The sequence below is a fragment of the Streptomyces sp. NPDC000134 genome, from assembly GCF_042899225.1.
Classification (GTDB): Bacteria; Actinomycetota; Actinomycetes; order Streptomycetales; family Streptomycetaceae; genus Streptomyces.
In genome coordinates this window covers 1-115,343 of the sequence record NZ_JBIAZN010000009.1, presented here as the reverse complement: position 1 = coordinate 115,343, position 115,343 = coordinate 1, and the positions used below count along the sequence as shown (strand labels likewise).

General features: G+C 73.5%; 88 protein-coding genes and 3 pseudogenes (1 of these 91 running past the window's edge). 43 read left to right on the top strand and 48 right to left on the bottom strand.

The annotated features are described in order from the left end of the window. Positions 1–312, top strand: the 3' portion of a protein-coding gene (locus ACFY32_RS15430) for a Gfo/Idh/MocA family oxidoreductase (RefSeq protein WP_359203473.1). It extends 657 nt beyond the left edge of the window; only the last 312 of its 969 coding nucleotides appear in the window; the start codon falls outside the window, past its left edge; it ends in the stop codon at positions 310–312. Between the two features lie 24 nt (positions 313–336). On the opposite strand, the gene ACFY32_RS15425 is transcribed toward ACFY32_RS15430, so the two are convergent. Beyond that, positions 337–1,533: a hypothetical protein gene (locus ACFY32_RS15425; protein ID WP_390674440.1), complete on the bottom strand. Its 1,197-nt coding sequence runs from the start codon at positions 1,531–1,533 to the stop codon at positions 337–339. A 98-nt stretch (positions 1,534–1,631) separates the two neighbouring features. Further along, positions 1,632–2,417 carry an FkbM family methyltransferase gene (locus ACFY32_RS15420; protein WP_359203467.1) on the bottom strand — a complete coding sequence of 262 codons (786 nt, stop codon included), beginning with the start codon at positions 2,415–2,417 and terminating at the stop codon, positions 1,632–1,634. 179 nt (positions 2,418–2,596) lie between these two features. Between ACFY32_RS15420 and fabG the strand changes: the two genes are divergently transcribed. The 5 genes from fabG to rfbB are packed head-to-tail and all read left to right on the top strand — an operon-like array spanning position 2,597 to position 7,776. Continuing rightward, a complete protein-coding gene (gene fabG, locus ACFY32_RS15415) occupies positions 2,597–3,382 on the top strand; it encodes a 3-oxoacyl-ACP reductase FabG (RefSeq protein ID WP_359203464.1) in 786 nt (261 codons plus the stop codon). Between the two features lie 22 nt (positions 3,383–3,404). Continuing rightward, the gene (locus ACFY32_RS15410) at positions 3,405–4,568 is read left to right on the top strand and encodes a macrolide family glycosyltransferase (RefSeq protein ID WP_359203461.1); all 1,164 of its coding nucleotides are present in this window, start codon (positions 3,405–3,407) and stop codon (positions 4,566–4,568) included. Further along, positions 4,565–5,701 (top strand): nucleotide disphospho-sugar-binding domain-containing protein, encoded by a 1,137-nt coding sequence (locus ACFY32_RS15405; protein ID WP_390674439.1) that lies wholly within the window; start codon positions 4,565–4,567, stop codon positions 5,699–5,701. Before ACFY32_RS15410 ends, ACFY32_RS15405 begins: the two co-directional genes overlap by 4 nt. A gap of 24 nt (positions 5,702–5,725) precedes the next feature. Continuing rightward, a complete protein-coding gene (locus tag ACFY32_RS15400; RefSeq protein ID WP_359203455.1) occupies positions 5,726–6,793 on the top strand; it encodes a glucose-1-phosphate thymidylyltransferase in 1,068 nt (355 codons plus the stop codon). Then, positions 6,790–7,776 (top strand): dTDP-glucose 4,6-dehydratase, encoded by a 987-nt coding sequence (gene rfbB, locus ACFY32_RS15395; protein WP_359203452.1) that lies wholly within the window; start codon positions 6,790–6,792, stop codon positions 7,774–7,776. Before ACFY32_RS15400 ends, rfbB begins: the two co-directional genes overlap by 4 nt. A 107-nt stretch (positions 7,777–7,883) precedes the next feature. Here rfbB and ACFY32_RS15390 read toward each other — a convergent pair whose 3' ends face one another. Then, complete coding sequence (locus ACFY32_RS15390) at positions 7,884–8,810, bottom strand: nitroreductase/quinone reductase family protein (protein WP_359203449.1); 927 nt, start codon at positions 8,808–8,810, stop codon at positions 7,884–7,886. An 84-nt stretch (positions 8,811–8,894) separates the two neighbouring features. Continuing rightward, the gene (locus ACFY32_RS15385; RefSeq protein WP_359203446.1) at positions 8,895–10,085 is read right to left on the bottom strand and encodes an acyltransferase; all 1,191 of its coding nucleotides are present in this window, start codon (positions 10,083–10,085) and stop codon (positions 8,895–8,897) included. A gap of 298 nt (positions 10,086–10,383) precedes the next feature. Here ACFY32_RS15385 and ACFY32_RS15380 point away from each other — a divergent pair, with 298 nt between their 5' ends. The 4 genes from ACFY32_RS15380 (at position 10,384) to ACFY32_RS15365 (ending at position 16,618) form a co-directional block, all read left to right on the top strand. Beyond that, on the top strand, positions 10,384–11,613 hold the full coding sequence (locus ACFY32_RS15380; RefSeq protein WP_390674438.1) for a cytochrome P450: 1,230 nt from the start codon (positions 10,384–10,386) through the stop codon (positions 11,611–11,613). 781 nt (positions 11,614–12,394) lie between these two features. Beyond that, entirely contained in the window at positions 12,395–13,702 is a 1,308-nt protein-coding gene (locus ACFY32_RS15375; RefSeq protein ID WP_390674437.1) for a phosphatidylserine/phosphatidylglycerophosphate/cardiolipin synthase family protein, read from the top strand. A gap of 446 nt (positions 13,703–14,148) precedes the next feature. After that, positions 14,149–14,277 (top strand): hypothetical protein, encoded by a 129-nt coding sequence (locus tag ACFY32_RS15370; protein ID WP_390674436.1) that lies wholly within the window; start codon positions 14,149–14,151, stop codon positions 14,275–14,277. Between the two features lie 28 nt (positions 14,278–14,305). Further along, positions 14,306–16,618, top strand: coding sequence for a beta-L-arabinofuranosidase domain-containing protein (locus ACFY32_RS15365; RefSeq protein WP_390674435.1), 2,313 nt, complete (start codon positions 14,306–14,308; stop codon positions 16,616–16,618). A gap of 52 nt (positions 16,619–16,670) precedes the next feature. On the opposite strand, the gene ACFY32_RS15360 is transcribed toward ACFY32_RS15365, so the two are convergent. Together ACFY32_RS15360 and ACFY32_RS15355 are read right to left on the bottom strand one after the other, a co-directional pair. Next, entirely contained in the window at positions 16,671–17,777 is a 1,107-nt protein-coding gene (locus tag ACFY32_RS15360) for a ricin-type beta-trefoil lectin domain protein (protein WP_390674434.1), read from the bottom strand. Between the two features lie 284 nt (positions 17,778–18,061). Then, positions 18,062–19,075 carry a LacI family DNA-binding transcriptional regulator gene (locus ACFY32_RS15355; RefSeq protein ID WP_359202121.1) on the bottom strand — a complete coding sequence of 338 codons (1,014 nt, stop codon included), beginning with the start codon at positions 19,073–19,075 and terminating at the stop codon, positions 18,062–18,064. 233 nt (positions 19,076–19,308) lie between these two features. On the opposite strand from ACFY32_RS15355, the gene ACFY32_RS15350 reads away from it, so the two are divergent. Continuing rightward, on the top strand, positions 19,309–20,274 hold the full coding sequence (locus ACFY32_RS15350) for a glycoside hydrolase family 6 protein (RefSeq protein WP_359202119.1): 966 nt from the start codon (positions 19,309–19,311) through the stop codon (positions 20,272–20,274). 209 nt (positions 20,275–20,483) lie between these two features. Here the strand turns inward: ACFY32_RS15350 and ACFY32_RS15345 are convergent, their stop codons facing one another. Together ACFY32_RS15345 and ACFY32_RS15340 are read right to left on the bottom strand one after the other, a co-directional pair. Then, positions 20,484–22,283, bottom strand: a complete 1,800-nt coding sequence (locus tag ACFY32_RS15345) for a cellulase family glycosylhydrolase (protein ID WP_390674433.1) — start codon at positions 22,281–22,283, stop codon at positions 20,484–20,486. Between the two features lie 372 nt (positions 22,284–22,655). After that, a complete protein-coding gene (locus ACFY32_RS15340; RefSeq protein ID WP_390674432.1) occupies positions 22,656–23,621 on the bottom strand; it encodes a pirin family protein in 966 nt (321 codons plus the stop codon). 159 nt (positions 23,622–23,780) lie between these two features. On the opposite strand from ACFY32_RS15340, the pseudogene ACFY32_RS15335 reads away from it, so the two are divergent. From ACFY32_RS15335 to ACFY32_RS15325, 3 genes and pseudogenes are all read left to right on the top strand, one after another. After that, a pseudogene (locus tag ACFY32_RS15335) lies at positions 23,781–23,915 on the top strand (MarR family transcriptional regulator); the annotation flags it as partial. A 62-nt stretch (positions 23,916–23,977) separates the two neighbouring features. Beyond that, positions 23,978–24,325 carry a tetratricopeptide repeat protein gene (locus tag ACFY32_RS15330; RefSeq protein WP_359202113.1) on the top strand — a complete coding sequence of 116 codons (348 nt, stop codon included), beginning with the start codon at positions 23,978–23,980 and terminating at the stop codon, positions 24,323–24,325. A 201-nt stretch (positions 24,326–24,526) separates the two neighbouring features. Then, positions 24,527–25,171, top strand: a complete 645-nt coding sequence (locus tag ACFY32_RS15325; RefSeq protein WP_390674431.1) for a peptide deformylase — start codon at positions 24,527–24,529, stop codon at positions 25,169–25,171. A 215-nt stretch (positions 25,172–25,386) separates the two neighbouring features. Here the strand turns inward: ACFY32_RS15325 and ACFY32_RS15320 are convergent, their stop codons facing one another. Then, a complete protein-coding gene (locus ACFY32_RS15320; RefSeq protein ID WP_390674430.1) occupies positions 25,387–26,820 on the bottom strand; it encodes a dihydrolipoyl dehydrogenase family protein in 1,434 nt (477 codons plus the stop codon). A 143-nt stretch (positions 26,821–26,963) separates the two neighbouring features. Here ACFY32_RS15320 and trxA point away from each other — a divergent pair, with 143 nt between their 5' ends. Beyond that, positions 26,964–27,383, top strand: coding sequence for a thioredoxin (gene trxA / locus ACFY32_RS15315; protein ID WP_359202107.1), 420 nt, complete (start codon positions 26,964–26,966; stop codon positions 27,381–27,383). 84 nt (positions 27,384–27,467) lie between these two features. Here trxA and ACFY32_RS15310 read toward each other — a convergent pair whose 3' ends face one another. Together ACFY32_RS15310 and ACFY32_RS15305 are read right to left on the bottom strand one after the other, a co-directional pair. Continuing rightward, positions 27,468–28,469 (bottom strand): LacI family DNA-binding transcriptional regulator, encoded by a 1,002-nt coding sequence (locus ACFY32_RS15310; protein ID WP_359202105.1) that lies wholly within the window; start codon positions 28,467–28,469, stop codon positions 27,468–27,470. Positions 28,470–28,497: 28 nt separating this feature from the next. Then, on the bottom strand, positions 28,498–29,199 hold the full coding sequence (locus ACFY32_RS15305) for a helix-turn-helix domain-containing protein (RefSeq protein WP_359202103.1): 702 nt from the start codon (positions 29,197–29,199) through the stop codon (positions 28,498–28,500). A gap of 117 nt (positions 29,200–29,316) precedes the next feature. On the opposite strand from ACFY32_RS15305, the gene ACFY32_RS15300 reads away from it, so the two are divergent. Further along, positions 29,317–29,880 (top strand): NAD(P)H-dependent oxidoreductase, encoded by a 564-nt coding sequence (locus ACFY32_RS15300; protein ID WP_359202101.1) that lies wholly within the window; start codon positions 29,317–29,319, stop codon positions 29,878–29,880. A gap of 62 nt (positions 29,881–29,942) precedes the next feature. Here ACFY32_RS15300 and ACFY32_RS15295 read toward each other — a convergent pair whose 3' ends face one another. After that, the gene (locus ACFY32_RS15295) at positions 29,943–30,848 is read right to left on the bottom strand and encodes a LysR family transcriptional regulator (RefSeq protein WP_359202099.1); all 906 of its coding nucleotides are present in this window, start codon (positions 30,846–30,848) and stop codon (positions 29,943–29,945) included. On the opposite strand from ACFY32_RS15295, the gene ACFY32_RS15290 reads away from it, so the two are divergent. The 4 genes from ACFY32_RS15290 to ACFY32_RS15275 all read left to right on the top strand — a co-directional run bounded on the left by ACFY32_RS15290 (position 30,847) and on the right by ACFY32_RS15275 (position 34,199). Beyond that, positions 30,847–31,191 (top strand): hypothetical protein, encoded by a 345-nt coding sequence (locus ACFY32_RS15290; protein ID WP_390674429.1) that lies wholly within the window; start codon positions 30,847–30,849, stop codon positions 31,189–31,191. The genes ACFY32_RS15295 and ACFY32_RS15290 overlap by 2 nt on opposite strands. Positions 31,192–31,253: 62 nt before the next feature. Next, a complete protein-coding gene (locus ACFY32_RS15285) occupies positions 31,254–32,438 on the top strand; it encodes a CaiB/BaiF CoA transferase family protein (RefSeq protein ID WP_390674428.1) in 1,185 nt (394 codons plus the stop codon). A 412-nt stretch (positions 32,439–32,850) separates the two neighbouring features. Beyond that, positions 32,851–34,068, top strand: a complete 1,218-nt coding sequence (locus tag ACFY32_RS15280; protein ID WP_359202093.1) for a polysaccharide pyruvyl transferase family protein — start codon at positions 32,851–32,853, stop codon at positions 34,066–34,068. Beyond that, positions 34,065–34,199 carry a hypothetical protein gene (locus ACFY32_RS15275; protein WP_390674427.1) on the top strand — a complete coding sequence of 45 codons (135 nt, stop codon included), beginning with the start codon at positions 34,065–34,067 and terminating at the stop codon, positions 34,197–34,199. Before ACFY32_RS15280 ends, ACFY32_RS15275 begins: the two co-directional genes overlap by 4 nt. A gap of 19 nt (positions 34,200–34,218) precedes the next feature. On the opposite strand, the gene ACFY32_RS15270 is transcribed toward ACFY32_RS15275, so the two are convergent. From ACFY32_RS15270 to ACFY32_RS15260, 3 genes and pseudogenes are all read right to left on the bottom strand, one after another. Then, positions 34,219–34,644 (bottom strand): PPOX class F420-dependent oxidoreductase, encoded by a 426-nt coding sequence (locus ACFY32_RS15270; RefSeq protein WP_359202091.1) that lies wholly within the window; start codon positions 34,642–34,644, stop codon positions 34,219–34,221. A 31-nt stretch (positions 34,645–34,675) separates the two neighbouring features. Next, on the bottom strand, positions 34,676–35,560 hold the full coding sequence (locus ACFY32_RS15265) for an NAD(P)-dependent oxidoreductase (protein ID WP_390674426.1): 885 nt from the start codon (positions 35,558–35,560) through the stop codon (positions 34,676–34,678). Between the two features lie 46 nt (positions 35,561–35,606). After that, positions 35,607–35,792, bottom strand: a pseudogene (locus ACFY32_RS15260) (TIGR02452 family protein); the annotation flags it as partial. Positions 35,793–36,078: 286 nt separating this feature from the next. On the opposite strand from ACFY32_RS15260, the gene egtA reads away from it, so the two are divergent. From egtA to egtD, 4 genes are read left to right on the top strand one after another with little or no spacing between them, the layout of a single operon-like run. Further along, complete coding sequence (gene egtA / locus ACFY32_RS15255) at positions 36,079–37,383, top strand: ergothioneine biosynthesis glutamate--cysteine ligase EgtA (protein WP_359202089.1); 1,305 nt, start codon at positions 36,079–36,081, stop codon at positions 37,381–37,383. Continuing rightward, complete coding sequence (gene egtB / locus ACFY32_RS15250) at positions 37,380–38,699, top strand: ergothioneine biosynthesis protein EgtB (RefSeq protein WP_359202087.1); 1,320 nt, start codon at positions 37,380–37,382, stop codon at positions 38,697–38,699. The genes egtA and egtB overlap by 4 nt, the downstream gene beginning before the upstream one ends. Further along, positions 38,699–39,490 carry an ergothioneine biosynthesis protein EgtC gene (gene egtC / locus ACFY32_RS15245; protein WP_359202085.1) on the top strand — a complete coding sequence of 264 codons (792 nt, stop codon included), beginning with the start codon at positions 38,699–38,701 and terminating at the stop codon, positions 39,488–39,490. Before egtB ends, egtC begins: the two co-directional genes overlap by 1 nt. Continuing rightward, a complete protein-coding gene (gene egtD / locus ACFY32_RS15240; RefSeq protein ID WP_390674425.1) occupies positions 39,487–40,449 on the top strand; it encodes an L-histidine N(alpha)-methyltransferase in 963 nt (320 codons plus the stop codon). Before egtC ends, egtD begins: the two co-directional genes overlap by 4 nt. 20 nt (positions 40,450–40,469) lie before the next feature. Here the strand turns inward: egtD and ACFY32_RS15235 are convergent, their stop codons facing one another. Beyond that, positions 40,470–41,702: an extracellular solute-binding protein gene (locus tag ACFY32_RS15235; RefSeq protein ID WP_359202131.1), complete on the bottom strand. Its 1,233-nt coding sequence runs from the start codon at positions 41,700–41,702 to the stop codon at positions 40,470–40,472. 234 nt (positions 41,703–41,936) lie between these two features. Here ACFY32_RS15235 and ACFY32_RS15230 point away from each other — a divergent pair, with 234 nt between their 5' ends. Then, a complete protein-coding gene (locus tag ACFY32_RS15230) occupies positions 41,937–42,158 on the top strand; it encodes a dodecin (RefSeq protein ID WP_359202081.1) in 222 nt (73 codons plus the stop codon). Positions 42,159–42,170: 12 nt separating this feature from the next. On the opposite strand, the gene ACFY32_RS15225 is transcribed toward ACFY32_RS15230, so the two are convergent. Next, positions 42,171–42,662, bottom strand: coding sequence for a hypothetical protein (locus ACFY32_RS15225; RefSeq protein WP_359202079.1), 492 nt, complete (start codon positions 42,660–42,662; stop codon positions 42,171–42,173). A 132-nt stretch (positions 42,663–42,794) separates the two neighbouring features. Here ACFY32_RS15225 and ACFY32_RS15220 point away from each other — a divergent pair, with 132 nt between their 5' ends. Next, entirely contained in the window at positions 42,795–43,802 is a 1,008-nt protein-coding gene (locus tag ACFY32_RS15220; protein ID WP_359202129.1) for an LLM class flavin-dependent oxidoreductase, read from the top strand. Between the two features lie 50 nt (positions 43,803–43,852). Continuing rightward, the gene (locus tag ACFY32_RS15215) at positions 43,853–46,201 is read left to right on the top strand and encodes an ATP-binding cassette domain-containing protein (RefSeq protein WP_390674424.1); all 2,349 of its coding nucleotides are present in this window, start codon (positions 43,853–43,855) and stop codon (positions 46,199–46,201) included. A 27-nt stretch (positions 46,202–46,228) separates the two neighbouring features. Here the strand turns inward: ACFY32_RS15215 and ACFY32_RS15210 are convergent, their stop codons facing one another. The 6 genes from ACFY32_RS15210 to ACFY32_RS15185 all read right to left on the bottom strand — a co-directional run bounded on the left by ACFY32_RS15210 (position 46,229) and on the right by ACFY32_RS15185 (position 52,426). Then, entirely contained in the window at positions 46,229–47,128 is a 900-nt protein-coding gene (locus ACFY32_RS15210) for a PRC and DUF2382 domain-containing protein (protein WP_359202076.1), read from the bottom strand. 72 nt (positions 47,129–47,200) lie between these two features. Next, positions 47,201–48,028: a lysophospholipid acyltransferase family protein gene (locus tag ACFY32_RS15205; RefSeq protein ID WP_390674423.1), complete on the bottom strand. Its 828-nt coding sequence runs from the start codon at positions 48,026–48,028 to the stop codon at positions 47,201–47,203. After that, entirely contained in the window at positions 48,025–48,867 is an 843-nt protein-coding gene (locus ACFY32_RS15200; protein WP_390674422.1) for a GNAT family N-acetyltransferase, read from the bottom strand. Before ACFY32_RS15200 ends, ACFY32_RS15205 begins: the two co-directional genes overlap by 4 nt. Positions 48,868–49,056: 189 nt before the next feature. Next, a complete protein-coding gene (locus ACFY32_RS15195; protein ID WP_359202070.1) occupies positions 49,057–49,806 on the bottom strand; it encodes a succinate dehydrogenase/fumarate reductase iron-sulfur subunit in 750 nt (249 codons plus the stop codon). Then, complete coding sequence (locus tag ACFY32_RS15190; RefSeq protein ID WP_390674421.1) at positions 49,803–51,752, bottom strand: fumarate reductase/succinate dehydrogenase flavoprotein subunit; 1,950 nt, start codon at positions 51,750–51,752, stop codon at positions 49,803–49,805. The genes ACFY32_RS15195 and ACFY32_RS15190 overlap by 4 nt, the downstream gene beginning before the upstream one ends. 2 nt (positions 51,753–51,754) lie before the next feature. Continuing rightward, positions 51,755–52,426 (bottom strand): succinate dehydrogenase, encoded by a 672-nt coding sequence (locus tag ACFY32_RS15185; protein WP_359202066.1) that lies wholly within the window; start codon positions 52,424–52,426, stop codon positions 51,755–51,757. 120 nt (positions 52,427–52,546) lie between these two features. On the opposite strand from ACFY32_RS15185, the gene ACFY32_RS15180 reads away from it, so the two are divergent. Continuing rightward, a complete protein-coding gene (locus tag ACFY32_RS15180; RefSeq protein WP_359202064.1) occupies positions 52,547–53,431 on the top strand; it encodes a LysR substrate-binding domain-containing protein in 885 nt (294 codons plus the stop codon). 62 nt (positions 53,432–53,493) lie between these two features. Here the strand turns inward: ACFY32_RS15180 and ACFY32_RS15175 are convergent, their stop codons facing one another. The 3 genes and pseudogenes from ACFY32_RS15175 to ACFY32_RS15165 all read right to left on the bottom strand — a co-directional run. Then, complete coding sequence (locus tag ACFY32_RS15175) at positions 53,494–55,644, bottom strand: EAL domain-containing protein (protein ID WP_359202062.1); 2,151 nt, start codon at positions 55,642–55,644, stop codon at positions 53,494–53,496. Then, positions 55,641–56,453: an SAM-dependent methyltransferase gene (locus ACFY32_RS15170; RefSeq protein ID WP_359202060.1), complete on the bottom strand. Its 813-nt coding sequence runs from the start codon at positions 56,451–56,453 to the stop codon at positions 55,641–55,643. Before ACFY32_RS15170 ends, ACFY32_RS15175 begins: the two co-directional genes overlap by 4 nt. Positions 56,454–56,684: 231 nt before the next feature. Beyond that, positions 56,685–57,089: pseudogene (locus ACFY32_RS15165) on the bottom strand (hypothetical protein); the annotation flags it as partial. 791 nt (positions 57,090–57,880) lie between these two features. Between ACFY32_RS15165 and ACFY32_RS15160 the strand changes: the two are divergent. The 3 genes from ACFY32_RS15160 to ACFY32_RS15150 all read left to right on the top strand — a co-directional run bounded on the left by ACFY32_RS15160 (position 57,881) and on the right by ACFY32_RS15150 (position 59,716). After that, positions 57,881–58,012: a hypothetical protein gene (locus ACFY32_RS15160; protein ID WP_359202058.1), complete on the top strand. Its 132-nt coding sequence runs from the start codon at positions 57,881–57,883 to the stop codon at positions 58,010–58,012. A gap of 16 nt (positions 58,013–58,028) precedes the next feature. Continuing rightward, positions 58,029–58,793, top strand: coding sequence for a hypothetical protein (locus ACFY32_RS15155; RefSeq protein WP_359202056.1), 765 nt, complete (start codon positions 58,029–58,031; stop codon positions 58,791–58,793). A 185-nt stretch (positions 58,794–58,978) separates the two neighbouring features. After that, entirely contained in the window at positions 58,979–59,716 is a 738-nt protein-coding gene (locus ACFY32_RS15150; protein WP_390674420.1) for a hypothetical protein, read from the top strand. Positions 59,717–59,806: 90 nt separating this feature from the next. Here the strand turns inward: ACFY32_RS15150 and ACFY32_RS15145 are convergent, their stop codons facing one another. After that, positions 59,807–60,292 (bottom strand): hypothetical protein, encoded by a 486-nt coding sequence (locus ACFY32_RS15145; RefSeq protein WP_359202052.1) that lies wholly within the window; start codon positions 60,290–60,292, stop codon positions 59,807–59,809. Positions 60,293–60,646: 354 nt separating this feature from the next. Between ACFY32_RS15145 and ACFY32_RS15140 the strand changes: the two genes are divergently transcribed. Then, the gene (locus tag ACFY32_RS15140; RefSeq protein WP_390674419.1) at positions 60,647–61,312 is read left to right on the top strand and encodes a class F sortase; all 666 of its coding nucleotides are present in this window, start codon (positions 60,647–60,649) and stop codon (positions 61,310–61,312) included. 27 nt (positions 61,313–61,339) lie between these two features. On the opposite strand, the gene ACFY32_RS15135 is transcribed toward ACFY32_RS15140, so the two are convergent. After that, positions 61,340–62,170, bottom strand: coding sequence for a polysaccharide deacetylase family protein (locus tag ACFY32_RS15135; RefSeq protein WP_359202048.1), 831 nt, complete (start codon positions 62,168–62,170; stop codon positions 61,340–61,342). Positions 62,171–62,310: 140 nt separating this feature from the next. On the opposite strand from ACFY32_RS15135, the gene ACFY32_RS15130 reads away from it, so the two are divergent. Next, positions 62,311–62,775 carry a universal stress protein gene (locus ACFY32_RS15130; RefSeq protein WP_359202046.1) on the top strand — a complete coding sequence of 155 codons (465 nt, stop codon included), beginning with the start codon at positions 62,311–62,313 and terminating at the stop codon, positions 62,773–62,775. 6 nt (positions 62,776–62,781) lie between these two features. Here ACFY32_RS15130 and ACFY32_RS15125 read toward each other — a convergent pair whose 3' ends face one another. Further along, positions 62,782–63,933 (bottom strand): CapA family protein, encoded by a 1,152-nt coding sequence (locus ACFY32_RS15125; RefSeq protein WP_359202044.1) that lies wholly within the window; start codon positions 63,931–63,933, stop codon positions 62,782–62,784. Between the two features lie 230 nt (positions 63,934–64,163). On the opposite strand from ACFY32_RS15125, the gene ACFY32_RS15120 reads away from it, so the two are divergent. Next, on the top strand, positions 64,164–64,709 hold the full coding sequence (locus ACFY32_RS15120) for a sigma-70 family RNA polymerase sigma factor (protein ID WP_359202042.1): 546 nt from the start codon (positions 64,164–64,166) through the stop codon (positions 64,707–64,709). A 146-nt stretch (positions 64,710–64,855) separates the two neighbouring features. After that, a complete protein-coding gene (locus ACFY32_RS15115) occupies positions 64,856–65,353 on the top strand; it encodes a hypothetical protein (protein WP_359202040.1) in 498 nt (165 codons plus the stop codon). Between the two features lie 51 nt (positions 65,354–65,404). Here ACFY32_RS15115 and ACFY32_RS15110 read toward each other — a convergent pair whose 3' ends face one another. Both ACFY32_RS15110 and ACFY32_RS15105 read right to left on the bottom strand, forming a co-directional pair. Continuing rightward, positions 65,405–66,268 carry an Fpg/Nei family DNA glycosylase gene (locus ACFY32_RS15110; protein ID WP_390674418.1) on the bottom strand — a complete coding sequence of 288 codons (864 nt, stop codon included), beginning with the start codon at positions 66,266–66,268 and terminating at the stop codon, positions 65,405–65,407. A gap of 42 nt (positions 66,269–66,310) precedes the next feature. Further along, a complete protein-coding gene (locus tag ACFY32_RS15105) occupies positions 66,311–68,398 on the bottom strand; it encodes a SpoIIE family protein phosphatase (protein ID WP_390674417.1) in 2,088 nt (695 codons plus the stop codon). A gap of 126 nt (positions 68,399–68,524) precedes the next feature. Here ACFY32_RS15105 and ACFY32_RS15100 point away from each other — a divergent pair, with 126 nt between their 5' ends. Further along, a complete protein-coding gene (locus tag ACFY32_RS15100) occupies positions 68,525–69,946 on the top strand; it encodes a lipase maturation factor family protein (protein ID WP_390674416.1) in 1,422 nt (473 codons plus the stop codon). Here the strand turns inward: ACFY32_RS15100 and ACFY32_RS15095 are convergent. From ACFY32_RS15095 to ACFY32_RS15080, 4 genes are read right to left on the bottom strand one after another with little or no spacing between them, the layout of a single operon-like run. Next, positions 69,934–70,761 carry an amidohydrolase family protein gene (locus tag ACFY32_RS15095; RefSeq protein ID WP_359202033.1) on the bottom strand — a complete coding sequence of 276 codons (828 nt, stop codon included), beginning with the start codon at positions 70,759–70,761 and terminating at the stop codon, positions 69,934–69,936. The two genes, ACFY32_RS15100 and ACFY32_RS15095, sit on opposite strands and share 13 nt — an antisense overlap. Next, positions 70,758–71,738 (bottom strand): aldo/keto reductase, encoded by a 981-nt coding sequence (locus ACFY32_RS15090; RefSeq protein ID WP_390674415.1) that lies wholly within the window; start codon positions 71,736–71,738, stop codon positions 70,758–70,760. The genes ACFY32_RS15095 and ACFY32_RS15090 overlap by 4 nt, the downstream gene beginning before the upstream one ends. Next, entirely contained in the window at positions 71,735–72,490 is a 756-nt protein-coding gene (locus ACFY32_RS15085) for an SDR family oxidoreductase (RefSeq protein WP_359202029.1), read from the bottom strand. Before ACFY32_RS15085 ends, ACFY32_RS15090 begins: the two co-directional genes overlap by 4 nt. Further along, positions 72,487–73,827, bottom strand: a complete 1,341-nt coding sequence (locus ACFY32_RS15080) for an enolase C-terminal domain-like protein (RefSeq protein ID WP_390674414.1) — start codon at positions 73,825–73,827, stop codon at positions 72,487–72,489. Before ACFY32_RS15080 ends, ACFY32_RS15085 begins: the two co-directional genes overlap by 4 nt. Before the next feature lie 175 nt (positions 73,828–74,002). Between ACFY32_RS15080 and ACFY32_RS15075 the strand changes: the two genes are divergently transcribed. Next, on the top strand, positions 74,003–74,728 hold the full coding sequence (locus tag ACFY32_RS15075) for a FadR/GntR family transcriptional regulator (protein WP_390674413.1): 726 nt from the start codon (positions 74,003–74,005) through the stop codon (positions 74,726–74,728). Positions 74,729–74,733: 5 nt separating this feature from the next. Here ACFY32_RS15075 and ACFY32_RS15070 read toward each other — a convergent pair whose 3' ends face one another. Then, a complete protein-coding gene (locus tag ACFY32_RS15070; RefSeq protein ID WP_390674412.1) occupies positions 74,734–77,748 on the bottom strand; it encodes an alpha-mannosidase in 3,015 nt (1,004 codons plus the stop codon). A gap of 178 nt (positions 77,749–77,926) precedes the next feature. Between ACFY32_RS15070 and ACFY32_RS15065 the strand changes: the two genes are divergently transcribed. Then, positions 77,927–79,270, top strand: coding sequence for an amidase family protein (locus ACFY32_RS15065; protein ID WP_359202021.1), 1,344 nt, complete (start codon positions 77,927–77,929; stop codon positions 79,268–79,270). Positions 79,271–79,350: 80 nt separating this feature from the next. Here ACFY32_RS15065 and ACFY32_RS15060 read toward each other — a convergent pair whose 3' ends face one another. The 7 genes from ACFY32_RS15060 to glgA all read right to left on the bottom strand — a co-directional run bounded on the left by ACFY32_RS15060 (position 79,351) and on the right by glgA (position 88,978). After that, a complete protein-coding gene (locus ACFY32_RS15060) occupies positions 79,351–79,833 on the bottom strand; it encodes a GNAT family N-acetyltransferase (RefSeq protein ID WP_359202019.1) in 483 nt (160 codons plus the stop codon). A gap of 56 nt (positions 79,834–79,889) precedes the next feature. Next, the gene (locus ACFY32_RS15055) at positions 79,890–80,063 is read right to left on the bottom strand and encodes a hypothetical protein (RefSeq protein WP_359202017.1); all 174 of its coding nucleotides are present in this window, start codon (positions 80,061–80,063) and stop codon (positions 79,890–79,892) included. A 432-nt stretch (positions 80,064–80,495) separates the two neighbouring features. Beyond that, positions 80,496–81,998 (bottom strand): SDR family NAD(P)-dependent oxidoreductase, encoded by a 1,503-nt coding sequence (locus ACFY32_RS15050; RefSeq protein WP_390674411.1) that lies wholly within the window; start codon positions 81,996–81,998, stop codon positions 80,496–80,498. A gap of 104 nt (positions 81,999–82,102) precedes the next feature. Further along, entirely contained in the window at positions 82,103–83,443 is a 1,341-nt protein-coding gene (locus ACFY32_RS15045; RefSeq protein ID WP_390674410.1) for a wax ester/triacylglycerol synthase family O-acyltransferase, read from the bottom strand. A gap of 296 nt (positions 83,444–83,739) precedes the next feature. After that, positions 83,740–86,352 (bottom strand): PA14 domain-containing protein, encoded by a 2,613-nt coding sequence (locus ACFY32_RS15040; RefSeq protein WP_390674409.1) that lies wholly within the window; start codon positions 86,350–86,352, stop codon positions 83,740–83,742. A 190-nt stretch (positions 86,353–86,542) separates the two neighbouring features. Continuing rightward, entirely contained in the window at positions 86,543–87,763 is a 1,221-nt protein-coding gene (gene glgC / locus ACFY32_RS15035; RefSeq protein WP_359202009.1) for a glucose-1-phosphate adenylyltransferase, read from the bottom strand. 54 nt (positions 87,764–87,817) lie between these two features. Beyond that, positions 87,818–88,978 carry a glycogen synthase gene (glgA, locus tag ACFY32_RS15030; RefSeq protein ID WP_390674408.1) on the bottom strand — a complete coding sequence of 387 codons (1,161 nt, stop codon included), beginning with the start codon at positions 88,976–88,978 and terminating at the stop codon, positions 87,818–87,820. A gap of 440 nt (positions 88,979–89,418) precedes the next feature. Between glgA and ACFY32_RS15025 the strand changes: the two genes are divergently transcribed. Beyond that, on the top strand, positions 89,419–90,519 hold the full coding sequence (locus ACFY32_RS15025) for a DMT family transporter (protein WP_390674407.1): 1,101 nt from the start codon (positions 89,419–89,421) through the stop codon (positions 90,517–90,519). Here the strand turns inward: ACFY32_RS15025 and ACFY32_RS15020 are convergent. Further along, a complete protein-coding gene (locus ACFY32_RS15020; protein WP_390674406.1) occupies positions 90,509–91,933 on the bottom strand; it encodes a transglycosylase family protein in 1,425 nt (474 codons plus the stop codon). The two genes, ACFY32_RS15025 and ACFY32_RS15020, sit on opposite strands and share 11 nt — an antisense overlap. A gap of 314 nt (positions 91,934–92,247) precedes the next feature. Between ACFY32_RS15020 and gndA the strand changes: the two genes are divergently transcribed. Then, positions 92,248–93,687, top strand: coding sequence for an NADP-dependent phosphogluconate dehydrogenase (gene gndA / locus ACFY32_RS15015; RefSeq protein WP_390674405.1), 1,440 nt, complete (start codon positions 92,248–92,250; stop codon positions 93,685–93,687). Positions 93,688–94,261: 574 nt separating this feature from the next. On the opposite strand, the gene ACFY32_RS15010 is transcribed toward gndA, so the two are convergent. The 3 genes from ACFY32_RS15010 to ACFY32_RS15000 form a co-directional block, all read right to left on the bottom strand. Further along, positions 94,262–94,606, bottom strand: a complete 345-nt coding sequence (locus tag ACFY32_RS15010; protein WP_390674404.1) for a GNAT family N-acetyltransferase — start codon at positions 94,604–94,606, stop codon at positions 94,262–94,264. Between the two features lie 25 nt (positions 94,607–94,631). Further along, a complete protein-coding gene (gene panD / locus ACFY32_RS15005; protein ID WP_359201997.1) occupies positions 94,632–95,051 on the bottom strand; it encodes an aspartate 1-decarboxylase in 420 nt (139 codons plus the stop codon). Positions 95,052–95,252: 201 nt separating this feature from the next. Then, positions 95,253–96,197 carry an alcohol dehydrogenase catalytic domain-containing protein gene (locus ACFY32_RS15000; RefSeq protein ID WP_359201995.1) on the bottom strand — a complete coding sequence of 315 codons (945 nt, stop codon included), beginning with the start codon at positions 96,195–96,197 and terminating at the stop codon, positions 95,253–95,255. Between the two features lie 259 nt (positions 96,198–96,456). Between ACFY32_RS15000 and ACFY32_RS14995 the strand changes: the two genes are divergently transcribed. Next, positions 96,457–97,086 carry a malonic semialdehyde reductase gene (locus ACFY32_RS14995; protein WP_390674403.1) on the top strand — a complete coding sequence of 210 codons (630 nt, stop codon included), beginning with the start codon at positions 96,457–96,459 and terminating at the stop codon, positions 97,084–97,086. A gap of 419 nt (positions 97,087–97,505) precedes the next feature. After that, entirely contained in the window at positions 97,506–100,436 is a 2,931-nt protein-coding gene (locus ACFY32_RS14990; protein WP_390674402.1) for an AAA family ATPase, read from the top strand. On the opposite strand, the gene ACFY32_RS14985 is transcribed toward ACFY32_RS14990, so the two are convergent. Further along, the gene (locus ACFY32_RS14985) at positions 100,402–102,012 is read right to left on the bottom strand and encodes a bifunctional 3-(3-hydroxy-phenyl)propionate/3-hydroxycinnamic acid hydroxylase (RefSeq protein WP_390674401.1); all 1,611 of its coding nucleotides are present in this window, start codon (positions 102,010–102,012) and stop codon (positions 100,402–100,404) included. The genes ACFY32_RS14990 and ACFY32_RS14985 overlap by 35 nt on opposite strands. Before the next feature lie 201 nt (positions 102,013–102,213). On the opposite strand from ACFY32_RS14985, the gene ACFY32_RS14980 reads away from it, so the two are divergent. Next, positions 102,214–115,343: SDR family NAD(P)-dependent oxidoreductase (locus ACFY32_RS14980; RefSeq protein ID WP_390674400.1), on the top strand; the 13,130-nt coding region annotated here is incomplete at its 3' end.

The following is a 115,343-nucleotide window of genomic DNA, read 5'->3' as shown; positions in this document are numbered from 1 at the left end:
CGGGGCGTGCTGGCGCAGATCGCCTTCGGCCTGGACCACGGCTACCGGTCCGCCTACGAACTGGCGGGCACCCACGGCCGTATCACGCTCGACCAGGCGTTCACCCCGCCGGCGGACCACGAACCGGTGCTCCGCCTGGAGCGGCGGTCGGGCACCGAGGAGCGGCGGCTGCCCGCGCACGACCAGGTCGTCGCCACGCTGGACGCCTTCGCACGGGCGGTGGCCGCGGGCCGGTCCCCCGACCCGCACCGGAGCCTGCGCCTGGCCGCACTGCTGCGCGACATACGCGAACACGCCGGAGGCCCGTCCTGAGCGGACGGGCCTCCGGGCTCCCGGTCATTCCCGGCTGTCGGCCTTGAGACCGTCCCCGCCCCATTCGACGTCGGTCATCTCCTCGTACGTCATCCGGGTCCGGGGAATCCAGGACGGGCTGGGGCCCTCCTGGTTCACGCCCTTGTCGAAGACGGCGAGGCTGCGGTAGAAGTGCGCGCCGGTGAGGGTGCGGGCGACGTCGTCCGGCTCGGCCCCGCCGGCCTCGTGGTCCTCGTGGGTGAGGCCGTCCAGCAGCTTCTTGAGGTAGCCCATGCTGGTGGCCGGGTCGTCGCGCCGCTCGGAGCTGCCGCCGTAGCCCCGCCAGTACGAGGTCTGCAGGTCCTCCACGACGTAGAGCCCGCCGGGCCGCACCAGGCCGAACATGGCGCGGAAGGCGGCGATGACGTCCGGGCAGTAATGGCTGCCGTCGTCGATCACGATGTCGATCGGGCCGATCCGCTCCCCCAGCGAGGCGAGGAAGGCCGGGTCGGAGAGATCGCCCTGGATGGTGTCGATGCGCGGCTCCCGCAGTGCCGCCTTGTCGAAGATGTCCACGCCGTGGATGACGGCGCGCGGGAAGTACCTCTTCCACATCCGCAGCGAGGCGCCGCCGGCCGCCGGGTCGCCGTATCCGCCGATGCCCAGCTCGACAATGGTGAGGGGGCGGTCCCGCAGCGGGCCGAAGTGCCGCTCGTAGTGGGGCGTGTAGTAGTGCAGACCCCATTTGTCGGAGCCGTTGCGCAGCGACAGCTCCGAGAGGTCGGCGTGCCGCTCCGTCGTGCCGCGAACCAGGCGCTGCACGACGTGGAAGACGTGCATGGACGAGCTGAGCGCGGCGATGTCCTCGATGTCGTTCCACCGGATGCGCAGGTTCTGGCAGCTCGGCGCGCGCCACGCGCCGTAGGTGGCGCGCAGCAGTTCGAGCAGGTCGACCTCGATGGTGGCGTGGGCGGCCGCGGGGGCGCCCGGACGGTGCTCGGCGGACTTGCCCGCGACGACGTGGTGCGAGACGGTGCCGCCGTCGAAGGCGAGGTCGAAGGCGACCGTGATCGGCGTCCGGTCCAGCCCCGGCACCTCGTCCAGGTCGGCCCGGCCGATGAGCTCGTCCACCAGCAGGGCCGCCGTCCGCGGCGCCCCCACCTGCCGTACGACCTGCCCGGCATCACCCTCCGCGGCGAGGATGAGCGCCCGGACCTCATGATGCGCGCGATTGGTAGTCATGTCGGCCCATGCTGGTGGGCGGGGCTATAGCGCGCCTCGAACCGCCGTGGACCACGGCGGTCCGGTCGGCCGGGGGTGCCGTACCGGCGCGCCGGCGGTCAGGGCCGCCGGGCCAGCACGATGTACACGCTGCCGCCCTTGAAGACCTCCTGCTGCTCGTACTCGACGTGGAAGCCCTTGTCCTTCAGCAGGTTCACGGTCTCCGCGAGCCGGTCCGCCACGTCGTGCACCTCCACGGCGATGTTGCGGATCTTGGGCCAGTCGTCCTCGCCGACCCCGCGCAGCACGGCGAGTTCGGACCGCTCGACGTCGATCTTGAGGAGGTCCACCGACTCGACCCCGTGCTCGGCGATCAGTTCGGCCACCGTGGTCACGGGTACGGTGTAACGCTCCACCTCGCTGCGGAAGTTCTCCAAGTAGGCGGCCTGTTCCGCCTCGCCGACCCCGAGGTTGGTCAGCACGGCCTCGATGTTGCGCTGGTCGTCGCGCTCGTCCTCCTCCAGCGTCGCCATGGTCTCGTCGGCCGGGTAGAAGGTGAACTCGGCGGTTCCCGGCTGGTCGGCGACGGCCTTGTTCAGCGCGATGCCGCCCGGCAGGTGGTCGGCGAAGTTCCGGGCGAGGCACGCGAACGTGGCGCGGGCCGGCTCGCAGGCGATGACCCTGACACCGGGCACCCGGTCGGAGACGAAGAGCGAGGTCAGGCCGAGGTGGGCACCGATGTCGATGACCGTGTCGCCCTCCCGCAGGTGCTGGAGGTCGGTCAGGTAGATGCTGGTGGAGACCTCGTGCCAGACGATCTTCGTGGTCTCCGCGTTCAGGCCGCTGATCACCCGGCCGTCGGGCAGCGTGTAGTTCTCGGCGGCGTCCGGGATGGTCTGCGTCATGGCGGGCACGGCTCCTTCACTGCGGGTCACTGGCAACCACTTCGCCGACCGAGCCTGCGGTCCCGTACTAGCGGATGGCTCGACCGCGCCTCGTGACCCCTCTCGACACAAGATCCAGCGGTCTTCGAGCAGCCGTGCACATCCTCGGCTGGGTTGACCGACGTGAAGAGGAGGGTGGCATGTCCGAGACGACCGAGCGGGTGGCCCTGGTGACCGGTGGGACCAGCGGGATCGGGTTGGAGATCGCCTCCAGACTCGCCGCGGGCGGGATCAGCGTCTATGTGTGCGGCCGCCGGGCGGACGCGGTGGCCGGCACGGTGAAGCACCTGCGCGAGCAGGGCTGGGAGGCCGACGGCTCGACCTGCGACGTGTCCCGGCCGGAGCAGCTCAAGGAACTCGTCTCCGACGTCGTGGCGCGGTACGGCCGGGTGGACATCCTGGTCAACAACGCCGGGCGCAGCGGTGGCGGGCCCACCACCGGTATCACCGACGAGCTGTGGAACGACGTCGTCGCCACCAACCTGACGAGTGTCTTCCTGCTGACCAGGGAGGTGCTCACGGCCGGCGGGATGCTGGACGCGGGGCACGGCCGGATCGTCAACATCGCGTCGACCGGGGGCAAGCAGGGCGTGGTGTTCGCCGCTCCCTACTCGGCGTCGAAGCACGGCGTGGTGGGCTTCACCAAGGCACTCGGGCTGGAGCTGGCGCGTACCGGGATCACCGTGAACGCGGTGTGCCCCGGCTTCGTCGAGACGCCGATGGCCGCGAACGTGCGCGCCGGTTACGCCGATGTGTGGGGCGTGTCGGTGGACGAGGTCCACGACCGCATCACGGCCAAGGTGCCGATGGGCCGGTACGTGCAGCCCAGGGAGGTGGCCGCCATGGTCGAGTACCTGGTGGGCGACGACGCCGCCGCGGTCACGGCCCAGGCGCTCAATGTCTGCGGCGGCCTCGGAAACTACTGACCCGAAGGTGGAAGCGACGCCCATGCATCTGGCATTCCTCACCCCGAACGCCTACGGGCACGTCACGCCCGCGCTGCCCCTGGTGCGCGAACTCGTCCGGCGCGGCCACCGGGTCAGCTTCGCGGTCGGGCCCGATCTGGAGCATCTGGTCCGGCAGACCGGCGCGGAACCGGTGGTGCTGCCGACGGAGCTGCAGAACCCTCCGATGTTCGAGCACTTCACCACCGAGGACCTCACCGAGGTGCTGCGCATCGCGACCGCCGAGCGGCGCACCTCGATGCCGGTGCTGATGGAGTACTACCGCGGCGACGAGCCGGACGTGGTGTGCACCGACCAGCTCGACTACCACGGCCAGTTGCTCGCCGAGGCGCTCTCGCTGCCGTACGCCTATCTCGTGCCGACCATGGCCACCAACGAGGACAGCTCGCTCACCGACCTGCTGATGTCGGAACCGCTGGACCTCGAATACCCCCCGCTGCTGCGGGCCCAGCAGGAGTGCCGCGACTTCTTCGCGGAGTACGGCGTGCACAAGGAGCTGAACGCGGCGGAGCCGGCGCGGCTGAACCTGGTGTTCGTGCCGGAGGAGTTCCAGACCGGCGCGGACACGTTCGACGACACCTTCCACTTCATCGGTCCCGGCATCGGCGACCGGAGCCAGGAGGGCGAGTACCTGCCGAAGGTGCCGGGCGCACCGCTGCTGTACATCGCGCTCGGCACCATCTGGAACGACCGGCCGGAGTTCTTCCACCACTGCATGGACGCCTTCGCGGACACCGACTGGCAGGTGGTGATGGCCGTGGGCGGCAAGGTGGACCTCGGGGGCCGGGTCCCGCCGCCGAACTTCGACATCCACCGGCATCTGCCGCAGCTCGCGGTGCTGCGGCAGGCCGATGTGTTCCTCACCCACAACGGCATGGGTTCCACGATGGGCGCGGTGTACTGCGGGGTGCCGATGGTGTCCGCCGCCCAGGTACCGGAACAGATGGCCAACGCCCGGCGCGTCGAGGAACTCGGGCTCGGCCGCAGGCTGTCCGACACCTCCGCCGACGGGATTCTCACGGCGGTCCGCGAGGTCGCCGACGACGCCGTCGTCCGGGCCAATGTGGCGGAGCTGTGCCGGCGCGTGAACAGCAAGCCCAACGGGGCGGCCCTCGGCGCCGACCTCCTGGAGGCGTTCGTGCGATGAAGATGCTCTTCCTGACCGGCGGCAGCCCCGCGACGGTGTTCGCTCTTGCCCCGCTGGCGGTCGCCGCCCGCCTCCAGGGCCACCAGGTCCTCGTCGCCTCGCCCGACGAGATGGTCCCGTTCGCCTCCGGCGTGGGCCTGCCCACCGTCCCCGTCACCTCCGGGACCATGCGGCAGTTCATGTTCCGCGACCGCGACGACCACGCCCTCGGCCTTCCGGCGGGCCCGCACGAGCGCCTGCGCTTCAACGGCCGCGGCTTCGGCAGGTTCGCCGCCGCGAGCCTGCCCGCCCTGCGCGGCCTGGCCGCCGACTGGGGCCCGGACCTGGTGGTCGGCGGTTCGCTCTGCTACGCGGCCGGGCTGATCGCCCACGAGAGCGGCGTCCCGTTCGTCCGGCACACCTGGGACCTCGGCGAGCCGCCCGGCATCGACGCCGGCGCCGCCGAGGAACTCGCCCCGGAATTGTCGGCGCTGGGCCTCACCGGGCTCCCCGAGGCCGGCCTGTGGGTCGACATCTGCCCCCCGAGCCTGCGCGCCGCCCCCGCGCCGGGGCCCCGCCAGAGCATGCGGTTCGTTCCGTACAACGAGCAGCGCGCGCTGCGGCCCTGGATGTACCGCGGCGGCGACCGGCCGCGCGTGTGCGTGACCGCGGGCAGCAGGGTCTCGCGCGAGGCCGAGGTGGCGTATTTGCAGGAGCTGGTGGACAGCGTCGCCGATCTGGACGTCGAGCTGGTCGTCGCCGCGCCGGAGGCCGTCGCCAAGGACCTGAAGGCCGACCCGGAGCGGGTGCGGGCCGGCTGGATTCCCCTCGACGTCCTGCTCACCACCTGCCGGCTGATCGTCCACCACGGCGGCGGGCAGACCTCGCTCACCGCGCTGGACGCGGGCGTCCCCCAACTGCTGATCCCGAACCTCCCGAAGATGCTGCCGCCCTGCGAGCGCGTCTCGGCCCGGGGCGCGGCCATCACCCTGCCGGAGGACCGGCAGACCACGGCCCGTCTGCGCGCCGCCGCCGAGGAGATCCTGCACACCCCGTCCTACCTGGCCGCGGCCCGCGAGATCAGCGCGGAGATCGCGGAACAGCCCGCCCCCGCCGAGGTGGTGGCGGCACTGGAGGCCCTCGCCCATGGCTAGACGCGATATCTGCGAAGGGGCAGTATGAAGGCGCTGGTCCTGGCAGGCGGGACGGGTACCCGCCTGCGACCCATCACCCACACCTCCGCCAAACAACTGGTGCCGGTGGCCAACAAACCCGTTCTCTTCTACGGTCTGGAGGCGATCGCCGACGCCGGCATCACCGAGGTCGGGGTCGTCGTCGGGGACACCGAGGACGAGATCCGCGGTGCCGTCGGCGACGGCTCCCGGTTCGGCATCGACGTCACCTACATTCCGCAGGGCGCCCCGCTCGGGCTCGCCCACGCCGTGCTCGTCGCCCGGGACTTCCTCGGCGACGACGACTTCGTGATGTACCTCGGCGACAACTTCATCGTCGGCGGCATCAGCGCTGTGGTGGCCGGCTTCCGGGCCGACCGCCCCGACGCGAGCATCCTGCTGACCCGGGTGCCCGACCCGCGGTCGTTCGGAGTGGCGGAACTGGACCCGGCCGGCCGGGTCGTGTCGCTCACCGAGAAGCCGGAGTTCCCCAAGAGCGACCTCGCGCTGGTCGGCGTCTATCTGTTCACCCCGGCCGTCCACGAGGCCGTGCGGGCCATCACCCCCTCGCCGCGTGGCGAGCTGGAGATCACGCACGCCGTGCAGTGGCTGATCGACCAGCGGCGCGACGTCCGGTCGACCACGATCTCGGGCTACTGGAAGGACACCGGCAACGTCACCGACATGCTGGAGGTCAACCGTTCGGTGCTGGAGGGCATCGAGCCCGGTGTGGAGGGAACGGTCGACGACAGGACCGAGATCATCGGCCGGGTCCGGATCGAGAAGGGGGCCCGGATCAGCGGCAGCCGTATCGTCGGTCCCGTGATCATCGGGGCCTCGGCCGTGGTCCGTGACTCCTACATCGGTCCCTTCACCTCCATCTCGGAGGGCTGCCGTATCGAGGACAGCGAGATCCAGTACTCCATCGTGCTCCGCGACTGCGCGCTCGCGGGCGTCCGGCGGGTCGAGGCGTCCCTCATCGGCCGCGGCGCCCGGGTCACGGCGTCCCCACGCAATTCCTCCGCCCACAAGCTGGTGCTCGGTGATCACAGCGAGGTGCAGATCCCGTCATGACGACGCGCATTCTGGTGACCGGCGGCGCCGGTTTCATCGGGTCCCACTACGTCCGTACCGTGCTGGGTCCGCAGGGGCCCGGGAACGTCTCGGTGACCGTGCTGGACAAGCTCACGTACGCCGGGAACACGGCCAATCTGGCCGCGGTGCACGGGCATGAGGCGTTCCGCTTCGTGCGGGGCGACATCTGCGACGCGCGGCTCGTCGCGCGGCTGATGGGCGAGCACGACCAGGTGGTGCACTTCGCCGCCGAGTCCCATGTGGACCGCTCCATCGACGGCGGCGCGGAGTTCGTGCGCACCAATGTGCTGGGCACGCACACCCTGGTCGACGCCGCCCACCGGGCCGGCGTCGGGACCTTCGTGCACATCTCGACGGACGAGGTGTACGGGTCGATAGCGGAGGGTTCGTGGACCGAGGAGGAGCCGCTGCGGCCCAACTCCCCGTACTCGTCCTCCAAGGCGTCCGGTGACCTGATCGCCCTGTCGTACCACCGCACGCACGGCCTGGACGTACGGGTGACCCGCTGCTCCAACAACTACGGCCCCCACCACTTCCCCGAGAAGCTGATCCCGCTGTTCGTCACCAGCCTGCTGGACGGCAGGAAGGTGCCCCTGTACGGCGACGGCGGCAACGTCCGGGACTGGCTCCACGTGGACGATCACGTCCGGGCCGTCGAGCTGGTGCGCACCCGCGGCCGCGCGGGCGAGGTCTACAACATCGGCGGCGGGACCGAGCTGGCCAACAAGGACCTCACCGCCCTGATCCTCGACGCCTGCGGGGCCCGCTGGGACACCAGCGTGACCTACGTGGCGGACCGCAAGGGCCACGACCGGCGGTACTCCGTCGACTGGACCAAGATCCGCGAGGAGCTCGGCTACACACCTCGGGTGAGGCTCGGACAGGGCCTGCGCGAGACCGTGCGGTGGTACCGCGACCGGCGCGACTGGTGGGAGCCGCTGCTGGAGCGGGCCGCCTTGTGACGGGTCCCGGCGATCCGGTCCGCAGCGGGCCGGAGCCGGCGCGTTGCCGGCCCGCGACACGCGGCAGGGGGCACGGGCGGATCTCCGCCCGTGCCCCCTGCGGTCGTTCAGCCGCGTTCCGGCGCGGGACCCATGGCGTTCAGCGCGGTGACGAGCTGCCGCTCCTCCTCGTCGAAGTGCGCCTCCAGCCGGGTCGCGAGGTCCTCGACCTCCGCGCGCAGCCGTAGCGGATCGTCCTGGCCGGGGGTGAAGCCCTCGACCAGTTCCTTGATCCGGTTCTGCAGTTCGGCCACGACCTTGTGTTCCTCGGCGAACTTGTCCAGGACCGGCTCCAGTGCCGGGAACCGCTCGCGGAGCACCGGGAAGGCACCGATGTCCTCGCCGGCGTGGTGGATGTGCAGCGCGTGGCAGAAGTCCAGGCAGTGCGACCGCAGTTGGGCGAGCACGCTGCCGTCCTCGCCCTCCGCCCGGGGCGCGAGGCCGTCGGCCCGGCCCTCGGCCACGGCGTCGATCCGCTTGCGCAGGTCCTTCAGTTCGCCGCGCAGCCAGTCGTGCATCTCGACGAGTTCGTCGCCGAGGTGCTTGACCCGGTCGGGTGCGAGGTCGACCGGGTGCAGGACGACGACCGGGATGACGCGGTCGGTCTTCGTCTGGTAGTCGCCGTACCCCGGCTCCTGCGCGACGATCGCCGCGAAGAGCCGGTCGCGCTCCTCGCGCGGGGGGATCGAGGCGATCGCCCGGAACGTACGGGCACCCTTCTCGACCGTCACGATCGGGTTCTTACGGATGTTGTGGTACCAGGCCGGATGGGTCGGTGCGCCGCCCGCCGAGGCGACGACCAGGTCCTCTCCGTCGACCTGCATCAGGCCGAGCGGCTGGGTGCGGGGGCGGCCCGTGCGCGCCCCCGTCGTGGTGAGGAGGCACAGGGTGGAGCCTTCGAACATTCCGCCGACTTTGCCGTCGTTGGCGCGGAATTCGTCGATGACCCCCTGCTGGAATTTGTGGAATTCCTCAAGCTGATTCTGGTCTGACATGTGGTGGGAAACCCCTGAAGGTTCGTGCCCGCCCACCGCGCACCCTGCGGGGTGCGCCGCCTGCGGGACACGGTCGGGAGGTTATCACCGACGGGCGGTGGCCGCGTCGGTCGTGGTGGTGACCCGGTCGGCCGGGCCGGCGGCGGGCAGCGACCAGCGCGGTCTGCCGTACTTGCGCATCAGCGGGCGTTCCAGGCCGAGGAACATGGCGAGGCCGACCAACTGGGTGACCACGAACAGCGCGATCACGATCAGCGTCGCGGTCCAGAACCCGAAGCGGTCGGTCTCCCCCGTGAGGTACCGGGCCAGGCCGAGCAGCGGGAAGTGCACCAGGTACGCCGCGTAGGAGGAGTTGCCGAGCAGCACCATGGGCCGGTTGTCCAGCCACGACGGCCTGCCGTCGATGTCGCGTGCCGCGATCAGCGGGACGAACAGGGCGATGCCGAGGGTCAGCAGCCCGCTGCTGCGGAACGTCGCGGGGAGCACCTCCAGCAGGCCCCACAGCCCCACGCACAGCAGCCCGATCCACCCCCCGTTGATGCGGGGCGACCAGCGCCCGGTCTGCACGATCCGGGCCAGCAGCACGCCCATCAGGAACTCGGGCAGCCGGGTGAGCGGGAAGAAGTAGGTCAGGAACGCCTGCCAGAACGACAGCGGCGCCCAGTAGTCCCACACCGGGTCGGTGAGGAAGAGGTGGGTCGCGGTGGGGATGGCGACGAGCGTCGCGGCCGCCACGCCGAGCCACAGCCACAGCCGGTCGGCGCGGATCTTGAGGATCGGCCGGATCAGCAGCGGCAGCAGCAGATAGAAGGCGATCTCGCAGGACACCGACCAGTTCACGCCGTACACGCTGAACAGGTACGAGACGTCGGGTACCCACGCCTGCACCAGGAACAGGTTGGCCACCACCGGACCGGCCGAGGTCTGGTCGAGCGAGCCCATCAGCAGCATCGGGCCGATCAGCCACAGCATGAGCAGCGTGGCGCCCCAGGTGATCACATGGCCCGGGTAGATCTTGAGGACGCGGCGCCACCAGAAGTTGCGCACCGTGCTGCGCCACGGCTCACCCCAGGTGAGCACGAACCCGCTGAGCACGAAGAAGGTGGAGAGCGCCGAGGTGCCGTACGGCAGGATGGTGCCGAGTTCGTTGATGTCGGCGTCCTTGTAGAACTGGCCGGCGCCGAGTGTGTGCGTCAGGAACACGGCGACGAACAGGACCGCGCGGTAGCCGGTCAGTGAGGGCAACTGGCGGATCGGTGGTGTGGCAGCGGTCATGTACGCGTGCTCCTGTGGTCGTCGGTTCCACCGGGACGGTTTCACCGGGAACGGTTTCGCCGGGGGCGGTTTCGCCGGGGACGGTTTCGCCGGGGACGGGCGAGGGGGATCGGTCGCGCGGACGGCCGTCCGCCGCGCATCGCCAGGGGACGCTAGGGCGGGTCGCTCGAACTTCGCTGGAAATCGACTGTGGGTGGCGGCCGGGTCGCTGGAGCGGGGTTGGGTCCGCTCTCGAGTCACCCCCTAGCGCCCGCCCGTAGCTTCCACAGGTGTGCCGGCACCAGACCGAGGAGTTCCCGTGGCGACGACCCCGGAGCAAGGAAACAAGGCCGTACGGGCGTTGGCGTACCCCTTCCCCGACGGCCACCGGCTGGACGTACCACCGCAGTTCGCCGAGCTGCGCGCGAAGTGCCCGGTGCAGCGGGTGGAGTTGCCGTACGGCGGTGCGGGCTGGCTGGTGACGCGGCAGGCCGAGGTCAAGACGGTGCTCGGCGACTCCCGCTTCTCCCGGGCCGCCAGCGTGCAGGCGGACATCCCGCGCACGCAGGAGTGGCCGAATCCGGGCGGCGACATCCTGTCCCTGGACCCCCCGGAGCACGCGCGGGTCCGCCGGCTCATCTCGGGGGCGTTCTCACGCCGGAACATCGAGCGGTGGCGCCCCCGCATCGAGGAACTCGTCGGCGAAATGGTCGCCGGTATGCGGACCGCGGGTTCGCCGGTGGACCTGGTCGACTCGCTCTCGATGCCGCTGCCGATCACGGTGATCTGCGAGATGCTGGGCGTGCCCGCCGCCGACCAGCACTTCTTCCGGCGTTTCTCCGAGCTGGTGTTCAGCGGCGCCGGCGTCCCGGCCGAGGACGTGGAGGCCGCCACCGACGCGCTGATGTCCTACCTCGCCGAACACATCGCCCGCCACCGCGCCGAGCCCCGGGACGACCTGCTGTCCGAACTCATCGCCGCCCGCGACGAGGACGAGAGCCGGCTGTCCGAGGAGGAACTGGTCACCCTGGGCGTGACCATCCTGGCGGCGGGCCACGAGACCACGGCCAACGCGATCGCCAACAGCGTCCTCACGCTGCTGGCCGAAGACCTGTGGACGTCCATGGCCCGGCACCCGGAACGCGTCGGGACGGCGGTCGAGGAACTGCTGCGCTTCATCCCGCTGGGCGGCAGCGAGTCGCTGCCGAGGATCGCCACCGAGGACGTGACGCTGGGCGAGGTGACCGTGCGCGCGGGAGAGGCGGTCTTCCCCGCGATGGTCTCGGCCAACTTCGACGAGAACGTCTTCGCCGATCCCCAGATCCTCGACCTCGATCGCGCGCACAACCCGCACCTGGCCTTCGGCTTCGGCCCCCACTTCTGCCCCGGCGCCCAACTGGCCAGAACCGAGATCCGGACCGCCCTCGCGGCACTCCTGCGGGAATTCCCGGACCTGCGCCTGGCCGTCCCCCTGACCGAACTCCCCTGGCGTGAGGCCACAGCGCTGATCCGCGGCCCGCGCCACCTCCCGGTCGCCTGGCACCACTAGGCGACCCCCGGGAGGACCTCACCGGACGCGTCGGGGGCCCATGACGCCCCCGACGCGTCCGGTACCGAGGAACGATCGCCGCGCCGGACGACGTCCACGAGGGCTTGAGGTCACCGCACCGGCCTCCGAGCGCGGCCTCCGAGCGCGGCCTCCGTGCCGACGCCGTCGGCGTGCGCGCCGACGACCCGGCGGACGGGCCCGCACGGAACCGGCATGGTCGGTGGGCCCGGACGTTGCCCGGTGGGGGGCCACCGCCGCTGGGGCCGTCGCCGGCAACGCTGACCGCCACCGCATGACGCATTGTTTCGGTGCCCGAACAGGGCTGCGAAACAATGCGGCGTCCAGCAAGCTCTCCGTCCACGGGAAACGGTTCCGCCCGGCAGGAGGGCGGGAGTGACCGCCCGACAACCGGGGGACCGATGCGGTGCGCTCGCAACAGCGGTGGCGGCGGGGGAAGACCGGCCCGTAACCCGCGTGCGAACACGGGCCGGACGTACAACGGGACGTACCCGCGTTACCGCTGCGTCGTCGTCAGCGACTACGGCGACACCCGGACGCGCGCCCGGATCGCGGGCGCCCCGCCCCAGGGCTGGATCTCCGACGGCGTCCTCGACGACCTCCACGGCCCTGCCGCCCCCGGCGCCACGCACCGTTGCCGACCGCGGGACCGGACCGCGGCCGGTATCCGCCGCGGTCCGGTCCTTCCGGTCCGGCGAACCGGTACCGCCGCCGCGGACCACCTCGTCCGGTCCGCGCCCTCATGTCTTCGGAGGCAACACATATGACCCGTACCCTTCCGGCTGCTTCCCCGCGCCGGTCCCGACGCGGCCGCCTGTTCCTCGGCGCCCTGATCTCGCTGCTCGCGCTGCTGATGGGTTCCGTGCTGGTGACGCCCACCGCAGCCGCGGCGGCGACCAAACCCGTGATCAACGGGCCGGTGTTCAACGACCCCCTGGGCAGCGCCGACCGGCAGGAGGCCGTCTTCACGCAACTGATACAGCTCATAGACGCGACCCCGGCCGGGCAGCAGATTCGCGGCTCCATGTTCGAGCTGCGTGACCAGGCGGTGGCCGACGCGCTGCTCGCGGCCCACCAGCGCGGTGTCGACGTCCGCCTCATCGTGGACGACTCCACCTACGTCGACGGCAACGGCAAGGAGTTCGCCAACTCCGCCTACCAAGCCCTGCGCAGGGCACTGGGCACCGACGACACCTCGTCCTCGTGGATCGTGGTCTGCGACGACCTCTACGAGGACGCCGACGGCGTCGACGACGTCCGCCGCGGCTGCCTCGGCGTCGCCCCGCCCGGCCCGGCCTACAACCACAACAAGTTCTTCCTCTTCTCCAGGATCGGCCCGTTCACGGACGGCACCGTCTACAGCAAGGTCGTCTTCCAGACCTCGTCCAACCTCACCGACTGGTACAAGGTCGAGTCCTTCAACGACGCGGTCACCTTCGTCGACAGCACCGTCTACGACGGGTACGCCGACTACCACAACCAACTGCGCGCCGGCCGCCACCTGGCCGGGGGCGACAACCACGCCTACTTCTCCACGCCGACCGGCTCCACCTACCGTGCCTTTTTCTTCCCGCGCGGCGACTCCTCGTACAACAACCCGGCCACCGACACGATCGTCAACGCCCTGAACGAGGTGTCGTGTGGTTACACCGGCACCGACGGCAAGCGTCACCAGACCGACATCCGCATCGTGATGCTGCAGTTCAACGACTCACGCATCCAGGTGGCCGACAAACTCGCCGCGCTGCGCGCCGACGGCTGCTGGATCGACATCATCTACGCATCCGCGCAGCCGGACGTCATCAAGACACTCGACGACGCCGGCATCCAGCACCGGGAGTGCATGATTCCCCACGGCCCCGGCATCGACGTGCGCCCGCACAACAAGGAATTACTCATCGACGGCGATTACAACGGTGACATCACGCCCCGCGTGTACACCGGCAGCGCCAATCTCACCGGTTCCTCGCTGCGCTCGGCGGACGAAGCCTTCGTCCGCATCGCCAGCGCGGACTACCACGCCAAGTACCTGTCCGCCTTCTACGGCATCCGCGCGGCCTGCGGCGGCTGAGCCACGGTAGGCACGGATACCCCGCACGCAAGGGCGACGTCCGCTCCGGACACCACCGTCGGCAACGTCAACGGCATCATCGGCGACGCCGCCGAGGCGTAAGTCCGCACCGCCGCTCCCTCCGCGCCGACACCCAGGCCGCACCTCCGCGCCGGAGATGCGGCCTTCGTGACCCTTGCGCCAGAGCCACGGAGACGCTGGACCGGGCCGCCCAGGCCGGCGTGTACCCGCGAACAACCGGAGATGTCCGCACCGTTGACGGCCCGTTACTCACCGCACTATGGTCTCGGACGATCCAGCGAACACCGTTCGATATAACGAACAGACGGAGTCGCTCGCCCCGATCCCGCAGTCCCCAGCGCCGAGCCACTGACGACACGCACCGGTGGCGCGGCACAGCCACACCCCGCCGCGCTCGGCTCCCCTCCCCGCACGAGGAGATGTTCATGCGTGTCCGTACCGGACCCCTGCGCCCCGACCGCCGCCGCGCCTCCCTCCCCCTCGGCGTGCCCACGCCCAGGCACAGGAGCCGCTCACCACGGGTCGCCGCCGACCGGTCCTTCGTCCTGACCTGACCCGCCCCTCTGCACGAAAGGCCCAGAAATGTCCATGTCCTTCAGCAGACGCCGGGTCATCCAGCTCGCGGGAACCGCGGTCGCCGCCTCCGCCGCCGGTCCGCTGCTCGGCGGTTCCCCGGCACGGGCGGCGACCCTCCCGCCGGTCCGCACCGACATCGGGACCAAGGCGCTGCCCTTCGACCTCGGCCAGGTCAGACTGACCGCGAGCCGGTGGCTGGACAACCAGAACCGCACCGCCGCCTACCTCAGGTTCGTCGACGCCGACCGGCTGCTGTACAACTTCCGCGCCAACCACGGCCTGTCCACCAAGGGCGCCGCCGCCACCGGCGGCTGGGAGGCACCCACCTTCCCGTTCCGCAGCCACGTCCAGGGCCATTTCCTCACCGCCTGGGCGCAGTTGTACGCCGTGACGGGCGACACGGTGGCCCGGGACAAGGCGTTGTACATGGTCGCGGAGCTGGCCAAGTGCCAGGCCAACAACAGTGCCGTGGGGTTCACCGCCGGCTATCTGTCCGGCTACCCCGAGTCCGACTTCACGGCCCTTGAGGCCCGTACCCTGCGCAACGGCAATGTGCCGTACTACACCGTCCACAAGACGATGACCGGACTGCTGGACGTATGGCGGCACCTCGGCAGCACCCAGGCCCGCGATGTGCTGCTGGCCCTCGCGAGCTGGGTCGACACCCGCACCGGCCGGCTCACCGCCGCGCAGCGGCAGGCCATGCTGGAGACCGAGTTCGGCGGCATGAACGCGGTCCTCACCGACCTCTGCCAGCAGTCCGGCGACACCCGGTGGCTGACCGTCGCCCAGCGGTTCGACCACGCCGCGGTCTTCGACCCGCTGGCGGCGGGCCGGGACGCCCTGGCCGGGCTGCACGCCAACACCCAGGTGCCGAAGTGGATCGGCGCGGTACGGGAGTACAAGGCCACCGGCACCACCCGGTACCGCGACATCGCCACCCACGCCTGGGACCACTGCACCGGCTCACACACCTACGCCATCGGCGGCAACAGCCAGGCCGAGCACTTCCGCGCGCCGGACGCCATCGCCGCGTACCTGACCAACGACACCTGCGAGAGCTGCAACACCGTCAACATGCTCAGCCTCACCCGGGAGCTGTTCACCCTGACTCCGGACCGGGCCGAGCTGTTCGACTACTACGAGCGGGCCTGGCTCAACCACATCGTCGGCAACCAGAACCCGGCCGACCCCCACGGCCACATCACCTACTTCACCCCGCTCAAGCCCGGCGGCCGGCGCGGCGTCGGCCCGGCGTGGGGCGGCGGCACCTGGAGCACCGACTACGGCACCTTCTGGTGCTGCCAGGGCACCGGCGTGGAGATCCACACCCGGCTGATGGACTCCGTCTACTTCCGGTCCGACACCACGCTCACCGTCAACCTGTTCGTGCCGTCGGTGCTGACCTGGACCCAGCGCGGCATCACCGTCACCCAGACCACCTCCTACCCGGCGAGCGACACCACGACCCTGCGGGTCACCGGCGACGTGGGCGGCACCTGGGCGATGCGGGTCCGCATCCCCGCCTGGACCACCGGGGCCACCGTCAGTGTCAACGGTACGGCGCAGAACATCGCTATCACCCCCGGGAGTTACGCGACCCTCACCCGGTCCTGGACGTCCGGCGACATCGTCACCGTACGCCTGCCCATGCGAGCGGCCCTGCAACCGGCCAACGACAACCCGGCCGTCGCCGCGGTCACCTACGGCCCGGTCGTCCTGGCCGGCGACTACGGCGACACCGCGCTCAGTTCCCTTCCCGCCCTGGACACCTCCTCGATCAGGCGGACCAGCACCACCGCGCTCGCCTTCACCGCCACCGCCGACGGGGGCACCGTCGCCCTGAAGCCCTTCCACGACGCGCACGGCCACAACTACACCGTCTACTGGAAGACCGGCGGCCCGGCCTCCGTCCGCGTCGTCAACGCGGCCAGCGGCCTGGTGCTGGGCATCCAGGACATGTCCACCGCCGACGGGGGCCGCGCCCTGCAATGGCCCGACAGCGGAACGGCCGACCACGACTGGGAACTGGTCCCCGACGGCGACGCCTTCCGGTTCCGCAACGTCCACAGCGGCAAGGTCCTCGGCGTGCTGGACATGTCCACCGCCGACAACGCCACCGTCCTGCAATGGGCGGACAACGGCACCGCCGACCACCGCTGGACCCTGCTCGACCAGGGCGACGGCACCTGCAAGATCCGCAACGCGCACAGCGGGAAACTCCTCGCCGTCGCGAACAACTCCACCGCCGTCGGCGCCTTCGTGGTCCAGGCACCCGACGACGGCTCGGCCGACAACCGGTGGCGGATCGCGCGGTGACCCCCGGCCGGTGGCCGGTGGGGTCGCCGTTCCCAGGGCCGCGTCGGATTCCTCATCCGGGGACGAGGGCTGTCCACTTCTGGTTGGCGCCGCCGTGGCAGTCCCAGATCTGGAGCTGGGTGCCGTCGGCCGTGGAGGAGCCGGGGACGTCGAGGCAGCGGCCGGAGGCGGGGTTGCGGTAGCCGCCGTTGTAGGACTCCCACACCTGGTTGGCACCGCCGTGGCAGGACCAGAGCTGCACCTTGGTGCCGTTGGCCGTGCCCCGGCCGGCGGCGTCGAGGCACTTGCCCATGGAGCGCAGGGTGCCGTCGGTGTAGGCGGACCACAGTTGGTTGCCGGCGCCGCTGCAGCTCCAGGTCTGGACGGCGGTCCCGTCGGCGGTGCCCGCCCCGTTGACGTCCAGGCACTTGCCGGCGAGGCCGGACCGCACGTTCGCGGGGGCGGGCGCGGGGTTCCTCAGCCAGCCGGCGCTGTCCGCGGCCTGGACGCCGCGGTGGAAGGCGTCCGCCATCTTCTGGTAGCCCGCGTCGTTGGGGTGCAGGGTGTCGGCCAGGTCGGCCGTGGTCAGACCGCTCATGTCCACATGGGCGACGTGTTTGCCCGCGGCCCGCGCGTCGCTGACGATACGGGCGACCCCCTGGTTGTACGCGCCCCGGTACCGCTCCTCCGACGCGCTGGTGGACACGACCAGGGAGGCGACGAGGACGGTCGCGTCGGGGACGTCGGCGGTGATCTGGCCGACCAGCGACCTCAGCCGGGCGATGGCGGTGTCGGCCTGGGTCGCCCCCTGGAGGTCGTTGGTCCCGATGTGCAGCGTCACGACGCTGGGCCGGTAGCGGGTCAGGGCGGCGTCGGCGAGGGCGGCGATCTGGTCGATGCGGTAGCCGGAGTGGCCCTCGTTGTCGGGGTCGGACATCGAACCGCCCCGCAGCGTGCCGACGAAGTCCACGGGATGGCCGTCGGCCGCGAGCATGTTCCACAGCGGACCGCGATAGCCATTGCCGGTGCTGCTGCCCACCCCCCAAGTGATCGAGTCGCCCAGCGGCATGACACGCAGGGGCGTGTCAGGGGCGGCCGAGGCCGGAGAGGCTGCTGTCGCGCTCACCCCGAGCGCGGCGGCGACGAGCATGATCAGGGTACGGAGCCAGGACTTTCTCATACAGGTGTCCTCTTCTGTGCGGGAAGTCTTCCGGTACGCCTTCGCGACCGCTCGGTTCGGCTTCGCCAGGGCTCCACCTCGAAAGGTTCGAAATTTCGACCCTCGTTCGGAAAGTCGCGATGCCAGGGATGGTAGAGATGCCCCCGGGTCTGTCAACCGCCGTGCCGGGACCGCCCGCGTCACCTGCGGTACTTCGGCGCCTCGGTCCGCGCCGCGGCCTTCGCATCTTTCGACGGCCGTACGAATCCCGCCCACGGCTGCGAAACGGGCACCGAACACGGGCCTCAGGCGCTGGAGCGGACGACCAGACGGGTCGGCAGGAGCAGCGGAGTGGGGTCCTGCCCGTTGACGAGCGCCAGCAGCATGCGCGCCATCTCCCGGCCCAGGGCCTCTATGGGCTGATGGACGGTGGTGAGGGGAGGGTCGGCGATCTGCGCGACGGCCAGGTCGTCGAAGCCGACCACGGCGACGTCGCCGGGAACCCGCCGGCCGGCCTTCCGCAGGGTGCGCAGCGCTCCGGCGGCCATGTTGTCGCTGGCGGCGAAGACCCCGTCCACGTCGGGGTGGTGCGCCAGCAGCGCGGCCATGGCGTCGGCTCCGCTGGGCTCGGTGAAGTCCCCCTCCCACGGCGGCAGCGGTTCGAGGCCGGCGGCGAGCACGCCGTCCCGGTAACCGCGGTACCGGGCACGCCCGGCCTCGGTGTCCAGCCGCCCGCAGATCGCGGCCACCCGGGTCCGGCCGCGGGAGACCAGGTGCTCGGTCGCCGCGCGGGCCCCGCCGACGTTGTCCACGTCGACGTACCACCGGGGAGCGGAACCGACCGGGCGCCCGCCGAACACGACGGGCATCCGCGCCTCCTCGGCGATGCGGGCCAGCGGGTCGTCCTCGCGCAGCGCCATCAGCATGACGCCGTCGGCGCCCCGGGAACGGAGGAGTTCCGCCACCCTCTTGCGGCCCCGGTCGGAAGCGGCGAGGCACAGCATCAGATGGAGGTCGGCCTCCTCCAGGGCGGCCGACGCCCCCACGATCACCCGGGCGAAGAACGGGTCGGCGAAGATCGACGGGTCCTCTCCCGAGACGACCAGGGCGGCCGCGCCGGTCTGCCGGGTGGCCAGCGCGCGGGCGGTCGAGTTGGGGACGTAACCGAGGTGCCGCACGGCCCGTTCGACGGCCTCCCGCTTGGCGCGGCTGACGTGCGGTGCGTTGTTGAGGGCACGGGAGGCCACGGAGCGGGAGACACCGGCGTGTTCGGCCACCTCGTCGAGCGTCGGCTGCCGGCGCGGTGCATCTTCTGCCATGGACGGGGAGTCTTCCACAGGCGCCGAGCCGTCGGTGCCGGGGGCCCGGGAGAGACTGGAACCGCTTCCAGTCACTGGCCCGGTTCAGCGGCGCCGCGAAGCCCGAGCACTCGTGCAATTCAGGTCTGCGCCCACTATTGACAGTCATACCGGCCCGCCACACGATTGGGACCGCTTCCAGTGGGAGCGCTCCCAGCCCCCGAAGTCCCCTGCCAGGAAACCGAGGTCCTGTGATGAGCCGCAGACTCCGCACCCTGGCGGCAGCGCTTCTCGCCCTGCCGCTGGCACTCGCCGCCGCACCGACCGCGCACGCCGCCGACCCCACCACCATGACGAGCGGGTTCTACGTGGACCCCGCCTCCAGCGCCAAGAGGTGGGCGGCCGCCAACCCGGGCGACGGCCGCGCCTCCGCGATCAACGCCGCCATCGCCAACACCCCGATGGCCCGCTGGTTCGGCTCGTGGAGCGGCACCATAGGCACCGCGACCGGGGCGTACGCGGGAGCGGCGGACCAGGTGGACAAGCTGCCCCTCCTCGTCGCCTACAACATCTACAACCGCGACTACTGCGGCGGGCACTCCGCCGGCGGGGCCACCTCACCGTCCGCCTACGCGAACTGGATCGCCCAGTTCGCCGGCGGGATCGCGAACCGCCCGGCCGTCGTCGTCCTCGAACCGGACTCCCTGGGCGACTACGGCTGCATGACCCAGGCCCAGATCGACGAACGCGAGGCCATGCTGACAGGCGCGCTCGCCGAGTTCAGCCGTCAGGCCCCCAACACCTGGGTCTACATGGACGCCGGCAACCCGGGCTGGGCCAGCGCGGCGACCATGGCCCGGCGCCTGCACGAAGCCGGTCTCCGTCAGGCCCACGGCTTCTCGCTCAACGTCTCCAACTACTTCACGACCGCGGAGAACACCGCCTACGGCAACGCCGTCAACAGTGAGCTGAGCGCCCGCTACGGATACACCAAGCCGTTCGTCGTGGACACCAGCCGCAACGGCAACGGCTCCAACGGCCAGTGGTGCAACCCCTCGGGGCGCCGCATCGGCACCCCCACCCGGACCGGCGGAGGCGCCGAAATGCTGCTGTGGATCAAGACACCGGGTGAGTCCGACGGCAACTGCGGCGTCGGGACCGGCTCCACGGCCGGACAGTTCCTCCCCGAGGTCGCCTACAAGATGATCTACGGCTACTGATCCAGGGCTCCCGCTCCCGCCTCATCGGGCATGCGCTACGGCCCGTCTCCAGCGAAGACGGGCCGTAGCGGCGGCCGTGTGCGCTCGGCGGGTGAGCCGGACCGACGTGCCGGCGACCGCAGCGGGCGGGCCTTGCGGCAGCCGTGATCGAGTTCAGTGGGGCAACTGCGGTGGCGCACCTGATGTCGGTGGTGGGGCAGCGGCTGTGGTCAGGATGTGGTGCAGGTCCTGCCGTTGAGGGTGAAGGTGGTCGGCGCAGTGTTCGTGGCGCCCCTGTTGGCGATGAAACCGAGAGTGACGGAACCGCCGGCGGTGATGGTGTCGGTGTAGGAGGCGGGGATCACGCTCACGGAGCCGCCTGTCTGGGTGGGGGTACCGCCCCACATGTTGTTGATGGTCTGGCCGTTGGTGAAGGCGAAGGTGAGCTTCCAGTTGCTGACGGCGGCGGCGCCGGTGTTGCGGATGGTGATCTCGCTCTGGAAGCCGCTTCCCCAGTCCCCCACCACGCGGTAGCCGACGGAGCAGGTGCCCGCCGGGGTGCCGGTGGTGGTGACGGTAACGGTGGCCGAGCGGGTGGAGCGGTTGCCGGCCGCGTCCTTGGCGTAAACGGCGAAGGTGTAGGCCGTGTCGGCGGACAGCCCGGTGACCGTGGCCCGGTTGGACTCCGAGGCGGCCACCTTCGTCTCAGTGCCGCCGGTGACACGGACGACGTCGTAGCCGGTGACACCCACGTTGTCCGTGGAGGCCGCCCAGCTCAAGGTCGCGGAGGTGGCCGTCACCTCGGAGGCGGTGGGAGTCCCCGGAGCGGTGGGCGCAGCGGTGTCACCGCCGGGATCACCGGGGGTCTGGCTGAGCAGGTGCGCTTTGAACCCCTCACCGTAGGTGCTGGTCGGTGTGCCGTTCCAGTCCTCGATGAGCACGCTGCCACCGCTGCAACCCCAGGGGTTCCAGGTCCAGGCCGTGTACCCGACCTTGTTGGCGTCCGCCCAGGCCATCACCCGGTCGATGTAGTCATGGGCGCAGGTGTTCTGACCGATCTCGCCGGCCTGGACCGGCACCTGGGCGGCGACCGCTCCGATGCTGCTGTCCCAGCACGAGGTGGTCACACAGCCGTTGAAGTTGTAGGAGTGCCATGAGGCCATCAGATTGCCGGTGGGGTCGGTCGGCTTGAATTCCAGCCACCGGCTCAGGTTGTTCGTCCACTCCAGGCCGCCCGACATGATCACGTTGGTGGCACCGGTGGCGCGTACCGCGTCGACGAGGGTCTGCATGCCGGCGACCGGGTAGGTGATCCCGGCGCAGGTGCCGCCGTCCCGCAGACAGGTCCATGCGGCCGTGGCGTCGGACCAGTTGTTGGCCGCGTCCGGGTACGGCTCGTTGAACAGGTCGAAGACGACCGCTCCGTTCCCCTTGAACATCGTGGCCACCTCGGACCAGAACGTGGGGGTGTAGCGCGCGTCCGGCATCGGCTTCTGACAGGTGGCCGCGACGTCCGGGCAGCCTGCGCCGGGGCCGGTGTACTCGCCCCAGGTCCAGTGCAGGTCGAGGATCACGTTGATGCCGTTGGCCACCAGGAGGTCCGCGTAGGTCTTGACCGCCTGCTGGTACGCCGCCGCGCTGGGCGCCGTCGCGGGTAAGTTCCCGGTGCCCAGCCAGCACTCCTCGTTCAGCGGGACCCGGACGGTGTTGATCTTCCATGCCTTCATCGCGTCGACGGCCGCCTGGTCCGTCGGCCCGTCGAATATCTCCTTGCCCTGGACACAGCCGAACTCCCCGCCGGACCGGTTGACGCCCAGTGGGCGGAACGTGGAGCCGGACCCGGTGACCAGGCGGTTGCCCGACACATGCAGGGCCGGCGCCGCGGCGACCGCCGACGCCCTGCCGTCCGCGGCGGTCCGACCGGCCGCCGGCGAGGCGACCGCCGGGGCCGGGCCGCCGAATCCGGCCACCGAACCCGCCACAAGCACTCCGGTGACGCCGAAAGCCCGAAGGGCTCTTCGCATGCTCATCGCACTCTCCCTCGACGCACGTAAATGACCGATCACTCCGTACAGGGCCGCCCGGCGAGAGACCGGCCTTGAAGCGGGTTCCCCAGTGGGCAATGCGCCTCTGCCTGGCTGGATGACCTTCGATACTGCGTACAACGCTGTTCCGACGAGCGTGGGAGCGCTCCCATAGGCAGTGAGCGTAGATGCGCCGGGCAACCGGACGGAAGCTCCCTGCAGGAGTTGTTTCTGCTGCGCCTCGTCATGCCGACGAGCGGCGCCTGATGCGTGCGGATGCGAGGCGGAGGAGGGCGGCGACGCGGAGTGTCGACAACCGACGACAACGCCGCGGATGTGCGTGCCGGGCAGTCTGCCGAGCCCAGGATTCTTCGCGGGTCAACGGGTCCTTCCGCGCGTCTTCAGCGGCCCCGCCGGCAACTCGGGGGCGGGTAGCGGGGCGCCGGCGTACCCCTTGACCTCGCCGAAGCGCGTGCCTTCCGTCCAGTCCCGGCGTGCTCGTTCGATCTCCTCCTGGGAGTGTCCGATCCAGTTCCAGAACATGACGAGTTCCTCCTCGAACGGTTCGCCGCCGAGGAGCATCAGGCCCGCGTCCGAGTCGGCGCGCAGGGGGAGTTCGGTGCGGCCGCAGCCGAGGTAGAGGAGGGAGCCGGGGCGGACGGGGACTCCGTCCACGTGGGTCTCGCCGGACATGGACAGGACGGCGTACTCGAAATCCGGGTCGAGGGGCAGGCGCACGTCCGCTCCCCGGGCGAGGGCGAGGTCGGCGCCGACGAGGGGTGTGTACGCCGTACCGGGTGAGACCGTGCCGTCGAGGGTGCCGAGCAGGAGGGTGGCGGTCAGGCCGGGGGCCGTGACCGTAGGCAGGCCGGCGTAGTACTCGAAGTGCGGGGCGGTGTCGCGGTGGGTGTCCGGGAGGGCGATCCACAGTTGGGCGCCGTGCAGGTAGCGGGCGTGGGAGCGCGGGCTCTCCTCCGAGTGGCTGATCCCCCGGCCGGAGGTCATCAGGCCCAGTTCGCGCGGGCGGACGGTGCGGACGCTGCCCGTCGAGTCGCGGTGCAGCACCTCGCCCTCGTGCAGCCAGCTCACCGTCTGCAGGCCCATGTGCGGGTGCGGGGGCACCTGCATGCCGGGTTCGTCGGCGATGTCGTCGGGGCCGTAGTGGTCGACGAAGCACCACGCGCCGACCATGCGGCGGCCGAGGTTGGGCAGCAGACGGCGGACCTCGGTGGATTCGCCGAGCCGGACGCGACGGGGGCTGAGAAGCTCGCGTACGGGCTCCGCCACCACGAAGCCACGGCCGCCGCACAGGGCGGGGACCGGTCGGCGATCAAGATTGCTCATAGCGCCCAAAGTAGTACCGAACCGTCCACGGCGTCAGTCCGCCTCCGCGATCACCCGCAGACCGCGCGCACCGATCGACCGTGCTCGACCGGCACGGCCTCGCCTTCCTGCACGCCGTCGCCCTGCGGCCGGTCGCGCTCGCCGAGGCGTCCCTCGCGGGTCGCGGCCGGGACCGGTGCGATCTCCGCGCGCCTGTACGCCGGTGTCCCGGCGGCGGACCTGGCAGCGGCCGGGCGGGTGCCGGCCCTGGTCACCGAGCGGGCCGGCGCCCGGCTCGCCGCGTCGGCGGCCTGAGCCGGGCCCCGCGGAATGCGCGGGCCGTCCGGGTGGTTGTGGGGGCCGAAGGAGGTCCCCGCGTGAACACGACGTACTACGACCACGGAGCCCCCGCCGAGCGCTGGGAGCGGGCGCGGATGTTCTTCGAGGCGAAGGACTACGCGGCTGCGGCGCGCGTTCTGGAAGGGCTGGTCGAAGAGGTGCCCGAGCAGACCGGGCCCCGGCTGCTGCTGGCTCGCGCCTACTACCACTCGGCGCAACTGGGGCGTGCGGAGGGCGAGCTGCGGGTCATCGTCGAACGTGACCCGGTGGAGCACTACGCCCGGCTGATGCTGGGCCGCACGCTGGAGCGGCAGGGTCGCGGTGAGGAGGCCGAGGCCCATCTGCGGATCGCCGCCGCCCTCGCGGGCGACTTCGCGGAGGTCTGAGCCCCAGGGTCCGCGTCGTGGAGGTCCGCGTCGCGGAGGTCCGGGTCCCGGCCGGCGGTGCCCGGTTCCCTCGGCGGGGGCCGGGTACCTCGCGTTGTCCGGTGCGCCGCTGCCGTACGATCGCGGCGGCGCACCGGACGACGGAGACGTGACCGCGGCCGTCGGCCCCGAGGGCCCGGGGCCCCGTGGCATCCTGGCGCGATGGGTACACCTGGTGCACGCGCCCCTCTTGCCGAGCGGGTCGAGGAACTGCTGTCCGTCGAGGGCCCGTTGCCGATCGTCGCGGCCGGTGATCCGGTGCTGCGGCGCGGGACGGAGCCGTATGACGGGCAGTTGGAGCCCGCGCTGCTGGACCGGTTCGTCGAGGCGCTGCGGATCACCATGCGCGCGGCGCCCGGTGTCGGGCTGGCGGCCCCGCAGGTGGGGGTCCCGCTGCGGATCGCGGTGATCGAGGACCCGGCGCCCGTACCGGAGGAGGTACGGGTGGCGCGGGGGCGGGTGCCGCAGCCGTTCCGGGTGCTGGTCAATCCGGTGTACGAGCCGGCCGGCAAGGGGCGGGCCGCGTTCTTCGAGGGGTGTCTGAGCGTGCCGGGCTGGCAGGCGGTGGTGGCGCGGCACGCCACCGTACGGCTGACCGGGGCGGACGAGCGGGGGCATGCGCTGGACGAGGAGTTCACCGGCTGGCCCGCGCGGATCGTGCAGCACGAGACGGACCACCTCGACGGCACGCTCTACCTGGACCGCGCGCAGACGCGGTCGCTGTCGTCCGACGCGGCGATGGCCGAGTACTGGACCGCGCCGACCCCGCACGGGGCCGCGGCGGCCCTGGGCTTCGAGCTGCCCTAGAGCCTTCGGATTCCCGTCCGGGGCGCCGCCCGTTCCTGCCGTCGGACCGGCATCCGGCGCCCCACCCGTTCCTGCCGCCGGATTCCGGTCCGGCGGCCCGTTCCCTTCCGGTCACCGGACCCCCGTCCAGCGTCCCGCCCCGGTCCGGTCTCCCGGCCGCAGGACTCCCCCTTCCCGCGGCCCGCCCCCGCGGCGGGTCCCGGTCGCCGCGTGCGTCAGTTGTCCCGGTACGCCTCCAGCAGGCGCAGCCAGACCTCGCTGATCGTCGGGTAGGACGGCACCGCGTGCCAGAGGCGGTCGACGGGGACCTGGCCGGCGACGGCGACCGTCGCGGAGTGGATCAGTTCGCCGACGCCGGGGCCGACGAAGGTGACCCCGCGGACGATCTCGTCCTCCAGGTCGACGACCATGCGAGCGCGCCCCTTGTAGCCGTCGCGGTAGAGGCCCGCGCCGGCCACCGTCGACAGGTCCACGTCGACGGCGCGGACGCGGTGCCCGGCCTGTTCGGCCTCGGCCAGGGACAGGCCCACGGAGGCGGCCTCGGGGTCGGTGAAGACCACCTGGGGGACGGCGGCGTGGTCGGCGGTCGCGGCGTGCGCGCCCCACGGGCCGGACTCCAGCTCCGCGGCGCCGGAGGCGCGGGCGGCGATCGCGGCGCCCGCGATCCGGGCCTGGTACTTGCCCTGGTGGGTGAGGAGGGCGCGGTGGTTGACGTCGCCGACGGCGTACAGCCAGTCGTGGCCGGTGACGCGGAGGCTGTCGTCGGTCCGGAGCCAGGAGCCCGGTTCCAGGCCGACGGTGTCCAGGCCGAGGTCGTCGGTGCGCGGGGCGCGGCCGGTGGCGAAGAGGATCTCGTCGGACTCGATCCGGTCGCCGGTGTCGGTGACGGCGACGACGGTGCCGTTCTCGCGGGTGACGGACGCGACGGAGGTGCCGGTGCGGATGTCGGCGCCGGCCTCGGCGAGGGCCTCGGCGACCAGTTCGCCGGCGAACGGCTCCATGCGGTTCAGCAGGCCCTCGCCGCGTACCAGGAGGGTGACCCGGGAGCCGAGGGCCTGCCAGGCGGTGGCCATCTCCACGGCGACGACCCCGCCGCCGACCACGATCAGCCGGCCGGGGACGCTCTTGGCGCTGGTGGCCTCCCTGCTGGTCCACGGGCGGATGTCGGCCAGGCCCGGCAGGCCGGGCAGCGCGGCGCGGGTGCCGGTGCACACGGCGACGGCGTGCCGGGCGGTCAGCACGCGCCGCGTGCCGTCCGCCCCGGTCACCTCCACGGTCCGCGGGCCGGCCAGCCTGCCCTGCCCGCGGTACAGGTCGGCGCCGATGGACTCCACCCACTGGACCTGGCCGTCGTCCTTCCAGTCGGAGGTGTAGTAGTCGCGGTGGGCGAGGACCGCCGCGGCGTCGAGGGGCCCCTGCACCGCGCGGCTCAGGCCGGGGGTGCGGCGGGCGTCGGCCTGGGCGATGACCGGGCGCAGCAGTGCCTTGCTGGGCATGCACGCCCAGTAGGAGCACTCGCCGCCGACCAGTTCGCTCTCCACGATCGCGGTGGTCAGGCCGGCCGCGCGGGTGCGGTCGGCGACGTTCTCGCCGACCGGGCCCGCGCCGATCACCACGACGTCGTACGCGAGGGATTCCGTTTCCGTCATGGGCTCAGTGTGGTGGGTGGTGTGCGGCGCCCGCCACATGGGTACGCGCGCCGAACAGCCCGGATACGCCCTCGGAATACCCGCCCGGTCGGCCGTGTTGTGCGGACGGCTCTCCCCCGACACCAGGAAGCAGGGATCACCCCATGAGCAGCACCGTTGAGCTCACCAAGGAGAACTTCGACCAGACGGTCACGGACAACGAGTTCGTCCTGATCGACTTCTGGGCGGAGTGGTGCGGTCCGTGCCGTCAGTTCGCACCGGTGTACGAGAAGGCGGCTGATGCCAACCCCGACCTGGTGTTCGGCAAGGTGGACACGGAGGCGCAGCCCGAGCTGGCGGCGGCCTTCGGTATCCAGTCGATCCCCACGCTGATGATCGTCCGGGACCAGGTGGCCGTGTTCGCGCAGCCGGGCGCGCTGCCGGAGGCCGCGCTGACGGACGTCATCGGGCAGGCCCGGAAGCTGGACATGGACGAGGTGCGCAAGCAGATCGCCGAGCAGCAGGCCAAGCAGGCCGAGGCCGAGCAGACCCAGCAGGGTGACGCCGGGCTGGGCGCGCAGTAGCCCGTACGCGGCCGGCGGCGGCCCGTGCGAGGCAGGACGAGTGAGAGCGGTGGGCCCGGTCCCGGCGGTGTGCCGGGGCCGGGCTCAGCTCGATTCGCGGTGCACCACGCGGGCTCCCAGCACCCGGTGCCGTTCGGGCGGGGCGGCGGGATCGCGGACCGCGCGGTCGACCAGCGCGGCCAGGTCGCGGCCGGCGGGCAGGTCGATGTGGACCGTGCTCAGCCGGGGCCGCAGCAGCCTGCCGAGCATCAGGTCGTCGGCGCCGATCACGGCCGTGTCCTCGGGGATGCGGACGCCCTCGTCCTGGAGGGCCCGGGACAGCAGCATGGCGTACTCGTCGTTGTAGGCGAACACCGCGTCGAGGCCGAGGCCGCTCCAGCGGGCGGCGAGCCGGGCCGCGGCGCGCTCGTCGTAGGCGAGGGGCAGCGCGGTCACGGTGGCGTCGGTGCCGCCGAGGGCGCGGCGGACGCCGTCGAGGCGGGGCGCGGAGAACACCGCGAGGCCGGGTTCCTCGGGGACGACGACGCCGACGCGGCGGCGCCCGCGCTCGTAGAGGTGCCGGGCGGCGTGGTGGCCGACGGCCGTGTGGTCCATGAGCAGCGCGTGCGCGCCCTCGACGGTCTCGGGGCCGAGGGTCACCACGGCGCGGGCGCCGGCGCGCCTGAGGACGCGTACGCCCTCGGGGCCGAGGCCGGGCGCGGGGACCAGGACGGCGACCGGCCGCAGTTCGGCCCAGGCGCGGGCGGCGGCGTCGCCGTGCGGCCCGGCGGTGCCGTGCTGGACGACGGTGTAGTCGAGGCGGCCGAGGGCTCCCTGGAGTTCGCTCAGGAACTGCCCGTAGAGCGGCCCGGCGGGGAAGGCGGGCGCGGGCATCAGGACCGTACGGCTGTGCCCGGCGCGCAGGCTGCGGGCGGCGGCGTGCGGGACGTAGCCGAGTTCCTCGGCGGCCTCGTGGACCCGGCGCCGGGTGGCCTCGCTGATCCGGACGGCACCGGTCTTGTTCAGCACGTAGGAGACGGTCGCGCGGGAGACGCCGGCCAGCCTGGCGACGTCGGCGCTGGTGGGCGTTCTGGGTATCTGCACCATGACGTACCGCATCTTGGCAGATGCCCAACTACGGTACGCAGGGCGCCCCTTGGCCGTTCGGCGCGGTCCGGGTCACCCGCGCCACCAGATCCAGCCACGCCTCTTCCAGGCGGGCCGGCGGCATCCCGCACTGCCTGGTGAGGTGGTGGATCAGCGCGGGGTCGAGGGAGCCCATCAGGGTGTGGGCGAGCAGCTCGCTGTCCGCGTCCGGGACCGCCTGCCGCAGCAGCAGGGCGACATGGCCGCGCAGGAAGCGCCCCGGTGGTGCGGCGTACCGCCGCTCGGCGCTGGGCTCGGCGGCCAGTTGCAGTTCCAGGTCCTCGGCCGCGCGGCGCAGCCAGGCGCGGCCGAAGGCCCGCAGCCGCTCCACGGGGGGTGCCCCGGGGCCCAGCGGGGGCGGTCCGGTGAGCAGCGCCGCCTGGAACTTGCGCTCGGAGTGGTCCAGCAGGGCCATCAGCAGCCCGGTGCGGTCCCGGAAGCGGCGGAACACCGTGCCCTTGCCCACCTGGGCCGCCGCCGCCACCGCCTCCATGGTCAGGCCGGCCGCGCCGTGCTCCGCCACCAGTCGCGCGGCGGCCTCCAGGAGCTTGGCCCGGTTGCGCGCGGCGTCGGCGCGCAGGCAAGGTTCATCCATCGGGTCCGGAGCGCCGAGGCGCAGCAACTCGCGGGCGTCGACGGGGTTTTCGTAGGACTCCTGGGGCTGCGGGAAGGGCGGAAGGGCGGCGGGCATGAAGCCAGCGTAAAGCATCGGGAAGAAAACTGGACCGCGGTCCGCTTAAGGTGGTAGAAGTTTAAACGGACCACGGTCCGCTTGCCCCGGCAGTTATTCATCACCCTGGAGTTCGCCATGTCTGTACGCATTCTCGCTCTCGTCGGCAGCCTTCGCGCCGGTTCGCACAACCGTCAGCTCGCCGAGGCCGCCGTGAAGCTCGCGCCGGAGGGTGCCGAGGTGGACGTGTACGAGGGCCTGGGTGAGATCCCGTTCTACAACGAGGACATCGACGTCGAAGGCAGCGTGCCGGCCGCCGCCACCAGGCTGCGCGAGGCCGCCCAGGCCGCCGACGCGTTCCTGATCTTCTCGCCCGAGTACAACGGCACCATCCCGGCCGTCCTGAAGAACGCCATCGACTGGCTGTCCCGCCCGTTCGGCGCCGGCGCCTTCGGCGGCAAGCCCGTCGCCGTGATCGGCACCGCCTTCGGCCAGTACGGCGGCGTGTGGGCGCAGGACGACACCCGCAAGGCCGTGGGCATCGCCGGTGGCAAGGTGATCGAGGACCTGAAGCTGTCGATCCCCGGTTCGGTGACCCGCTTCGCCGAGACCCACCCGGCGGACGACGCCGAGGTCGCCGCCCAGCTCACCGAGGTGGTCACGAGGCTGCACGGCCACGCCGGCGAGATCGTCGCCGCCTGACCTCCCCTCTCCTGACGGCTCTCGGGGCCGGAGTCCGCACCGGACTCCGGCCCCGTGCCGTGTCAGGCCACCGCCGTGGCCGCCAGGGCGCGCAGTTCCGCCAGGGCCGCGGCGACCGCCGGACGCCGGTGGCCGCCCTGGCGGGTGCAGGTCAGGAACGTGCGGTGCGGGCGGCCCGCGCACCGCACCCGGACCAGGGGCAGGTGCGGGGCCAGCTCGGCCAGCCGCGGCATCAGCGCGACGCCGAGGCCGTGGGCGACGAGGTGGGCGGTCACGTTCCAGTCCAGGGCGTGGTGGACCACGTCCGGGGCGAACCCGGCCGCGCCGCACGCCGACATCACGTGCGGCCGGCACGGGCTCTCGGGCACCGGCGCGATCCACGGCTCCCGGGCCGCGTCCGCGAGGTCGATCCGGTCCCGCCCGGCCAGCGGATGGCCCTCGGGGACGACCAGGTCGAAGGGGTCGTCGAGCAGCGGCCGCTGGTCGAAGCGGGCGTCGCCCGGCGGCGGGTTGTGCGGGGTCGACTCCACCACCGCGAGATCGGTCTCGCCCTCGAAGAGCAGGTCGAACGCCTCCGGCACGGCCGCCTCCCGGATGCGGACCGCCAGCCGGGGGTGCCGCTCGCGCAACCGGGCGGTCATCGGGGCCAGCAGCACCGAGACGGCCACCGGGAACCCCGACACCCGCAGCGGCCCGGCCGGGGTGCCCTGCCCCGCCCGCAGCTCCCGCTCGGCCTCCTCCCAGCGCGCCTGGATGGCGTCGGCGTGCGCGAGCAGGCTCTCGGCGGCCGGGGTGAGCCGTACCCCCCGGCCCTGCGGTTCCAGCAGGTCGACGCCGAGGTCCCGGGCGAGCTGGCGGATCTGCTGGGAGGCGGCGGACGGCGTGAAGTGCAGGGCGCGGGCGGCGGCGGTGACCGTGCCGTAGTGGGCGACCGCCCGCAGGACGTGCAGCCGGCGCAGGTCAATCATGAAGTCCACGCTTCACGGTGAGGTCCGAAAAGTCAACCTGGACGTGTACGGACGCTGCGGCGCACTCTGGCCGGGACGCGACGATCAGCCCACCGCTTCCGTCCGAGGAGGTCACCATGACCAGCACCAGCACGACCGGACCGTCTGCCCGCACTGCGCCTGGCCGGACGGTGCCGAGCCCTACCGGGTGGTGTCGCGGCACCCCACCGCCGACGGCCGCACCACCTGGGTGCGGTGCGCCTGCGGCTCGCTCCAGGTCCGCCTCACCGACGGCCGCGGCACCCGGGTCGTCGCCCGCGGCCGCCCCGCGAACCCGCAGGTGGCGGCCGACCGGCACCGTTGACAGGCGGCCGGGCGGGCCCGTAGAACTGCGCGCACGGCACGGCGGCGGCAGGAGGGCGAGGGATGCGGCTTCCCCTGACGGGGGTCACGGTGGTCAGCCTGGAGCAGGCGGTCGCCGCCCCGTACGCCACCCGGCAGCTCGCCGATCTCGGCGCCCGGGTGATCAAGGTGGAGCGGCCCGGCGAGGGCGACTTCGCCCGGCGCTACGACACGACGGTGCACGGCCACTCCAGCTATTTCGTCTGGCTGAACCGGTCGAAGGAGTCGCTCACCCTCGATCTGAAGGACCCGCGCGGCCGGGAGGTCCTGCACGGGCTGCTGGACGGCGCCGACGTCTTCGTGGCCAACCTCGCGCCGGGCGCCGCCGAGCGCCTCGGCCTCGGCCCGGACACCGTCACCGAGCACCGGCCGCGCCTGATCACCTGCACCGTCTCCGGGTACGGCGGCACCGGCCCGTGGGCCGACCGCAAGGCGTACGACCTGCTGGTGCAGTGCCAGACCGGCCTGGTGTCGCTGACCGGGACCCCCGAGGCGACCGCCCGGACCGGGATATCCGTCGCCGACATCGCCGCCGGGATGTACGCCTACAGCGGCGTCCTCACCGCCCTCTACACCCGCGCCACCACCGGCACCGCCCACCCGGTGGAGGTCTCCCTGTTCGAGGCGCTGGCCGAGTGGATGGGCCAGCCGGCCTACTACACCCGGTACGGCGGCACCCAGCCCCCGCGTCTGGGCACCCGGCACGCCACCATCGCGCCGTACGGCGCCTACCGGGCCGCCGACGGCCAGGAGGTGCTGTTCTCGGTGCAGAACGAACGGGAGTGGGCCGCCCTGTGCGCCGAGTTCCTCGGCCGGCCGGAGCTGACCGGCGATCCGCGCTTCGCCACCGGTTCCGACCGGGTCGCCCACCGTGCGGAACTCGACGCGATCGTCGCCGCCCGGTGCGCCCGCTCCCGAGCCGGGGAGATCCTCACCGGGCTGCGGGCCATCGGCGTGGCCTGCGCCGGGGTCAACGACGTCGCCGCGTTCCTGGACCACCCGGTGCTGTCCGGCCGGGACCGCTGGCGCGAGGTGGCCGTGCCGGGCGGGGCGGTGGTCGAGGCGCTGCTGCCGCCGGCCGACCTCGGCGGGGTGCCCGCGCGGATGGACCCGGTGCCGGCGGTGGGCGAGCACACCGAGGCGATCCTCGCCGAACTGGGCCGCTCCCCCGCCGAGATCGCCGCCCTGCGCGCGGACGGCGTGATCTGAGACCGCCGGCCTCGCCGGGGCAGCGGCCCGGACCGGTCGAAGAACGTGCCGGTGGGCCCGTCCGGGCCGAGCAGCGCCGCGCGTGACCGTGCGGGGGCGTCCAGGACACCGTCACCGGCGAGCCGGGACCCATAGTGGCGAGGACCGAGAACGCCGTCACCGGCGAGCCGGGACCGGACCCCGGCGGGGGACGACCTACCGCCGGTCACCTCCCCGGGAGCGCACGGCCCGGTGTCCGTTACCCCGTCGGGCGCCGATGCGCCCGTCCGTCGCGGCGGTCGGGTGGGAGACGGGGCGGAGCGGTTTCCGGCCGGGTGGGCCGGGCAACCCGGGTCGCCCGCGCGGCCCCGGCCGCACGGGCAGCACCATGGGCCGGCGGCCCGGCCGACCCCGACGTGACGGGAGCCCCCGGATGACCCTCGCACCCTCCCATCCGCACCCCGCCCGTTCCGGCGCGCGCATCGGCGTGCTCGGCTCGTACGGCGGTTACAACACCGGCGACGAGGCGATCCTCACCTGCGTGCTGAACTGCCTGCGGACACACCGGCCGGACGCGCACCTGGTCGTCTTCAGCCGGAACTCCGAGCACACCCGCGCCCACCGGTCCGAGGCCGACGAGGTGGTCGACTGGGAGGGCGTCAGCCGGCACCGCGTCCTGGACGTGCTGGCCGGCCTGGACCTGCTCGTCCTGGGCGGCGGCGGCATCCTGTACGACGGCGAGGCCCGCCGCTATCTGCGGCTGGTGCGCGCCGCGCAGGACCGGGACGTGCCGACCTTCGCGTACGCCGTCGGCGCGGGCCCGCTCAGGGAGGCCGAGGACCGGGAGGCGGTCCGCACGGTCCTGGCCGCGATGGACGACGTGGTGGTGCGCGACGAGGAGTCCAAACTGGTGCTGGAGGAGGTCGGCCTGGAACGCGAGGTCACCGTCACCGCCGACCCGGCGCTGCTGCTGCGTCCCGAGCCGTTCACCGACGCCATGATGCGCGACGAGGGCGTGCCCGGCGGCACCCGGCTGGTGGGGATGTCGGTACGGGAACCGGGCCGCGCCGCCGAGAAGCTCGACGAGGGCGACTACCACGCCCTCCTCGCCGACGTCGCCGACTTCCTGGTGCGGCGGCTGGACGCGCACGTGGTGTTCCTGCCGATGGAGCGGCACGACGTGCGGCACGCGCACGCCGTGCTGTCCCACATGTCCGCGCCCGACAAGGGCCGCATCCTGCACGGCTCCTACAGCCCCGGGCAGGTCCTCGGCCTGATGCGGCACCTGGACCTGGCGGTCGGCATGCGGCTGCACTTCGTGATCTTCGCGGCGCTGTCCGGGGTGCCGGTGCTGCCGCTGCCGTACTCCGGGAAGGTCTTCGACTTCGCCCGCCGGCTCGGCGCGCCCGCGCTGGTCGGGGTGGCCCGCGAGCAGGCCGGGCTGCTGCTGGCGGAGGTGGACCGGCTGTGGGACGAGTATCCGCGCCACCGCGACGAGCTGCGGACCCGGATGGCCGATCTGTCGGTCGTCGCCCGGGAGACCTGTGTGCGCTGCGGCTCCCTGCTGGACCGGATCGGCGCCGCCGGCCGGGACACGGACGGCGGCGACCGGCGGCCCGGCCCGCGAGCGCCGCGTCCGCTCGGTGTGTGAGGGGGCGCCGGAGCGCAGAGACCACGCCGCACCGCCCGGTCGCCGAGGGCCAGCAGGGCCAGGGGCAGCAGGCCGTGCGCCAGGCCCCCGGCGAGGTCGCCGGGGCCCTGCGCGACCTGCTGGCCCGGTAGGCGGGGCCCGGCGGCCGGGTCAGCTCGACGACTGGTCGTTGTCCTTCAGCGCGCCCCAGCCGTGCCAGCGGTCGACCTCGATCCAGGCGCTGACCCGGGCGCGGGACCGCTGGGGGTAGGGGCCGCCGGTGTAGTGGGTGGAGAGGCGGTCGATGTCGGTGAGGTCCTCGTCGTCGCGGGTCTCGGTGACCCGGCCGATCAGGGTGACGTGGGTGTACCAGTCGTCGGCGGCGAGGACGGTGAGGGTGACCCGGGGGTCGCGGCGCAGGTGCTTGAGGCGGACGCGGCCCTCGTCGAGGTTGATCAGCACCCGGCCGTCGTCCTCCCACAGGTACCAGGTGGCCGTGGAGACGGGGGTGCCGTCGGAGCGGAGGGTCGCCATCACACAGGGGTTGGGACGGCGCAGCAGGTCGACGGCCTCGGGCGGCAGCGGCGGCTTGGACATGCGAACTCCTTGATCGATGGGTGGTCCGAGGCTACTTCGACTCGTCGAAGCTGGCGAAGTAGACGGCGGCCATGTCCTCGTCGCCGTGCCCCTGGGCGGCGGCGCGGGCGAGGCGTTCGGCGCTCGCGGCGGCCCCGTCCAGGCGGAGGCCGGCCCGCTGCCCGGCCTCGACGATCAGCCGGGCGTCCTTGGCGGCGGTGGCCACCGCGAACTGCGGCGGGGTGAGCGCGCCGTCCCGGACCAGGGCGGCCTTGGCGCGCAGATAGCCCATGTCGAGCGGGCCGCCGGCGATGGCGTCGAAGAAGCGGTCCGGGTCGACGTCCAGGGCCTCGGCGAGGGCGAGGACCTCGCCGGTGGCGTTGGTGGCGGCGATGACCCAACTGTTGGCGACGAGTTTCAGCCGGGTGGCGCTGCCGGCGGCGCCGTCCTCACCGGTCCACACCGTGCGCGAGCCGACCGCGTCGAACACGGGCGTCACCGCGGACCGGGCGTCGGCCGGACCGGCCGCGAGGACCAGCAACTGCCCGGCCTCGGCGGGCTGCCGGGTGCCGAGGACGGGCGCGTCGAAGAAGACCAGGCCGTGTTCCCGGGCGAATCCGGCCAGTTCGCCGACGGCCTCGACGCCGGCCGTGGTCGACTGCGCCCACGCGGTGCCGGGGCGCAGGCCGGGCGCGGCCTGCCGCATCACGTCCAGGGCGGCCGGGCCGTCGTACAGCATGGTCAGCACCACGTCGGCGGCGCGTACCGCGTCCGCGGGGGTGCCGGCGACGCGGACGCCGTCGGCGGCCAGCGGTTCGGCCTTGGCACGGCTGCGGTTCCAGGCGTGGACGGTGTGCCCGGCGCGGGCGAGGTTGCGGGCCATGGCGGCGCCCATGATGCCGGTGCCCAGGACGCTCACGATGAGCTGGTCGGTCATGTGGTCGGCTTTCTGTTCCGGTGTCCGTGCGGTGCGGTGACCGTGATCAGCCTGCCACTTCCGCCCCGGACCGCCATCGGTGCCCCGCGCGGACCACCGTGCCCGGGGTGCGGTCCAGGACGGCGAAGGCGGTGTGCGCGAAGGCGGTGGCGAACCGTCCGCCGGGGCCGAGCAGGGTCCGGCACGCGCCCGCGACGCGCGCCGGGTCGTTGCCGAACACCCCGCGGCCCCATCTGTTCCGTCCGCTGTGCGATGCCCGCGGGCGCGCGCTCACGGCGCCACCCCCGTGGGTGCCGTGACCGCGCCCCGCGTGGCCTCCCCCGTCGCGCTCATGAACGCATCGTGAGCGATGCTGGGCGTGCGGTGCAACGGGGTTTCCGGGGCCTGGGCGTCGCCGGAAAACACGGGTATGCACCCTTGTGCCGAGGGGAACGAGGGTCTTGGGTGGGACGAGTGCGCCGACCCGGGCGACCGGCTCGCAGGTCGGTGACATGGTGGAATCTCAGGAGGGTCCCGACATGTCAGATTCGGTAGGCGGCTGTACCGATCAGCCGCGCTCCGCCGTCACCGAGGCGGAGGTCGAGGCACTGGTGCGCGGCATCTGCTTCAAGACCGGCCCGCCCCGACGCCTCGGCGTGGAAGTGGAATGGCTCGTCCACGAGCTGCGCGACCCGCGGCTCCCCGTCCCACCCGAACGGCTCGACGCGGCCTACGCCGCACTGCGGACCGTACCCCTGAGGTCGGCGCTCACCGTGGAACCCGGCGGCCAGTTGGAACTGAGCTCGCAGCCCGCGGCCACGCTGACGGACCTCGTCGAAACCGTCTCCGCCGATCTGGCCGCCGTCCGCGCGGTCCTGCGCGAGGAGAGTCTCGTCCTCGCCGGCTTCGGCCACGATCCCTGGCGGACCCCGGGCCGTTATCTGCGCCAGCCCCGCTACGACGCCATGGAGGCGTGCCTGGACCGCACCGGTCCGGCGGGCCGCGCCATGATGTGCGCCTCGGCCTCCGTGCAGGTCTGCGTGGACGCGGGGTACGAGGAACCCGGCCCCCTGGGTCAGGTGCGGCGCTGGTGGCTGGCCCACTACCTGGGCGCGGTGCTGGTGGCCGCGTTCGCGAACTCCCCGCTGGCCGGGCGGCGGCGCACCGGCTGGCGCTCCACCCGGCAACTGCTCTGGGAGCGGATCGGCCCGGACCGGGCGGGCGGCCCCCCGCTGGACACCGACCCGCGCTCCGCCTGGGCCCGGCACGTGCTGGACGCCCCGGTGATGTGCGTACGCCGCGACAGCGGACCGTGGGAGGTGCCCGAGGGGCTGACCTTCCGGGAGTGGACCCGGTCGCGGTCGCCCAGGCCGCCCACCCGGGACGACCTCGACTATCACGTCACCACGCTGTTCCCGCCGGTCAGACCGCGCGGCCACCTGGAGCTGCGCATGATCGACGCGCAGCCCGGGGACGACGGCTGGATCGTGCCGCTGGCCGTCACGGCGGCGCTGTTCGACGACCCGGAGGGCAGCGAGACCGCCTACCGGGCCGTGAAGCCGCTGGCCGAGCGCACCGGCGGGCTGCCCGCCCCGCACAACCCGCTGTGGCGGGACGCGGCCCGGCACGGGCTGGCCGACCCCGAGCTGCGCGAGGCCGCCGACGCGTGTTTCACGGCGGCGCTCGGGGCGCTGCCCCGGCTCGGCGCGGACACCCGGGTGACGGCCGCCGTGGCGGAATACCGGGACCGCTATGTCGCCCGGGGCCGCTGCCCCGCCGACGATCTGCTGGAGGAACCGGCCGGCGCAGGCAGTCGGCCGTACGGGAAGGACATCCGCCCATGACCGAGCCCGGGTACGACGCCGAGGCCCTGCGCGAGCGGGCGCTGGCCACCCTGGTCACCGCCCGGGAGCGCACCGCGCTGCTGACCGACTGCGTGGAGGGCCCCGACCTGACCGCCCAGCACTCGCCGTTGATGTCACCGCTGGTGTGGGACCTCGCCCACATCGGCAACCAGGAGGAGCAGTGGCTGCTGCGGGCCGTCGCCGGACAGGAGGCGATACGGCCCGAGATAGACAGCCTCTACGACGCCTTCGAGCATCCCCGCGCCGAGCGCTCCGAACTGCCGCTGCTGCCGCCCGAGGAGGCCCGCCGGTACGCGGCGGACGTGCGCGGCCGGGTCCTGGACGTGCTGGAGCGCACCGCGTTCCACGGCTCGCGGCTGACCGAGGCGGGCTTCGCCTTCGGGATGGTCGCGCAGCACGAGCAGCAGCACGACGAGACCATGCTGATCACCCATCAGCTCCGCAAGGGGCCGCGGGCGCTCGTCGCCCCCGACCCGGACCCGGCGCCGCCGTTCACCGGGCCGGCCGAGGTCCTGGTGCCCGGCGGCCCGTTCACGATGGGCACCTCCACCGAGCCGTGGGCCCTGGACAACGAACGGCCCGCGCACCGCCGGGAGGTGGCGCCGTTCCGCATCGACACCACGCCGGTGACGAACGGGGCGTACCAGGCGTTCATCGACGACGGCGGCTACCGGGACCCGCGCTGGTGGGCGCCGGAGGGCTGGGCGCACATCCGGCGGAACTCGATCTCGGCCCCGCTGTTCTGGCGCCGGGACGGCGGGCAGTGGCTGCGCCGCCGGTTCGGGGTCACGGAGGCGGTGCCGCCGGACGAGCCGGTGATGCACGTGTGCTGGTACGAGGCCGACGCCTACGCCCGCTGGGCCGGGCGGCGGCTGCCCACCGAGGCCGAGTGGGAGAAGGCCGCCCGGCACGACCCGGCGACCGGCCGCTCCACCCGCTACCCGTGGGGCGACGCCGACCCGGGCCCCGAGCACGCCAACCTGGGCCAGCGGCACCTGCGCCCGGCGCCCGCCGGCAGCTTCCCGGCGGGGCGGTCCCCGCTGGGGGTGCGGCAGTTGATCGGGGACGTGTGGGAGTGGACGGCGAGCGACCTCGCGCCGTACCCGGGGTTCCGGGCGTTCCCGTACCGGGAGTACTCGGAGGTGTTCTTCGGGCCCGAGTACAAGGTGCTGCGCGGCGGTTCGTTCGCCGTGGACGCGGTGGCCTGCCGGGGCACGTTCCGCAACTGGGACTATCCGGTCCGGCGGCAGATCTTCTCCGGCTTCCGCACGGCCCGGTCCGCGGAGGACGACTGATGTGCCGTCACCTCGCGTACGTGGGACCGGTGCTGCCGCTCGGTGAGCTGCTGGTGGCGCCCGCGCACGGGCTGTACCGGCAGTCCTGGGCGCCGCGCCGGCAGCGGTACGGGACGGTCAACGCCGACGGGTTCGGCGTCGGCTGGTACGCCGAGGGCGACCCGGTGCCGGCCCGGTACCGGCGGGCCGGGCCGGTCTGGGCGGACCTGTCCTTCGCCGACCTCGCCCGGGTGGTGCGCTCCGGCGCGCTGCTCGGCGCGGTGCGGGACGCCACCCTGTCCGGGGCGGACGCCGAGGCCGCGGCGGCGCCGTTCGCCGCGGGCACCTGGCTGTTCAGCCACAACGGGGCGGTGGCCGGGTGGCCCGGGTCGCTCGCCCCGCTGGTCGCGTCCCTGCCGCCGGCCGAGGTGCTCTCGCTGGAGGCGCGCAGCGACTCGGCGTTCGTCTGGGCGCTGGTCCTGGCCCGGTTGCGGGCCGGGGACGATCCGGGCCGGGCGCTGGCCCGGACGGTCGCCCGGGTCGCCGCGGCGGCCCCCGCCTCCCGGCTGAACCTGCTGCTGACCGACGGGTCGGCGGTCACCGCCACCGCCTGGGGCGACACCCTGTGGTACCTGACCCGGCCCGGCGGCGGCACCGTCGTGGCCTCCGAACCCTACGACGACGATCCCGACTGGCAGCAGGTGCCCGACCGCACCCTGCTCACGGCCGGCCGCACCGAGGTGCTGCTGACGCCGCTGGAGGAACCGAGCGACACCCTGGCACCCGCTTCCGCTGAGGAGTCCCGCACGTGAGCCCGTTCCGCATCACCCGCATCCTGCCCGAGGACGCCACGGACGCCGCGCTGCGCGCCGATGTCCGGGCCGGCCTGACGGGCACGCCGAAGACCCTGCCGCCGAAGTGGTTCTACGACGCGCACGGCAGCGAACTCTTCGAGCGGATCACCGCACTGCCCGAGTACTACCCGACCCGCGCCGAACGCGAGATCCTGCGCGACCGCGCCGGACAGATCGCAGCCGCCACCGGCGCGGCCACCCTGGTCGAGCTGGGCTCCGGGTCGTCCGAGAAGACCCGGTACCTGCTGGACGCCCTGACCGGGCTGCGCGGCTATGTCCCGGTCGACGTCAGCGAGAGCGCTCTCACCCGGGCCGGGCGGGCGCTCGCCGCCGAGCGGCCCGGCCTCGCCGTGCACGCGCTGATCGCCGACTTCACCGCCGGGTTCACCCTGCCGGACACGCCGGGGCCCCGGCTGGTGGCGTTCCTCGGCGGCACGATCGGCAACCTGCTGCCCGCCGAGCGCGCCGCGTTCCTCACCGCCGTACGGGCCCTGCTCGCGCCCGGTGACACGCTGCTGCTCGGCACCGACCTGGTGAAGGACGAGGAGGTGCTGGTCCGGGCGTACGACGACCCGGCCGGGGTGACGGCGGCGTTCAACAAGAACGTGCTCACGGTCATCGACCGGGAGCTGGACGCCGACTTCGACCTCGCCGCCTTCGAGCACGTGGCGGTGTGGGACGCCGGGCGGGAGTGGATCGAGATGCGGCTGCGGTCCCGGACCGCGCAGACGGTGAAGGTGCGGGCGCTCGAACTGGCCGTGGAGTTCGCGGCCGGGGAGGAGATGCGCACCGAGGTGTCGGCGAAGTTCCGCGAGGAGGGCGTCCGGGCGGAGCTGGCGGCGGCGGGGCTGAAGCCGGTGCGCTGGTGGACGGACCGGGCCGGCCGGTTCGCGCTGTCGCTGAGCACGGTGGGCTGAACCGGCCTCGCCGGGCCGGGTCACTCCCCGTCGAGGTCCAGGAGGTCGGTGACGCGCTCAGAGGCCCGGCGGGCCTCGGTCGCCGCGTCGCCGCCCTTGAGCACCGCGGTCATGTACTCCTTGATCGGGTTGTCCGCCTCGACCGCGCCCCACAGGGGCGTGGTCGGGGTGGCCCGGCCGCGGGCGGCGCCGGCCGCCATCGCCGTGACGCCCTCCTCGCCGGCCACGGCCGCGGCGAGGGACTTCTTGTTGGGGACGTAGTTCATGGTGCGGGCCAGTTCGGTGTTCCACTTCTCGCCCGACAGCGCCTCCACCACGGCTACGGCCGCGTCCCGGTCGTCGGTGTTCTTGGCGACGACCAGGTCGGAGCCGCCGGTGAAGACGGCGCCGGGCGCCTCGGCGCTCTTGCCGGGCACGGGGAAGAAGCCCAGTTTCCCCTTGAGTTCCGGGTTCTTCTCGACGATGGCGCGGGCGAGGCCGGGCACGGCGACGATCTGCGCGACCTGCCCGCCGGCGAACACCCCGGCCTGCGGCGGGTGTTCCTCGTCGGCGCCGGCCGGACCGTCGCCGAGCGCCTGGAGCCGGCGGTAGTAGTCCATGCCGCGCAGGGCCGCCGCGCTGTCCAGGGTGCCCTGCCAGACGGCGCCGCGCTGCCGGGCCAGTTCGCCGCCCTCCTCCCAGATGAACCCGGAGAGCGTGTACCAGTCCTGCCCGGCCAGGTAGATGCCCTGGGTGTCGCCGGTGTCGAGGCGTTCGGTGACGTCGAGCCACTCCTGCTGGGTGCGCGGCGGGCCGGTGATCCCGGCCCGCTCGAACAGGTCCTGGCGGTAGATGACCACGCGGTTGGCGGCGTACCAGGGAACGCCGTACTGCCGGGACATCCACTGGCCGGGTTCGGCGAGGCCGGGCAGCCAGTCGCGCAGGCCCCAGTCCCGCATCGACTCCAGGGTCAGGTCGAGCAGTCCGCCGTCCTCGGCGTACTGCGGGACCTGGGTGTTGCCGACCTCGATGACGTCGGGTCCGCCGTCGCCGTCCGCCTTCAGCGCGGCCCGCACCTTCTCGCCGATGCCGGTCCACTGCTGGATGCGGATGTCCAGGTCGAGGCCGGGGTGGGCGCTCTCGAAGTCCTCGGTGAAGCGGTCCAGGAAGTCCTTCGAGGCGCTGTCCTTCATCAGCCACACCGTGACGGAGCGCCGCTCGGAGCCGCCCTCCTGCGGGACCAGGCCGCACCCGCTGAGCAGGGCGGCGGAGATACAGACGAGGGCGAGGGGGCGGCGACGTCTCACGGGGGGTCCTGTTCTCTGTGCGGGGCACGGCGACGGGGAACCCGGCGTGGGGGGAAGAGCGGAGTGCTCGTACGGGTGTCTGGATTTTGGTATGTACCAATGCGTTGGTCAAGCGATCCGGGCCCCGGGAACGCCGTCTCGCGCCCGGTCACCTCTTGAGGCACCGTGGAGGGGAGTCGCGCCACCGAGAGGAGCACCCGCATGTCGAACCACACCTACCGGGTCACGGAGATCGTCGGCACCTCGCCCGACGGCGTCGACCAGGCCGTCCGCAACGGCATCACCCGCGCCTCCGAGACCCTGCGCAACCTGGACTGGTTCGAGGTGACCCAGGTGCGCGGCGCGATCGCGGACGGGCGGATCTCCCACTGGCAGGTCGGTCTGAAGGTGGGCTTCCGCCTGGAGGGCGCGGACGAGCAGTGACGTCCCGGCCCGTCAGGTACGTCCCTCGCGTTCCTGGGCGTCCGTCAGCTCCGCCGACCGGTCCGCCCAGCGCGCCCGTACGACGGTGAAGCCGGCCCGTTCGGCGTCCGCGCAGACCAGTTCGTCGTCGTCCACCAGGACGCGGACCTCGCGGGTGCGGGCGAGCCGGCGCAGGATCTCCAGCTTGGTGTGCCGGGCGGGCCGGCGGTCCCCCTCGCGCCGCATGTGGACGGGCCCCTCGGGCAGTGCGTGCGCGGCCAGCCAGTCCAGGGTGTCGCGGCGGCAGCGCTCCGGGCGGCCGGTCAGATAGACGATCTCGCACTCCTCGGCGCTGCGGCGGGCCAGCGCCACGCCCCGGGGCAGCGGCGGGTCCGCGGGCGCGGCGGCGAAGAAGGCGTCCCAGTCGCGCGGCCGGCGCTCCAGGAAGCGCTGCCGGTGCGCGGTGTCCGCGAGGGTGTTGTCCAGGTCGAACACGGCCAGGGGACGCTCACTGCTCTCGTTCACGCCGCCCACCCTAGGCCGTCCCGGCCCACCGGGCCCGGACGGCCCGAGCGGCGGGCCGGGCGGTGGCCGGAGTGCGGGCCGGGGGCGGGCCGGGTGCGGGAATGTCCCGGCCGGTCAGGTGTTGAACCGATGGTGAGCTCGTTGATCGCACGGACCCGTTTCTCCGTCCTGGACCGTTCCCGCACCCGGGAGGGGCACCCGCCGGGGGAGGCGCTGCGGGACACCGTGGCGCTGGCCCGGGAGGCGGAGCGCCTGGGGTTCCACCGGTTCTGGGTCTCGGAGCACCACGGGGTGCCCGGGGTGGCCGGTTCGGCGCCGACCGTGCTGGCCGCCGCCGTCGCGGGCGCCACCCGGACGATCCGGGTCGGCACCGGCGGGGTGATGCTCCCCAACCACCGGCCGCTGGTGGTCGCCGAGCAGTTCGGGGTGCTGGAGTCCCTCTTCCCGGGACGGATCGACATGGGGCTGGGCCGCTCGGTGGGCTTCACCGACGGGGTGCGCAGGGCGCTGGGCCGGGACAAGGACGACGCCGACCGCTTCGGGGAACAGCTCGCCGAGCTGCTCGGCTGGTTCACCGGCGGCTCCCCCGACGGGGTCCGCGCCCGCCCCGCCGAGGGGCTGCGCGTCCCGCCGTTCGTGCTGGCCATGGGCGAGGGCGCGGCCGTCGCCGCCCGCGCCGGACTGCCGATGGTCATCGGCGACCTGCGCGACCGCGACCGGATGCGGCGCGGCGTCGACCGCTACCGCGACGGCTTCCGCCCCTCCCCCTGGGCCGCCGAGCCGTACGTCGTCGTCTCCGGCACCGTCGCCGTCGCCGGCACCCCCGAGGCGGCCCGGCGGCTGCTGGTCCCGGAAGCCTGGTCCATGGCGTACTCCCGCACCCACGGCACCTTTCCGCCGCTGCCGCCCGCCGAGCGGGTCGAGGCGCGTGCGATGACCGCGAAGGAGCGCGGCTTCTACGAGTCCGGCCTCACCGGCCACCTGGCCGGCACCGAGGAGCAGGTCGCCGCCGGACTGGAGACCCTGCTGAAGGAGACCGGCGCCCAGGAGGTGCTGGTCACCACCAGCACGTACGACCGGGAGGCGCTGGTCGACTCCTACCGGCGCCTCGCCCGGATCGCCGCGGAGGCGGGCGCGTAGAATCACGGGGTTTGTCCCACCGGCCGCAGCAGTCCCGTACGGAGCCCGCGATGCACCACTCCCATGACCCGTACGTCCGTGTCCGCGGTGCCCGCGAGCACAACCTCAAGGGCGTGGACGTCGACATCCCCCGGGATGTGATCGCCGCGTTCACCGGTGTGTCGGGCTCGGGGAAGTCCTCGCTGGCGTTCGGGACGGTGTACGCGGAGGCGCAGCGCCGGTACTTCGAGTCGGTGGCGCCGTACGCCCGCCGGCTGATCCAGCAGGTGGGGGCGCCGAAGGTCGGGGAGATCACCGGGCTGCCGCCCGCGGTCTCGCTCCAGCAGCGCCGCGCCACCCCGACCTCCCGCTCCTCGGTGGGCACGGTCACCAACCTCTCCAACTCCCTGCGGATGCTGTTCTCCCGGGCCGGCGACTACCCGCCCGGCGCCCGGCGTCTGGACTCGGACGCGTTCTCGCCCAATACGGCGGCCGGGGCGTGCCCGGAGTGCCACGGGCTGGGCCGGGTGCACCGGACGACCGAGGAACTGCTGGTCCCGGACCCGTCGCTGTCGATCCGGGAGGGCGCGATCGCCGCCTGGCCCGGCGCCTGGCAGGGCAAGAACCTGCGGGACGTACTGGACGCGCTCGGCCACGACGTGGACCGGCCCTGGCGGGAGCTGCCCGCCGAGGAGCGGGAGTGGGTCCTGTTCACCGACGAGCAGCCGGTCGTCACCGTGCACCCGGTGCGGGAGGCCGGGCGCATCCAACGGCCGTACCAGGGCACGTACATGAGCGCCCGGCGGTACGTCATGAAGACGTTCGCCGATTCCCGGAGCCCGGCGCTGCGCGCGAAGGCGGAGCGCTTCCTGACCAGCGAGCCCTGCCCGGCCTGCGGCGGCAGCAGGCTGCGGCCCCAGGCGCTGGCGGTGACGGTCGGCGGCCGGACCGTCGCCGAGCTGGCGGCGCTGCCGCTCACCGACCTCGCCGCGTGTCTGCCGACGGAAGGCGGCGGGGCGGCGCGGGTGCTCACCGAGGACCTCCTCGCCCGGATCGCGCCCGTGGTCGAGCTGGGCCTCGGCTACCTCAGCCTGGACCGGGCCACCCCCACCCTGTCGGCCGGCGAACTGCAGCGGCTGCGGCTGGCCACCCAGCTCCGCTCGGGCCTGTTCGGTGTCGTGTACGTCCTGGACGAGCCGTCCGCGGGGCTGCACCCGGCGGACACCGAGGCGCTGCTGACGGTGCTCGGGCGGCTGAAGGAGGCCGGCAACTCGGTGTTCGTGGTGGAGCACCACCTCGGCGTGGTGCGCGCCGCCGACTGGGTCGTGGACGTCGGCCCGAGGGCGGGCGAGCACGGCGGGCGGGTGCTGCACAGCGGGCCCCCGGCGGAACTGGCCGGAGTGGCCGGGTCCGCCACGGCCCGGTATCTGTCCGGCCGGTCCGCCGCACCGGCCAGGGCGGTGCGGCGGCCGCGCGGCACGCTGACGGTGGGCCCGGTCACCCGGCACAACCTGCGCGGGGTGAGCGCCGGGTTCCCGCTCGGCGTGCTCACCGCGGTGACCGGGGTCTCCGGTTCCGGGAAGTCCACGCTGGTCGGCGAGATCACCGAGGACCTGCCGGGCGTGGGCAAGCTGGTCTCCGTCGACCAGCGGCCGATCGGCCGCACCCCGCGCTCCAACCTGGCCACCTACACCGGTCTGTTCGACGTGGTGCGCAAGGTCTTCGCGGCCACCGACGGGGCGCGACGGCGCGGGTACGGGGCGGGCCGGTTCTCGTTCAACGTGGCCGGGGGGCGCTGCGAGACCTGCCAGGGCGAGGGGTTCGTCAGCGTGGAGCTGCTGTTCCTGCCCAGCACCTACGCGCCGTGCCCGGACTGCGGCGGGGCCCGCTACAACCCCGAGACCCTCGGCGTCACCTACCGGGGGCGGAACATCGCCGAGGTGCTGGACCTGACCGTGGAAGGGGCGGCGGAGTTCTTCGCGGACGTCCCGGCGGCGGTCCGCAGCCTGCGCGCGCTGCTGGACGTCGGCCTCGGGTATCTGCGGCTCGGGCAGCCCGCGACCGAGCTGTCCGGCGGGGAGGCCCAGCGCATCAAGCTGGCGAGCGAGCTGCAGCGGGGCCGCCGGGGCCACACGCTGTACCTCCTGGACGAGCCGACGACCGGGCTGCACCCGGCCGACGTGGACGTCCTGACCCGGCAGTTGCACGGGCTGGTCGACGCCGGGCACACGGTCGTCGTGGTCGAGCACGACATGTCGGTGGCGGCGGGCGCGGACTGGGTGATCGACCTGGGTCCGGGCGGGGGTGACGCGGGCGGCCGGATCGTGGCCGCGGGCCCGCCCGACCAGGTGGCGCGGGCGGCGGACAGCGCCACCGCCCCGTATCTCGCCGCGGCCCTCGGGCCGGCGCCGCGCCGCTGAACCGCGGCGCGGCGTCCTCGCCCGCGGTCAGGTGCGGGGCGGGCGGCCGGTGTCGTCCTCGACTCCCTCGGTCTCGATGCGTTCCTTGCGGACCTGACCGCGCACGGTCTCGTTCTCGACGTGTTCCTCGGTGCTGAGGCGCACGCGTTCCACCGGGACCGTCTCGGTCTCCACCACGGCGCGCTCCTCGTGCAGGGTGACCTCGTGCTCGGCCTCGCTGATCTCCGGTCCGGACAGCGCGTCGCCGCGGTTGGTCTCGGTGATCGGCTCGCGCTCGATGCGCACCTCCTCGTGCCGCACCGGGACGGTCTGCTCCACCTCCTCGGTGACGACGTACTTGCGCAGCCGGGCCCGTCCGGTCTCGTGGCGCTCGACGCCGACGCGCATCCGTTCCTCGGAGCGGGTCATGGCGTCGTCGTCGTCGCGTATCCCCTTACGGCCCGTGCCCCGCTCGCCGGCGGCGCCCATGCCGGCCATGCCGGCCTTCCGGCCGCTGCCGGGAGCCCCGGGCATGCCCGCGGTGCCCGCCGTGCCCGCCGCCGCGGCCGTGCCGGTGCCCGTGACCGTGGACCGGTCGCCCGGCGTCTCGGCATCGGACAGGACGTTGTCCCAGTTGATGCCGTAGTAGTCGTAGAGGCGGTGTTCCTCGGTCGCCGACAGGTGCCCGCCCGCGTCGATGTCGACGTTGGGCGCGCCCTTGACCTGGTCCTTGCGGTAAGGAACCTCAAGGTGGTCCTCGACGAGGGAGGCGTCGCGGATCGGCACGAAGGACTCGTTGGAGCCGAACATGCCGGTCTTGACGCTGACCCACTCGGGGCGCCCGGTCACGTCGTCGAAGAAGACATGACTGGCCTCACCGATCTTGTTGCCGTCGCCGTCGTAGACGGGATGGTCCAGGAGGTTCCTGATCTGTTCACGGGTGATCATCTGGCCTCACCCTCCTTCCGGAGTGACACTCCTCCGGTTTTCCGCATCAAAACGGAGAAAACGGCACTTACGTCATAAAGAGCACATACTTTTTGAATGCGCTGTCCGCCGGTCACCGCCCGGCGGCTTCACGTCCACCGCTTCGGCGGCCAGGGCGAGCGCCCGCCGGTCGGCGTGACCGCCCGGCGCCAGCACCGGCCGCACCTGCGCCTCGGCCACCAGACCGCGCGTCGAGGCCACCCGCCACACCGAGGCCAGCAGCGTGTCCTCGCCGACGAACGCGGGCGCCGTGCTCATCGTCCGCCCGCCCGCCAGGTAGCGGATGCGCACCGGCTGGACCGGCACCCCCGCGTCCAGCGCGGCCTGGAACACCGCCCGCCGGAACGGGCCCCGGGCGCGCCCGCACCAGGTGCTGCCCTCGGGGAAGACGGCGACCGCGGCGCCCTCGCGCAGTGCTCCCGCGATCCGGGCGACGGCGCCGGGCAGGGCGCGCAGCCGGTCCCGTTCGAGGAACAGCACTCCCGCGCGCTCGGCGACCGCGCCCGCGACCGGCCAGCGGCGGATCTCGGACTTGGCGACCATCCGGGCCGGGCGGACGGCGGCCAGCAGCGGCACGTCCAGCCAGGAGACGTGGTTGGCGACGAGCAGCAGCCCGCCGGCGGGCGCGGCCCCGCCGGTGACCCGGACCCGGACCCCGGCGGCCCTCACGATCCACCGGCACCAGGCGCGCACCAGCGGCGCGGGGACCCGGTGGCCGACCGGCACCAGCGCGATCCCGGCCAGCAGCAGAAGGGCGACGGCCGCGACACGCAGCACGGCACGCGGGACGGCCGCCCGGGTCCGCGCGGGCTCCACGCACGCCCGGGGAGTGCAGGGCGCGGTGGGCAGCCAGGCGCTCACCGGGCGGCGGGAGCGAGGGAGAGGAAGTGCCGCAGGTAGCGGGGGTGGACCCGGCTCATCGGCAGCAGCACGTACAGGTCGGCGACACCGAAGCCGGGGTCGTGCGCGGGCTCCCCGCAGACCCAGGCGCCGAGCCGGAGGTAGCCGCGCAGCAGGGCGGGCAGATCGGTGCGGGCGGCGGGCACGGCGGGTGTGGTGGGCACGGCGGGCACGGCGGGTGTGGTGGGCACGGCGGGCACGGCTGACGCGGCGGGCACGGCGGGGCGCGACGTCCAGGGCAGCAGCGGCCGTACCCGGTACTCGGCCGGGGCCAGGTGCCGCTCGCGGACCCGGTCCCAGGTGGCGGCGGCGAGGGTCCCGCCGTCGGTGAGCGGGATCGAGCAGCAGCCCGCCAGCCAGGCGTAGCCCCGGTCGGTCATATAGCGGGCGATGCCGGCCCAGATCAGGCCGATGACGGCGCCGTCGCGGTGGCCGGGGTGCACACAGGACCGGCCGACCTCGACCAGTTCCGGCCGGAGGGGGTCCAGCGCGCCCAGGTCGAACTCGCCCTCCGAGTACAGGCGCCCGGCGACCGCGGCCCGCTCCGGCGGCAGCAGCCGGTAGGTGCCGACCACCTGCCCGGTGGTCTCCTCACGGACGAGGAGGTGGTCGCAGTACGCGTCGAAGGCGTCGCTGTCCAGCCCCGGCCGCGGTCCGCTCAGCAGGGCGCCCAGTTCCCCGGCGAAGACGTCGTGCCGCAGTCGCTGCGCGGCGCGGACCTCGTCCTCGTCGCGGGCGAGGGAGACGGTGTAACGGGTCGCGGGCTGCGGGGGACGGTCGACGGTCAGTACACCGCTCATGACTGCTCTCCTGGTCGGTAGCCGGGTCCGCCCCAGTTCTCCCGACCCAGCCTGTCCTGCACATGACCGCCGCCGGGAGAACGGATGTGCGTCCGCTGAATCCCCGGGTCACGACATGCGAGACGGGGCCGGAAGGAGCACCGCTCCCGGCCCCGCCCGTCCGCACCTTTTCGGCGAACGTTCAGACGGCTACCGCTTCCCGGCCTTCCGGGTCGCCCGCAGCCACTCCTTGTTCATACTGGTGATCGACATCAGCGGAATCCCCTTGGGGCAGGCGGTCGCGCACTCGCCGGCCAGCGTGCACCCGCCGAACCCCTCCGCGTCCATCTGCGCCACCATGTCCAGCACCCGCGTCTCCCGCTCGGGCGCCCCCTGCGGCAGCACGTTGAGGTGGTTGACCTTCGCGGAGGTGAACAGCATCGCCGCCCCGTTGGGACACGCGGCGACGCACGCCCCGCACCCGATGCACTCCGCGTGCTCGAACGCGAAGTCCGCGTCCGGCTTGGGCACCGGCGTCGCGTGGGCCTCCGGCGCCGCGCCGGTGGGCGCGGTGATGTACCCGCCGGCCTGGATGATCCGGTCGAACGCGGACCGGTCGACGACCAGGTCCTTCACAACCGGGAAGGCCGCCGCGCGCCACGGCTCGATGTCGATGGTGTCGCCGTCCGCGAAGGACCGCATGTGCAACTGGCAGCTCGTGGTCCGCTCGGGCCCGTGCGCGTCACCGTTGATGACGAGCGAGCACGCGCCGCAGATGCCCTCGCGGCAGTCGTGGTCGAAGGCGACCGGGTCCTCGCCCTTGAGGATCAGCTCCTCGTTGAGGGTGTCGAGCATCTCCAGGAACGACATGTCCGGTGAGATCCCGTCCACCTCGTACGTGGACATGGCGCCGTCGGCGCCGGCGTTCTTCTGGCGCCAGACGCGCAGGGTGAGCTTCATGCGTAGCTCCGCTGAGTGGGGTGGACGTACTCGAAGACCAGGTCTTCCTTGTGCAGCACGGGGGCGGCGCCCGTACCGGTGAACTCCCAGGCGGCGGCGTAGGAGAACGTGTCGTCCTTGCGGGCGGCCTCGCCGTCGGGGGTCTGGGACTCCTCGCGGAAGTGACCGCCGCAGGACTCGGAGCGGTGCAGCGCGTCGAGGCACATCAGCTCCGCCAGCTCCAGGTAGTCGACGACGCGGTTGGCCTTCTCCAGCGACTGGTTGAACTCCTCGCCGGTGCCCGGCACCTTGATCCGGCGCCAGAACTCCTCGCGGATCTGCGGGACCCGCTCCAGCGCCTTGCGCAGTCCGGTCTCGGTACGGGCCATGCCGCAGAACTCCCACATCAGCTCGCCCAGTTCGCGGTGGAAGGAGTCCGGGGTGCGGTCGCCGTCGACGGAGAGCAGCAGGTTGAGCCGGTCCTCCGTCTCGGCGAGCACCTCCTGCACCACCGGATGAGCGGCGTCGACGGTGTTCTCGCGGGGGTGGCGGGCGAGGTAGTCGTTGATGGTGGCCGGCAGCACGAAGTACCCGTCGGCCAGGCCCTGCATCAGCGCGGAGGCGCCGAGCCGGTTGGCGCCGTGGTCGGAGAAGTTGGCCTCGCCGATCGCGAACAGGCCGGGGACGGTGGTCTGGAGGTCGTAGTCGACCCACAGCCCGCCCATCGTGTAGTGCACGGCCGGGTAGATCCGCATCGGCACCTCGTACGGGTCCTCGTCGGTGATCCGCTGGTACATGTCGAAGAGGTTTCCGTACTTCGCCTCGACGGCCTTGCGGCCCATCCGCGCGATGGCGTCCGCGAAGTCCAGGTACACGCCCTGGCCGCCGGGGCCCACTCCCCTGCCCTCGTCGCAGACGTTCTTCGCGGCGCGGGAGGCGATGTCACGGGGGACGAGGTTGCCGAAGGACGGGTAGACGCGCTCCAGGTAGTAGTCGCGCTCGTCCTCGGGGATCTGGTTCGGCGGCCGGGTGTCGCCCTTGGCCCTGGGCACCCAGATCCGGCCGTCGTTGCGCAGCGACTCGCTCATCAGCGTCAGCTTGGACTGGTGGTCGCCGGTGCGCGGGATGCAGGTGGGGTGGATCTGCGTGAAGCAGGGGTTGGCGAAGTACGCGCCGCGCCGGTGCGCCCGCCACACGGCGGTCGCGTTGGAGTTCATGGCGTTGGTCGACAGGTAGAAGACGTTGCCGTAGCCGCCGCTGGCCAGGACCACGGCGTCCGCGAAGTAGGTGTCGATCTTCCCGGTGATCAGGTCCCGGGCGACGATGCCCCGGGCCCGCCCGCCGACGACGATCAGGTCCAGCATCTCGGTACGGGCGTGCAGCTCGATGTTCCCGGCCGCGATCTGCCGGCTGAGGGCCTGGTAGGCGCCGAGCAGGAGCTGCTGGCCCGTCTGGCCCCGGGCGTAGAAGGTGCGGGAGACCTGGACGCCGCCGAAGGAGCGGGTGTCGAGCAGGCCGCCGTACTCGCGGGCGAAGGGGACGCCCTGCGCCACGCACTGGTCGATGATCTCGACGCTGATCTGCGCGAGCCGGTGGACGTTGGACTCCCGGGCGCGGAAGTCGCCGCCCTTGACGGTGTCGTAGAACAGGCGGTGGACGGAGTCGCCGTCGTTGCGGTAGTTCTTCGCCGCGTTGATACCGCCCTGCGCGGCGATGGAGTGGGCGCGGCGCGGGGAGTCCTGGTAGCAGAACTGGATGACGCGGTAGCCCTGCTCGGCGAGGGTCGCGCCGGCCGAGCCGCCGGCGAGGCCGGTGCCCACCACGATCACGGTGTGCTTGCGCCGGTTGGCGGGGTTGACCAGCTTGGCCTCGAAACGGCGCTTGTCCCAGCGCTCGTGGACGGGCCCCGCGGGGGCCTTGGTGTCGGCGACCGGCTCGCCGGTCGTGTAGTCGGCGTAGGAAGTCATGTTCAGCTCACCACTCCGGTCATGACGCCCACGGGTACGGCGATGAAACCGGCCGTGAGCAGCAGCGCGAGGACGTTCGCGACGGTCTTCAGGGCGCGGTCGCGGCTCCGGCTGCCGGCGCCCAGGGTCTGGGCGGCGCTCCAGAAGCCGTGCTGGATGTGCAGGCCGAGGGCGAGCATCGCGACGATGTAGACGACGTTGCCGTACCAGGTGGAGAAGGTGTCCACGACGTTCTGGTAGGGCTTGCCCGACTCGAAGCCGCCGGAGTGCACGGTGCCGGTGGTCAGGTCCAGGATGTGCCAGACGATGAACAGGCCGAGGATGATCCCGCCCCAGCGCATGGTGCGCGTCGCGTAGCCCGCCCGCGGCTTCTTGTGCACGTACTTGCTGGGCCGGGCCCTGATGTCGCGGCGGCTGAGCTGGTAGGCGGAGGTGGCGTGCGCGACGACGGCGACGACGAGCACGACGCGGATCAGCCACAGCGTCCACTCGTAGTGCATGAACGGCTCACCGACCGTGCGCAGCCAGTGGGCGTAGTGGTTGAACTCCGCCGTGCCGAAGAAGATCTTCAGGTTCCCGATCATGTGGGCGACCAGGTACAGCAGCATCACGAGTCCGCTGACCGCCATCACGGTCTTCTTGCCGACGGTCGAGTCCCACACGGTGCGTGCCATGGACGGCCGTCGGTCCGTCCGCGTTGCCAGAGCCATGGCACAGGACGTTAGGGCCCGCGGGTCCCATCGGTCCAAGACATGGTACGGCTCGTTTCGATAGGCGATGCCTATGATGGGCGGATGCAGTTCCAGCAGCTCCAGTACTTCGTCGCCGTCGCCGAGACCCGGCACTTCACCCGGGCCGCCGACCTGGTGCATGTCGCCCAGCCCTCGCTGTCCCAGCAGATCAAGGCGCTGGAGCGGGAGCTGGGCGCGGACCTGTTCCAGCGCGCCCGCGGCAACATCACGCTGACGGACGCCGGGGAGGCGCTGCTGCCGCTGGCCCGGCGCATCCTCGCCGACGCGGACACCGCCCGGCACGAGGTGCAGGAACTGGTCCAGTTGCGCAGCGGCCGGGTGCGCCTCGGCGCCACGCCGAGCCTGTGCACCGGCCTGCTGCCGGACGTGCTGCGCGCCTTCCACGACCGGTACCCGGCGATCCGGCTGCTGATCGAGGAGGGCGGCAGCCACGACCTGGTACGGGAGCTGGCGCGGGGCGCGCTCGACCTGGCGCTGGTGGTGCTGCCGCTGCCGACGCCGTCGCCGGCCCTGACCACGGTGGAGCTGCTGCGGGAGGACCTGGTGGTGGTGTCCTCACCGGAGGAGCCGCGGCCGGGCGGGGGGCGGCGGACGGTCCGGATCGCCGACCTGGAGGGTGAGCGGCTGGTGATGTTCCGGCACGGGTACGACCTGCGGGAGCTGACCGTGGCCGCGTGCCGCGCGGAGGGGTTCGAGCCGGACTTCGCGGTGGAGGGGGGCGAGATGGACGCGGTCCTCGGGTTCGTCCGGGCCGGGCTGGGACTCGCCGTGGTCCCGCGCATGGTCGCCGCCCGGTCGGGCCGGGGGCTGCGGGTCACGCCCCTCACCCGTCCCGGCCTGCACCGCACCATCGCCCTGGCCCACCGCAGCGATGTGGCTCCGCCTCGGGCGGCACGGGAGCTACATCGGATGCTGCTGGAGCGGTGACCGTTCCGTGCCGGGTGCGGGGAACGCCCCAGGGGCTTTCCCCGCGCCCCTTGGGGCGCCGGTCACCCCGTCGCGTCCGCCAGGGCCAGGTCGTGGAGGTGTTCCGGAGGACCTGGGCGGGCGTAGTACCAGCCCTGGGCCGTGTCGCAGCCCAGGACGCGGAGCTGGTCGGCCTGGGCGCCGGTCTCCACGCCCTCGACGGTGACCGTGAGGTCGAGGCTGTGGGCGAGGGAGACGATCCCCTCGACGATCTTGAGGTCGACGGGGTCGGCGGGGAACGTCTGCATGCTCTGGGTGAAGGAGCGGTCCAGCTTGAGGACGCTCACCGGCAGCCGGCGCAGGTTGGCCAGGTTGGAGTAGCCGGTGCCGAAGTCGTCCAGGGCGATGTCGACGCCCATCTCGGCCAGTTGCCGCAGCGGCTTGAGCAGGTCGTCGTCCGCGCCGATCAGCGCCGACTCCGTCACCTCCAGGCAGAGCGCGTCGGGCGCGACGCCCGTCCGCTCCAGGATGTCGACGGTGTCCTGGACCAGGCCGGGGTGGGTGAGCTGGCACGGCGAGAGGTTGACGTTGATGCGCAGCGGGTCCGCGGCGCCGCCGTCGCCGTCGCCGTACAGCTCGCGCCAGGTGCGGGCCTGGCGTACCGACTGCTCCAGCACCCAGCGGCCCAGCGGCACGATCAGGCCGGTGTGCTCGGCGAGCGGGATGAACCGGTCCGGGCCGAGGACGCCGTGCTGCGGGTGCAGCCAGCGCACCAGCGCCTCGGCGCCGCGCACCCCGCCGTCGCCGAGGTGGACCAGCGGCTGGTACTCGATGAAGAACTCGCCGCGCTCCAGCGCCGCCGGCAGCGCCGTGGTCAGGCCGTGCCGGGTGATGACCCGGGCGTCGGCCTCCGGGTCGGCCAGTTCGTAGCGGTTGCCGCCCGCCGACTTCGCCCGGTACATGGTGATGTCGGCGCTGCGCAGCACCTCCGCCGCGCTGCGCTCCCCCGCCGGTCCCTCGACGACGCCGATGCTGCCGCGCACGGTCAGCTCCCGGCCGTCGATGCTGATCGGGGCGTGCAGGGCGCTCATGATGCGGCCGACCAGCTCGTCCACCTCGTGCCCGGTGTCCGGGCCGGTGGTCAGCGCCACGAACTCGTCGCCGCCGAGCCGGGCGACCATCTCGCCGGGCGCGGTGGCGCAGGACTGGAGCCGGTCGGCGACCTCGACGAGCAGCCGGTCGCCGGCCGCGTGTCCGAGGCTGTCGTTGACGGTCTTGAAGCCGTCGAGGTCGAGGTAGCACAGGCCGAAGCGGCGGCCCTCGCCGGCGTTGAGGGCCTTCTCCAGGCGTTCGAAGAAGAAGCTCCGGTTGGGCAGCCCGGTGAGCGCGTCGTGGGTGGCCTCGTAGCGCAGCCGCAGGTTGAGCAGCCGCCGCTCGGTGGTGTCCTCCATCAGGGCGAGCTGGTACTGCGGGCCGCCGTCGGCGTCCCGCAGCAGGGAGACCGTGAGGTTGGTCCACAGCACGGTGCCGTCGGGCCGGTAGAACGCCTTCTCCAGGTGGTAGTGCTCGCGCTCGCCGCGGACGAGTTCCTCGTAGAGCCGCCGGGTCTGCGGCGCGTCGTCGGGGTGGGTCCACTCCCTGACGTTGCGGCCGCGCAGCGCCTGGTCGGTGAGGCCGAACATGCGGCTCAGCGCCTCGTTGACCTGGAGGACGGTGCCGTCGAGGCCGGCGATGCCGATGCCTATGGCGGCGCCCTCGAAGACGGCGCGGAAGCGGGCCTCGGAGGCGTGCAGCGCCGCGGCGACCACGCCCTGCGCCTTGAGGGCGGCCTGCGCTATGGCCTCCTGTTCGGCGAGGGTCCGGGCCCGCAGCGCCGCGGCGAACCCGGCGGCCATGGCGTGCTGCATCCGGGCCGAGCGGGCCCGCAAGTGCTCCTGGTCGCCGTCCTGCCCGCAGTAGAGGACCAGGTAGGCGTCGACGCAGTCCAGGGTGCGGCTGAGCGCCTCGGGGTCGGTGCAGTGCGCGTCGACGAGGGCGGCGCCCAGCGCCTTGGCCTCCTCGGCGTCGAAGGCGCGGGCCCGCAGCACCTCGCTCAGTCGCCGGGCCAGCGGCAGCAGTTCCGCCTCGAACTCGGGCCTGGTCGCCGCGGTCGTGGTGACCGGGAACACCGCCCGGCTCCAGATCGTCGCGAACCGGCGGAGTCTGTCCTCCGGTCCGTCCGGTGTCGCCGTCACGCCGTACGCCCCACGCCCGCGAAACCCGAGAACGCGTACGGGTCCTCGTCCTCCGGCGCCGCCTCGGGCCGCCAGCGCGGCATCGGCACCAGCCCGGGTTCCACCATGTCGTACCCCTCGAAGAACCGCGCGATCTCCTCGCGCGAGCGCATGATCAGCGGATTGCGGATGTCCTGGTACACGTCGACCGCGCGCCCGGTCCGCTCGGGCGGCAGCGGCATTCCCTCGTACGAGGCATGGGTGAGGACGAGGAGGCTGCCGGGCGCGAGCGCGTCGCTCAGCTCGGCCACCGCCCCGTACGGGTCGTCCGCGTCGTCCACGAAGTGCAGTATGGCAACGAGGAGCAGGGCCACCGGACGATTCAGGTCGATCAGCCGCTCCACCTGGGGGCTGTCGAGGATGTCGCGGGGCTTGAGCAGGTCGGCGGCCACCACGCCCGCGTGGTCGTCGCCGGCCAGGACCGCCTCGCTGTGCGCGACGGCGACCGGGTCGTGGTCGACGTACACCACCCGGGCCCCGGGCCGGGCGGCCCGCGCGACCTGGTGGACGTTGCCGGAGGCGGGGATGCCGGAGCCGATGTCCAGGAACTGGTCGACGCCCTCGGCGGCGGCGAAGCGCACCGCGCGGTGCAGGAACGCCCGGTTCGCCCGCGCGATCCTGGGCAGCCCCGGTACGAACTCCATGACCCTGCGGGCGGCCTGCCGGTCGACCTCGAAGTTGTGCGAACCGCCCAGGTAGAAGTCGTAGATCCGGGACACGCTGGGCACCGTGATGTCGATGTTCCGCGGGGCCCAGGCGGGGCGCTCCATCTGGCTCTCCAAGGCTGAAGACGATCCGGTGTTCGAGCAGAGGCTACTGATCGTCCGCCAACAGGGCGAGCCGAACCGGAAATTGACCATCCGTTCCCGGTCACTGCCTGCGGCACGTGCCGTACGAAAACACGGGAAAAGGACCGTTCCCTCCTGCCGGGGCCGAGGGGTCGGTCGGTGGCCGGTGCGCCGGGGCGGGCCCGGGGAGGGCTACTGCTTCTTCGGCGCGCCGGCCGGCTTCCCGTCGGGCGCGACGGCGTACCACGCCCCGCCGACGCCCTGGCCCTCGACGTCACCGGCCTCGGTGTCCTCGGCGTGGCGGTACGCCGGCCGGCCGCCGATGGCCGGTTGCCCGGTGCCGTCGGCGCGGGTGACCTCGCCGAGCAGCTCCTCGTCGATGCCCTCGCCCGCGGGGGCGGGGGCGGGGGCGCTCGCCGACTGCCGGGCGCCGGCGCCCAGGTTCTTGCCCGCGCCGGCGCCGGTGCCGATCTCCCCGAGGTCTCCGGGCGCGGCCGTGGCGCCCACGTTCCGGCCGCCGCTGTCGGCAGTGCCGTCGTCCTGACCGCGCGCCGTCGTCAGCACCGGCACCGCCGCGGCGCTCGCCACGGGTGCGGCGTTCCGCCACGAGGAATTCATCGTCTCGCTCTCCCTGCCTGGGACGGGTATCGCGGCGCTTCGCCGAGCCGCCGCCGCACGGCATGGGGTACGGACGCGGGTGCGGGTTGTGCTCAACGGGCCGGGGAATTCCCGTGGCCGTTTCCAGGCCCGCCCGAAGGCGGGATTGTAGAGAGATTCGGGGATGCTGGTAGCCCGCCGTCCCTCCTTCGGAGTAATCGGCGGCAATCGAGGCGCCACCCGGCCCGGCAGGCCCCATGCTCTGCGTCGTGCATGGACCCGAACCGACCCGATCCGCCTGCCCCGGACGGGCGTTGGCCCTGGTGACGCTGACGTTCGCGCTCGCCGGCGCGCCGGCCGGCCTCGCGGAGGCGCACGCCTGCGCGCACGTGTCGAACGGCCCGGACGGCAGCGGAGCCACGGCGGTCGCCGGGAGCGGCACCTGGCCGACCTTCCCGCCGTGCCCGAAGCCGCCCCCGCCGCCACCGCCGTGCCCGCCGCCGCCGAAGCCGACGCCACCGCCACCGCCACCGCCGAAGCCCACCCCGCCGCCGAAACCGACCCCACCGCCCAGCCCGACCCCGACACCCACCCCAACCCCCACGCCCACGCCCACTCCCACCCCGACCCCGCCACCACCGTCGACCTCGCCGCCCCCCGCGCGTCCCACGCCCGCGCCCGAACCACCGGCCCGGCCGGTCCCCCCGTCCCCCACCCCGTCGGAGACCGTCGCCCCGACCCCGCGGCCCCCGTCCCGCACCCCGGCGCCCCCGCCGGCCGCCGCTCCTACGCCCCGGCCGTCCCTGACCCCGGTGCACTACCCGCGGCACCGCGCCGCCCAGCCCCGTCAGCGCGCCCCGCAGGGCGCCACCTCGCCGCTGGTCTTCGTCCTGCTCATCACGCTCCCCGCGCTGATCGCCGTCGTCGCGCTGCGTCCCCGCTGATCCCTGGAGGCACCCCTTGCCGGAATGGCTTGTTCTCACCCTCGCGATGCTGGCCGCCTGTGCCGTCGTGGTCGTCATCACCCTCGTCCGGCACCGACGGGCCGCCGAGGACGAGGACACCACCGAGACACCGGACGTCATCGAGTACATGACGATGTGGATCGGCGTCATCTACGCCATCGTCCTGGGCCTGGCGATCGCCGGGGTGTGGGAGGCCCGCAGCGCCGCCCAGGACCACGTGCAGGCGGAGGCCGTCGCGCTGCACGAGATCTCCGAGCGGGTCCGGGTCTATCCGCCCGAGATCCGTGACCGGATTCGGGACGATGTCAATGCCTATGTCGGACACGTCGTCACCACCGAGTGGAAGGCGATGTCCGAGAAGGGCGAGGTCACCGAGCGCGGCGGCGAACTCTTCGACCGCATCCGCGCCGACGTCACCGACTACGAACCCGCCAACGACTTCGAGGCCCAGGCGTACCAGCCGCTGGTGGACCAGGTCACCGCCGCCGACCAGGCACGCCTGTCCCGGGCGGACTCGACGGGGGCCACCATGCCGGGGGTGGTGTGGTTCGGGCTGATCATCGGGGCCGTGGTCACCATCGGCATGGTCTTCGCCCTGCAGATCCGGCGCACACCGCGGGAACTGATCCTCGCGGGGGTGTTCTCCGCGCTGATCGCCTTCATGCTCTTCCTGATCTGGGACTTCGACGCGCCCTACAGCAGGGGCCTGTCGGCGTCGGCGGACCCGTTCCTCAGCCTCTTCCCGGGCGTCAAGGACTGAGCCGCCGCCGGGGGGCGGCGCGCCGTCGGCGTCCCCCGGGCGGCCCACCGTCTTGCCCCGTTCGCGCGACTGCGATCGCGCCGCCGGGCGCGCCTTCCTAGCGTTTCGGGCAGCGAGGTGCATGTCCGGCATGAGCGGAACAGGTCCGCCGCTGCTCCTCGGGACCCGGAGGAACCATCATGCGCATGCGCGCGATACCCGCCGCCGCGGCCGCACTGCTGGGCGCCTGCGCCCTCACGGCCGGCGTGCCCGCCGCCGGCGCGGCCGTCCTGGGCGACCTCACGCCGTTCGGTTTCAGCGTCGAGCCCGCCACCGTCCCGCCGGGCGGCGAGGTCACCCTGAAGGTGGACCGCGACGACGGTGGCTGCAAGGGCCCGGCGGAGGTCTCCTCGCCGGTCTTCGACACGGTCACCGTCCCGCGCGGGCGGTCGGCGGCGACGGCGGTGGTCGACCGGGACGTCGAACCCGGGGACGTGTACCAGGTGGCGTTCACCTGTGACGGCGCCAGCGGCACCACGAGCCTGACCATCGCGGGCCACTCGCCCAGTCCGTCCCCCAGCCGCTCGACCCCCAGCCCCTCGGCCCCCGCGCCCAGCCACCCCGGCCACGAACAGCCCACACACTCGGACCACCCGCAACAGCCGCAACGCCCGGAGCACCAGCAACAGCCGCAACGCCCGGAGCACCAGCAGCAGCCGGAGCCCCCGCAACAGCCGCAGCACCCGCAGCACCCGGATTACCCGCAGCAGCCCGAGCACCCGGAGCACCCGGAGCACCCGCAGAAGGGCGTGCACGCCGGTGAGGGCGGCACCTTCGCGGACCTCGACCTCGGGAAGGTCGGGTTCGGCGCGGTGCTGATCGCCGGGGCGATGGGAACGGCTCACCACCTCTCGCGCCGGCGCACCGGCGAGGACGACGCCTGACGGCCGCCGCACCACAGGGCTTCGCCCCGGACCCGCAGGAGGTCCGGGGCGAAGCCCTGTGACGTGGGGGGCGCCCGCCCCCGGTGGGGGTCAGGCGCGCCGCTCGGACCGGCGGCGCATCCAGAACAGGCCGCCGCCCGCGACCGCCGCCGCCACCAGTCCGCCACCGACCGCCATGTCGGCCGGCGTGGCACCGCTGGAGCTGCCGCCGCCGATGCCGCCGTGCACACCGCCGATGACGGTGAAGGCGGCCGGGCGGGTCAGCGTCCGGCCCGAGCAGTTGACGGTGATGTCGTACGAGCCGGGGCGGGCGTGGCTGTTGATGGTGGCGATGCCTTTCGAGGTCTCGTTGGCGCCCCTGACCGGCGTCAGCGGGGTCGTGGGGAACGCCGGTGAGGTCATCGTGCCGCCGTGCGGGCAGCCGTCGACCGTGACGGTCAACTGGCCGCCCCGGGCGATGACGCTGGGCAGGGCGACGATGTTGCTGGGCGTGTCCCAGGCGGTGGCCGTGGGGGCGGCCAGCCCGAGGACGGCGACGGCGGCGCCTGCGGCCGCCAGGGCACGAGAGGTACGCATGTGATCCTCCGCGGAAGACGCCCCGGGTCCCGTCCCCGGTGGATCGGCGAGAAAGCGTCTCCCAGAAAGACCCTCAGTTGCGGTGGCGGGGGCCGCATTTCGGCGCTGGTCCGTCCTGGTGAGCGCCATTCCCGCGGCGGAACCCCGGGAGCGGATATCGCCGCAGGTCACGGTCTGTCAGAAACGTTCTTTCCGGCGCGCCTCGGATGGCGCACCGGACGGGTCCGGGCGGGTCCGGGCGGTGGTGCGGGCCACCCGTTCGCTTCCGCCCCGTCGCCGGTCGGCGGCGCGGCGCTTAGCGTGCTGCGTATGCGCGAATGACAGGGCGACGGCCGTGTCGAGAGGGGATGTCGAATGTCTGCGTCCGAGCTGGCCGAAGCGGAGGAGCGGCAGAGGAAGCGCGCTCCCTGGGGCGTGATAGCGCTTGTTCTGCTGACCGGCCTCGCGCTCATTCGCAATGGTTCCGGGGAATTCGACGTGGGCCCGCCCCAGCCCGCGTCGGCCGCCGCCTCGGACAGCCCGCGGGCCGTGACCGCCCCGGCCGCCGAGGACGCGCGGCCGCTGCCGTACGCCGTGCCCGCGCGGGTGCGGATCGAGGCGATCCAGGTGGACGCCCCGGTGATGGCGGTCGGGCTCGACGCGGACGGCTGGGTGGGGGCGCCGCCGCCGGAGGACCCGAATCTGGCGGGCTGGTTCACCGGCGCGGTGTCGCCCGGGGAAAAAGGCACCGCGGTCGTGGTCGGCCATGTCGACAACAAACAGGGCCCCGCCGTCTTCTACGGGCTGGGGGCCCTCAAGCAGGGCAACACGGTGGAGATCGCCCGCGAGGACGGAAAGACCGCGGTGTTCGAGGTATACGGGATCGAGGTCTTCGCGAAGGACGACTTCCCCGGCGACCGGGTGTACGCCTCGAAAGGCGCCCCGGAACTGCGGGTCATCACCTGCGGCGGCGGATTTTCCAAGCAGAACGGTTACGCGGGCAATGTCGTCGCCTTCGCCCGCCTGACCGGGGTCCGCTGAGCGGAGTCCCGGCCGGGCGGTCGCCTCTCACGCGTCCTGCCGCCGGGGCACGGTGAGGTGGTAGCCGGAATCCAGCAGCCCGGGGAGATAGGAACGCAGGGCGCGCACGCTCTGCGAACGGTCGCCCCCGGCGTCGTGCGAGAGCACCACGACGCCGGGGGCGGCGCCGTCCTCGACCCGGTCGACGATGGTCCGGGTGCCGGGCTCGGTCCAGTCCAGGGTGTCGACGGTCCAGGCGAGCGGCTCCATGCCCAGTTCGGCGCCGAGCTGGAAGGCGGCCCGGTTCCACGCCCCGTACGGGGCCCGGAACCAGCGGGGCGGTTCGCCGTAGGCGCGGTCGACGATCTCGCTGGTGCGCTCCATCTCGCTGCGGATACGGCGCCTGCCGAGGCGGGTGAGCAGCGGGTGGGACCAGGTGTGGTTGCCGACCACGTGGCCCTCGTCGGCCATCCGGGCCAGCAGGTCCCGGTTGTTCTCGGCCATCTCCCCGCAGACGAAGAACATGGCGCGGACCTGGTACTCGGCGAGGGTGTCGAGGATGCCGGGGGTGTAGCGGGGGTCGGGTCCGTCGTCGAAGGTCAGCACCATGGTGCTGCCGCGTCCGGAGAGGTTCAGCAGCGGCTCGCGGCGTACCGGGAGCCGGGCGGGCGCGGCACCCGGCGGGCCGTACCCGGTCAGGGGCCGGAGCCGGTAGGCGGAGGGCTGGAGGGCGCGGTGCGGCCCGGGGCCGGGGGCGGGGGGCCGGACCGGCTCGTGCGCCGGGACCACCCCCGGCGCGAGCGCGGTCCCGGCCGCCCCCACGGCGGCGACGCCGGCCAGCAGGGCCCGGCGCCGCGTGAGCAACTGATCCTTCGTCATGACTCATCAGTCGCCCGGCGGCGGCCCGACCCACCAGTACGGCACCGGAGCGGCGGCACGGTTTCACCCGCCCGGCCCAATCGCCGGGTCCCGGCGGTCCGGGGGAAGAGGTCCCGGCCCGTTCCGATAGCCTCCCTGCCGTGACGGAACAGCAGCAATCCCCTCGGTTCGAACGCGGCACCGACGGGCCGAAGGTGATCGTGGTCGGGGTGGACGGCTCCGCCTCCTCGCTGCGCGCGGCGGCCTACGCGGGCGGGCTGGCACGGCGGCAGGGGGCGTTGCTGGCCCTGGTGTACGTGCAGCCGGTGATGGCGGCGGGGGCGGCGCTGGGGGCGCCGGTGGCGGAGACGACCGACGAGATCGCCGAGGAGCTGGTGGCGCAGATCCGGGAGGCGACCGAGCGGGCCAAGGGGATATTCGATGTGCGCTGGGAGTTCCACACCTTCCGCGGCGACCCCTACAACGGGCTGGTGCGGGCGGCCGACGAGCTGACGGCGGACGCCGTGGTGGTGGGCGCCTCGGAGCAGGCCGGGCACCGGCTGGTGGGGTCGGTGGCGGTGCGGCTGGTGAAGACGGGGCGCTGGCCGGTCACGGTGGTGCCGTAGTGCCCGCTACTCCCCCATCAGCAGGCCGTCCCGGGCGGCGCCCCGGGCGAGGACCACGTCCCGGATGCGGTCGCGCACGGCGCGCAGGTCGGCGCCCCGGGCGATCGCGCGGTTGAGGTTCACCACCCGGCCGGCGTCGACGTCGAACAGGTGCGGGACGAACTCGGCCTTGGTGACCTCCCAGCGTCCGCCGGGCCGGGCGGGCGGGGAGAAGGTGAAGCGGCCCACCGTGGACTGGTTGCCGCGCGGGTCGCGCAGCCCCTGGTCGTTGATCATCTCGCCGGCGACCTGGTCGCCCATCCCGTAGACCACCCAGGTGCCGTTGACCTTCTCGTACGCCTGCGGGACATGGGCGTGGGTGCCGATGATCAGGTCGATGTCGGGGCGGCCGGCGGTGCGGGCGGCGGTGAGGGTCCGGGCCAGGCCGGTCTGCTGTTCGTCGGGGTCGTCCTGCCACTCGGTGCCCCAGTGCAGGGAGACGACGACCACGTCGGCGCCCGCCTCGCGGGCGGTCCGGGCGTCGGCGAGGACGCGCTGCTCGTCGGTGATGCCGACCGCCCAGGGCTGGTCCTCGGGCGGGTCGGCGGAGTTGACGCCGTAGGTGTAGGCGAGGTGGGCGACCCGGGCCCGCTCGGTGCGCAGGACGGTGACGGTGCGGGCCTCCTCCTCGGTGCGCGCGGTCCCGGCGTGCCGCAGGCCGGCCCGGTCCAGGGCGTCCAGGGTGCGGCGGATACCGTCGGGGCCGTCGTCGAGGCTGTGGTTGGAGGCGGTGGAGCAGCCGTCGTAGCCGGTGGCGGCGAGACCGGCGGCGACCTCGGGCGGGGACTTGAACAGGGGGTAGCCGGAGTAGTCGCCGGGGGCCCCGTAGACGGTCTCCATGTGGCACAGGGCGAGGTCCGCGCGGGCCACGACGGGGGCGGCGCCGGCCAGCATGGGGCGGAAGTCGTGGCCGGTGCCGCCGGCGTCGTAGCGGGCCCGGTCGATGATGGAGCTGTGCGGGAGCACGTCTCCGGAGGCGACCAGGGTGAAGGCGCCGGTGGCGGCGCGGGAGGGGGCCGGGCGGCCGGGCGGCGGCTCGTGCTCGCGGGCCTGGCAGGCGGCGCCCGCGGCGAGGACGACGGTCAGGGCCAGGGCCGTCTGCCGGCTGCGTGTGATCATCCGTTCACCCCGATCTGATCACGCACGGATCAATTAATCGCATTTACACACAAACAGGAAAAGAGAAACGACACGTCCCACGCGGCTCCGACACGCGCATTGGCCCGTCCGGTACCGCCGGAGGGCGTCCGCGACCGTTCGTCGGACCGTTCGCCGACGCGATCGACCGTCCGTCGCACACCCGCGCCCGCGCCCTGTCCCCGGCGGGCCCCCTGCGATGCCATACGGCCATGACGGCCGGAACCACCCTCACCGAACGGACGACCGCCGAGCACGAGCTGGCCACGCTCCAGCGGGAGCACGGCAGGCCGCTGTTCGCGCTGCTGCTGCGGCTGTGCGACGGCGACCGGCAGCGCGCCGAGGACCTCGTGCAGGAGACCCTCGTACGTGCCTGGCAGCACCCCGAGGCGCTGCGCGCGGGCGGCTTCGACTCCGTACGGCCCTGGCTGCTGACCGTGGCCCGGCGGCTGGCGATCGACGCGCGGCGGGCCCGGCAGGCACGCCCCGCCGAGGTCGGCGACGCGGTCCTGGAGCACGCCCCCGTCTGCGCCGACCACGCCGAACGGGCCGCCGCCGCGCTCGACGTGCGCGAGGCTGTGAAGACTCTCACGCCCGAGCACCGTGACGTCCTGGTGCTCGTGTACTTCCGGGGGGCCAGCGTGGCGGAGGCGGCGGCGGCGCTGGGCATTCCGCCCGGTACCGTGAAGTCCCGCGCGTACTACGCGTTGCGCGCCCTGCGCAGAGTGTTGCCGGGATACGCCGCCGACCTGCGGTGAAACCGGCCGCTCGGTCAAGCCTCCGTAAAGCGCCTTGCCGTGGACCCCCGTTGGGTAATCGGCTGTCCTCATCCGTGTTCCGGACGGGGTCCTCGGCAGGGCCCGGGGTGGGGCGAGGCGCACGCACCGGAGGAAGGCAGGAAGGGATGCTGCACAGAGGTCAAGAGGGCACGGACGGCGGCGGTGGACTGACCGTGCCGATGGCGTGGCTGTACGCCGAGTACATCGCCGACGAGCTGCTGCGCAGCGGCGACCTGATGCCGCCGACGTCCTTCGAGTTCCGGGCCGGCCGGGACGCGCTGGCCCTGACCGTCTTCCTCTCCGACCCCGGCGGCGGGCTCTGCGGCATCGAGGTCGTCTCCCGGCTGGAGACCTGGCTCTCCCTGACCGCCTACGACCAGCCCTGGCAGGAGTGGGTGCGCGAGAAGCTGGCCGAGGCCGCCGCCGACGCGGCCGGCCGGCCCTGCCCCGACCTGGAACTGGCCCGCGCGGCCTGGCGGTGGCTCCAGGACACCGAACTGCTCGCCCCGGACCTCAACGCGGTGCCGGGCGGGGCCGGCGGCGAGGACGAGGGGCCCAAGGTGTGGACCCCGGCCTGGCAGTTGGGACTGCCGCTCGGCCATCTCGCCATCCACCTGTTCTAGGACTCCCCCCGGCGGGGGTTTCCCTCCCGGCCGGCGCGGGGTGCGGCCGGGTCACTTCAGCAGCCGGGACAGCCGCCGGTCCGCCAGCGGTCTGCCGCCGGTCTGGCAGGTCGGGCAGTACTGGAGGGAGGAGTCGCTGAAGGAGACCTCGCGGACGGTGTCGCCGCACACCGGGCAGGGCTGGCCGGCGCGGCCGTGCACCCGCAGGCCGCCCTTCTTCTCGGCCTTCAGCTTCCCGGCCGCCACGCCCCGGGAGCGCTCGACGGCCTCGGTGAGCGTGGCGCGCAGGGCCGTGTAGAGGGCGCCGGTCTCCTCGGGGGTGAGCGAGGCGGCCAGTTTGAAGGGGGACATCCGGGCGGCGTGCAGGATCTCGTCGCTGTAGGCGTTGCCGATCCCCGCGATCAGGCCCTGGTCGCGCAGGGCGCCCTTGAGCTGCCGCCGTTCGCCGTCGAGCAGGGCGGCGAAGCGGGCCTCGTCGAAGTCGTCGGCGAGCGGGTCCGGGCCGAGCCGCGCCACCCCGGGCACCTCGCCCGGGCCCCGCACGACGTACACGGCGAGCCGTTTCTGCGTGCCCGCCTCGGTCAGGTCGAACCCGGCGCCGGTGGCGAGGGCCACGCGCAGGGCGAGGGGGCCCTTGCCGGGGCGGGGGACGCCGTCGGGGAGGCGGTCCTTCCAGTGCAGCCAGCCCGCGCGGGCCAGGTGGACCACCAGGCGGGGGCCGCCGCCGGTCTCGACGTCGAGGAACTTGCCGTGCCGGTGCACGGCGGCGACCGGCCGGCCCTCCAGGGCGGTCGGCGGCGGGTCGTAGGTCTTCAGGACGCTGATCGCCACGGGCAGCACCCGGACGATCTCCTGGCCGGTGAGGTGCTCGGTCAGGTACTCCCGCAGCGCCTCGACCTCGGGCAGTTCTGGCATACGTCCAGGGTGCCACCCGGCGCCCGGACCGCACGGCGGGCCTCAGTCCCGGCGGACCAGGGCGAACTCCGACCACACGCACTTGCCGCCGCCCCGGGCCTCCACGCCCCAGCCGTCGGCCAGCGTCTCCACCAGCAGCAGGCCGCGCCCGGAGACGCCGGAGTCGCCCGCGTCACGGCGGCGGGGCAGGGCGCTGGAGGAGTCCTCGACCTCGACGCGCAGCTTCTGCCCCGGGCCGGTGAGGGCCCGGACGGTGACGACGGCGGAGCCCTCGGTGTGCATCAGCGCGTTGGTGATCAGTTCGTCGGCGACCAGCTCGATCTCGTCGCCCTGGTCCGCGGCGCCCCAGGCGCGGACCGCGGTGCGCACCATGCGCCGGGCCTCGGTGAGCGCCTCGGGGTCGCCGGGCGCCACGTGCTGGCGGAGCCGGCCGCCGGTCCGCGCGGCCTCGGGGGCGCGGCGGCGCAGCAGGAGCAGCGCCATGTCGTCGTCGCCGCCGCGCTGCCCGGCGGTGTCGATGAGCAGGTCGGCGAGGTGCCCGACGTCCTCGGGGCCGGTGGCGACCGCCTCGGCGAGGGCGCGGGTGCCCTCGCCGAGATCGGTGCCGGGCTGTTCGATCAGGCCGTCGGTGCACAGCAGCAGCGTGCAGCCGGGGTCGAGTTCCAGGGTGCCGACCGGGTAGGTGAGGCAGCCGAACTCGGCGGACAGGCCCAGCGGCAGCCCGCCCTCGACCGGGACCCGGCGGCAGGTGCCGTCGGCATGGCGCACCAGCGGGTCGATGTGCCCGGCGCGGACCACCTGGACCACTCCGGTGGCCAGGTCGGCCTCGGCGTACAGGCAGGTCGCGAAGCGGTCGGTGTCGAGTTCGTCGAGGAAGACGGAGGCGCGGGCCATGACGGTGGCCGGGGTGTGGCCCTCGGCGGCGTAGGCGCGCAGCACGATCCGCAACTGGCCCATGACGGCGGCGGCGTGCGTGTCGTGGCCCTGGACGTCGCCGATGACCGCGCCGACCCGGCTGCCGGGCAGCGGGATCAGGTCGTACCAGTCGCCGCCGATGCCGCGGCCGAGGGAGCCGCCGACTCCGGCGGCGCGGTAGCGGACGGCGACGTCGCAGCCGGGGACGCTGGGGATGGTGCGCGGCAGCATCGCCTGCTGGAGGCCGGCGGCGAGGTCCATCTCGCGCTCGTACAGCATGGCCCGCTGCAGGCTCTGGGCGATGCTGCTGCCCAGGGCGACGAGGATGTCGCGGTCCTCGGGGGAGAAGCCGCGCCGGTCGCTGTAGAGCAGGCCCATCGCGCCGATCGGGCGGGCCTGCGCGATCAGCGGGAGGTAGGCGGCGGAGGTGATGCGCAGGCCGGCCAGGTGCGGCCAGAGCACCGGGTAGCGCTCGGCGAACTCCTCCGGCGACTCGATGTAGCGGGGGCTGAGGGTGCGCACGGCCTCGCTCATCGGGTAGGGCTCGTCGATCCGGGTGACGCGGGTGCCGGGGACGAAGCTGTTCTGGGGGCCGTCGGCGACCAGCCGGATGCGGCCGGCCTCCACCAGGCCCATGACCAGGCTGGTGGCGCCCAGCCGGGTGAGGCCGTCGGTGTCCCTGAGCACGTCGATGACGTCGTCGACGGTGCGGGCGTGCGCGAGGGCGGCGGTGGCGGTCCGCACCACGTCGGTGCGCCGGCGGCGGGCCGCGTGCCGGGCGGCCTGGTCGCGGCGCTCCGCGATCTCGCCGAGTTCCGCGGTGGCGTCGCGGACGATGCCGACGATCCGGCACGGCCGGCCGGCGGCGTCGCGCCGGATGTAGCCCTGGGTGTGGGTCCAGCGCAGGCTGCCGTCGCGGCGGCGCAGTCGGAAGTAGGTGCCGTAGTTCTCGCTGCCGTCCTTCATGGCCCGCGCGACCAGCGCGTCCAGATGGCTGCCCTCGGCGCGCGGCACGCGTACCCCGAGGGACTCCACGCGGCCGTCGTACTCCTCGGGACGCAGGTCGAAGACCTCCAGGGCCTGGGCGTCCATGTGGAACAGGCCCTTCTCCAGGTCCCAGTCGAAGCTGCCCATGCGGTTGAGCGCCAGGATGGGGTCCGGGTGGGCGGGCCGGTCGTCCGGGAGTGACCGGGCGCTCGCTCCCCGATCCGTCATGAGCCCCACCTTGCCAGTGTTTGTCCGATTCTTCGACCCATTCGGATTCTTCGACCCGTTCGGCCGGTCGGGCGGCGGGGAGGGTACCCGTCGACCGGTACGGAACGAACAGAGGAGCACGCGGCCGTGGAGTGGTTCACCGCACCCGACTACTGGCTGAGCAGGCTGGTCTTCCAGAAGGCGCTGGCCGCCGTGTACCTGGTCGCCTTCCTGACGGCCGCCCTGCAGTTCCGCGCGCTGATCGGCGAGCGCGGGATGCTGCCGGTGCCCCGGTTCGTGGCCCGGGTGCCGTTCCGGCGGGCGCCGAGCCTGTTCCAGTGGCGGTACTCCGACCGGTTCTTCGCGGGCTGCGCCTGGGCGGGCTGCGCGGTGGCCGCGGCGCTGCTCGCGGGCGTGGACGGGCTGGTGCCGCTGTGGGCGGCGATGCTGCTGTGGCTGGTGCCGTGGGCGCTGTACCTGTCGGTCGTGAACGTCGGGCAGACCTGGTACGCGTTCGGCTGGGAGTCGCTGCTGCTGGAGACCGGGTTCCTCGCCGTGTTCCTCGGCAACGACGAGGTGGCGCCGCCGGTCGTGGTGCTGTTCCTGCTGCGCTGGCTGCTGTTCCGCGTCGAGTTCGGGGCGGGGCTGATCAAGCTGCGCGGCGACGAGTGCTGGCGGAAGCTGACCTGTCTGGAGCACCACCACGAGACCCAGCCGATGCCGGGCCCGCTGAGCTGGTTCTTCCACCGTCTGCCCCGGCCGCTGCACCGCGCGGAGGCCGCCGCCAACCACGTCACGCAGCTCGTGGTGCCGTTCCTGCTGTTCACCCCGCAGCCGATCGCCTCGGCCGCCGCCGCGCTGATGATCGTCACCCAGGTGTGGCTGGTGCTGTCGGGCAATTTCTCCTGGCTGAACTGGATCACCATCGTGCTGGCCTGCTCGGCGGTGGAGTTCCCGGCCGGCCCGCCGGCCGCGGGTGCCGCGCCGCTCTGGTACGAGGTGCTGGTCCTCGCGGTGTCCGCGCTGCTGCTGGCGCTCAGCTACCGGCCGGCCGCCAACATGCTCTCCCGGCGCCAGGTGATGAACCGCTCCTTCGACCCGCTGCACCTGGTCAACACCTACGGCGCGTTCGGCAGCGTCAGCCGGGTCCGCCACGAGGTGGTGATCGAGGGCACCGCCGACGAGGTGCCGCGCGAGGACGGGGACTGGCGGGAGTACGCGTTCAAGGGCAAGCCCGGTGACCCTCGGCGCTGGCCGCGCCAGTTCGCGCCGTACCATCTGCGGCTGGACTGGATGATGTGGTTCGCCGCCCTGTCGCCCGCCTACTCGGGGTCGTGGTTCGGGGCTCTGGTGGAGAGGCTGCTGGAGAACGACCGGGACACACTGAAGCTGCTGCGCCGCTCCCCCTTCCCGCCGGACGCCCCGCCCCGGCACATCCGCGCCCGCCTCTTCCGCTACCGGTACACGACCTGGCGGGAGCTGCGGGAGACGGGCGCCTGCTGGCAGCGGGAGTACGTCCGGGAGTACCTGCCGCCCACCAGGCTGGCGGGGCCGGTTCACAGGCGGTAGACGCGGGTGGCGGTGGTGTCGAGGACGCGGGTGTGCTCATCGGGCGCGGTCAGTTCGCGGACCAGGCGCAGGGTCTCGCCGTACGGTGCCCTGGCCGTGCACACCGGCCAGTCGGAGCCGTACATCAGGCGGTCGGGGCCGAACGCCTCCAGGGCGACCGTCACGTACGGGCGCAGGTCGTCGGCGGTGTGGTGGGGGCCGGCCTCGGTGAGCAGGCCGGAGAGCTTGGCGACGGTGTTGGGGAGGGCGGCCAGGGCCCGCAGGCGGGTGGCCCAGGGTTCCAGGGCGCCGTCGGCGATCGGCGGTTTGCCCAGGTGGTCGAGGACGAAGGTGAGCTGGGGCAGCGCGGCGGCGGCCCGGACGCAGGCGGGGAGCTGGTGCGGCAGGACGACCAGGTCGTAGCCGAGCCCGGCGTCCGCGACGGCCGCCAGCCCCCGCAGCACGTCCGGCCGCAGCAGCCATCCCGGGTCGGGCTCGCCCTGGACCTGGTGGCGGACGCCCTTGAGGTACCGGCCGCCGGGCAGCGCGCGCAGCTCGGCCAGTCGCTCGGCGACGTCGGGCCGGGTGAGGTCGGTCCAGCCGACCACGCCGGCGATCAGGTCGTGCGCGTCGGCCAGGGCGAGCAGCTCGGGTGTCTCGTCCGGCACGGTCACGGTCTGCACCAGGACGGTGCGGTCGACGCCCGCCGCCCGTGCCTCGGGGGCGAGGTCGGCGACGGTGAAGTCCCGGCGCAGCGGCGCCAGCTCGGGGCCGGTGAGCCAGTCCTGGTCGCGGACGGACAGGTCCCAGACGTGGTGGTGGGCGTCGACGGTCACTCGGGCTCCGGGGCGTGTCCGGGCAGCAGGCCGGTCTCCTTCAGCTCCCGCCAGAACGCGGCGGGCACCGGCGCCGCGAACCGGTCGGCGCCGTCGTGCACCTCGGCCGCCGACCGGGCGCCGAGCAGGACGCAGCCGACGGCCGGGTGGGCGGCGGCGAAGGCGAGGGCGGCGGACCGCAGGGTGGTGCCGTGCCGTTCGGCGACCGCCTTCAGGCGCAGGGCACGCTCCAGCAGGGCGGCGGGCGCGGCCCGGTAGTCGTAGCGGGCGCCGGGCGCGGGATCGGCCAGCAGGCCGGAGTTGAAGACGCCGCCGGCGACGACCGTGGTGCCCCGGACCTGGGCGGCGGGCAGCAGGTCGGTCAGCGCGCTCTGGTCGAGGAGGGTCCAGCGGCCGGCGCAGAGCACCACGTCGACGTCGGTGTCGCGGACGAACCGGGTCAGCATCGCGGTCTGGTTCATGCCGGCGCCGATCGCCCCGACGACGCCCTCGGCGCGCAGGCGTTCCAGCGCCGGGTAGCCCTCCCGGAACGCCTGCTCGGCGTGGTCGTCGGGGTCGTGCAGGTAGACGACGTCGACCCGGTCCAGGCCGAGCCGCTCCAGGCTGGCCTCCAGGGTGCGGCGCACGCCGTCGGCGCTGAAGTCCCAGACCCGGCGGTGGCGGGCGGGCACGGCGAAACCGTGGGCGAGGTCGTCGCCCCCGTCCGCGGCCGGCTCCAGCCTGCGGCCGACCTTGGTGGACACGGTGCAATCGGTACGGGGGTACCCGCGCAGGGCCTGGCCCAGGCGGCGTTCGGCCAGGCCGAGGCCGTAGTGCGGGGCGGTGTCGAAGTAGCGCACGCCGCGCTGCCAGGCGGCGGCGACGGCGGCGTGGGCCGCGTCCTCGCCGCCGTCGGTGTAGAGGCCGCCTAGGGCGGCGGTGCCGAGGCCGAGTGCGGTGACCTCGACGCCGCCGCGGCCCAGCCGGACGCGGTTCACCGCCGGTCCGGACGGAGGCGCAGGCCCTGCATCCCGCCGTCGACGGCGAGGGAGGTGCCGGTGGTCGCGCCGGAGAGCGGGCTCGCCAGGTAGGCGACGGCGCCCGCGACCTCGGCCGCGGTGACCAGGCGCCCGGTGGGCTGGCGGGCCTCCAGGGCGGCGCGCTCGGCGGCCGGGTCCTCGGCGGCGGCCAGCAGCCTGCCGACCCACGGGGTGTCGGCGGTGCCGGGGTTGACGCAGGTGACGCGGATGCCGTCGGGGAGGTGGTCGGCGGCCATGGCGAGGGTGAGGGAGAGCACCGCGCCCTTGGTGGCGCTGTAGAGGGCCCGGCGGGGCAGGCCGGCGGTGGCGGCGATGGAGCAGGTGTTGACGATCGCGGCGTGCGCGGAGGCCCGCAGGTGGGGCAGGCAGGCGCGGGTGGTGCGGACCATGCCGACCACGTTGACGTCGTACACGCGGTGCCACTCGTCGTCGGGGTTGTCCTCGACGGTGCCCTGGGCGCCGATGCCCGCGTTGTTGACCAGGACGTCCAGTCCGCCCAGCTCGGCGACGGCGGCGGCGACCGCCGCGCGCACCGAGGCGTCGTCGGTGACGTCGGCGCGGTGGGCGAGCAGCGGGGCGCGGACGCCGGAGCAGTCGAGGTCGAGGACGGCGACCGTCGCGCCGCGCTCGGCGAGCAGTTCGGCGGTGGCCCGGCCGATCCCGGACGCGCCGCCCGTCACCAGGGCCGTCAGCCCGTCGAAGTCGTTCATGCCGCCCTTCCTCCGGTCGGGTCGAGGTCGGCGGCCCAGAAGGTGCCGCCTGGGTAGGTGTACCGGGCGACGGACTCGGGTCTGAGGGCCGCCGAGAAGCCCGGGGCGGTGGGGGCCGCGTAGTGGCCGGCGCGGATCACCACCGGGTCCTGGAAGTGGTCGTGGAGGTGGTCGACGTACTCGATGGCACGGTCCTCGGTGGTGCCGGCCAGCGCCACGTAGTCGAACATCGCGAGGTGCTGGACGAGTTCGCACAGGCCGACGCCGCCGGCGTGCGGGCAGACCGGTACGCCGAACTCGGCGGCCAGCAGCAGGATGGCGAGGTTCTCGTTGACGCCGCCGACCCGGGCCGCGTCGAGCTGGACCACGTCGACGGCGCCGGCCTGGAGCAACTGCTTGAACACGACCCGGTTGGCGGCGTGTTCGCCCGTCGCGACCTTCACCGGGGCGACGGCCCGGCGGATCGCCGCGTGTCCGAGGATGTCGTCGGGGCTGGTGGGCTCCTCGATCCAGTACGGCCCGAACTCGGCGAGCGCCCGCGTCCAGCGCACCGCCTCCGCCACGTCCCAGCGCTGGTTGGCGTCGATCGCCAGCCTCACGCCGGGGCCGATCGCGGCGCGGGCGGTCCGGCAGCGCCGGACGTCGTCCGCGAGGTCGGCGCCGACCTTCAGTTTGATCTGCGTGAACCCGTCGGCGACCGCCTCCCGCGCGAGCCGGGTGAGCTTGTCGTCGTCGTAGCCGAGCCAGCCCGGTGAGGTGGTGTACGCCGGGAAGCCGGTGGCGAGCAGGCGGGCGGCGCGTCCGTCGGCGTCCCGGCGTCCCCGGCGCAGCAGTTCCAGGGCCCGTTCGGGGGTGAGCGCGTCGGTGAGGTAGCGGAAGTCGGCCTGCCGGACCAGCCACTCGGGTTCCGCGTCGGCCAGCAGCTTCCACAGCGGTTTGCCGGCGCGGCGGGCGGCGAGGTCCCACACGGCGTTGACGACCGCGCCGATCGCCATGTGCAGCACGCCCTTCTCCGGTCCCAGCCAGCGCAGTTGGCTGTCGCCGGTGAGGTCCCGGTAGAGGGTGCCGGGGTCGGCGCAGAGCGCGGCGACGGACCGTCCGACCACGTGGTGGCGGAGCGCGTGGATCGCGGCGACCTGGACCTCGTTGCCCCGCCCGATGGTGAAGGCGAAGCCGTGCCCCTCGGCTCCCCCTTCCTCGTCGGTGCGCAGCACCACATAGGCGGCGGAGTAGTCGGGGTCGGGGTTCATCGCGTCGGAGCCGTCGAGTTCCCGCGAGGTGGGGAACCGGATGTCGTAGGTGTCGACGGCGGTGATGCGGGCGTCGGTGTCGGGCACGCGGCTCCTCGGGGGACGGCGACTCGGATGACGGCTCGGGCGACCAGTTCCCGCATACTTATCAGACCACTTCCCCCTGAGAACACCCCACGGACGTCGAAACCCCGCACGGCGCGGTGAAGTGGTCCGACCAGTGGCGTGGCTAGACTGCGCGGACGGCAACAGGAGGAGCGGCATGGACGAGACCCCCGCCGAGGCGGAGACCGGGACCGCCCAGCCGAAGGGCACGGTGACGCAGCGCGCCATCGACCGGATCAAGGCGATGATCGCCCAGGGCCTGCTGGAGCCCGGCCAGAAGCTGCCGACGGAACGGGACCTCGCGGCCCAACTGGGCATCTCCCGCAGCTCGATGCGCGAGGCGGTGCGCGCGCTGACCGTGCTGGGCGTGCTGGAGGCCCGGCACGGCTCCGGCATCTACGTGACCCGCCTGGAGGCCGGCGATCTGCTGGAGACCTTCGGCGTGGTGGCCGACCTGTCCCGGGGGCCGCGTCTGGTGGAACTGCTGGAGGTGCGGCGGGTCCTGGAGTCCACGGCGACCGCGCTGGCCGCCGCCCGGATCACCCCCGAGGCGCTGGCCGGGGTGGAGCGGCATCTGGCGGCCATGGGCGCCACCGACGACCTGGAGGAGATCCTCGCCCACGACCTGGCCTTCCACCGGGAGATCGTGGCGGCGGCCGGCAACACGGCGATGGCCGCGATCCTGGACGGCCTGTCCTCCCGCACCCTGCGCGCCCGGGTCTGGCGCGGCTACCAGGAGCAGGGCGCGGTCGAGCGCACCCGGCGCGAGCACGCCGCGATCCACCGCGCGCTGGCCGCCCGGGACCCGGAGGCGGCCCGGACGGCGGCCGCCGCGCACGTCGGCGAGGTCGAGGAGTGGCTGCGCGCCCGGCTCACCGACTGACCCGCTCAGGCCCGCCGCAGCCGCAGGGTCGTGAGCCGGAACGGCCGCAGCCGTACGGCGATCCGGTCGCCCTCCAGCACGGGCGCCGGTTCCCCGTCGAGCGGGCGTTCCAGCAGATCGGTCACGGTGACGCCGGCCACCGCGAAGTTCGCGGTGAGGGTGGCGCGGGCCCGGCCGCCGTGCGCCTCGTGGCAGCGGACCACGACGTCGCCGCTGCCGTCGTCGGCGAGTTTGACGGCGGTGACCACCACGGCGTCGTCGTCCACCGTGACCAGCGGCGCGACCTCCCGGGCGCCGGTGCGGGACCGTTCGGGCAGGTTGATCCGCCAGCCCTCGCGGACCGCGTCGCCGATGTCCGCGCCCGGCACGAGGGCGTGCCGGAAGCGGTGGACGCCCTGGTCGGTCTCGGGGTCGGGGAAGCGCGGGGCGCGCAGCAGGGAGGCCCGGACGGTGGTGGTCGTACCGCCGTCGGCGCGGACGGCGCGGGTCACGTCGTGGCCGTAGGTGGCGTCGTTGACGACGGCGACGCCCCAGCCGGGTTCCTCCAGGTGGACGAAGCGGTGGTTGCACGCCTCGAACCGGGCCGCCTCCCAGGAGGTGTTGGTGTGGGTGGGGCGGTGGACGTGGCCGAACTGGGTCTCGGACGCGTAGCGTTCGGTGTGCAGGTCGAGCGGGAAGGCCAGCTTGAGGAACTTCTCCCGCTCGTGCCAGTCGACCTCCGTGTCGATCCGCAGGTGCCGCTCCCCCGGTGCCAGGGTCAGCACCTGGGTGACCCGGGACGCCCCGAAGGACCGGACGACCCGCACCGAGCCGCCGTCCTGGCCGGCCGTGACGGAGTCGGCGGCGGTGAGGTCGGCGCCGGTGTTGCGGTAGAAGGCGTCGACGTCCCAGGCGTCCCACTGGTTCGGCAGGTCGGGGTGGAGCTGGAGCAGGTTGGCCGTCGCGCCGGGCGCGACCGTCTCGCGGTCGGCTTCGAGGTCGTACACGGAAGGGACCAGTCCGCGGTCGTCGATCTCGACCCGGAGCAGCCCGTTGTCCAGCACGTGTCCGCCGCCGGGGCGGGCGGTGCGCCGGGTGCGGCCCTCGCGGACGGGGGTGCGGGCGCCGCCCGCCGGGACGCCGGCCCGGGGGTGGGGGGCGGCGTTGAAGACCAGTTCCCGGTCCCCGTCCCCGGCCAGGGCGCGCTGGGCGGCGTCGACGACCGCTTCCAGTTCCCCGGCGAGCCCGGCGTAGGCGGCGCGGGCCTCGCGGTGCACCCAGGCGATGGAGGAGCCGGGCAGGATGTCGTGGAACTGGTGCAGCAGCACCGTCTTCCAGATCCGGTCCAACTCCTCGTAGGGGTAGCGGAATCCGGTGCGTACGGCGGCGGTCGCGGCCCAGAGTTCGGCCTCGCGCAGCAGGTGCTCGCTGCGGCGGTTGCCCCGCTTGGTCCCGGCCTGGCTGGTGAGGGTGGCGCGGTGCAGTTCGAGGTACAGCTCGCCGGCCCACACCGGTGCCTCGGGGTACTCGGCGGCGGCCTTCTCGAAGAAGGCCCGCGGGGTCTCCCAGGTGACCCGGGCGGAGCCTTCGAGGTCGCGCAGGCGGGCGGCCTTGGCGACCATCTCGCGGGTGGTGCCGCCGCCCCCGTCGCCCCAGCCGGTGGGGGCCAGGGAGTGCCTCGCCCGGCCCTTGTCCCTGAAGTTGCGGACCGCGTGGGCGATCTCGGTGCCGTGCATGGCGCAGTTGTAGGTGTCGACGGGCGGGAAGTGGGTGAGGACACGGCTGCCGTCGATGCCCTCCCAGCGGAAGGTGTGGTGCGGGAAGGCGTTCGTCCGGGACCAGGACATCTTCTGCGTCAGCAGGTACTTCGATCCGGCGGCCCTGATGATCTGCGGCAGGCCGGCGGCGAACCCGAAGGTGTCCGGCAGCCACGCCTCGTCGTTCTCGACGCCGAACTCGTCCAGGAAGAACCGCTTGCCGTGCACGAACTGCCGGGCCATCGCCTCCGACCCGGGCATGTTGGTGTCCGACTCCACCCACATCCCGCCGGCCGGCACGAACCGGCCCTCGGCGACGGCCTTCTTCACCCGCGCCCACACCTCGGGCCGGTGGTCGCGCACCCACGCCCACTGCTGGGCCTGGGACATGGCGAACACGAACTCCGGTTCCTCCTCGATCAGCGCGGTCATGCTGGCGGTGGTGCGGGCGACCTTGCGCACGGTCTCGCGCAGCGGCCACAGCCACGCGGAGTCGATGTGCGCGTGCCCGACCGCGCTGATCCGGTGGGCGGAGGTCACGGCGGGCGCGGAGAGGACCCCGGTCAGCTCCGAACGGGCCGCCCGTGCGGTGCCGTTGACGTCCTGGAGGTCCAGGGCGTCCAGCGCCCGGTCCACCGCCCGCAGGATCTCCCAGCGGCGCTCGGCGCCGACGGGCAGCTCGGCCATCAGCTCGCCCAGCACCTCCAGGTCCAGGACGAGCCGCCACACGGTCTCGTCGAACACGGCGAGGTCCATTCGGGCCAGGGTGTACTGCGGTTCGTCGCCGGCGGTCTCCGGGTCGCCGAGCGGCGTCGGCAGGAACGGGCGGGGTCCGAAGACGACCGGGTTGGAGGCGGCCTCGATGTGCAGGCGCACCCGCTCTCCGCCCGCGGCGGGGGCGCCGATCCGGACCCACTGGTTGCGCGGGTTGAGGCCCTTCACCGGGGTGCCGTCGGGCCGGTAGACCAGGCCCTCGCACTGGAAGCCCGGCATGTTCTCGTCGAAGCCCAGGTCGAGGAGGGCCTCGACGGTGCGCCCGGCCCAGGTCTCGGGGACGGTGCCGGTGACCCGAAACCAGCTCGTGCCCCAGGGGGCGCCCCAGCGGGTGCCCACCGCGACGGGCTCGGGTTCGGCGGCCAGTCCCTCGGCGACCGGCACGGGTTCGCCGGGCGCGTGCCACACCGCCACCTCCAGCGGCACGGACTCCGGGTACACGGCGGGGCGGACGCGTTCGTCCAGGACGCGCCCGAGCCGGGCTTCGACCAGACCGCGGTCGTCATGCATACGGCTGCTCCCTGGGGGTGGGGGGACGGGGCCGACGAGGAGTACAGCTCCCCCGCCGCGGGCCGTTCGAACCGCGCGGGGGCCGCGCCCCGGCGGGACCCTCGACGGGAACCCGCCGCCCCGGGCACAGTTCTCCCTGCGTGCCCGCCCGTGGCGCGCGCCCGGAGAGGAGCCCGCCATGAGCGACTGGGTCGGCCGGAGTGCCGTCGAGATCGCCGCCGCCGTCCGCGAGCGGCGGGTCGCGCCCCGGGAGGTCGTCGCCGCGCACCTGGCGCGGATCGCGCGGCTGGACGGCCGGATCGGCGCCTTCCGCGCCGTCCGGGCGGAGGCGGCGCTCGCCGAGGCCGGGGCGCTGGGCGAGCGCGCCGACCTCTCCGCGCTGCCGCTGGCGGGCGTGCCGGTGGCGGTCAAGGACAACCTGGCGGTGCGCGGCGAGGCCACCCGCGCCGGCTCGGCGGCGACACCGGAGGCACCGGCCGCCGCCGACCATGTCACCGTCGCCAGGCTGCGGGCGGCGGGCGCGGTGGTGGTGGGGGTCACCAACGTGCCCGAGCTGTGCGTGTTCAACACCACGGACGGCGTGTACGGCACCGCCCGCAACCCCTGGGACCCGGCGCGCTCGGCGGGCGGCTCCTCGGGCGGCAGCGCCGCCGCGGTCGCCGCCGGGATGGTTCCCCTCGCGCTCGGCAACGACGCGATGGGCTCGCTGCGCATCCCCGCGGCCGTCTGCGGGCTGGTCACCGTCAAGCCGGGCCGCGGGGTGGTGCCGGCCGGGATCGGCGAGGTCGACTGGTATGGCCTGGCGGAGAACGGGCCGCTGGCCACCACGGTCGCCGACGCCCGGCTGCTGCTGTCGGTGATCGCGGACCGCGAGCCGGTACGCCGGGAACGGGCCGGCGGCCTCCGGGTGGCCCTGTCGCTGCGCAGCCCGCTGGCCGGCGTCCCCGTCGCCGGGGTGTACGCGGCGGCGGCCCGCGAGGCGGCCGGGGTGCTGATGCGCGCCGGTCACCTGGTGCGGCGGGCGGAGCCGCCCTACCCGGCGTCGCTGGGCGCCACCGCCCTGGCCCACTGGACGGCGGGCACCTCCGCCGACGCCCGGGACCTCGACCCGCGGCGGCTCGTCCGGCGCACCCGCGTCCACGCGGCCGTCGGCCGGCCCCTCGCCGCCCGGGTCCGCACCGGGGCGGCGAAGGAGCGGCTGCGCCGGCGCCTGGAGCCGTTCTTCGCCGCCTACGACGTCCTGCTCACCCCCGCGCTGGCCCGCCCCGCGCCCGCGGCGGCCCCCTGGCACGAGCGGGGCTGGCTGTGGAACCTGGCGGCCAACACCGCCTTCTCGCCGTTCACGCCGCCGTGGAACCTGACCGGCCTGCCCGCGATGTCCGTGCCGTTCGGCACGCTGCCGACGGGCGCCCCCTGCGCCGTACAGCTCGTGGGGCGGGCCGGCGCGGAGGCGGAGCTGCTGGCGCTGGCGGAGCGGATCGAGCATCTGCGGCCCTGGCGGCGGACGGCCCCGCTGGACTGATCCGGGGCGCCGGCGGCTGATGGGCGAGCGCGGCACCGACCTGACGGTGTGCGCTGCTCAGGAGCCAGGGCCGCTGACGCTCACAGCGCCCGGTACATGATGTGCAGCCCCACCCGGCCGTGCCGGGGGTGCTCGAAGGCGTCCGGCACGGTGCCCAGCACGGTGAAGCCGAGGGAGGTCCACAGCCGCACCGCCGGGTTGGTCTCCACCACGGCGTTGAACACCATGCCCCGGTAGCCCTCGGCCTTCGCCGCGGCCAGCACGTGCCCGGCGAGGGCCCGGCCGGTGCCGCGGCCCGCGTGGCCGGGGTCGACCATGAAGCCCGCGTTGGCGATCCGGGCGGCGGGGCCGCCGTAGTTGGGGGTGAGGTAGGCGGAGGCGATGACGGCGCCGGAGCCGTCCTCGGCGACGTAGACCCGCTTGGCCGGGTTCATCCACAGCTCCCGGGCGTCCTCCTCGGAGGTCTCCGGGTCCCAGGTGTACGTCTCGCCGGCGGCGACCACGCGGTGCCAGAACGGCCAGATACGCGGCCAGTCGTCCGCCGTCGCTTCCCTGATCAGCATGGGTGCGAGTGTCCCACGCCCATGCCGACCCGGGTCGTCGAGGGGTGCCGGTGGGATCAGTCCACGCTGGGCAGGATGTGGGGCTCGGCGAGGTCGTCCTCGTAGCCCGCGAGCCGGATGGGGGCGGACCGGGCCCACACGTCGAGGCTGCCGATCTGGCCCGGCCGCCGGCCGGCCCGGTCCGCGCGTTCCTTGGGCCGTTGCTCGCGATTCGTCTTCTCCGGTGTCACCGCGCACTCCTTATGTGTCGGTCACCCTCGGGCCTCGCCGGGCAGTCTGCTGTCCGGTCCCTGACGCCCGCTCGGGTCTCGGTCAAAGCGGTTCGGACGCGGTGGCGCCGGTCTTCGGGGAAGCAGGCCGCTGTGTACCGGCTCGTCCCATGACGGACCGTGGGTGTGGGTAGGACCCCGTACTGCTGTCCGTCCGATCCAGACTAACCAGATGAGCGGGGGCCCGCTCCATGGCACTGCAAACTCTACGTAACCATTGCGCTTCTCATGGCGCACAGTTGGACAGCCTCGTCCGCTATGCCGCGCATTGCCCGGGAAACGACTCACCCGTTCGGCCCACTGTTCGGACAATCCTTCGAACATATGTCGCGGACCGCCGCCCGGAGCCGGCCGCGGTCCGCAACTCCCCTCCGGGCGGCGCCTGGTGAGCGCTCACCACTTGCCGGGGGCGTAGTCCTTGAGGAAGACGCCGTACAGGTCCTCGCCCTGCTCGCCGCGGACCACCGGATCGTAGACCCGGGCCGCGCCGTCGACCAGGTCGAGCGGGGCGTGGAAACCCTCCTCGGCCAGGCGCAGCTTGTCGAAGTGCGGCCGCTCGTCGGTGATCCAGCCGGTGTCGACGGAAGTCATCAGGATGCGGTCGGTCTCGAACATCTCCTGCGCGCTGGTCCGCGTCACCATGTTCATGGCCGCCTTGGCGGCGTTGGTGTTCGGGTGCCCGGCGCCCTTGTAGCCGCGGGCGAAGACCCCTTCCATCGCCGAGACGTTGACGATGTAGGCGCGGTGCGAGGCGGCCCGGCGCGCGGCCTCGGCCATGGCCGGACGGAGCTTGCTGATCAGGATGAACGGCGCCGTGTAGTTGCACAACTGGGTCTCCAGCAGCTCCACCGGGGAGATCTGCTCGATGGTCTGCACCCAGGTGTTGGAATCCACCACGTCCGGGACCAGGCCGCCCGCGTCGATGGCGGTGCCCTCGCGGTGCCGGACCACGCTGGCGTTCCCGGCGACCAGCGCCAGGTCGGCGACCTGCTGGGCGGTCAGCCCGCTGACGCCGGCCGGCAGCGCGGCGAGCCCGTCGACCGAACCGGAGCCGAAGGCGCCGATGACCTGGTGGGCGGGCAGCTCACCGGCGGGCAGCGGGGCGCTCTCGCCCTCGACCAGGGCCGCGTACGCGGACGGCAGCCGGCGTACGGTCTGGGTGGCGTTGTTGATCAGGATGTCGAGGGGGCCCTGCTCGGCGACCCGGTCGGCGAGCGCGACGGCCTGGGCGGGGTCGCGCAGGTCGATGCCGACGACCTCCAGGCGGTGGACCCAGTCGCCGGAGTCCTCCATGGCCTTGAAGCGGCGGATGGCGTCCTTGGGGAACCGCGTGGTGATCGTGGTGTGGGCGCCGTCGCGCAGCAGCCGCAGCGCGATGTACATGCCGATCTTGGCCCGGCCGCCGGTGAGCAGCGCCCGCTTGCCGGTGAGGTCGGCGCGGGCCTCCCGGCGGACCCGGTTCTCGGCGGCGCAGCCCGGACAGAGCTGGTGGTAGAAGTAGTCGACCTCGACGTAGCGCTGCTTGCAGACGTAGCAGGAGCGCGGGCGCTGGAGTATCCCCGCGATCGTGCCCTCCTCGGTGCGGGAGGAGGGCAGGATGCCCTCGGTCTCGTCGTCGATGCGCTCGGCGGAGCCGGTGGCGGTGGCCTCGGTGACCGATTTGTCGTGGGCGGTCTTGGCGGCCCGGCGTTCCTGGCGGCGGCGCTGCTTGACCGTGCGGTAGATGTGCGAGGTGGCCCGGCGCACCAGGATCGCGTCGGGGTGGTCGACGTCGAGCTCGTCGAGTTCCTCCAGCACGCTGAGGCAGACCGCGAGCCGCTCGGGGTCGATGCCGGGGCCGTACTCCGAGGTGTCCGCCCCTTCCGTGGTCGCCGGGTCGTCCTGTGTCACCGTCATCGCCGCTGCCGTTCCCTGATCACCGTCGCGGCGCTCCGACTCGCGTCCGCTTTCGAACGGCGGATTTTACGCGAGCGGGGGGTCCGGCCGCCAAACCGCCCGGATCAGCCGCCGCAGACGGCGGTCAGCGCCGCCGCCTCCTCGGTCACGGCGGCGGCGAGCCGGTCCAGGTCGGGGACGGCCCGCGCGTCCGCGACGAGCCCGTAGTGGACGCGGCCCCGGTAGGTGGAGACGGCCACCGCCAGGGAGTGGCCGCGGGCCAGCGGGGCGAAGGGGTAGACCTCGGCGAGCGGGTGGCCGGCGAGGCGGAGGCCGAGACTGGGCAGCGGCACGCTGGTGACCAGGATGTCGAACCAGAGCCGGGCGGCCTGCCCGGCCAGGGGCCCGCCGAGCCGGTGGCCGAGCGCCGGGACGTGGTCGGCGAGCAGCGCGACGGCACCGGCGCCCCGGGCGGGTCCGGCGTCCTTGTTGCGGTCCATGGCGGTGCGGACGGCGCCGAGGCGGGAGCGGGGGTCGGGGTCGCCGACGGGGAGCCGTATCAGGTAGCCGGAGAGCCGGTTGCCCCGCGGGTGGGCGGAGCGGGGGCGGCGCTGCGAGACGGGGATCAGCGCGCGGGGCGCGACGCCCTCGCTGCCGTCGCCGCGCTCGTCCAGCCAGCGGCGCAGGGCGCCCGCGACGACGGCGATCAGTACGTCGTTGACGGTGCCGCCCTCGGCCTTGCGGACGCGGTGCACGTCGTCCAGGTCCAGGGCGACGCCGGCGGTGCGGCGGGTGCCGGAGGAGTCGGCGGTGAGCGCGGCGCAGGGGCGGGCGTCGAGGGTGGACAGGGCGACGGAGGCGCCGATGTCCAGGGCGCGGCCCGCGTCCGCGAGGGCGTCGCGCAGCAGGGCGGGCAGGGCGCGCACGCCGGGCAGCGGGCCGCGCCGGGGCGGCTCGGGGCGGGGGCGGGGCGCGGGCTGGTCCATCGGGTCCAGGACGGCGGCGGCCAGGCCGAGTGCCCGCAGTCCGTCGGCCAGCGCGTGGTGGAACTTGAACAGCACCGCGAAGGAGGTCCCGTCCCCGCCGGGCAGTACATGGGCCTCCCAGGGCGGCCGGTCCCGGTCCAGCGGGCGCCGCATGAGCCGGCCGGCGTCGGTGTGGAAGTCGCCGGCCGGGGCGTGCAGGTGGACGTGGTCGAGCGGGTCGAAGCCGGGGGCGGGCTCGCGGGTGGCACCGCCGAAGGAGAACGGCTGCCGGAGGGCGAGCGGCACCTGCCAGGCGTCCCGGATGCGCATCCGCAGACCGGGCACTCCGGCCGCACGCGCCGCCAGCAGGTCGGCGGCGTGGGCGCCCGCGGTGGGCGAGCGGGCCGGGAAGATCCCGAGGGCTGCGAGGTGCATGGGGTGCTCGGGGGTCTCGATGTTCCAGAACGCCAGATCGAGGGGAGCGAGCAGGTCTGCGGTCACGGGCTGGCCTCGCGTCGATGACGGATGGAGGCAAGCAGTCAATCGCTCTCCGCCGATTACGGTCAAGTACGATCCGGCTACGCTCAGTTAACAACGTGTGACGTCCCGCCCCTGGTGAGAGGGGCGGGACTCTTGGGGCGTCTGCGGTCAGGTCGGCGCGGGTGGCACCGCCCGTGGTGGCGTTCCCCACCCGGACGGCTGCGGGCCGACCGTGCGGGCGGGCGCCCGGACCGGGTCCGGGCGCCCGCCCGGACCGGCCCCCGGCGCCCTCCGGGCGGTCCGCGCCGGACGGGTGCTCAGGCGGCCGGGCATCCGGCGGGCACCGGCCGGGACGCGTCCCGGACGAGGGCCTCCTGGGCGGCCTTCACCCGCTGGACGTCCGGCTTGAGGACCTTGCGGTCATAGGTCGTCAGGCCGTTCAGCTCGCCCTCGACATCGCTGATCTGGGTGTAGACCGCGCCGTTGCTCCCCCGGCACACCAGGGCGCGCACCTCGGCCAGCTTGGCGAGGTAGTCGTCGGTGTAGGTCGCCGGGTCCACGTCGACGTACGACTGCTGCACCGACCAGGCGTGGCCGGGCACCGCCAGGCCGAGGCCGCCGTACTCGCCGCTGACCAGGGCCCGTTCGCCGTCCGGCCGGGGCGGCAGGGCGGGGCTCGGATAGCCGTGCTCGTCCATGATGTCGCCCGCGTCGCCGTCGGCGCCGAGGTTCAGGCCGGACTGGTTGTTGACCAGCCGGGTCGGGTCCCAGCGCTTGGCCTGCTCGGCGATCCGGCCGATGTCGTACTGGCCCCAGCCCTCGTTGAAGGTGACCCACATGACGACCGAGGGGCTGCTGATGTGCTCGTCGATCATCTCCTTCATCTCGTCCTCGTACTGGGCGCGGGCGGCGGCCGACGGACTGGTCCCGGCGTTCATCGCGGGCATGTCCTGCCAGACCAGCAGGCCGAGCCGGTCCGCCCAGTAGAACCAGCGGTCGGGTTCGACCTTGATGTGCTTGCGCACCGAGTTGAAGCCCAGCCGCTTGTGCAGCTTCAGGTCGGAGGCGAGGGCCTCGTCGGTGGGGGCGGTGTGCAGGCCGTCGGGCCAGAAGCCCTGGTCGAGGGTGGCCATCATGAAGACCGGCTCGCCGTTGAGGACCGTGCGCGGCACGCCGTTCACCTTCTCCACCGCGATGGAGCGCATGCCGAAGTAGCTGCCGACGCGGTCGGAGCCGACGGTGACCTTCAGGTCGTACAGGAAGGGGTCGTCGGGCGACCACAGGCGCGGGTTCGTGATCCGCAGGGTCAGCGGGGAGCCGGTGCGTCCGGTGGCGGTGGCGACCTTGCGGTGTCCGGCGTACGCCGTCGCCGTGATCCGTACGCCGTCGCGCACGCCCCGCGGTTCGACGGTCAGGGTGGAGGCGTCGGTGTCCGGGGTGAGCTTTAGGGAGTCGACGTGGTCGCGGGCGACCGGTTCCATCCAGACGGTCTGCCAGATGCCGGAGCTGGGCGTGTACCAGATGCCGCTCGGGTCCAGGCGCTGCTTGCCCATCGGCGGGTTCTCGCCGCCGGCCGCGTCGGTCGGGTCGTAGACGCCGACGATCAGCTCCTGGACGCGGCCGGGCTTGAGGGCGTCGGTGACGTCGGCGCTGAACTTGTCGTAACCGCCCTGGTGGTCGGCGACCTCGATGCCGTTGACGTACACCTCGCTGCGCCAGTCGACCGCGCCGAAGTTGAGCCGCAGGCGCTGTCCGGAGCCGATGTGCCAGTCCTCGGGCACGGTGAAGGTGCGGCGGTACCACATGCGGTCCTCGTGCCGCTGGATGCCGGAGAGCTGGGACTCCACCGGGTACGGGACGAGGATGCGCTCGCCGAGGGTCTTGCCGACCGGCGGCTGTTCGCCCTCCTCGGCTGCGGCGAACTGCCAGCGGCCGTTGAGGTTGCGCCAGTCGGCGCGGGTGAGCTGCGGGCGCGGGTACTCGGGGTGGGCGTTGTCCGGCCCGACCTCGTCGGCCCACTCGGTGCGCAGTTCGTAGGTGGAGCGGTTGGGGCCGCTGGTCAGGAAGGCGTTGACAACGTTGCCTTCGGCGTCGGTGAGGCCGCCTTCGCCGTCGTAGCGGAGGTCGGCGGTGCCGCGGGCGGTGCCGGTCCTGTTGCCGACGACGGGTTCGGCGAGGCCCACCAGCAGGGCCTTGGGGTCGGCCGGGTCCCGCCGGACGTCGCCCAGCGGCCAGCGGGCGCCGCCGATCACCGCGTCGAGGTGGCCGGCGAGGCCGGCCGGGGGTGCGGCGAGGGGCTGGGCGAAGTCGAGCTTGAGGGTGCGGCCGGTGGCGAGGACCGTGGCCGCGGTGGGGCCGTTGTAGTCGAAGCCGTCGGGCAGCCGGAACGCCGATCGGGGGACGGCCTCCTTGGCGCCGCCGGGCTCGGTCCAGCGCAGGTGCAGGTTGGAGCCGCCGTAGTGCTCGAAGTACTCCAGCTTGACGTCGTACGCCTGGCCGGCCGTCAGCTCGACGGGCTCGGCGGTCTGTTCCCGGTCCCAGTCGTCGACCCAGTGGTCGATGGCGAGCCGGCCGTCGATCCAGAGCCGGAAGCCGTTGTCGGCGGAGACCGAGAAGGTGTGGGCGCCGGTCCGCTCCGGCACCAGCTTGCCGGTCCAGCGGACGCTGACGTCGTCCGACTGCCCGGTGGTGAAGTTCAGGCGCGGCTCCAGGGTGTCGAAGTCCAGCTCCGGGTCGAAGGCGGTGGCCTTCAGCTCGTGGAAGTCGAAGGCGCCGGGGGCGGACTGGGTGTAGTACTCGCCCTTGAGGCCGTGGACCTCCGGGGCGGGGCCGTCGGCGGCGCTCGCGGCGGGCACGGCGGTGAGTCCCGCGGTGCCGAGCGCGGCGGCGAGCAGCAGCGCGAAGCGGTCTCTGAGTCGTCTGATGCGCACGGACCCTCTCCTTGGGGACGGGGGGTGGCTGGTGGCTCAGGGTTCTGCGGTCGGTGTCTGCCTCTGCTGTCACGGCGACGCTTTACATCGATGTAACAGCAGATGCATGACAACACGGATTCCGCTTGCCGTCCAGGGACATGACAACAGCCCCGGAGGCCACCGCCACCCCGGTCCCGCACCGGCCTCGCTACGGCACCCGCTGCCCCTTGCCGAGCGCGATCACACCGCCCTTGGAGACGGTGTACAGCTCCGCGTCCCGTTCGGGGTTGACGCCGATGGTCGCGCCCGGCGGCACCTGGACGTTCTTGTCCAGCACCGCCCCGCGCACCACCGCGCCCCGCCCGATGTGCACGTTGTCGTGCAGCACCGACCCCTGCACCACCGCCCCCGGGTCGACGACCACCCCCGGGGACAGCACGGACCGGGTGACCTGGCCGCGGATCAGGCACCCGGCGCTGACGATCGACTCGCTGGCGATGCCGCCCGCGTTGAACCGGGCCGGCGACAACTGCCCGGAGTGGGTGTAGATCGGCCACTGCCGGTTGTAGAGGTTGAACGCCGGGCGCTCGGCGATCAGGTCCATGTGGGCGTCGTAGTAGGCGTCGAGGGTGCCCACGTCCCGCCAGTAGCCCTGGTCGCGGGTGGTCTCGCCGGGCACGTGGTTGTCGCTGAAGTCGTACAGCGCGGCCTCGCCGCGCTCGGTGAGCTGGGGCAGGATCGAACCGCCCATGTCGTGCACCGAGTTCTCGTCCTCGGCGTCCCGGTGCAGTGCCTCGATCAGGGCCTTGGTGGTGAACAGGTAGTTGCCCATCGAGGCGAAGACGCACTCGGGGTCGTCGGCGAGGCCGGGCGGGTCGGCGGGCTTCTCCAGGAAGCTCTGCACCGTCTGCCCGTCGGAGCCCGGCGTGATCACCCCGAACGACGCTGACTCGGCGCGCGGCACCCGGATTCCGGCGACGGTCACGCCCGCGCCGGACTCGATGTGCTGGGCGAGCATCTGCCGCGGGTCCATCCGGTACACGTGGTCGGCGCCGAACACCGCCACGTACTCGGGCTGTTCGTCGTAGACCAGGTTGAGCGACTGCAGGATCGCGTCGGCGCTGCCCAGGTACCAGCGCGGGCCGAGCCGCTGCTGCGCCGGGACCGGGGTGACGTAGTTGCCGAGCAGGCTGGACATCCGCCAGGTGGTGGTGATGTGCCGGTCCAGCGAGTGCGACTTGTACTGCGTGAGGACGCAGACCCGCAGGACGTCGCCGTTGACCAGGTTGGACAGCACGAAGTCGACGAGCCGGTAGGTGCCACCGAAGGTGACCGCCGGTTTGGCCCGGTCCGCGGTCAGGGGCATCAGACGCTTGCCCTCCCCGCCCGCCAGGACGATGCCGAGCACCGAAGGACCTCCACGACGCATGGCCGCTCCCCTCCACCCTCGCTGTGGCCCATGGCTGCCCGTGGGCCCGACCGCCTAAGCCTGTTCCAGGACTTCCTCGTAGAGCCGGACCGTGCGGCGGGCCACCGCGTCCCAGCCGAACTCGTCCACCGCGCGCTCCCGTCCGGCCCCGCCCATCCGGAGGGCGGTCGCGGGATCGCCGATGACCGAGTCCAGGGCCCGGGTGAGGCCCGCCTCGAAGTCGTCGTCCACATCGACGAGTACCCCGGTTTCGCCGTCCGCCACGACTTCCGGGATACCGCCTGTCCGGGAGGCCACGACGGGCGTGCCGCAGGCCATCGCCTCCAGGTTGACGATGCCCAGCGGCTCGTACACCGAGGGGCAGACGAACACGGCGGCGTGGGTGAGGAGTTGGATGACCTCCGGGCGCGGCAGCATCTGCGGGACCCAGTGCACGCCCGCGCGGACCCGGCTCAGTTCCCGGTACAGCTCGCGGAACTCCCGGTCGATCTCCGGGGTGTCGGGCGCCCCGGCGCAGAGCACGACCTGCGCGGCCGGGTCGATGTCCCGTACCGCGCGCAGCAGATGGGGCACGCCCTTCTGCCGGGTGATCCGGCCGACGAACAGCACGTACGGACGGGAGCGGTCCAGGCCGATCCGGTCCAGGGCGTCGGTGGCGGGGTCGGGGCGGTACAGGCGGGTGTCGATGCCGTTGTGCACGACGTGCACCCGGTCCTTCTCCAGCGCCGGGTAGCAGGCGAGGATGTCCTCGCGCATCGCGCCGGAGACGGCGACCACCGCGTCGGCGGTCTCGATCGCGGTGCGCTCGGCCCAGCTCGACAGGGCGTAGCCGCCGCCGAGTTGCTCGGCCTTCCAGGGGCGCAGCGGCTCCAGGGAGTGGGCGGTCATGACGTGCGGGACGCCGTGCAGCAGCTTGGCGAGGTGGCCGCCGAGGTTGGCGTACCAGGTGTGGGAGTGCACCAGTTCGCGGCCGGCCAGGGCGGCGGCCATGGCGAGGTCCACGGAGAAGGTGCGCAGCGCGTCGTTGGCGCCGTCGAGGGCGGACCAGGGCCGGTGGCGCAGTACCCCGGCGGCGTCGGCGCCGGACGCCTCGCCCCAGCAGTGCACGTCCAGGTCGACCAGCGCGGCGAGTTCCCGCGCGAGGAACTCGACATGGACGCCGGCACCGCCGTAGACGTCCGGCGGGTACTCCCGGGTCAGCAGTCCCACACGCACCCGGAACCTCCCGTTCTCGGCGACTGGTCCGCCCATGGTCACCCAGATGGGGCCGGTGGGGAAGAGCGCGGGGCCCGCGGGAAGGCGGGGGTCCCGCGGGGGGCGCGGTGGTGCAGGCGGCAACTCCCGTGCCTGGAGGGGAAGTTGGTGTGACCGGGCCGGAGAAAGGAAGGGCGGCGGGTTCCGTATCGAGGTCCACGGAGGCCGGTGGTTTCCGGGCCCCCCTAGGGGGTCCGGTCGGGGTCGCGTGGCCGGCGGCGCCCACCCTGGGGAGGACGGCACCCCCCGCGTACTCCATCGGCAGTAGGAGCCAATGCGTGCTCAGGGCTGACGACGGGAAGTTCCCGACGCGGCATGGTGTTGTCCATGGAAGCCGACCGCACGCCGCGCCGGGCCGGGCCCACCGGGCCGGGCTCCCGTCTCACGCAGAGGAGCAGCCGATGAGCGCCCTCGCGTTGTCCGTGGTGCTCTCCCTGGTGTCCGCCGTCGCGTACGCCGGCGGCGCGATCGTGCAGGAGCAGGTCGCGGTCTCCTCCCCCGACCGGCAGTACGCGCCGCTGCGCCGGCCGAGCTGGTGGGCGGCGGTCGCGCTCAACGGACTCGGCGGCCTGCTGCACGTGGTGGCGCTCGCCTGCGGCCCGCTCAGCCTGGTGCAGCCGCTCGGCGCGCTGACCATCGTCTTCGCCCTGCCGATGGCCGCGGTGTTCGTCGGCCGCCGGGCCGGTGCCACGGCCTGGCGGGGCGCGATCATGGCCACGGTCGGCCTCGCGGGCCTGCTCTCCCTGGTCGGCTCCGCCGGCTCGCACTCCCTGACCGCCCCCCAGCGCTGGGGGGTGGCGCTGGTGACCGGCGCGGTGGTCGTGGCGCTGATGGTGGCCGGCCGGGCCGCGCACCGGCACCCGGCGGCCCGCAGCATGCTGCTCGCCACCGCGGCGGGCATCGCCTTCGGGATGTCCTCGGTCTTCACCAAGACGGTCGCCGTCGACTGGACCGGCGGCGTCTCCGCCGGGGACCTGCCCGCCCTCGCGGTGATCGGCGTCCTGGCCACGGCGGGCATGCTGCTGTCCCAGGCGTCCTACCGGGACGCGGGCCTGGCCGCCCCGCTGGCCACGCTGACGGTGGTCAACCCGGTGGTGGCCGCGGCGGTCGGCATCACGATGTTCGGCGAGACCTTCCGGTACGGCACCGCGGGCACGGTGCTCGCCCTGGGGTGCGGGGTGGTGGCGGCCGGCGGGCTGATCCTGCTCACGACGGAGCGGATCGCGCGTACGGCGGTGGAGGCGGACGCCGGGGCCGCGGACCGGGTGCCGTCGCCCGAGCCGGCCGAGCGGGTGCTCGTGCCCGGCCCGGCGGCGTCACGGCCGTCCGCGCCCGCCGCGCCCGGGGCCGGTTCCACGACCGAGCCCCGGTCCGGTTCCGGGTCCGAGGAGCCGGTCGGGGCGGCGGCCGGCGTGGAGGCGGTGCCGCTGTGCCCGTTCTACGCCGGTCCGTACGTCCCGTTGCCCGTGCCGGACCGGTGCCGCGAGCGGGTCAGATCCTGACCCCGCCGGCCCGGAGGTACGCCAGCGGGTCGACGTCCGTGCCGAAGCCGGGCCCGGTCCGCACCTCGAAGTGGAGGTGCGGGCCCGAGCTGTTCCCGGTGGACCCCGAGCGCCCTATGCGCTGGCCCGCGCCGACGCTCTGCCCCGCCTTCACGGAGATCGCCGACAGATGGGCGTACTGGGTGTAGCGGCCGTCGGCGTGCCGGACGATCACCTCGTAGCCGTACGACCCCGCCCAGCCGGCGCTGACCACCCGGCCCGCGGCGACCGACTTCACCGACGTACCGGTGGGCACGGGGAAGTCGGCGCCGGTGTGGTAGCCCTTCGACCAGGAGGAACCGGCCTTCCGGTACGGGGTGCCGATGGCGGCGTCGACGGGGGCGACCATGGTGTGGCCGCTCGTCGCCCTGGCCCCGCTGTCGGACGACTTCTTCTGCGGCGCGGCCTTGTTCTCGCTCTTGCTCCCGGCCTTCTCGCCGGACTTCTTCTCGCTCTTGCTCCCGGCCTTCTCGCCGGGCTTCTTCTCGGCCTTGCTCCCGGCTTTCTCGCCGGACTTCTTCTCGGCCTTCTCGCCGGTCTTGCTCTCGGCTTTCCCGCCGGACTTGCTCTCGCTCTTGCTCCCGGCCTTCTCCTCGGCCTTGCCGCCGGACGTCTTCGCGGGCTTGCGCCCGGTGGAGCCGCCGGTCAGCGACAGTTCCTGGCCCGGGAAGATCAGGTCGGGGTCGTCACCGATCTCCTCGCGGTTGGCGTCGTACAGCCCCTGCCAGCCGCCCCGGAGCCGCCGCTCGTCCGCGATGCCGGACAGGGTGTCCCCGGAGATCACGGTGTACATCCGGGACCGTCCGGCCCGGGACTGCGGGGTGGTCTGCGGCCGCACGTCGGCGGCCTGCTCGCCGCCCTCGGCTCTCTTGCCGCCCTCGGCTCTCTTGCCGCCCTCGGCTCTCTTGCCGCCCTCGCCGCCCTCGCTGTCCTTGCCGGACGATCCGACCGGGTCCTTCTTCTCACCCCCGGCCGGGCGGATGTCGGGGGCGCCGCCGTCCCGGGTCAGTCCGGCGCGCTGCGAGCACACCGGCCAGGCGCCGGGTCCCTGCCCGTCGAGCACCTTCTCGGCGATGGCGATCTGCTGGTCCTTGGTGGCCAGGTCGGCGCGCGGCGCGTACCGGGTACCGCCGTACGCCTCCCACGTGGACTGCGTGAACTGAAGTCCGCCGTAGTACCCGTTGCCGGTGTTGATGTCCCAGTCGCCGGTCGCCTCGCAGGCGGCGACCCGGTCCCAGGTCTCCACGTCGGCGGCCTGGACGCTGCCGGTGCCGATGAGCGGGAGCGCCATGCCGGCGCCGCCGGCGGTGACGGTCAGTGAGGCCCGGTTGATCCTGTTCGGCTGATACCGGCGGTGCCGGCCGCGTACGGCCATGAACATCTCCCTCGACATGGCGTCAGGAGCGGCAAAAGTAAACGCCACGAACTGGCCATGACAAGAGAGGTATCGGCCGCTCGTCCGGGCCAAGTGGCTCGTACCCGGCGTTCGTTGGGCGGGCGGAGCGCGGGCGCGTCGGGCCGGTGCGCCCCTTCCTCCCGCAGGCCCGCGCGCAGCGGTGTCCGCCGGGTCCGGACGTGCGCCCGGCATCGTGGCACGTCAGGATGGCCGGGCGGGAACAAGCCGGCGGACCCCGCGGCTGTACGGAGATCACCAGGTCACGGAGATCACGACCACTAGGAGCCATCCCCATGAGCACTACAGCGCAGATCGGCGTCACGGGACTCGCGGTCATGGGCCGCAATCTGGCCCGGAACTTCGCCCGCAACGGCTACACGGTCGCCCTGCACAACCGGACGGCGTCGCGGACGCGGGCGCTGGTGGAGGAGTTCGGCGACGAGGGCGCGTTCGTCCCGACGGAGACGGCCGAGGAGTTCGTGGCGGCCCTGGAGCGCCCCCGGCGCCTGGTCGTGATGGTGAAGGCCGGTGACCCGACCGACGCGGTGATCCGGGAGTTCGCACCGCTCCTGGAGCCCGGGGACATGATCATCGACGGTGGCAACGCGCACTTCGCGGACACCCGGCGCCGCGAGCGCGAGCTGCGGGACCAGGGCATCCACTTCGTCGGCATGGGCGTCTCGGGCGGCGAGGAGGGCGCGCTGAACGGCCCGAGCATCATGCCGGGCGGGCCGGCGGAGTCGTACGACTCGCTCGGCCCGATGCTGGAGAAGATCTCCGCGAAGGCGGCGGACGGCACGCCCTGTGTCACCCATGTCGGTCCGGACGGCGCCGGGCACTTCGTGAAGATGGTGCACAACGGCATCGAGTACGCCGACATGCAGCTCATCGGCGAGGCGTACCAGTTGCTGCGGGACGTCGGCGGGTACTCCCCGGACCGGATCGCGGAGATCTTCCGCACCTGGAACACGGGCCGGCTCGACTCCTACCTGATCGAGATCACCGCGGAGGTCCTCTCCCACGTGGACGCGGCGACGGGCGAGCCGTTCGTCGACGTGGTGGTCGACCAGGCGGAGCAGAAGGGCACCGGCCGCTGGACCGTGCAGATCGCCCTCGACCTGGGCGTGCCGGTCTCCGGGATCGCGGAGGCGGTGTTCGCCCGCTCGCTGTCCGGCCACGCGGCGCTGCGCGAGGCGTCGCGGGGGCTGGCGGGCCCGAAGCCGTCGCCGCTGCCGGAGTCCGAGGCGGCGGCCTTCGCGGACCGGGTGGAGCAGGCGCTGTACGCGTCGAAGATCGTGTCGTACACGCAGGGCTTCCACGAGATCGCCGCGGGCAGCGAGGAGTACGGCTGGGACATCGACCTGGGCGCGGTCTCGGCGATCTGGCGGGGCGGCTGCATCATCCGGGCGGCCTTCCTGGACCGAATCCGCGCCGCGTACGACGCCCGGCCGGACCTGCCGAGCCTGCTGTCGGACGAGACCTTCGCGCGGGAGATCGCCGGGGCGCAGGACGACTGGCGCGAGGTGCTGGTCGCGGCGACCCGGCAGGGCGTACCGACTCCCGGCTTCGCCGCGGCCCTCGCCTACTACGACGCCCTGCGCGCCGAGCGCCTGCCCGCCGCCCTGACCCAGGGCCAGCGGGACTTCTTCGGCGCCCACACCTACCGGCGCACGGACCGCGACGGTTCCTTCCACACCCTCTGGGGCGGGGACCGCACGGAGCGGACGGCGTAACCGGGCGGCGTACGCCGGGGCACGCGGCGCGCCCTCGTGCCCCGGGGACGCGGCTCCGCTCGGCGGTTCCGCACCGGCTCAGCTCATCGGGGCCCCTGGCCGGGGCACGCGCCCGGCTCAGGTCAGCGGTGGCCCCGGTTCGGGACTCGGGACGGGCTCCGGACCGGGCGGGATCGGCGAGGGCGACGGCTCGGGCGGGCCGGGGTGCGGGGGCGACGGCGTCGGAACGGGACCCGGCGGCTCGGGCCCGGGGCCCGGGGGCTGGGGAGTCGGCTGGGGGCCGGGGCCCGGAGGCCGCGGGGTGGGCTCCGGGTCCGGGCCGGGGGACGGCGGGGTCGGCTCCGGACCCGGCGGGACGGGGTACGGGCCCGGTGAGGGCGGGGTCGGATCAGGTCCCGGGGTGGGGCCCGGCGGGACGGGGTCCGGGTACGGGTTCGTCATGGCGGCGGTCCTCCGGCCAGTCGCTCGGCATCGGCTCTGGACTACTGCCCCGCCTACCCGGGCCCCGCGCCCGCACTCACTCCCCCGCGCGAACGGAACGGGCCCGGGTGGACGCGTACGCGGACGGCCGGCGTCAGAACCGGCCGGGGTGCGCCCTCAGCCAGTCCTTCGCGGCGCGGAGCAGCGCCGGGTCGGCGGCGGGCGCCTCGTCGGTGTGGCGGGCGGCCCACTTGACGACGTACGGGCACAGCGGCGCGACCGGTACGCCCTCGCGGGCCGCGAGGGCGTACAGCTCACGGGCCAGCGAACCGGCGATGCCCTGTCCCTCGTGCGCCGGTTCGACGATGGTGTGCACCGGGACGAGGGCGCGCTCGGGGGCGTCGAGGACGAAGTACTCGATGTGGCCGACGACCTCGCCGCCGGCCACCGCCTCCAGGCGGCCCGCCGTCCGGTCGTCGCGGATCTCGATGTCGGTCACGGGCACGCTCCTCGTCCTGGCGGCGTCAGGCCGGTACGGCCTGCGGGCTGCGCTGCTGGTCCGAGCCCGGAACCGGCTCGGAGGGGTCCGCGCCCAGGGCCACGATGCGGTTGTCGCGGTCCACATGCACGACCCGCGGCTTCAGCGACCGCGCCTCGGCGTCGGTGACCTGAGCGTAACTGATGATGATCACCAGATCGCCGGGGTGCACGAGATGGGCGGCGGCCCCGTTGATCCCGACGACCCCGGACCCCCGCTCGCCCTCGATGACGTACGTCTCCAGCCGCGACCCGTTGGTGATGTCGACGATGTGCACCAGTTCCCCGGGCAGCAGATCGGCGGCGTCCAGCAGGTCGGCGTCGATGGTCACGGAGCCGACGTAGTGCAGGTCGGCCTGGGTGACGGTGGCGCGGTGGATCTTGGACTTGAACAGAGTACGCAGCACTTCGGACTCCTCAAAGACGGCTCCCCGCCGGCTTTTTGCAGGTCAGGGGCGCCGTCCACTGTACACCGACACTCCTCGCACGCCCCCTCGTGGCGGCGGGCCCGGAAAACGCCAGGTCGGGCAGGGGGTCCCGGCGGGCGTCGGCGGCAGCCGGCCGAGGGAGGACCCGCCGCGCCCGGCGCCGGGCCCGTCCTCGGCCGGTCACCCGAGGTCGACCCACACCTTGCCGGACGCGGTGGCCGCCGCGGCGAACGCCTCGTCCACGTCGTCCAGGGGGTAACCGTCACTGACCACCGCGCCCAGGGGGGACGACGACGGCGAGCCCAGCGCGCCGACGGTCCGGGCGAAGTCCCCGGGGTGGTCGTAGACCATGCTGCCGATGAGGGTGACCTGCCCGGCCACCAGGTCACGGGGAGAGAGTGCGAGCGGAGCGGTGCCGAGGCCGATCAGTACGGCGGTGCCGTGCGGGGCGAGGCGCCGCAGCCCCTGCTCGACGGCTCCGGGGGCGCCGGATGCCTCGAAGAGGTACGGGAACGTCTCAGCGCCCGGCGGCGCCGGCAGCGCGCCCAGGGAACGGGCCCGTTCGAGGCGGGCCGCGTTGGGCTCCTGGACGTACACGGTCACCCCGTGCTCGACCAGTGCCCGGCACAGCAGCAGGCCCTGCGAGCCGGCACCCGTCACCAGGCAGGAGAGACCGGGCGCGATGCCCGAGCGGCGCAGCGCCGCCCATGCCACGGTGGCCGGCTCCACGCAGACCAGGTCCTCCAGCGGCACGTCCGGCGCGACCGGCCACACGAACTCCGCCGGCGCCACCGCGTACTCGCTCAGCAGCCCCGGCACGGTCAGCCCGACCGCGGCCCGGCCGGCACAGGCCGACGTCCGTCCTTCCCGGCACGGCGGGCACGCCAGACAGCAGTAGTCCGGCTCGACGACCACGTCCTGACCGATCGTCAGGCCCTCGACGCCCGCGCCAATCCCGGCCACGCGGCCGGCGCCCTCGTGACCCAGGACCCACGGCCGGCGCGGCGGGGGCCGCCGTCCCGCGTACACCGCGAGGTCGGAGCCGCACAGGCCGGTGCCGCGCATCCTGATCAGCACCTCCCCGGCCCCGTATTCGGGGTCCGGCACGGAGGTCACGGACAGCACGCCGGGCTCCGTCAGCACGGCGGCCCTCAAAGGACCGCCCATTCGTCGCGGCGGCGGATCGTCGGCGGGCGCATGCCCGAAGCCTGCCACAGGTGATCAGCCCCGCGGTAGACCGCACCGATGCCCTTGCGCCATTCCTCCGGCGGCCAGCAAGTCCCCCTTCGCGACAGCGCGTTCGGCCTGTGGACCGGCTCGTGCAACGCGTACGCTGTGCCAGGTAATCAGACACCGCGGGCACCCTGAAGAGGAGTAATTCGATATGTCGGACAGCACCCTGGTCTCCGAAGCAGACCAGAGCTTGTACGCGCTTTCCGCCGAGGGACAGGCATTGCTGTTCACCGAGGCGAAGACGGCCTATGCCTTCCGTGACGAGCCGGTCGGGGACGACCGTCTACAGGCCATCTACGAACTCTTCAAGTGGGCTCCGACCTCGGCGAATATCAACCCGTTGCGGATTCTCTACGTCCGCACCGAGGACGGCAAGCGCCGGCTCCTCGACGGCGTCGCACCGCCCAACCGTGAGCAGACCGCGTCGGCCCCGGTCACCGCGGTGCTGGCGGCGGACACGCAGTACGCGGAATACGTGCCCCTCCTGGCTCCGTCCAACCCCCAACTCCGGGCGATGCTGGAGTCCAACGAGGCCCTGCGGGTGGCCCAGATGGACCTCAACGCCAGGCTCCAGGCCGGTTACTTCGTGCTGGCCGTGCGGGCCGCCGGCCTGGCCGCGGGCCCGATGGGCGGCTTCGACGCGCACGCCGTGGACGAGGAGTTCTTCCCCGACGGCCGGTGGAAGTCGGTGCTGCTGGTCAATATCGGCCACCCGGCCGAGGGCGCGTTCCGCGAGCGGGGGGCGCGGCTCTCCTACGAGCAGGCCGTGCGACTGGCCTGACGGCGGATCAGCTCGGCACGACGCCGACATTCCGGGGGAACGGGGCACTCGGCGCGAGTGCCCCGTTTCCCTCGTCGCGTCCGGCCCGCACGCCAAGCCGGAGTGGTCCGTGAGGTACGACTCAATCGCTTGACATCGCGGTGCGCGGCGATTTATCCATGATCTCGAGAGTTGCCCCCCCACTCATGCGGTGTCTCCCCACTCACTCGATGTCTCCCCACACATTCGGTGCGCGCCCGCCCGCGCCTTGATCACGCATCGTCACCACAAAAGACTCCGGTTTTTACCCAGTCTTTTCCTCCATCATTCTCGCCGTGACGTGAAACGTCACGGCTGTCGTCTGCCCGTACGTCAAGCAGTTTGCGCGGCGGTGTTCCCTTCGCCCGGCCGCACAACACTAGGGAATGTCGGGAGCTGGCATGTCATTAGGTTTTTCGGAATGCCTCGATTCCACGGCCGCCGTCGCCGGCCGACGTGATCTGGTCGAGCGCGACGCCGCACTGACCGCGCTGCGCGGGTCGCTGACGGACGCCGTCGGCGGCAAAGGACGGCTGGTCGTCGTCGAGGGGCCGCTCGGCAGCGGCAAGAGCAGACTGGTCCACGAGTTCCTCGAAACCCTGGAACCCGGCGCCGCCCGCGTCCTGCGGGCCACCGCGTCGCTGCGTGAAGAGGCGCTCCCGTTCGGCGTGCTGACTCAGCTCTCCCACGGCCTGGCCATCCCGCCGGCCCGCCGGGAGCCGTTCCGCTCCCTGCTCGCCGCCGCGGTCGAGCACGCCCTCCTGCACGGCGGCACCGCCCCCGGCGCCCAGGACGCCGCGGACCCCCGGATCGCCGACGCGTTCCAGAAACTCACCGTGGAGCTGGCTCACCTGGCCGAAAACACCCCCCTGGTGATCTGTGTCGACAACGCCCACTACGTGGACGCCCCCTCCCTGCACTTCCTCGCGGGCGTCGTCGCCTGGCTGTACTCCACCCGCATCCTGGTGCTGGTCACCGACGACCCGACCATGCGCCGGCCGCGCTCGCCGCTGCTCGGCGGGCTGGCACCGAGCCCGCACGTCCGCCGCGTGCCCCTGGCCCCGCTCAGCCGCACCGCCGTGCACAGCCTCGCCACCCGGCTCCTCGGACCGCGCACCGCCACCCCCCGGCTCACCGCCGAGCTGTACGCGGTCAGCGGCGGCAACCCGCTGGCCGTACGTGCTCTGATCACCGATCAGCAGGCGGGCGGCACCGGCCACCCGGAAGGATACGGACAGGCGCTCCTCGACCTCGTGGCCCATGCCCGGCCGCCGATACCGGCCGTGGTCCGCTCCCTCGCGGTGCTCGGCGGCGCCCCGGAGCCGGCCGACGTGGCCCCGCTGGCCGGGCAGGACATCAAGACCACCCGCTGGGCCCTGCGGGCCCTGGCCGACGCGGGCATGCTGCGCGCCGACGCCCGCGTGCCGAGCGCCCACGCGGGCCCGCCCGGTACCGGTGTCATGGTGCCGGCGGCCGGGACCGCGGCACCGGCGCGCGCCGAGCGGTACGCGTTCCGGCACCCGGCCGGTGCCGCCGCCGTCCTGGACGACCTGCCCGCCGCCGACCGGACCGCGCTGCACCACGCCGCCGCGGAACTGCTGCGGGAGAACGGCGCCTCCGCGCTCACGGTCGCCCGGCAGCTCACCAGCGCCGGGGACGCGGGCATCGACGACGGCATCGACGTACTTCTCGCCGCCTCGCAGGAGGCACTGGCGGCCGGTGACGTCGGCACCGCCCTCGGCTGTCTCGGCCTCGCCCGGCGCACCCGGACCGACGGCATCACCGCCGCCCGGGTCCGGACCCGGCTCAGCCGCCTGGAACGGCAGTCGAAACCGCAGGCGGCCGTCCGCCACCTCCGCCCCCAGCTCGACGACTTCCATGCCGGCCGCCTGGACCGGCGGGGCGTCTCCGACCTCGTCCTCGGTCTCACCGACACCGGCGCCCTGCACGACCTGACCGCGCTGCTCGGCGTCCTGCGCACCCGGTACCGGCAGGACACCGGGCCGGGCCCCGGCACCGAGGACATCCGCTTCCTGACGAGCTGGGCGGCGATGGCCTACCCCCTCCACACCGGCCTGCGCCGACTCGCCCACTCCGTCGCCGCGGCCACCCCCGCGGCCGTCCCCTGCCACGACCCGTGGCTGCCCTCCGCGGTCGCCCTGTCCGACGACTACGTCGACGGGCGCGACGACCGGCTGGTCCAGCGCGCCGAACTCCTGCTGAGCACCTACCACCTCGACCACGACTCGCTGTGGAACGTGGAGTCCGGGGTGCTGGCCCTGCGCGGCCTCTGCCACGCGGGCAAGCTGGACGAGGTGGTCGCCTGGTGCGAGAAACTGGAGGCCGAGACCGCCGCCCACCACGCCGTCGCCTCGCAGGCCCGGTTCCTCGCCGTGCGCGTCGAGGCCCACCTGCGGCGCGGCGACCTCACGCACGCCCGGGACCTGGCCGCGCACGCCCTGTCCCTCGTCCCGCCGCAGGGCTGGGGGGTCGGCCTGGCCGGCGTTCTGGCCTGCGCCGTCCTGGCCGCCACCCGCTCCGGAGACCTGGCGGCGGCCGAGAAGTACGTGGCGCTGCCGCTGCCCGAACACGCCCTGCACAGCCGCCACGGGGCCGCCTACCTGCACGCCCGCGGCCACTACCGGCTCGCCACCCACCACCCGCAGGCCGCGCTCGCCGACTTCCTCGCCTGCGGACGCTTCGCCGAGACCTGGGGCAGGCCGGGCGCCGACGTGGTCCCCTGGCGCCTCGGCGCGGCCGAGGCCTGGCTCGCGCAGAACGACCAGGAACAGGCCAAACGCCTGGTACGCGAACAGCTCGCCCGGCTGCCTCCCGGCCCCTCCCCGGAACGCGGGCAGAGCCTGCGCACCCTGGCCGCGGTGAGCCGGGTCACCCGCCGCCCGCAACTGCTCACCGAGGCCGTCGACATGCTCATGGAGAGCGGTGACGAATACCAACTCACCCGCGCCCTGATCGACCTCGGCGTCGCCTTCCGTGACGCCGGCGACCAGCGCAACGCCCGCCGGGTGGCCCACCGCGCCTGGCACCTCGCCCAGCAGACCGGGACCGAGCACCTGTGCCGCGAGGCCGCTCTCGACCCGGCCGGCTCCGAGACCGCGCCGGCCGCCGAGGACGCGGGGGAACACCCCGACGGCGTCTCCTCGCTGACCCGGCAGGAACGCAAGATCGCGGCACTGGCCTCCAAGGGGTACACCAACCGGGAGATCGCCGCCAAGCTGTACATCACCGCCAGTACCGTCGAGCAGCACCTCACCCGGGTCTTCCGCAAGGTCAACGTCAAACGGCGCCAGGATCTGCCCTACCTGCTGTGACCGGCCGGCCGGTCAGCCCCGAGCGGAACGCGTCGACCAGTGCCGCCAGTTCACGTGCGGTGCGGGCCGGGCCGTAGACGTGGTGGTCCGGGCGCACCAGCAGGTACCGCGCCCGAGCCGCCCGCAGCAGCGGCAGATACACGCCGTCGACGTCCACGGCGGCGTCCGGCGCGGCCCCGGCGTCCGGCGCCCCGTCCGCCACCAGGTGCACGATCCGGGTGCCGAGCCCGGTGAGGAAGGCGAGCCGCGGTCCGTCCAGCGCCGCCGCCGGAGCGGCCGACCCCAGCAGCACCGGACCGGCGCCGACCACCTCGTCGAAGTACCCGGTCGCGCCTCCCAGCCGCACCCGGCCCTGCGGCACCACCTGACCGGCCGGCGGCACCGGTTCGGCGCCGGCCCCGGTGTACAGCAGCCCGGTCCGCAGCGGCGCGCCGGGGCCGCCGCCGCCCCGGCCGGTGTCCGCGCCCGCCAGCAGCGCCGCGTCCCTGGCCGCCGCCTCGGCCGGGTCGGTCACGCACAGCACCTTGCCCAGTCGCACCGCCGTGCCGACCGCCTCCCGCACATGTCCGGCGCGCTCGGGGCCGTAGGTGTCCAGCAGTTCCGCACCGGCGTCACCGCTCAGCACCAGGTTCAGTTTCCACGACAGGTTCAGCGCGTCCCGGACGCCCGCGCACATGCCCTGGCCGGTGAACGGCGGCATCAGGTGGGCCGCGTCCCCGGCGAGCAGTACCCGGCCGCGCCGCCACTCCTCGGCCCAGGCCGCCTGGAAGCGGTAGACGCCGTGCCGCCGCAGCGTGGCGTTGGCCGGGGACACGTCGAACGGCGCCAGCAGTCGCCACGCCGTCTCCTCCCGGTTCAGCTCGGCCACGCTCTCCCCGGGCAGCCGCATGAACTCCCAGCGCCTGCGGCCGGGTCCGCTGCCCACCGCCGTGGTCGGCCGCGCGGGATCGCAGATCTGCACGTTGAGCGGCGAGAACTCCCTCGGCACGTCCAGCGTCACGTCACACAGCAGCCAGTCGTAGGAGAAGCCCAGGTCGTTCCACCGCACCCCCAGCCGCTGCCGTACGAAACTGTTCGCGCCGTCGCACCCGACGACCCACGACGCCGTCCACCGCCGCTCCCGCCCCGCCGCGTCGGCCGCCGTCACCCCCACCCGGTCTCCGTCGTCGGACAGCTCCGTCACCGTGCACCCGCGCACCACCTCGATCCCCGGCAGGTGCCGCGCACGGGCGGACAGTGTCTCCTCCAGGGCGGGCTGGTGCATGGTCGTCGTCTCCGGCCAGCCGTGCGCGCCCCGCCGCGCCAGCTCGACGCGGAGCAGCGACGCGCCGTCGGCGTTGCGCCAGTCGTAGGCGTCGGCCGGCAGTCCGATCTCCGCGAACGAGTCGCCCACCCCCAGCGCCGCCAGTGTCCTCGCCGTCTCGCCGTCGAAACTGGTCGCCCGCGGCAACGTGTAGGGGGCTTCCCATCGCTCGACCACCGTCACGCGCCGGCCCCGCTCGGCCAGCAGCAGCGACAACACCTGCCCCACCGGCCCGTATCCGACGATCAGGACGTCCGCCTGCGACGTGCGCATGGGGCTCCTCCCTCCGCAAGTGCGGCGAACCTACCAACGGCGCCCCGCCGCACACCGTTCAGGAAGCCCCGCGCCGCACAAGTAAGGGGAGTTGAGGGGGTGATTCAGGGGATCTCCGACGCCCGGCGCGGGTGAAGCTGGACGTGGCCGAAGCCGCCGCAGCGGCACGCGTGCCTCAGCAAACGGGAGTGTGGAGACAGCATGCTGCGTGCCGAGTTGATCCGCCCGGTCCACGAACTCCTCGTCGAACAGAGCAGGCGCTTCGGCGACCGGACCGCCTACCTCGACGCCCGGCGCGCCGTCAGCTACGCCGGTCTGGAGGCCCGTACCCGCCGCCTCGCCGGGCATCTGGCCGGACTGGGGCTGCTGACCGGCGACCGGGTGGCGATGTTCCTCGGCAACCGGGTCGAGACGGTGGAGAGCTACTTCGCGGTCGTCCGCGCCGGCGGCATCGGCGTCCCGGTCAACCCGCACCTGTCCGCCGCGGAGCTGGAGCACCTGCTCACCGTCAGCGGCAGCCGTGTCGTCATCACCGACGCCGCCCACGTGCCCGCGGTGCGCAGGCTGGCTCCCCGCACCGGCCCGCTGACCGTGATCGTGGTGGACGGTGACGGGCCCGTCCCCGCCGGGTGCCTCGCCTACGAGCACTTCGCCACCACCGAGCCCGCCACCCCGGCCCGCGACGACCAGGGGCTCGACGACGTCGCCTGGATGCTCTTCACCTCCGGCACCACCAGCAGTCCCAAAGGCGTCCTCGCCACCCAGCGCAACTGCCTGTGGTCGGTCGCCGCCGCCTACGTCCCCGCGCTCGGCCTCACCGCCGAGGACCGGGTGCTGTGGCCGCTGCCGCTGTTCCACAGCCTGTCCCACATCGTCTGCGTGCTGGCCGTGACGGCCGTCGGAGCCACCGCCCGCATCACCGACGGCCACTCCGCCGACGACGTACTCGGCCTGTGGGAACAGGACCGGTCCACGGTCGTCGCCGGTGTCCCCACGCTCTACCACTATCTCGTCCGCGCCGCGCGGGCCCCGGGTTTCACCGCGCCCCCACTGCGGGTCGGCCTGGTGGGCGGCGCCGTCTTCAGCGCCGCGCTGCGCCGCTCGGCCGAGGAGACCTTCGACGCCCCCCTCATCGACGCCTACGGCTCCACCGAGACCTCCGGTTCCATCGCCATCAACTGGCCGACCGGCGCCCGCGTCGAAGGGTCCTGCGGCCTTCCCGTGCCGGGCCTCGCGCTGCGGATCGTGGACCACCGCACCGGCCTGGACGTGCCCGACGGCACCGAGGGCGAGGTGTGGGTGCGCGGCCCGAACGTCATGGCCGGCTACCACGAGCAGCCCGACGCCACCGCCGAGGCGCTGCGCGACGGCTGGTTCCACACCGGTGACCTCGCCGTCCGCGACCGCGCCGGCTACCTGACCGTCACCGGACGGCTCAAGGAACTCATCATCCGCGCCGGGGAGAACATCCACCCCGGCGAGGTGGAGGAGGTGCTGCGCCAGGTCCCCGGCGTCGCCGACGCCGCCGTGGCCGGCAAGCCGCACGATGTCTTCGGCGAAGTGCCGGTCGCCTTCGTCGTCCCCGCGCCCGGCGGCTTCGACCCGGCCCAGGCGCTCTCCCTCTGCCGCGAGAGGCTCTCGTACTTCAAGGTCCCCGAGGAGTTGTACGAGATCGAGCGCATCCCGCGCACGGCCACCGGCAAGGTCACCCGGCACCGGCTCCTGGACGGCCCCGCCCGGCTCCGCGCGGTCGGCAACGCCCACCACGACACCCTTTTCCGCACCCACTGGGTTCCCCGGCCGTCCACGCCCGCGCCGGCCGGCGGCCACTGGACGCTCCTGGGCGACCCCGGCACCGCCCTCGCCGACCGCCTCCGGGCCTCCGGCACCGACCTGTCCGGCGACACGCCTTCCGTGGCCCTGCTGCCGGTCCCCCCTGGGACGAGCGTCGACGCCTTCCTGCGTACGGCCGGACCCTGGCTCACGTCCGCCGACCCGGCCGGTCCCCGGCTGGTCGTGCTCACCCGCGGCGCCGTGGCCACCCATCCGGGCGAAACGGTGCGGGACCTCGGCCAGGCGGCGCTGTGGGGCCTGGTCCGCTCCCTCCAGGCCGCCCACCCCGGCCGCGTCGCCGTGGTGGACCTGGATGACGCGGCCGACGACGCGGCCACGGCCGCGCTGACCGCCACGGTGGCGTCCGGTGAACCGCAGAGCGCCGTCCGCGACGGTGTCGTCCTGCTGCCCCGGCTGGAGCGCGTGACCCTCAACGCCGCGACGGACACGGCCGCGCAGCCCGACCATGCCTTCGACGGCGCGGGTACCGCCGTCGTCACCGGCGCCGACACCCGGCGCGGCACGGCGATCGCCCGCCACCTCGCCACCGCCCACGGAGCCCGCAGCCTGCTGCTGATCACCCCGCCCGGACAGGGTGCCGGAGCGGCCGGCCTGCGCGACTGGCTCACCCGGCGGGGCACGGAGGTCCGGCTCGCGGAGGCCGACCTCGACGACCGCGCGAAACTCAAGCGAGCGCTGGCCAAGGCCCCCTCTCCGCTGACCCTGGTCGTCCATGCCTGGGACGCCGTGGACGAGCCCTCCGAGACCCGCGTGGCCTCCGAGGTCCGCACCCTGCACGACCTCACCCGCGACGCCGACCTCGCCGCCTTCGTGCTGTCCTCTTCGACCAAGGGCCTGCTGGGCGCGGCCGGCGAGACCACCGAGGCCGCTTCGGCCGCCTTCCTCGACGCCTACGCCCAGAACCTGCGCGTCCAGGGCGTCCCGGCCCGGTCCCTCGCCTGGGGCCCCTGGGAGGGCGAGGGTGACGCGGCGAGCGGTGCGCTCACCGAGCAGCAGGCGATGGCCGCCCTGGACACCGCCCTCACCGTGGACGACGCCCAGCTCGTCGTGATGAAGCTCGACCCGTCCGCCGCTCCCGGCTCACCGCTCCTGCACGACCTGGTCGACGTGCCGGCCCGGACCGCCACCGCGGACGAGGCCGTCACGAACGCCCTGCGCGAGCGCCTCGCCGGGGTCCCGGACGCCGACCGCGACCGGCTCCTCACCGACCTGGTCCGCGACCAGCTCGCCGACCTGCTCGGCCTGACCGGCAGGCAGGCCGTCCAGCCAGGACGCCCCTTCACCGACCTGGGTCTGACCTCGGTCACCGTGGTCGAACTGCGCAACCGCCTCACCGAGGCCACCGGACTCCGTCTCCCCGCCACCTCCGCCTTCGACCATCCCACCCCGCAGGCCCTGGCCGGCCTGCTGCGCCGTGAGCTGTCCGGCGGCACCGCCCCGGTCGGCACCGCCCCCGCCCCGCTGCCTCGCACGGCCGACGACCCCGTCGTCATCGTGGGCATGGCCTGCCGCCTGCCGGGCGGTGTCGCCTCCCCAGAGGACCTGTGGGAGCTGGTGCGGACGGGTGGCGAGGGCACGGGCCCCTTCCCGACGGACCGGGGCTGGGACCTGGACAGCCTCTTCGACCCGGACCCCGACCACCCCGGCACGAGCTACGTCCGTGAGGGCGGCTTCCTGCAGGACGCGGGCGGCTTCGACGCGGCCTTCTTCGGCATCTCCCCGCGCGAGGCGCTGGCCATGGACCCGCAGCAGCGGCTGCTTCTGGAGACGTCCTGGGAGGCGTTCGAACGGGCCGGCATCGACCCGACCGCCCTGCGCGGCAAGGACGTCGGTGTCTTCACCGGAATGATGCACCAGGGCTACGGTGTCGGCGCCACCGGCGATCTCGAAGGCCACCTCCTGACCGGGACGACGGCCAGCGTGGCATCGGGCCGCGTGTCCTACGTGCTCGGGTTCGAGGGCCCCGCGGTGACGGTGGACACGGCGTGCTCGTCGTCGCTGGTCGCCCTGCACCTGGCCGTCCAGGCGCTGCGGGCCGGGGAGTGCTCGATGGCGCTCGCCGGCGGCGTGACGGTGATGTCCGGACCCGAGTCGTTCGTTGAGTTCTCCCGGCAGCGGGGCCTGGCTCCGGACGGCCGCTGCAAGTCCTTCGCCGCGGCGGCGGACGGCACGGGCTGGGCGGAGGGCGTGGGTGTGCTGCTGGTGGAGCGCCTGTCGGACGCGGAACGGCTGGGACACCGGGTCCTGGCGGTGGTACGTGGCAGCGCGGTCAACCAGGACGGCGCCTCCAACGGCCTCACCGCACCCAACGGCCCCTCCCAGCAACGCGTCATCCACCGGGCACTGGCCGGCGCGGGCCTGACCCCGGCCGAAGTGGACACGGTGGAGGCACACGGAACCGGCACGGCACTGGGCGACCCCATCGAAGCCCAAGCCCTGCTGGCCACCTACGGGCAGGACCGCGAACGGCCCCTGTGGCTGGGCTCGCTGAAGTCGAACATCGGCCACGCGCAGGCCGCCGCCGGAGTGGCCGGCGTCATCAAAATGGTCATGGCCATGCGACACGGAGTGCTGCCCCGGACGCTGCACGTGGACGCGCCGTCGACACAGGTGGACTGGTCGGCGGGCGCGGTGGAACTGCTGACCGAAGAACGCGAATGGCCGGAGACAGGGCGCCCGAGACGAGCAGGCGTGTCGGGCTTCGGCGTGAGCGGCACCAACGCTCACGTCATCCTGGAGCACGTTCCCGAACCCCCCGACACCCCCGCTCCGTACTCCCATGGCCCCCTGCCCCTGCTCATCTCCGCAGCCGACGACCAGGGCACCCGCGCCCAGGCACGACAACTGGCCGAGTTCATACGGACACACCCCGAGCTGGATGTGGGTGCCATCGCCGCGGGGCTGATGCACGGCCGGGCAGCATTGCCGGACCGCGCGGTAGTGGTAGCCGAGGACCGCGCCGAAGCACTCACCGGACTCCAGGACGTGGCTGATGGCGCCAACAGCGGCCGGGCAGACGTACAAGGACGCACAGTGTTCGTCTTCCCCGGCCAGGGCACCCAATGGACCGGCATGGGCGCCGAACTGGCCGGCACCTCACCCGTCTTCGCCCAGGCACTCCACGAATGCGCCGCCGTCATGGACCCACTGACCGGCTGGTCCCTCCTGGACACCATTCACGCGCAGCAGCCCCTGGACCGGGTCGACGTCATCCAACCCGTCTCCTTCGCCGTCATGGTCGCCCTGGCACGCATGTGGCAGACGGCAGGCGTCCAGCCCTCAGCGGTCATCGGACACTCCCAGGGCGAGATCGCCGCAGCCCACGTGGCGGGCGGGCTGTCCCTGGCCGATGCCGTCAAAGTGGTCGTCCTGCGCAGCCAGGCCATCGCCGCCCACCTCTCCGGCCACGGCGGCATGATGTCCCTCGCCCTCACCCCACACCAAGCCGAAGAACTCACCGCCCCCTGGAACGACCGCATCCAGACAGCCGCCCTCAACGGACCCGACTCCGTCGTCGTCGCAGGCGAACCACAAGCCCTCGCCGAACTCGCCGCCACCTGCGAGCAGACCGGCATCCGCGCACGCACCATCGACGTCGACTACGCCTCCCACACCACCCACGTCGAAACCATCCAGGAACACCTCACCCACACCCTCGCCGGCATCACCCCCACCACCTCCCACACCCCCTTCCTCTCCACCGTCGAAACCGACTGGCTCGACACCACCCACCTCGACGCCACCTACTGGTACCGCAACCTCCGCAACACCGTCCGCTTCGCCCCCGCCATCCACCACCTCCTCACCCACGGCTACACCACCTACATCGAAATCAGCGCCCACCCCGTCCTCACCACCAGCATCGAAGCCACAGCCGAAGCCACAGCCGAACACACCAACCCCGGCCCCCTCCTCATCACCGGCACCCTCCGCCGCCACCACGGCGACACCCGACAACTCCTCACCTCCCTCGGCCACGCATGGACCCGCGGCCTCCCCATCAACTGGACCACCCACCTCAACCACACCACCGACACCGACACCGACACACCCCCACACACCGCCCACCACCTCCCCACCTACCCCTTCCAACACCAGCACTACTGGCTCAGAAACGTTTCTTCCGCGGGCGCCGTGGCCGCCGCGGGGCTCGCGGATGCCCGGCACCCCCTACTCGATGCCTGGGTCGAACTGCCCGACGAGGGCGGGGTGTTGTTCACCGCCCGGCTGTCGTCGAGCAGCCACCCGTGGCTGGCCGGACACACGGTGCACGGAGTCGCGGTGGTGCCCGGGGCGGCGTTCCTGGAGATGGCGGTGCGGGCCGGGGACGAGGTCGGCTGCGGTGCCGTCGAGGAACTGGTGATCGAGACGCCGCTCGTGCTCGCGGAGGGCTCGGGCGTGCGGCTCCAGGTGGCCGTCGGCGCGGCGGACGGCTCCGGTCGGCGCCGGCTCGCCGTCCACTCCCGGCGTCAGGGCGCCACCGACTGGACCCGGCACGCCACCGGCACACTGGCCGGCCGGCCGGACGCCGCCCCCGGCATCGACCTGTCGGTGTGGCCGCCGGCCGGGGCGGTGCCCGTCGAGGTGGACCCGGCGGTGCCGGGGCTGCGTGCGGCCTGGCGGCGTGGCGAGGACGTGTTCGTCGAGGCCGAGGTGGGCGAGGAGGAGCGGGACGACGCCGAGCGGTTCGCGCTGCATCCGGCGCTGCTCGATGCCGTCGGCCGGGCCGGCAGTGGCGGCTCCGCGCTGTCCGTCGCCTACCGTGGCGTGTCCCTGGTGGCGGCCGGGGCCACCTCCCTGCGGGCGCGTATCGCCCCGGACGGCAGGGGCGGTACGGCTCTGGAACTCGCGGACGCCTCCGGCCGGGCGGTCGGCAGCTTCGGGTCGGTCGTCTCGCGCGAGGTCGATGCGGATGAGCTGGAGTCGGCGGCCGCTCGGGGCGGCGTGAACCCGCTGGACGCGTTGTTCCGCGTCGACTGGGTGCCTTTCGCCGTCGGGGCCGTGGCGGACCCGACGCGGCGACTGGTCACCGTCACCGACCCCGATGAACTGTCGGCGTCGGCCGCCCGGGGTGATGTGCGGGTGGATCTGACGGAGACCGCCCAGGGGTTGCGGGCGCTGACCTCGCGGGCGTTGGCGTGGGTGCAGGCGTGGCTCGCCCTGCCGGTGACGGACGCGCGGCTGGTCGTCGTCACGCGGGATGTCGGCGACCCGGTCACCGCGGCTGTCTGGGGGCTCGTCCGTTCGGCGCAGTCGGAGGCACCGGAGCGGCTGGTCCTGGCCGCCGTGGACGGGGACGCCGCCTCCGAGGCACTGCTGCCCGCCGCCGTCGCCACCGGCGAGCCGCAGTTCGCCCTCGCCGCCGGCCGGGCCACCGTACCGAGGCTGGTACGGGCGGCGCCCGCCGACGCCGTACGACCGCTCGGCCACTACGGCACCATCGGCTCCGCAGGGGCACTCGACCCCGACGGCACCGTTCTGATCACCGGCGGCACCGGCACCCTGGGCCGCCTGCTCGCCCGGCATCTCGTGGCCGAGCACGGCGTACGCCACCTGCTGCTGGTCAGCCGGCGCGGTGGTGCCGCCGACGGCGTGCCCGAGCTGGAGCGCGACCTCGGTGCGCTGGGCGCCACCGTGCGCACCGTGGCCTGCGACGTCACCGACCGTGCCGCGCTGGCCGGCCTGCTGGCGTCGATCCCCGGCGAGGCACCGCTCACCGCGGTCGTCCACACCGCCGGTGTGCTGGACGACGGCGTGGTCACCGCCCTCACCCCGGAGCGGCTGGACACCGTACTGCGGCCCAAGGCGGACGCGGCGCTCCTGCTGGACGAGCTGACCCGGGACACCGGTCTCGCCGCGTTCGTGCTGTACTCCTCGGCCGCCGGCGTCCTCGGCAACCCCGGGCAGGCCAACTACGCCGCCGCCAACGCCTTCCTGGACGCGCTGGCCGCGCGGCGCAGGGCGGCGGGGCTGCCCGCCACCGCGCTCGCCTGGGGCCACTGGGCGGCCACCAGCGAGCTGACCGCCCACCTCACCGACTCCGACCTGCGGCAGCACTCCCGGCGGTTCGGGATGGCGGCGCTGGACGAGGAGACCGGCGTCGCGCTGTTCGACGCCGGTCTGCGCAGCACCGTCCCGGCGCTGGTGGCGGCCCGGCTCGACCTCGGGAAGCTGCGTGCCGAGCCGGACGGCGGCCAGGTCGCTCCCCTGCTGCGCGAGCTGGTGCCGCCGGTGCGGCGCCGGGCCGCGGGCCGGTCGACGGCCGGCGGGACGGATCTCGTCCGACGGCTGGCACCGCTGACTCCCGAGGAGCGGCACGAGACGCTGCTCGACCTGGTCAGGAACCGTGCCGCGCACGTCCTCGGACACCCGTCCGCCGACGCCGTCGCCGCCGGCCGGGCGTTCCGCGAGGCGGGCTTCGACTCGCTGACCTCCGTGGAACTGCGCAACCGGCTCGCCGCGGACACCGGACTCCGGCTCCCCGCCACCCTGCTCTACGACCACCCGAGCCCGGACGCCCTCACCCGGCACCTGCTGGCGGAACTCCTGGCGGAGGCCGACGCCTCCGCGGCGCCGTCCGCCTCCCCGCGCGGGACGGCCGACGACCCCGTCGCCATCGTCGCGATGAGCTGCCGCTTCCCCGGTGGCGTGGAGAGCCCGGAGGACTTCTGGCGGCTGATCAGCGAGGGCGGTGACGCGGTCGGCGACTTCCCGGACGACCGCGGCTGGGACCTGTCCGCGCTCTACGACAGCGACCCCGACCACCCCGGCACGTCGTACGCCCGGCGCGGTGCGTTCCTGACGGACGCCGCCGGGTTCGACGCGGGCTTCTTCGGCATCTCACCGCGCGAGGCCCTGGCCATGGACCCGCAGCAGCGGCTGCTCCTGGAGACGTCCTGGGAGGTGTTCGAGCGGGCCGGCATCGACCCGTCGACCCTGGCGGGCCGCGACATCGGTGTGTTCACCGGCATGAACACCCAGGACTACGCGCTGCGCCTGCGCGAGGTCTCCGAGGAGGTGGAGGGGCACCGCATCACCGGCATCTCCGCGGCCGTGCTGTCCGGCCGGGTGGCCTACACCCTCGGTCTCGAAGGGCCCGCGGTGACCATCGACACGGCGTGCTCGTCGTCGCTGGTGGCCCTGCATCTGGCGGCGCAGTCCCTGCGGGCGGGTGAGTGCTCGATGGCGCTGGCCGGCGGGGTCACGGTGATGGCCGCGCCGGACGCCTTCGTCGACTTCTCCCGGCAGCGGGGCCTGTCCGCCGACGGCAGGTGCAAGGCGTTCGCCGCGTCGGCGGACGGCACCGGGTGGGCCGAGGGCGTGGGCGTGCTGCTCGTGGAAAGGCTGTCGGACGCCCGGCGCAACGGTCACCGGGTGCTGGCCCTCGTCAGTGGCAGCGCGGTGAACCAGGACGGGGCGTCCAACGGCCTGACCGCACCCAACGGCCCTTCCCAGCAGCGGGTCATCCGGCAGGCGCTGAGCAGCGCCGGGCTGACCGGTGCCGACGTGGACGTGGTCGAGGCGCACGGCACCGGCACGGCGCTGGGCGACCCCATCGAGGCGCAGGCCCTGCTGGCCACCTACGGACAGGGCCGCCCCGCGGGCCGCCCGCTGTGGCTGGGCTCGGTGAAGTCCAACATCGGACACGCCCAGGCCGCCGCGGGCGTGGCCGGCGTCATCAAGACGGTACTGGCCCTCCAGCACGGCATCCTGCCGCGCACCCTGCACGTCGACGCCCCCACCCCGCAGGTCGACTGGTCGGCCGGCGCGGTGGAACTGCTGACGGAACAGCGGGAGTGGCCCGAGGCCGGACGGCCCCGACGGGCGGGTGTCTCCGCGTTCGGCGTCAGCGGCACCAACGCCCACGTCATCGTCGAGCAGGCACCGGACACGGACACCAGTACGGACGACACACCCGCACCTGCACCCACGTCCACATCCACGTCCACGTCCGTGCCCGCCGTCGTCCCCTGGGTCCTCTCGGCCCGCAGCCCCGAGGCGCTGGAAGGGCAGGCGGACCGGCTCGCGGCATGGGCCCGGCGGCACCCGGACGCCGACCCCGCCGACATCGCCCACGCACTGCTCTCCACCCGAACGGCGTTCGAACACCGTGCCGTTGTCGTGGGCGCGGGACGCACCGCGCTGCTCGACGGTCTGGACGCCTTCGCCCATCCCCGGCACGCCCGCGGAGTGGCGCGTCCCGGCAAGCTCGCGGTGCTCTTCACCGGCCAGGGCAGCCAGTACACCGGCATGGGCCGCGGCCTGCACGAGCACTACCCGGTGTTCCGCGACACCTTCGACGCCGCCTGTGCCGAACTGGACCGGCACCTGCTGGACGCCGGGCATGTCACCCGGTCCGTCCGGGACGTGGTGTTCGGCGACGATCCGGCCGAGCTGGAGCGGACGGTGTTCGCGCAGGCCGGTCTGTTCGCCGTGGAAGTCGCCCTGTTCCGGCTCTACGAGTCCTGGGGCGTCCGCCCCGACCACCTCGCCGGACACTCCGTCGGCGAGGTGACGGCGGCACACGTGGCGGGCGTGCTGTCCCTCCCGGACGCCGTGGCGCTGCTGGCGGCCCGCGGACGGCTGATGCAGGACCTCCCGGGCGGGGCGATGGCCGCGCTCGGCGCCCCCGAGTCCGTCGTCCGGCCCCTGCTCGCCGACGCGCCGGGCGTCGTCGGCATCGCGGCGGTCAACGGGCCCGCCTCGGTGGTCGTCTCGGGCGACCGGGACGCCGTGACGGCCGTCGCCGAGGCGTGCGCGGCCGGCGGCCACCGCACCAAGCACCTCCGGGTCAGCCACGCCTTCCACTCCGCGCACATGGACGGCATGCTCGACGCGTTCCGCGAGGTCGTCGCCGGGCTGTCGTACGCGCACCCGGCGATCCCCGTCGTCTCCGGTGTCACCGGCGAGCCGGCCACCCCGGAGCAACTGTGCTCCCCGGAGTACTGGGTCGAGCACGTCCGCCGCACCGTGCGCTTCCACGACGTCGTCGGCGCGCTGCACACGCACCGCGTCACCACCTTCCTCGAACTGGGCCCCGGCGGCGTCCTCACCGCGATGGCCCAGGAGGCGTCCGGCCCCGGCGCGGAGCCGGCGATGTTCGTGCCCACGCTGCACGGCGGTGCCGAGGACGAGCGGATCGGCGCCGTCACCGCGCTGGCCCGACTGCACGTCCGCGGTGTCCCCGTCGACCTCACCGCCCTGCTCCCGGCGGCCCCGCGCCGCACGGTCGACGACCTGCCCACCTACGCCTTCCAGCACCGTCGGTACTGGCCGGACGCCCCGCACCCGACGGCCCACCCGGCACTCGCGGCGCAGTCGGTGCCCGTACCGGTGGCGCAGCCGGGGTCCGAGCCGCGGCCGGTGCCCGAAGGAGTCGGCGGCGCACCGCTGGAGTTGGTGCTGACCAGCGCCGCCGCCGTGCTCGGACACGACGACACCTCGGTGATCGACCCCGAACGGCCCTTCCGGGACCTCGGCTTCGACTCCTTGAACGCGGTCCGGCTCCGCAACCGCCTGCACGACCTGACCGGCGCCGACCTGCCCACCACCCTCGTCTTCGACCACCCGACACCGGCCGCGCTCGCGTCGTTCCTGCGTGCCCGGCTGCTCGGCGACGACACCGCCGGGCAGGACGGTCCGGCCCGGCGGGCGGCCGATCCCGGCGAGCCGGTCGCCATCGTCGGCATGGCGTGCAGGCTGCCGGGCGGCGTGGCCTCCCCGGAGGACCTGTGGCAACTGCTGCGGGCCGGGGAGGAGGGCATCGGCGAGTTCCCGACGAACCGCGGCTGGGCGCTGGACTCGCTCTTCGACCCGGACCCCGACCACGCCGGCACCAGCTACACGCAGCGCGGCGGTTTCCTCTACGACGCGGGCGAGTTCGACGCGGAGTTCTTCGGCATCTCCCCGCGCGAGGCGCTGGCCATGGACCCGCAGCAGCGGCTGCTCCTGGAGACGTCCTGGGAGGCTCTGGAGCGGGCCGGTATCGACCCGACCGCCCTGCGCGGCCAGGACGTCGGTGTCTTCGCCGGCATGGTCAACCACGACTACACCAGCCGCCTGCGCACGGCCCCCGACGGCTCCGAGGGATACCTCATGACCGGCGGGGCGGGCAGTGTGCTGTCGGGCCGGGTGTCGTACGCGTTCGGCTTCGAGGGGCCCGCGGTGACCGTCGACACGGCGTGCTCGTCGTCGCTGGTGGCCCTGCACCTGGCGGCGCAGGCCCTGCGCTCCGGCGAGTGCACGATGGCCCTGGCGGGCGGTGTGACCGTGATGGCCGGGCCCGAGGCGTTCGTGGAGTTCTCCCGGCAGCGGGGCCTGTCGGCCGACGGCAGGTGCAAGTCCTTCGCCGCCTCGGCGGACGGCACCGGATGGGCCGAGGGCGCGGGCGTGGTCCTGGTCGAGCGGCTGTCGGACGCCGAACGCCTGGGGCACCGGGTGTTGGCGGTGGTGCGGGGCTCGGCCGTCAACCAGGACGGTGCCTCCAACGGCCTGACCGCCCCCAACGGCCCCGCCCAGCAGCGGGTGATCCGGCGGGCGCTGGCACAGGCCGGGCTGACCCCGGATGACGTGGACGCGGTCGAGGCACACGGCACCGGCACGGCACTGGGCGACCCCATCGAAGCCCAAGCCGTCCTCGCCACCTACGGCCAGGACCGCGAACGCCCGCTGCTGCTCGGATCGCTGAAGTCCAACATCGGACACGCCCAGGCCGCCGCGGGCGTCGCCGGCGTCATCAAGACGGTACTGGCCCTCCAGCACGGCATCCTGCCGCGTACCCTGCACGTCGACGCCCCCACCCCGCAGGTCGACTGGTCGGCCGGCGCGGTGGAACTGCTGACGGAGGAGCGGGAGTGGCCGCGGGCGGACCGTCCGCGCCGGGCGGGTGTCTCCGCGTTCGGCGTCAGCGGCACCAACGCCCACGTCATCCTCGAACAAGCCGCGGAGGCCGGTGAAGCGCCGGTCACCACGGCACGCCCGGCCGGCGGCCTGACGCTCCTCCCCCTCTCCGCACGGGGCGAGGACGCCCTGCGCGCGCAGGCCCAGCGGCTGCTGTCCTACCTGGGACAGCGACCGGAGCTGGACCTCACCGCAGTGGGCAGCGCGCTGGCCGCGAGCAGGGCGGGGCTGCCGGAGCGGGCGGTGGTGGTCGCCGGTGACCGGGACGAGGCGCTGGCGGGTCTGGGCGCGGTGGCACGGGGCGAGACGGCACCCGGCGTGCACTCCGGATCGGTGCGGCGTGGACGGCTGGCCGTGCTCTTCACCGGCCAGGGCTCCCAACGCATCGGCATGGGACGCGAACTGTACGAAACCTTCCCCGCCTACCGCGAAGCGTTCGACGAAGTCTGCACAGCCCTCGGCGACGACACCCGCGACATCGTCTTCGGTGACGATCCCGACCGCCTCGACCAGACCCAGCACACACAAACCGCACTGTTCGCCGTCGAAGTCGCCCTCTACCGACTCATCACCTCCTG

Coding starts and splice junctions, on each gene's coding strand:
- ACFY32_RS15425 (WP_390674440.1), bottom strand. CDS start 1,533: ATGACTACCAATCGCGCGCATCATGAGGTCCGGGCGCTCATCCTCGCC.
- ACFY32_RS15420 (WP_359203467.1), bottom strand. CDS start 2,417: ATGACGCAGACCATCCCGGACGCCGCCGAGAACTACACGCTGCCCGAC.
- fabG (WP_359203464.1), top strand. CDS start 2,597: ATGTCCGAGACGACCGAGCGGGTGGCCCTGGTGACCGGTGGGACCAGC.
- ACFY32_RS15410 (WP_359203461.1), top strand. CDS start 3,405: ATGCATCTGGCATTCCTCACCCCGAACGCCTACGGGCACGTCACGCCC.
- ACFY32_RS15405 (WP_390674439.1), top strand. CDS start 4,565: ATGAAGATGCTCTTCCTGACCGGCGGCAGCCCCGCGACGGTGTTCGCT.
- ACFY32_RS15400 (WP_359203455.1), top strand. CDS start 5,726: ATGAAGGCGCTGGTCCTGGCAGGCGGGACGGGTACCCGCCTGCGACCC.
- rfbB (WP_359203452.1), top strand. CDS start 6,790: ATGACGACGCGCATTCTGGTGACCGGCGGCGCCGGTTTCATCGGGTCC.
- ACFY32_RS15390 (WP_359203449.1), bottom strand. CDS start 8,810: ATGTCAGACCAGAATCAGCTTGAGGAATTCCACAAATTCCAGCAGGGG.
- ACFY32_RS15385 (WP_359203446.1), bottom strand. CDS start 10,085: ATGACCGCTGCCACACCACCGATCCGCCAGTTGCCCTCACTGACCGGC.
- ACFY32_RS15375 (WP_390674437.1), top strand. CDS start 12,395: ATGACCCGTACCCTTCCGGCTGCTTCCCCGCGCCGGTCCCGACGCGGC.
- ACFY32_RS15370 (WP_390674436.1), top strand. CDS start 14,149: ATGCGTGTCCGTACCGGACCCCTGCGCCCCGACCGCCGCCGCGCCTCC.
- ACFY32_RS15365 (WP_390674435.1), top strand. CDS start 14,306: ATGTCCATGTCCTTCAGCAGACGCCGGGTCATCCAGCTCGCGGGAACC.
- ACFY32_RS15360 (WP_390674434.1), bottom strand. CDS start 17,777: ATGAGAAAGTCCTGGCTCCGTACCCTGATCATGCTCGTCGCCGCCGCG.
- ACFY32_RS15355 (WP_359202121.1), bottom strand. CDS start 19,075: ATGGCAGAAGATGCACCGCGCCGGCAGCCGACGCTCGACGAGGTGGCC.
- ACFY32_RS15350 (WP_359202119.1), top strand. CDS start 19,309: ATGAGCCGCAGACTCCGCACCCTGGCGGCAGCGCTTCTCGCCCTGCCG.
- ACFY32_RS15345 (WP_390674433.1), bottom strand. CDS start 22,283: ATGAGCATGCGAAGAGCCCTTCGGGCTTTCGGCGTCACCGGAGTGCTT.
- ACFY32_RS15340 (WP_390674432.1), bottom strand. CDS start 23,621: ATGAGCAATCTTGATCGCCGACCGGTCCCCGCCCTGTGCGGCGGCCGT.
- ACFY32_RS15325 (WP_390674431.1), top strand. CDS start 24,527: ATGGGTACACCTGGTGCACGCGCCCCTCTTGCCGAGCGGGTCGAGGAA.
- ACFY32_RS15320 (WP_390674430.1), bottom strand. CDS start 26,820: ATGACGGAAACGGAATCCCTCGCGTACGACGTCGTGGTGATCGGCGCG.
- trxA (WP_359202107.1), top strand. CDS start 26,964: ATGAGCAGCACCGTTGAGCTCACCAAGGAGAACTTCGACCAGACGGTC.
- ACFY32_RS15310 (WP_359202105.1), bottom strand. CDS start 28,469: ATGGTGCAGATACCCAGAACGCCCACCAGCGCCGACGTCGCCAGGCTG.
- ACFY32_RS15305 (WP_359202103.1), bottom strand. CDS start 29,199: ATGCCCGCCGCCCTTCCGCCCTTCCCGCAGCCCCAGGAGTCCTACGAA.
- ACFY32_RS15300 (WP_359202101.1), top strand. CDS start 29,317: ATGTCTGTACGCATTCTCGCTCTCGTCGGCAGCCTTCGCGCCGGTTCG.
- ACFY32_RS15290 (WP_390674429.1), top strand. CDS start 30,847: ATGAAGTCCACGCTTCACGGTGAGGTCCGAAAAGTCAACCTGGACGTG.
- ACFY32_RS15295 (WP_359202099.1), bottom strand. CDS start 30,848: ATGATTGACCTGCGCCGGCTGCACGTCCTGCGGGCGGTCGCCCACTAC.
- ACFY32_RS15285 (WP_390674428.1), top strand. CDS start 31,254: ATGCGGCTTCCCCTGACGGGGGTCACGGTGGTCAGCCTGGAGCAGGCG.
- ACFY32_RS15280 (WP_359202093.1), top strand. CDS start 32,851: ATGACCCTCGCACCCTCCCATCCGCACCCCGCCCGTTCCGGCGCGCGC.
- ACFY32_RS15270 (WP_359202091.1), bottom strand. CDS start 34,644: ATGTCCAAGCCGCCGCTGCCGCCCGAGGCCGTCGACCTGCTGCGCCGT.
- ACFY32_RS15265 (WP_390674426.1), bottom strand. CDS start 35,560: ATGACCGACCAGCTCATCGTGAGCGTCCTGGGCACCGGCATCATGGGC.
- egtA (WP_359202089.1), top strand. CDS start 36,079: ATGTCAGATTCGGTAGGCGGCTGTACCGATCAGCCGCGCTCCGCCGTC.
- egtB (WP_359202087.1), top strand. CDS start 37,380: ATGACCGAGCCCGGGTACGACGCCGAGGCCCTGCGCGAGCGGGCGCTG.
- egtC (WP_359202085.1), top strand. CDS start 38,699: ATGTGCCGTCACCTCGCGTACGTGGGACCGGTGCTGCCGCTCGGTGAG.
- ACFY32_RS15230 (WP_359202081.1), top strand. CDS start 41,937: ATGTCGAACCACACCTACCGGGTCACGGAGATCGTCGGCACCTCGCCC.
- ACFY32_RS15215 (WP_390674424.1), top strand. CDS start 43,853: ATGCACCACTCCCATGACCCGTACGTCCGTGTCCGCGGTGCCCGCGAG.
- ACFY32_RS15210 (WP_359202076.1), bottom strand. CDS start 47,128: ATGATCACCCGTGAACAGATCAGGAACCTCCTGGACCATCCCGTCTAC.
- ACFY32_RS15200 (WP_390674422.1), bottom strand. CDS start 48,867: ATGAGCGGTGTACTGACCGTCGACCGTCCCCCGCAGCCCGCGACCCGT.
- ACFY32_RS15195 (WP_359202070.1), bottom strand. CDS start 49,806: ATGAAGCTCACCCTGCGCGTCTGGCGCCAGAAGAACGCCGGCGCCGAC.
- ACFY32_RS15190 (WP_390674421.1), bottom strand. CDS start 51,752: ATGACTTCCTACGCCGACTACACGACCGGCGAGCCGGTCGCCGACACC.
- ACFY32_RS15185 (WP_359202066.1), bottom strand. CDS start 52,426: ATGGCACGCACCGTGTGGGACTCGACCGTCGGCAAGAAGACCGTGATG.
- ACFY32_RS15180 (WP_359202064.1), top strand. CDS start 52,547: ATGCAGTTCCAGCAGCTCCAGTACTTCGTCGCCGTCGCCGAGACCCGG.
- ACFY32_RS15170 (WP_359202060.1), bottom strand. CDS start 56,453: ATGGAGCGCCCCGCCTGGGCCCCGCGGAACATCGACATCACGGTGCCC.
- ACFY32_RS15150 (WP_390674420.1), top strand. CDS start 58,979: ATGCGCGCGATACCCGCCGCCGCGGCCGCACTGCTGGGCGCCTGCGCC.
- ACFY32_RS15145 (WP_359202052.1), bottom strand. CDS start 60,292: ATGCGTACCTCTCGTGCCCTGGCGGCCGCAGGCGCCGCCGTCGCCGTC.
- ACFY32_RS15140 (WP_390674419.1), top strand. CDS start 60,647: ATGTCTGCGTCCGAGCTGGCCGAAGCGGAGGAGCGGCAGAGGAAGCGC.
- ACFY32_RS15135 (WP_359202048.1), bottom strand. CDS start 62,170: ATGACGAAGGATCAGTTGCTCACGCGGCGCCGGGCCCTGCTGGCCGGC.
- ACFY32_RS15125 (WP_359202044.1), bottom strand. CDS start 63,933: ATGATCACACGCAGCCGGCAGACGGCCCTGGCCCTGACCGTCGTCCTC.
- ACFY32_RS15120 (WP_359202042.1), top strand. CDS start 64,164: ATGACGGCCGGAACCACCCTCACCGAACGGACGACCGCCGAGCACGAG.
- ACFY32_RS15115 (WP_359202040.1), top strand. CDS start 64,856: ATGCTGCACAGAGGTCAAGAGGGCACGGACGGCGGCGGTGGACTGACC.
- ACFY32_RS15110 (WP_390674418.1), bottom strand. CDS start 66,268: ATGCCAGAACTGCCCGAGGTCGAGGCGCTGCGGGAGTACCTGACCGAG.
- ACFY32_RS15105 (WP_390674417.1), bottom strand. CDS start 68,398: ATGACGGATCGGGGAGCGAGCGCCCGGTCACTCCCGGACGACCGGCCC.
- ACFY32_RS15085 (WP_359202029.1), bottom strand. CDS start 72,490: ATGAACGACTTCGACGGGCTGACGGCCCTGGTGACGGGCGGCGCGTCC.
- ACFY32_RS15075 (WP_390674413.1), top strand. CDS start 74,003: ATGGACGAGACCCCCGCCGAGGCGGAGACCGGGACCGCCCAGCCGAAG.
- ACFY32_RS15070 (WP_390674412.1), bottom strand. CDS start 77,748: ATGCATGACGACCGCGGTCTGGTCGAAGCCCGGCTCGGGCGCGTCCTG.
- ACFY32_RS15065 (WP_359202021.1), top strand. CDS start 77,927: ATGAGCGACTGGGTCGGCCGGAGTGCCGTCGAGATCGCCGCCGCCGTC.
- ACFY32_RS15060 (WP_359202019.1), bottom strand. CDS start 79,833: ATGCTGATCAGGGAAGCGACGGCGGACGACTGGCCGCGTATCTGGCCG.
- ACFY32_RS15050 (WP_390674411.1), bottom strand. CDS start 81,998: ATGACGGTGACACAGGACGACCCGGCGACCACGGAAGGGGCGGACACC.
- glgC (WP_359202009.1), bottom strand. CDS start 87,763: ATGCGTCGTGGAGGTCCTTCGGTGCTCGGCATCGTCCTGGCGGGCGGG.
- ACFY32_RS15025 (WP_390674407.1), top strand. CDS start 89,419: ATGAGCGCCCTCGCGTTGTCCGTGGTGCTCTCCCTGGTGTCCGCCGTC.
- ACFY32_RS15020 (WP_390674406.1), bottom strand. CDS start 91,933: ATGGCCGTACGCGGCCGGCACCGCCGGTATCAGCCGAACAGGATCAAC.
- gndA (WP_390674405.1), top strand. CDS start 92,248: ATGAGCACTACAGCGCAGATCGGCGTCACGGGACTCGCGGTCATGGGC.
- ACFY32_RS14995 (WP_390674403.1), top strand. CDS start 96,457: ATGTCGGACAGCACCCTGGTCTCCGAAGCAGACCAGAGCTTGTACGCG.
- ACFY32_RS14990 (WP_390674402.1), top strand. CDS start 97,506: ATGTCATTAGGTTTTTCGGAATGCCTCGATTCCACGGCCGCCGTCGCC.
- ACFY32_RS14985 (WP_390674401.1), bottom strand. CDS start 102,012: ATGCGCACGTCGCAGGCGGACGTCCTGATCGTCGGATACGGGCCGGTG.